Here is a 112,692-nt window from a genome sequence, read left to right as displayed (position 1 = left end):
AAATCAAGTTAACTTTTAGTCATATGTCTAGCAAAATGAAAATCCCCTAGTAGCGTTATATACTAGGGAATTTTCATTTACTGTACGGATTCTTTTTCTTCAGTAACCGCATGTATTTTATTGTTCACCCATACGAACCCTATTCCGATACAAATTGAAATGCCCCAGCCGACAGCAGTCATAATCGCTCTCATTTCACCGTAGCCATCTACACCGAAAACGGAGATGAAATAAATTTTTAAAAAGCTTTTTAATATAAATTGAAGCCCAAAAAATAGCGTTAAATATTGTAGTGCTGGATATATACGACCATCACGATACAGTTCACGACTTTTATCACGGTCATGCCCTTGTAGTGCTGCAATATCTGCTGCGAAATATAACATAAGTGGTTTTTTTATAAAAATTGTACATATGACGATAATACCGAGTACGATGTGATAATACGCATCGTTCCACAACATTCGTTCAGCTGATCCAGATAATAAATCTACCGTCGTATTAGAAATGAGTGTAATTAAAATAAAGAATCCTGTCACGTTAAACTGCTTTTCTTTTTTAAAGGTATACAGTGTATAAATAATCCCCGGAACAGAGGAAATTAACATCGCGTAATAAGGATCAATATAAGGTTTTGCAAATTTCCAAATGAGGAATGGGATTACGAGATAAAAGACAAGATCTAATATAGCTTTTTTATTTTGATTCATACAAATCCTCCTTAAGTCATACATATATTTTATAATATAATTTCTGAAAATTGTATAAGGTTTGATTGGAAAAGAAAAAATATATCAATTTTTGAGGGATTAGTAGATTGAAAAAATTGCCCCTAGCGTAGTAAGTTTTTTTAGTATATAATAAAGGAAACGCTTTCATTTTTGGTTTGTTCACAAAATGGACGGAAAATCACATATGTACTATCGATATGTTGCTTTATAATGAAACTAATTAAATATACGTGCATACAATATTGTGAAATAAATAACATAAATAAAATATATAAATGTAAACGTTATCAAAGAGAGAGGTGGAAATAATGAGTAAATTTTTCTTCAATCATAACCCAGCAACAGTAGAGGATGGAAGGCTTGTTAAGTATGCTGAAATTATTTATGGAGAAGGTGGCCGTTCTGTATTAGAAAATTTAATGGTGAAGGCATCTATCAGATTGCGCGATCGTTATCCGAATAAATCTGACGAACAGATCTCGAACCTCGTAAATAAAGGCATCCATGATATGTTTCAAAAATATGTGAGTGAGTAAAGAGTAGCCAATGGCTGCTCTTATTTTTTTGTATAAGGATTGTAACTCTAGCTGAAAATAAACATGTGTTTTGAAAAACGTAAAAAGGAGTGGGAAAGATGAGCAATGGAATTGGACGTTCGAAAGAAAACCTTCCAACTGATGCAAATCATGTGAGCGCAAAGGATCGTGCACAGCAGAAACGTATGGCACAGAAAAAACAGCAAGAGCGTAGTGACGATAGCGAGTAGGATAGAAAATAACTAAAAAGAAAGCTCCTTCTAAAAACGGAAGGAGCTTTTTTAAGATAGAAAATGATTAGCGGTAACATAAAAGAGGCCACCGTTAATAATTTGCACTGTAATACGTGGTTCATATTGTTCTTGCAAGGCTTGTTTTTCAATTTCATAGCTTTCAGGAAGTTCATCACTATCTTCATAAAAACGATTTAAAAGATCTAAATCATGATTCCAACGTACCCTCGCTTCTTTCGCCCACGCATGATCATCTTCTGCAATTATATTTTTTAAAGCGTCCTCTATACGTTGTAAGCCGCTTTGAGGCTTAATGATAGGAGAGAGCGTAAAACAAAAGTCAGGTATTTTCGGTGTAAGTTTAATGCTAGTTAATGTTTCATGAAAATTTGCCATCATTGTTCCAGAGATGAGATGAATACCAATGGAATGAAGGATGTCTTTTTTTCGATCACATTGATAAGACACTTTTATATTTACACCGAGCCAAGGATGGAGCGGTGTATGCGTTGCACCGTTATGCTTTACTTCCTCATATAAACGTATGTAAGAGCCTAATTCTTTCGTTGTCTGGAAAATTTGATGTAGTCGTGGTGAACCGTAGTGAATAAGTTCGCCATCGTTTTCTTCATTTTCTGGATTTGTAATAAGAGTAAGGCGCATCGGATTCGGTACGCCTCCTGTTTTTTCAAGATAGTGCCAATAGAAAGGGCGGTTCATTAATAATTTATCCATCTCAATTGTTAACTGCACATCTAATAGGTGAGGGGAACGTCCTAAAATTTCGCAGTTATTCGCCTCAAAGAAATTGTTTAAGTAATTATGGATTTCATGTTGCTGCATAGCCTTGCACCTCAGCTTCATTTCGCTTCGCAAAGTCGATAATAGATGTTAAGTTTTCCATCTTAATTCGAATTTCTCCTTCGCTTTTTGATTGAGCAAAAATTTCTTGAATATGCGCATCGATGTTTTTCATATTAATTCTTGTTAAAATTTCATCGAGTTCACCGATAACACGCTCAAATAAATTTATTTTTTCATATAACAGTTTCAAAATGTGTTCTTCAACAGTATGCTTTGTAGCTAAATTATAAATATGAACATCATTTTTTTGACCGAGACGGTGAATACGTCCGATTCTTTGTTCAAGGCGCATTGGGTTCCATGGCAAATCGTAATTGATCATATGGCTACAAAACTGTAAGTTAATTCCTTCACCGCCAGCTTCCGTTGCGATTAATACTTGAGCACGGTTTTGGAAAAGTTCCTTCATCCAATCTTTCTTCCCACGTTTAAACCCACCGCGGAATGGTACGGAAGAGATACCATGTTGTTGTAAAAACCATTGTAAGTACATTTGCGAAGCTCTGTATTCCGTGAAGATGATGACCTTATCGTCAATTTCTTTTATAAGCTCTAGAGCTTTATTCGCTTTTGAGTTAAAAGGAATATGATTAATTTTGTCCATTAGCACATCAATATGCGGGTCTTTTATGTAATGTTCATTTTCCTTCTGTCGTTTTTCTACATGTTTTTTTAATGAATAGTAAACAGCCTCACGACTACTACACGCTTCCCGTTTTAAAGTTAACGATGAGAAAGCAGATGTGAAGGCATCTTGTCCTCGCCAATTTTCAATATCATTATACAAAGCTTGCTCTTCTTTATTAAACTCCACAAAAATTGTACGTACATGCCTCTTCGGCCAATCAATTCCGGTATTATGACGTCTATTTCGGACCATTACTTTGTTAATGAGAGCTTTTAAGTCTTCATCTGATTCGGCTGAACGATTTTTTGAAGCGTAGTATTCTTCAAAGTTGGATTGATTGCCTAAATGTCCGGGCTTTAATAAAGAAACAAGGTTGAAAATTTCATCAATCTTGTTTTGAACAGGAGTAGCTGTTAGTAATAAACAAAACTTCTTTTTTAATCGCTGTGCAAATTCATAGTTTTTTGTTTTATTATTTTTTAGTTTATGTGCTTCATCGATAATAATAAGATCATATTCTAAGTTCAAAACGATATCGCGATGTGGTGAACGTTTTGCAGTATCAATTGATGATACGATTACGTCAGCTTGCTCCCACGAGTAGCTTTTCTTTTGAGCTACAGCTGGAATGAAAAACTTTGTATTTAGTTCGTATGCCCATTGTGACACGAGAGAGGCTGGGACGAGTATGAGTACCTTTTTCACAAGCCCACGCACCATATATTCTTTTAAAATAAGTCCAGCTTCAATTGTTTTTCCAAGCCCTACTTCGTCGGCTAGTATCGCTTTACCGTTCATTTGTTCAATAACATTTTGAGCGACTTCTAATTGATGAGGAAGCGGTGTGAAATGGGATAAGTGCTTCGGTGCTTGTAGTCCATCGAAAGTAGGAACAAGTAACGATTTTTCTGTTTCATAAGCTAAATGGTATAAATCCCAGTTTGTCCAAGGACCATCTTCTTCAATTCTATTTAAAAAATTGTTTTGCCACGTCCGATCTACGGAAATATCAACATTCATTACGACTCTCCCACCTTTTATAAGTTAAAGTAATTATTTTTTACATGTATAATGATTCGCCTTGAAAGAAGGCTTTGTTATCGTTATTAAAGGCTATATGATAGACAATCATAAGCATTAAATCCCAAAAGTTGTATTTAATAAGATTAAGAATGAAAAATTCTAAATTATTTTTTATGCTAGAATATTGATGAAATATAGCGAATGATGTTAGGATAATGGTGTGAAATGTGTGGAATCTTTCGTATTTTATCCAAGAAAGTACTTTTTTATTTACGCTTTCATAAAAAAATATAGTGAGATTCCGTATATCCTATCTTTTCAGAATGAAAATGTTTAGATATGGGAAGCAACTTTTATTGATTTGTCAGAGCATAAGGGGGAAAGAGCATGATTACATTACAACGTACACCGTTATTTGATGTATACGCGAAGTATGGTGGGAAAACAATCGACTTTGGTGGCTGGGAATTACCAGTTCAATTTTCAAGCATTAAAGAAGAACACGAAGCTGTACGTACAGCGGCAGGTTTGTTCGATGTGTCTCATATGGGAGAAGTTGAGGTAAAAGGTGTAGATAGTTTAGCATTTTTACAACGTGTTGTTACAAATGACGTATCTACCTTAAAGGTAGGAGGCGCACAATATACAGCTATGTGCTACGAAAATGGTGGTACAGTAGATGATTTATTAATTTACAAACGTGGTGAAGAAGACTATTTATTAGTAATCAATGCATCAAATATCGAGAAAGATTACGAATGGTTAGCAAGTCATGTAATTGGCGATGCGAAAGTAGTCAATGTTTCTAGTGAAGTTGCGCAGCTTGCAATTCAAGGACCAAAAGCAGAAGGCATTTTACAAAAAGTTGTGTCAGAAGATTTGAAAGAAATTAAGTTCTTTAAATTTAAAAACGATATTCTTGTAGATGGAATTCCTGCACTTGTATCTCGTACAGGTTACACAGGTGAAGACGGATTCGAAATTTACTGTAAGAGTGAAGATGCTGCAAAACTTTGGGAGAAACTTCTTGAAGTTGGAGCAGAAGAGGGTTTAAAGGCATGTGGTTTAGGTGCTCGTGATACACTTCGCTTTGAAGCAACACTTCCGTTATACGGACAAGAATTATCAAAAGATATTACACCGATTGAAGCAGGAATTGGCTTTGCGGTAAAGCCAAACAAAGAAGCAGACTTCTTTGGAAAAGAAACGTTAAAAGAGCAAAAAGAAAACGGTGCATCTCGTAAATTAGTCGGCATCGAAGTAATCGAACGCGGTATTCCTCGTACACATTACCCTGTATTTGTAGGAGAAGAAAAAATCGGGGAAGTAACGAGTGGTACACAATCTCCAACGTTAAAGAAAAGCATTGGTTTAGCACTAATTGATGTAAAATACGCAGCAGTTGATACAGAAGTAGAAATTGAAATTCGTAATAAACGCGTCAAAGCAGTAGTTGTTCCAACACCATTTTATAAACGTTCAAAGTAACGGGGAGAGGGGTAGATTTCATGTTGCATCGTTATCTTCCAATGACAGAAGAAGACAAAAAAGAAATGTTACAAACGATCGGCGTTCAAACGATCGACGAATTATTCGCTGATATTCCAGAGAGTGTTCGTTTTAAAGGGGATTTAAAAATTAAAGAAGCAAAATCAGAGCCAGAGCTTTTAAAAGAGTTATCTCAAATGGCTGGTAAAAATGCTAATTTAAAAGAATATGCTTCTTTCTTAGGGGCAGGTGTATACGATCATTATGCTCCAGTAATTGTTGATCATGTTATTTCTCGTTCAGAGTTTTATACAGCTTACACGCCATACCAACCAGAAATTTCACAAGGGGAATTACAAGCAATCTTTGAATTCCAAACAATGATTTGTGAATTAACAGGAATGGATGTAGCAAACTCTTCTATGTATGACGGAGGTACAGCTTTAGCTGAAGCGGCAATGTTAGCGGCTGGCCATACTCGTAAAAAGAAAATTCTTGTATCTAGTGCAGTGCACCCAGAATCAAGAGCAGTACTTGAAACTTATGCAAAAGGTCAACATCTAGAAGTTGTTGAAATTAATCATAAAGATGGTGTAACAGATTTAGACGTATTACAAAGCGAAGTAGACGATACAGTTGCTTGTGTAATCGTTCAATATCCAAACTTCTTCGGACAAGTTGAAAAGTTAGCTGATATTGAAAAAATCGTTCATCAACAAAAATCATTATTTATCGTTTCTTCAAATCCGTTATCATTAGGCGCATTAACACCACCAGGGAAATTCGGTGCTGACATTGTAATCGGTGATGCACAACCATTCGGTATTCCAACACAGTTTGGTGGACCACACTGTGGTTACTTTGCAACAACGAAAGCATTTATGCGTAAAATTCCAGGACGTCTTGTCGGACAAACGGTAGATTCAGATGGTAAACGTGGATTTGTATTAACGCTACAAGCACGTGAACAGCATATTCGTCGTGACAAAGCGACATCTAACATTTGTTCAAACCAAGCGTTAAATGCATTAGCAGCTTCTGTTGCAATGACGGCACTTGGAAAACAAGGTGTGAAAGAAATGGCACGTCAAAATATTTCTAAAGCACAATATGCAAAACGTCAATTCGAAGCGAAAGGCTTCACAGCTACATTTGCTGGACCATTCTTCAATGAATTCGTTGTAGATTGCAAACGTCCAGTGAAAGAAGTAAACGACGCATTACTACAAAAGAATATTATCGGTGGTTATGATCTAGGCCGTGATTATAAAGAATTAGAAAATCATATGCTGTTAGCAGTAACTGAGCTTCGTACAAAAGAGGAAATTGACACACTTGTAAACGAAATGGGGGCTATCCAATGAAGAACCAAGACCAAGCACTTATTTTTGAAGTGACTAAAGAAGGACGCGTAGGATATAGCTTACCCAAATTAGACGTAGAAGAAGTGAAACTAGAAGATGTATTTGAGAGCGATTATATTCGAGTAGAAGATGCAGAGCTACCAGAAGTATCTGAACTTGACATTATGCGCCACTATACAGCACTTTCAAACCGTAACCACGGCGTGGATTCTGGATTCTATCCACTTGGATCTTGTACGATGAAATATAATCCGAAAATTAATGAGAATGTAGCTCGTTTTGCAGGATTTGCAAATATTCATCCACTTCAAGATGAAAAGACAGTACAAGGTGCAATGGAATTAATGTACGACTTACAAGAGCATTTAATTGAAATTACAGGTATGGATACTGTTACATTACAACCAGCAGCAGGTGCACACGGAGAATGGACAGGTTTAATGTTAATTCGTGCCTACCATGAAGCAAATGGTGACTTTAACCGTACGAAAGTAATTGTTCCTGACTCTGCTCACGGAACGAATCCAGCATCTGCAACTGTAGCTGGTTTTGAAACAATTACAGTAAAATCGAATGAACATGGTCTTGTTGACTTAGAAGATTTAAAACGTGTTGTAAACGAAGAAACAGCAGCACTTATGTTAACAAATCCAAATACATTAGGTCTATTCGAAGAAAATATTTTAGAAATGGCTGAAATCGTCCATAATGCAGGCGGTAAATTATACTATGATGGTGCAAATTTAAATGCGGTATTAAGCCAAGCGCGCCCAGGAGATATGGGATTTGACGTTGTGCATTTAAACCTTCATAAAACATTTACAGGTCCGCATGGCGGCGGTGGTCCAGGTTCTGGTCCAGTAGGTGTGAAAGCTGATTTAATTCCGTACTTACCAAAACCAATTTTAGAGAAAACGGAAAATGGCTACCACTTCAATTACGATCGTCCAGAAGCAATTGGGCGTGTGAAACCATTCTATGGTAACTTCGGTATTAACGTTCGTGCATACACATACATTCGTTCTATGGGTCCAGATGGACTACGTGCAGTAACTGAGTATGCTGTATTAAATGCGAATTATATGATGAGAAGATTAGCGCCGTTCTATGATCTTCCGTTCGATAGACATTGTAAGCATGAATTTGTATTATCAGGTCGTCGTCAAAAGAAACTTGGTGTACGTACATTAGATATTGCAAAACGTCTGCTTGATTTCGGTTACCACCCACCAACAATTTACTTCCCATTAAATGTGGAAGAATGTATTATGATTGAACCGACAGAAACAGAATCAAAAGAAACGTTAGATGGTTTCATTGATAAGATGATTCAAATTGCTAAAGAAGTAGAAGAAAATCCAGAAGTTGTACAAGAAGCACCACACACTACAGTTATTAAACGTTTAGACGAAACGATGGCTGCTCGTAAACCTGTTTTACGTTATGAAAAGCTTGCTCCTGTACAAGTTTGATTAGAATAAAAAAAGAACTCGCTATATGCGGGTTCTTTTTTTGTTTGGAGAATTTGTCCTGCTATTTGTGGACAGTAAAACTCCCAACTCAAAACTTAGCTGGTGCAAAGAAGCCAGGTGGGAGATAAACTGTCCGTAAATACCCGATTGGTGAAGGCTAATAATCAGTGGGGATGAACAAAAATCCCCACTGATTAAAGTTTCACTTTATGCAGAAATAGTGAAGAAAATGTTAAAACTTTATATTTTTTGTTTCATAATTGTGTAAAGATGTAGTTTTATAGGTAGTTTTGTTGAAAAAGTCGGTTTGATAAAAGTATTTATTTTTGTTAGAATTTTATTGAAATTAAGAAGATGTGATGAGGCAAAAATTACTCATTTTTATGTATATGTGAAAAAACGAGCAAGGCGGGGGTGAAAGTGTGGGATATCGATGTTATAGAATGGTATACCATTTAGAAAATGGAGAAACAATTAAAGATGTAAAAGAATTTTGCTATCGAGACCAAGGAAAAGTGTTAGAAAGAGTAGCACATCGTGTGATGGATAATAGAGAAGTGACGGCGATTGATAAACAAGGAACAATCATTTCAATAGCATGTGAGGACATTGTAAAGGTAGAACTTGATTACATAACAGAAAGTTAACCTTGAGTCATATCGAATTATTCGATAAAATATACTGTTGAATGGTGCAGAGAGTAGAGAGGAGTTTATCATGGGTAGTACAAGACACTTTTATATGTTTATTTTAGCGTTTGTTCTTGTTGTGGCGTTAACAATTTATTTAATTGTTGATAGCAGCTGGTACAATACAGTTCATCCGGCATTCCTTCTGTTTATGTATGTAGGAATTGCGGTTGTTAGTTTCGGAATGAGAGACGAAATGTTAGATCGCTTTGAAAAGTGATACATATACGAAAGACCAACAGGAAAATGTTGGTCTTTTTTTCTTGCCAAAAATAGGATGGTGTGTATATACTGTATATATAAGATATATACAGTATATACACACTGGAGGAAAACATGAATATTATTATTTCGAATTCTTCCCAAGACCCTATTTATGTACAAATAAGGAAACAATTAAGCCAGCTTATTTTAAATGGTGGTTTAAAGGGGGGAGACCAACTGCCGTCTATTCGTAGCTTAGCGAAGGAATTACAAATTAGTGTAATTACAACGAAGCGTGCGTACGAGGAACTTGAAAAAGAAGGATATATAGAAACTGTTGCTGGGAAGGGGACTTATGTTTCACGTAAAAACAATGAACTATTAAAAGAACAGCGCTTACGTTTATTGGAAAGTAAGGCTGAAGAAATTGTGAGAGAAAGTAAAGTGTTGCAGCTTTCACTTGAAGATTTACAGCAGATGATTGCGTGTTTATATGAGGGGGAATAAGGAATGTTAGAGCTAAAAAACGTTTGTAAAAATTATCAAGATTTCTCAGTGGAAAATATAAGTTTTACGCTGCCACGTGGATATATTATGGGATTTGTCGGACCGAATGGTGCTGGGAAAAGTACGACGATCAAAATGATTATGAATTTAATTAGAAAAGAGAGCGGCGATATACAAATTTTTGGCAAGGACAATAAGAAAGCAGAAAAGGAAATAAAACAAAATATTGGCTTTGTATATGATGAAAATCATTACTACGAAGATTTAACGTGTGAACAAATGAAGCGTATTATTGCACCGCTATATAAAAAGTGGGACGAATGTCAGTATCAATCGTATATGGAGAGATTACAAGTTCCAAAGTATAAAAAAATTAAAGAGTTATCTAAAGGGATGAAAATGAAATTTGCGATTGCCATCGCGCTTTCGCATCATGCAGAGTTTATTATTATGGATGAACCAACAGCAGGATTGGACCCAGTTGTTCGAAGTGAATTGCTTGATATATTGCAAGAAATTGTAATGGAAGATGAAGTATCTGTATTATTCTCAACGCACATTACAACAGACTTAGAGCGCATCGCAGATTATATTACTTTTATCAACGATGGGGAAATTATATTTACTGGTGAGAAAGATGAATTAATGGAGAGCTACGTAATCGTAAAGGGAAGTAATGATTTATTGGATCGAGAAGGAAAAGAGCTATTTGTTGGATTACGAAAAAATAAATTTGGTTTTGAAGGTTTAGCGAAGGATAAACAAGTAATTATCGATTGGTTTGGAAATGAGGTTGGACTAGAAAAGCCTACATTAGATGATATTATCGTTTACACTGCGAAAGGGAGAGGTGCCTATGCGTCAGCTCATCTATAAAGATTTGTTCTTTTTTCGGGTAACTTGGTTAGTGAATCTTATTATGCCCCTTATGTTCTTTTTACTTGAGCCCGGGAGTGAATTGTTATTTCCGATGAGTTGTCTATTTATAACCCTTTCCTCCGTTATGACGCTAATCTATATGGATGAAAGGAATAAAAGTGACATTGTAATAAATAGTTTACCGTTAAGTCGAAAGGATATCATAATTGCTAGATATATTTCCTGTGCAATATTTATTGTAGGTGGGATAGTCTCAACTATGGTAGTTGTTTTTCTTATAAGAGGTGTCGCTGTTATTGATGATATCGGTGCATACCATCCTAATTTGTATATTGAAATTCCGTGGTATGGAGTAGTAAATGGAGCTGTTTACGCTTTGGTTTTTGTTGCAGCGTTTTTTCCTAGTTATTACGGAACCAAATCAAAGGTAGCAAGAAGTATCTTGTCAGGAGCATCGATGGCAGTAGCTGGAATTGCATGGATATTTATAGGGGATGGACTGAACGCAACAGTACCTTCATTCATTGAGTGGATTATGAATCCATCAAATCTTAGCTTATTTATAGTTGGAGGAATTATATTAGCTAGTGTATATATCGCTTCTATGTTTCTAACAATTAAATTTTATGGATCGCGTGATTTATAGAGAGGGGAATTTGTATGCAACAGTTAATTTTGAAGGAGTTTTTCTTACAAAAGAAGATGATTCCGTTCTATTTTTTAATACCTGTTTTATCGATTTTTAGGAATTCTGTAGAACCGATGGGGATTGCAATAGGATTATTTATGACATGCAGTATGATTATATATATTTCTTTTTATTATGAAGAAAAAAGTAAAGCAGAAAAAGTATTAGTGAGTTTGCCTATAACGAGAAAAGAGATAGTTATAGCTAAATATATTTCAACTACATTATTTATTATAGTCGGTTTGAGTACAACTTTTATAGTCGTAATATTAGGAAATATTTTGTTAGACAGAGATATAGTTATTCCTGGATATGCAATGTTTTCATCAATAGTAGCAACTTTGATTTATTGTGTGATAATGATACCTACTAATTACATCGGAGGAAATAAAGCTACTACTGTCTTGAATGTTATTATGATTTTTCCTTTAATAGGTATGATTGGTCTTATGTGTAATGTTTTTGGTGATAAAACAATTATGTTAAAAGTACTTCACTCTGAGGAGGCTACACTAGCAATGGGTATTCTTGGCATCGGAGTGTTAGTAAGTATAGTCATATCAATGTTTCTCTCAATGAAAATGTTTCAGGAAGCAGAGTTATAGAAGAAGCATTTTCATATTAGGAGGTGTAATACATGATCAAGCAATTAATTTTAAAAGATTTCATCATTCAATGGAAATTTTTAATTTGGTACATACTGTATCCCATTTTCTTTTATATAGCCTTAACAGATACGAAAAATCTGTTCATAATTATGTCAGTAATTATTACAATTGGGGCAACAGTAAAAACATTTGAAGCAGATAGTAAAAATGAGAGTGAAGTTATAGTAAATAGTTTACCAATATTGAGAAAACAAATTGTGTATGCGAAATATATAGTAGCAATTATTATTCTTTTTATAAGTGTAATGGTCGGTTGTTTCACGATGGGGATGAAGAATGGGGTTAACCTATTTGAATTTATTGAAACGACAATAATTGCTAGTATTAGCTTTATTTTAATATATTTAAGCTTTGTTTTACCGATATCATTTTGGCTAGCATATAAAAAAGCTATTTTTATTACGCTTTTCATACTAATAGCACCGACAGCCATTTGTACTATGTTCTTTGAAATCAACCTGGAACAAATCCAACTATATAACGGCTTATTATTCGTTAGTTCAATATGCATGTTCATAGTATCTGCCTTCGTTTCAATGAAATTGTATGAGAAGAGAGAATTTTAAAAGGTGCCTCATAAAAGGCACCTTTTTCAATATCGACAATATGAGAGTAAGAGTTTATAAACAGAGAGGCTATTCGGTACAACATCTTTTGGAGTATGTAATATAAAGCTGAAAACGATAATGAGAATGAGAAAGAGGAAAAATAAAAATAGGATCTGTTTATGTATAGAATTTTGCATAGGATCCACTCCTTTTTTAGGTAGTATGTCCAAAAGGAAGGAGTGTATGAAAAATTTTAGGAGGGAGAATGATGAACAAAAGAAAATGGTTATATAGAATAGGAATACTTTTAGTTTCAATTGGTTGCATATTAGCAAACTTTTATTCGGATATACCAATGCTATTTCCTAGTTTGCATAAAGGAATTGGTATGAGTGTTGTCGTAGTTGGTCTGCTTTGTCTTATCACATCAAACTTCTATAGAAAGTCTGAATCAATATAAAAAAGGACAGTTACTCTTTTTCAGAGTAACTGTCCTTTTTAAATAACTTATTATATAGCTTGGCGATACTCCATATAATTACGATTGCAATGGAGGCAATAATTGACCAAACGATAGATAAAATTTCAAGTGTCATGTTCGGAAGGAATGTAAGAATGGATAATATTTTATGAAACAACCATTCTATTATATGAAAACTTACTTGCAGTAGAATGGCGATCACGAGTGTGATCCATGCTAACATTTGTTTTCCTTTTTCTTTCCACATGACATTCACCTCGCGTTAGCTTAATAGTTTTAAGCCAACAGCGCCGCATAGAATGCAGCTTAAGAAGGCAAGACGACGCCAATCCGCTGATTCTCGGAAAATAAGAATGCCTAGAAGTGCACTTCCGGCAGTTCCGATTCCAGTCCAAATCGCGTAAGCAGTTCCCATCGGTAATGTGTCCATCGCAAGGGATAAGAAGAAGAAGCTTACGCCGAAGTTAGCGATTAAAATAACTTTTGGTGCCCAGCCTTTCTTTTCAGTGGCTACTTTCATAAAGAGTACACCAATAATTTCACAAATACCAGCTAGAATTAAAAATACCCAAGCCATTTTATGCGGCCTCCTTTGCTTCTTTTTCTTCTGTTACTCGTTTTAAACCAATTACTCCGAAGAAGATTAAACCGATTAATAAAACTTTTACGATAGAGAAAGGTTCTCCGAAGATGAAAATTTCTGTAAGAACGATTCCGCCAGCTCCGATTCCTGTGAAGACTGCGTATACAGTGCCGACAGGTAAATCTTTATAAGCTCTAAATAATAAGACGAAACTAATTGTAATTAATAGAGCAACACCAGCCCACTCAAGTGGTGCCTCCGCTTTTTTTAGTCCAATCACCCAAAAGATTTCAATAATACCAGCGATGATTACATAAATCCATGCCATATGTCATTTCTCCTTCCTACCAGTCGTTAGGTAAAGGGCTTAAAAACGACGCATTGCAAAGGAGCAATCCGTCAGTTTGAAAGTCCGCGCCAAAATACTTTCCAAGAAGCGTCTAAACGTGTCTCAAAACGATTCAAACCTGCGTATAGTAGTTCAACCATAAGACCGTCGAGTAAGCATAGAAAAGCCTCTAAGGCGTCTTTTACTTCAATGTTATGCAGTTCATCTTGTTCGCTTGCTCTTTTAAATACCGGGAATAAAAGTTTTCCGACGTTTTCAATGTGTACATTTGCTTTATTAATAATTTGTTCGCGAAATGCATCAGGCGGAAAATAAGAAGTTCGTAACCAAAACATTGATTCTTCACTTTCACCAAATCGTTTTGCGTAGCCTTTTAATAATTTTAATAGCAATTCTTCAGTGGACGAATTGGAAAAGCTTTCGATATCGCCTGTGAAGCTCTGCAAATCTTTTTGAAGAGCAGATTCTAAGCATATGAAATATAGCTCTTCTTTTCCTTTAAAGTGTGCGTAAATCGATGGTTTTTTAATCCCAACTTCTTGGGCAATATTTGCCAATGAAGTTCCTTCATAGCCGTAGCGTGCGAAATGAGAAAGTGCTACAGCTTTAATGCGATTTGCTGTCATTTTCATCCCCTACCTACCGTTCGTTAGGTTTATTATATGAGATAAAAAACACAAAGTCAATAGGTGAAAAGCTGAAAAAGAGTGCTATAGTTAACGCTCCTTTTCAGACTGTTTTTCGCTCAATTAAATGGAATGGAAGTTCTTCTGAGTTCCCAGTTATTTGTTCGTCCTGCATCTGTTTATGGAATAAGGTAAAAGCACGTGATCCCATCGTAAGACCAGGGTGTTCAATAGTCGAAATTTCTAACGCCTTTGAAATTTCATGGTTATCGAATCCTAAAATAGCGAGATCTTCAGGGACGCGAACACCACGTTTCTTTGCCTCTGTTAATAAACCGGCAGCTACTTGGTCATTCGCTGTGAAAATAGCAGTTGGACGATTTTTCATATGTAAAATACGGTGGAGTATTTGTGCTCCGTCCTGCATTGTATAGCATTGATGAAAAATCCATTCAGGATGTAACGTTTGACCTTCGTTATGAAGTGTATCAGCAAACGCTTTTTCACGTTCCATAGAATTTACACTCGTTTTTCTTGCTAAACAAATTCCGATTTTTTCATGGCCTTTACTTAGTAAATATGCAGTACCGAGCCGGAATCCTTCATAATGATCTACGTAGACAGATGAAATGAGGGGGTGGTTCATTTTTTCACATGAAATAATAGGGGCGAATTTTGCGAAAGGTTCGATTTGTTCCCATGAACTCGTTCGAGAACAAATAATCATCCCGTCAAATTGTTTCATTTTCATCATTTCAAGAACACGAATTTCTTCAATTCTATCGTAATTTGTTTGGCATAAATTAATGTGATATCCAGCTGCTAACGCTTCGTTTCCGATTCCTTCAATAATGGTACTGAAGTAAGGGACATTAATGAAAGGGAGCATAACCCCGATTGTATATGTTTTCCCCTTTATTAAATGAATAGCATTTATATTTTTTGCGTAGTTTAATTCTTCAACCGCCTCTAGAACTCGTTTCCGTTTGTCTTCTTTTACGTAAGGGTGATTATTTAAGACACGGGAAACGGTTGATATAGATACACCAGCAATTTTAGCGATTTGTTTTATATTGGCCATATGCATCACCTCTTTACTTATTATAAAGGGAAAATAAGTAGAATGAAAAAATCTTGACCTGAAAAGCTTTTCACAATCTATGTTATAAATAGGACTTCTATTATTCGCGTAACCATTTCGTTTGGGCGTAAGAATAGCGAAGTCTTTCTGTTTGTTTGAAAGCAGTTTTGTCAAAATGTGTGAGAATAACGAGGAAAGTTTTCAAAGGTGGAGTGTGGCATTCAAGCGAATATGAACAACATATAAACGCTTTGTTCGTTAAGAGGGCGGTATGAAAGGGCGGAAACAAATTGAAAAAAGGAATCATTTGTTTCGTGTTTTCTAGTGTATTACTTAGCTCATGTTCATTTCAGCAAACGATGCAAGAAGAAAAAACATTTGTGGGAACAACAGGTGGGGCTACAGATCGCGTTACGGATCCGATTCCGTTAAAAGAACTTCCAAAATATTTTCCGGCGAAATTTAAAGTTCCTACCTTTTTACCGTATGACATTACGAGTGATGTGTTGGGGGAAGTAAGAACGATTGAAAAGAAGAATGCTGTCTTAACGATTAAATATAAACAACAGGAGCAAGGTAGACATGAGTATATTGAGCTAACTGTTGCAAATTTCCCTTACAGTTTTCCGGATTTTGTAGAAGAAAAGCGATTTCAAGAACAAATGAAATTGAATAATGGAGCGTCTGCTTATTTTAAAAATAAAGATGACTTCGAGAGAGGAGAGGAATTTGCTACGCTTCTATGGAAAGAAAAGGGGATTGAATATCAGTTATTATATCGTAATGTAGAAGAGAACGATGCAGATGTAATAAAAAAGAATCTATATTACATTGCAAACAATATGAAATAAAAAACTAACTGCAGCATGCAGCTAGTTTTTGTATGTTATTTCTTTTTAATTTTACCTGTCCAAGATTTAAATCCACCTTGTAATTGGTAGAAATCTTTGTAACCTTGTTTTTTTAAGTATTGAGCTGCACGGCCTGTACGGAATCCGCTTTGGCAGTATAAGTAAACAGGTTGATCTTGGCGAAGTTCTTTATGACGAAGGCGAATTTGTGATAACGGAATGTTACGTGCACCTAAAATGTGCCCTGCGTTATATTCGTCTGCTTCGCGAATATCGATAAGCTGTGCTTTACGGTAGCCAGCGCGAAATTCTTCTTCTGTAAGAGTTTTAATTAATTTTTTCTGATAGAAATACATCCATACAGTGTAACCGATGAACGCTACGATTACGGCTAATAAAATAATCCAAGTTGTTGACACGGTTCTATCGCTCCCTTTTTTCTTATCCTACTTTCAATATTATAATGCCCATATGTATTTATGCAACAGATTCATTTGTATATAAGGAGAAATTTCGTATTCTTTCACAAATTTTGTCGAATTTGGTAGACTAGAGAATGTGAAAAATAATTGGTTATATGAGGTGTAGGATGGGAAAAGAAAAATGGTGTTATATTAACTCTGGTCAATGTTCACCAGCGTTTAATATGGCGTTAGACGAATGTTTATTAAATTGGCAAAGTGAAAAGAAGATGCAACCAACAATTCGTTTTTATGAATGGGAAGTACCAACATTAACAGTCGGGTATTTCCAGCGTGTTGAAAAAGATATAAATATGGATGTAGTTAACGAAAAGAAATATGGGTTCGTTCGTCGTCAAACAGGCGGCAGGGGTGTACTACATGACAAAGAATTAACGTACAGTGTTATTGTGTCTGAAGATCATCCAAATATGCCAAAAACAGTTACGGAAGCATACCGCGTTATTTCGCAAGGCTTATTGGACGGTTTTAAGGCATTAGGATTAGAAGCGTATTATGCAGTTCCGAAAACAGAGGCGGATCGTGAGAATTTAAAAAATCCGCGTTCAGGAGTATGTTTTGATGCGCCATCTTGGTATGAAATTGTAGTTGAAGGAAGAAAAATCGCAGGTAGTGCTCAAACACGTCAAAAAGGTGTTATTTTACAGCACGGATCGATTCCGTTAGAAATAGATTTAGACGAACTATACGACCTATTTTTATTCCCAAATGAACGTGTGAAAGAACGTATGAAAAGTATGTTTTCTTCTAAAGCGGTAGCAATTAATAAATTGACAGACCGTACATTTACGATCGAACAGTTAATTAAAGCGTTCGAGGTTGGGTTTGAAAAAGGATTGGATATAGAGCTTGTGCCATATGAATTAACAGAAGAACAGTTACATGAAGTTCAAACGTTAGCAAAAGAAAAGTATGAAAGTAAGGAATGGAATTATAAAAAATAAGAGATGGCAATTGCCATCTCTTATTTTTTTATAGTAAATTAAGTACTTTTTCTACTTTGATTCCTTTATCTTGTAAAGAACGAAGGCGATTTACAACGTCCATAATTTCTTTGTCGAATGTAACGCTTATACCTTGGCTTTGTAGTTCTTCTTTTAAGCCTTCAATAGAATCATCTATGTCGATGCCAAGCTCGTAATCTTGACAAACTTCAATTGTCTTTTTCACGAGTTTCACATAATTTTCTTGTAGTTTTGAATTTGTTTCAGTCAAAGCAGGTTGTTTCGGTTTTGCTGGAGCAACCGGTACTGTCTCTTGCTTTGTAACTGAAGTAGGGACTACTTTTTTCACAGGTGCTGGAGTAGTTAGTTCTACAGCTGCTTCTACGCTTACTGGCTTCGGCGTCGGTACCGGAGTAGGCTTAGGGGTCATAGCAGGTGTTTCTACACGCGTAATAGGTTTAGGAGCAGGTGTAACTGCTTTTGGAGCTCCTACAACTACTTCTTTTTTCGGTGTGGCTTCTACCGGTGTTTCTTCTTGACCAGCAGCCTCTTTATTTTCTTTACTCCACATAACGCGTTCTATTTCTAGAGAAACATTGTTTTTGTTCATCGCTGATAATGTAACTTTACCAACTTCAGCGTTTCCAGTGAAATCAACAATTTTATAAATAACACTCTTGTTCCAATCCACGTTTCCGCTCAAAAATAATTCTTCGTTACATTTCGGCGTTAAGCCCTCGATTTTAATTTCTGCGTTTACACCGTTTTCACTGTATACCATAATTAGCGAAGCATTTACATCTTCGTCTGCTAACATTAGTTCACGTACCATTTTGCCGGTGCGTACTTGCGTTTTCTTCTTAACTGACATCTAATTTCTCCTCTCAAAAATTCAGTAATAATAAAAAAATCGTATAACGAAAAATAATTGCTCACGAAGATTTATGATACCGATAATAAAAGCATCACGTCAACAATTAACTTTAATTATTTTGCATTTTTCTTATTTTCTTTATGAAATTTTTCAATTTGTAAAATTAGACAGAAGAAAAACAGCCTTTTGAAAGGCTGTTAAAAATTTGATTTTTTGTATAGTAATTTATATAAAATGAAAAATAAGATAGCAATTAAGGCGTTTTGCCAAAAGGTTAGGTGGTAAATGAGATAAGGTTGTTTTTTAAAATAGACATTTAAAAATACAGCTGAACAAAATGGAGTAGCAAATGCAAATCCAAATAGAATCCTTCTTTTCCAATTCATCTTTTGATCAAAGGAATAGCGCTTTAATAAATATAAAATGAAAAGTATGCCTAGTATAATAAGTGAAACGAACAAAGTGGTTCCTGGGATGCTAAAAGCTGGGCTTAATTGTTCGATATTTTTCCTGAAGATTAAAATAAAAGTCGAAACAAGTGCATCCATTCCAAACTGTATAGCAAGAAGTAAGCTAATAACAAAACCGATTAAAGAAATTTTTTCTAACTTTGTTTGAGCTGGTAAAGCCGATATGAGTTCATCACAATAAGATTGTAAGTCATTGCCGAAAATATCATAAGCATTTTTATTTTCTCTTTGTGCTTCGATGAGATGATCTAATATTTCTAATAATAGCTCTTCTACTTGTTGTTCAGGTACGTTAGATAACCGAAGATATACTAGCATATCGCCATAAGAAGCTTCGTTTTCAAATGTTAGAAGTTCGCGTTTTTTGTTGTTCAATTCAATCATGTCTTGCGCATTCATCCCTATCACTCCCCCTGTAATAAGTTGTTCACCGTTGTCGAAACCATTCCCCAGTTTTGTTTAAATTCTTCAAGCTGTTCTATTCCTTTATCGGTTACATGATAATATTTTCGCTTTGGACCGAGTGAGGAAGCTTTTAATGTTCCTTCAATTAGCCTCTCTTTTTGCATACGTAACAATAACGGATATATGCTTCCTTCGCTGACAAATGTAAAGCCGTATTTATTTAATTTTGTACTCAGCTCATATCCATACACTTCTTCTTGCGAAATGATGTATAGGATGCAACCTTCGAGTACACCTTTTAACATTTGGCTGTGCATGATTTCCCCACCTTTTATTCAGGTAACTTGCCTTGCAAGGTAGCTGTTATCCGAATTATAACATTCAATAACTTGCAACGCAAGTTACTGAAGTGGAAAACTTTAATGCGTTTTAATTTTTCCGTGTTCTCCATACTAACGAGAGGAGGGAAGTATATGAAACCGTTTATGCCAAAACTTGTTTACTTTGAACCGAAGGCACTCGAATATCCACTTGGAAAAGAGCTGTATGAGAAGTTTACGAAGATGGGATTAGAAATTCGTGAAACGACATCCCATAATCAAATTAGAAATTTGCCAGGTGAAAATGATTTGCAAAAGTATCGCAATGCAAAGGCAACGCTTGTCGTTGGGGTGAGGAAGACATTAAAGTTTGATACGTCAAAGCCGTCAGCTGAATATGCAATTCCGCTTGCAACAGGGTGTATGGGACATTGCCATTATTGTTATTTGCAAACGACGCTTGGTAGTAAACCTTACGTTCGTGTGTATGTGAATCTAGATGAAATATTTGAGAAGGCACAGCAATATATGGATGAAAGGGCACCAGAAATAACAAGGTTTGAAGCGGCGTGTACATCAGATATCGTTGGAATTGATCATTTAACGCATGCTTTAAAGCGGACGATCGAATTTATGGGAGAAAGTGAGCATGGGCGTTTACGTTTCGTTACGAAATATTCGCACGTTGATCATTTATTAGATGCAAAGCATAATGGGAAAACGCGTTTTCGATTTAGCATTAATTCACGTTATGTGATTAAAAATTTTGAACCGGGGACATCGCCGTTCGAAGAGAGAATTGAGGCTGCTCGTAAAGTGGCAGGGGCTAATTATCCACTTGGCTTTATAGTTGCGCCACTTTATATGCATGAAGGATGGGAAGAGGGGTATCGTGAATTGTTTGAGAGATTATACAATGCCTTGAAAGATATGGTGATACCAAATTTAACGTTTGAATTAATTCAGCATCGCTTTACGAAGCCGGCAAAAAAGGTCATTCAAGCGCGTTATCCGAATACGAAACTTGAAATGGACGAAGAGAAGCGGAAATATAAATGGGGAAGATACGGTATTGGGAAATACGTCTATAAAAAAGATGATGCAGAAGTATTGGAGGAAACGATTCGAGGATATATTCGCCACTTTTTTCCTGACGCAGAAATTCAATATTTCACATGAAAGGAACTTGTATTTGAATGCGGGTTCTTTTCTCTTTTGTAGATTTAGGCTCGTTTCTACCTTGTCACGTTATTCTTTCTGGTGTATCATTTTATTGATTGCTTCGTTCGGAATAAGCAAAATGAAATTGGATGGAGGAAACCGATGCCTACCCCTAGTATGGAAGATTATATTGAACAAATTTATTTGTTGATTGATGAAAAGGGTTATGCCCGCGTATCTGATATTGCTGAAGCGCTTAGTGTACATCCATCCTCTGTAACAAAAATGGTGCAAAAATTAGACAAAGATGAATATCTAATTTATGAAAAATATAGAGGGCTTGTATTAACATCAAAAGGTAAAAAAATCGGAGAACGTCTCGTATATCGTCATGACTTGCTAGAGCAGTTTATGCGTATTATTGGTTTGGATGAAAGCAAGATTTACAATGATGTTGAAGGGATTGAACATCATTTAAGTTGGGAAGCAATTGACCGTATCGGTGATTTAGTACAATACTTTGAACAAGATGAGGTTCGAGTAGAAACACTTCGTGGTGTTCAAAAAGCAAATGAAGAGAAAAGTAATTAAGGGGAACGGATGGCGTTTCCTTTTTTATTTCAATCGAAAAGGACGGGAGAATTATGAAAGCAATTATTTTTGATTTTGATGGATTAATTGTGGACACAGAAACAATATGGTTTCACTCTTTCAGAGATGCTGTTCGTGAGTATGGCGGAGAGTTACCTTTAGAGGAATTTGCGAAATGTATTGGAACGACAGATGATGTACTTTATACATATTTAAAGGAACAATTAAAAGAAAAGTTTAACGAGCGTGCACTAAAAGAAAAGGTGACGACTTTACATAAAGAGAAAATGAAAATACCAGAAGCGCGTGATGGGGTAAAAGAATATTTAGAAGAAGCGAAAGAAATGGGATTGAAAATCGCATTAGCTTCTAGTTCATCTAGAGAATGGGTTGTTCGTTTTTTAGAAGAGCTACAGATTCGAGATTATTTTGAAGTAATTAAAACGAGAGAAGATGTTGAGAAGGTAAAACCAGATCCAGCACTTTATCGAATTGCAATAGAGGAATTAGGAATTGAACCATCAGAAGCTGTTGTATTTGAAGACTCATTAAATGGATTGAAAGCAGCGGTTGTGGCAGGATTAAAATGCGTCGTTGTTCCAAATGATGTGACAAGAAATTTACCATTTGAAAATCATCACCTTCGAATTGAAAGTATGATAGATAAAACTTTGAAAGAAGTGCTTGAAAGTATAAAGAAAGACCGTATTTCCTAAAAGGAAGCACGGTCTTTCTTTTTGTTCTTTTTACCTTCAATGACAGTTAAATGAGATTGTTTTCTTTTTCGTTTCAACGATGGAGAATTACCCTTTTTGCCCTTGTCATCAGAAGTATTTCGTTTCAAGAATGAATTGCTTAGGGGTGCTACATTTTGTTTCCCATGTTTGCGGTTCGATTGTTTTGCAGCGCGCTTATATGAGCTTTGCGAATTTGCAGAACCACTGGAATTAGTAAACATCTTGTATAGCAAGTAAAAGATACCGACAACAAGTAACATATACCCGATATTTCTTAATACACCCATTGGATTTGTAATTACAGATGAAACAAGGCCGAATATTGCTAATCCGATTATAAGCACAAATATAGCGAAAGTAAACGAACGACCGTTCATAAGGAACACCTCCTAAAAACATATATTAAAATTAGTATATTAACGATGAGGAGAGGAGTTGAACACCATTTTTAAATAATTATTGTTTGTTTTCTAAACGTAATAATTCTTCAAACGATGCAATAGCTACTTCCACTTGATCATCTGTTGGTTCTTTCGTTGTTAATAGTTGCAGCCATAATCCGGGATATCCAAGTATATGTAATACAGGAATATCTCGCAATCGATTCGTAAATTGTAGTACTTCAAACGAAATGCCGAGAACGACTGGAATTAATAAAATTCGGTTTATTACTCGTGCCCAAAGTGGATCTGTAGGAACGAGGAAATAAACAAACATTCCAATAATGACTGTAAATATAATAAAGCTACTACCACATCTATAATGGAGGCGGGTTTGCTTTTGGACGTTTTCTACAGTCATAGGAAGATTATTCTCATAAGCATTGATTACTTTATGCTCTGCACCGTGATACTGAAATACCCGTTTAATAAGTGGGGTTAAAGAAATAAAGTATATATAGCTCAATAGTAGCATGAGCTTAATGACACTTTCGACAATGATTTGCCCTGTATGAGATGGGAAAATCGGTCTCGTTAATTCAGCTAATAGTGCAGGAACTGCTGTGAAAATGACTTTACCGAATATGAAAGATAAAACGCCAACTGCTGCAACTCCTAATACCATCGTTAATTTTGATTGTTCTTCTTTTTTATTTGCAATTTGTTCATCATCTTCTGGGTGGACATCAAATCGTTCTGAAGCGAAGTTTAAATGCTTTGCTCCATTCGCACTTGCGTCCACAATGGCGGCAATACCTCGTAAAAATGGAATTTTTTTTAGGATAGATAATGCTTTATTACGAACGCGTGGTAATCGATAAAATTCAATCGATTTATCTTTACGACGAACCGCTGTAACAGTATATTCTCTACCGCCAAACATAACTCCTTCTATGACTGCTTGCCCGCCATATATTTGTTTTGACTCTTCTGCCATGTTAACACCAACCTGTATTTGTTTCTCTCTTATGTAGAAAAAGAGGCAATTGTCATACTGGGTTCTGTCGTTTTGAAATAAGACAATCACCGAGTTTCCTTTATTTTATCGACAAATACAAGTATATGACAAGAGAAAATGTTACGAGAGTCGGACATTTCATATTCTTTTTATAGACAAATTTCGCAGTATTTAAACATGCTTCAAAATAGTTTCGGGCATACTATTGAGCGGAGGTGTTGATGTGAGTCAAGAACAATTAGGAACAAGGAATTATGTGCAAATCGGTTTGTTTGGTGGAATTTTTTGGGGAGGAATATGGTATTTCCTTCATATATTTTCATTCACGGAAGCGGGACCTAATTATTTACTGTTACCATTTGCGTTTGGGAGTTGGAAAGAAGGGATATGGGGCAATCTGTCAGGAATTGTTTGCATGGGACTTCTTTCAATCTTGATTTCCTTTTTGTATAAAGCGTTTTTGGCGAAATTTGAAGGAATCATTCCAGGGATTATTTATGGGCTATTTTGGTGGGCGTTACTGTTTTTCGGAATGGGTTTAATGGCACCTGTTATTAAAAGTGCGTTCAATTTGCCGAAAGAGACGATTGTGACGACAATATGTATTTTTATATTGTATGGTGTGTTTATTGCATACTCTGTTTCTTACGCAGTAAATAGTAATAAAGCGGAGCAAGAAGGAGAAGAGAAGACGAACTATTCAAATAAGTAACTCCTATGTTAAAATGTTGTATAGATATTTAATATTAAGGAGTTTTAAGAATATGAAAAAGTTACTCCTCGTAAACGGTCCTAATTTAAATCGCCTCGGTGTTCGTGAGGTAAATGTATATGGAAAGGGCACGTTAGCGACACTTGAAGCAGATATGAAGCAAGAAGCAAAAACAATGGGAGTGGAGTTAGAATGTTTCCAATCGAATCATGAAGGTGCGATTATCGATCGTCTTCATGAGGCTGAAGATATATATGAAGGGATCATTTTAAATCCTGGAGCATTTACGCATTATAGCTATGCAATTCGAGATGCAATTGCGAGCATTTCGATTCCTGTTATTGAAGTACATATCTCTAACATTCACCAGCGTGAATCGTTCCGTCACGAATCTGTGACGGCGGCTGTTTGTGCAGGACAAATTGTTGGATTTGGTTTTTATGGCTATAAGTTAGCGTTATTTGCATTAATGGAGAAATTAAGGGAGGCATAAAGTCATGGAGAAAATCGAAAGATTAAGAAGCGCATTTGCTGAGGCTGGTATCGACGGTATTTTATTAACAAATGAACATAGTCGTAGATACATGGCTAACTTCACTGGAACAGCTGGTGTTGTACTTATTTCAAAAGAGCGTGCTCAATTTATTACGGATTTTCGTTATGTAGAGCAAGCTAGTAAACAAGCTGTTGGATATGAAATCGTGCAGCATGCAGGATTAATTATTGATGAAGTTGCAAAGCAAGTGAAAGAACTTGGAATTCAAAAGCTTGGCTTTGAGCAGGATACTCTTACATATAGCTCTTACGTAACGCATAATGAGGCGATCGAAGCTGAATTTATCCCGACTTCTGGGCTTGTAGAAAAGTTACGCTTGATAAAGACTGATTCAGAGATTAAGATATTAAAGGAAGCTGCACAGATTGCAGATGCTGCCTTTGAGCATATTCTATCATTCATTCGCCCGGGAGTATCTGAAATTGAAGTGTCAAATGAACTTGAATTTTTCATGAGAAAACAAGGAGCAACATCTTCTTCGTTTGATATTATCGTTGCTTCAGGTCTTCGTTCGGCATTACCGCACGGCGTGGCATCTGAAAAAGTGATAGAAACAGGAGATTTCGTTACATTAGACTTCGGCGCTTATTACAAAGGGTATTGTTCTGATATTACTCGTACAATTGCAGTCGGTGAACCATCTGATAAATTAAAAGAAATTTATAATGTCGTTTTAGAAGCACAATTACGTGGTGTAAACGGTATTAAAGCTGGTTTAACAGGCCGCGAGGCAGATGCATTAACGCGTGATTACATAACGGAAAAAGGATATGGTGAATACTTTGGACACTCTACTGGTCATGGAATCGGCCTTGAAATCCATGAAGCGCCAGGTTTAGCGTTCCGTTCTGATACAGTACTTGAACCAGGTATGGCTGTAACAGTAGAACCAGGTATTTATATTCCAGGTATTGGCGGCGTACGTATTGAAGATGATATCATTGTAACGAGTGAAGGTAATGAAGTAATTACGAAATCACCAAAAGAACTTATTATTTTGTAATACACAGGAGGATTTTTTTACATGATTTCAGTAAACGATTTTCGTACAGGTTTAACAATTTCAGTGGACAATGCCCTTTGGCAAGTACTTGATTTCCAACACGTAAAGCCAGGTAAAGGTGCTGCATTCGTTCGTTCTAAACTACGTAACCTTCGCACAGGTTCTGTTCAAGAGAAAACATTCCGTGCAGGTGAAAAAGTAGAAAAAGCACACATCGAAAACCGTCGTATGCAATACTTATACGCGAGCGGTGAGGCTCATGTATTTATGGATAATGGAACTTATGAGCAAATCGAACTTGGTGAAAACCAAATCGAGCGCGAATTAAAATTCCTAAAAGAAAACATGGAAGTATCTATTATGACATACCAAGGTGAAGTACTTGGTGTTGAACTTCCGAACACAGTTGAATTAAAAGTTACAGAAACGGAGCCTGGTATTAAAGGTGACACAGCTTCTAACGTAACAAAACCAGCTACATTAGAAACTGGTCTTGTTGTACAAGTACCAATCTTCATTAACGAAGGCGAAATGCTTATCATCAACACTGGTGAAGGTAAATACGTTTCTCGTGCATAGTAAAAAAGCACTCGTGATTATCACGAGTGCTTTTTTTATAGAAAATAGGGCATATAGTAAATCGCGGTGACAACAAAACTAACTAAAACAAGTGAAAGAGTACCCGCTATATATGGTGTGAAAATGAATTGAAATGGTTTTATTTCACCAGTCTCCACACCAGTTAATGTTTTACTTATTGCGTGATCTGTAATGTTATTTCTATGGTTACTCATAATAATTAACCACATAATTGCAAATATTGCTAGACTGCCAAGGAAAAAGGTCTCTATAAATGACCAACCGACCAATAATGAAAAAAGATAAATAAGAGCTAATTCTACTACAATTGTTAAACTAATTTTCAAAACTTTCATATTTTTCCCCCTCATTTTGTACGTCCAGCCAATTTAAAAATTTCTTACGCGATACGATATGCAGTACGCAAGGTGACTTTACTTCTTTCTCCAGTGCAGCATGTTCGCCTGGAAACCTGTTTTTCACATGCAATGAAATGTAAGGTAGTTTTTCTTGTGCTTTTAACGAGCGAATGTTAATCGTTTTAGCACCAGTGAATACGTATGTAAGTTGTAAGTCTAAAAAAGCGATTTTAAAGATTTCTTTTTTAGCTGCCTCATTATACCCTTTACCCCAATATGGATAGCCAAGCCAACTACCAATGTGAGATTGTTTCTTCTCATAATTAATATGTTTAAGTGTGGTGAGGCCAAGTATTTCATTTTCTGCATTTACAATCATTCTCGATAAAGACTTCTTTTGGCGCTCTTCTTCTATTGCAAAAAGAAGAAATGCTTTCGTGTCTTCGACTTTTTCTACCTGTATTCCTAATGCATTTTTTACGTGTGGTTCACTTGATAGCTCAAAAATCACATTTGCATAGCGTAAATCAAGTGGTAATAAAGTAACGTGCTGTATCGCCTATACCCCTTTTAAATTAAACATACCATAATATACCATTAAATAACACAAATATTCAGATTTAAATAAAGGTGTTAGAGAAAAATTATGTTTTTACTTCTGAAATAGACAACCTCTGCATATGGTTGTACAAATATATTCTTTTTTAGAATGTAGAATTCGTAACCGTTACGGGAGAAGGTGGGAGAATGAAACAGTGGCTAGCGGCAATGGAAACATCCGTGCTCGTAATGGGGTTACTTCGGTTGTTTTCGGGTAGCGCGGAAATATTCGCCGCTTTGCTTATGCTTTACGTGAATGATGCGAAGAAAGCATTGTTTATAAATGGTATGTTGGCGTTTGTTGGACCGACCGTATTAATTTTAACAATGACAATAGGCATAGCGAGTGTAGCGAGCGAAATTTCTTTCTTGAAACTCTTTTTTCTGGCACTTGGAATTGGCTGCATTTTTATCGCATTGTTGAAATAGTAAGTCGAGTATAGTGGGGAGAAGCCTATGAAAGAAGTATTAGAGGTTTTACCAAAAACGATGAAACAGTTAGTTGAAAGTTGTAAGCAATACAATACTTTAGAGGAAATTCGTGTTCGAATTGGAAGACCGCTAGAGTGTATTGCGCATGGAGAGGTGTTTTTTTATGACTATATCGCTACAGCAGAAGATGCCAGTTACTTATTGAATAAGTTAAGTCAATTCTCAATTTATACGATGGAAGAGGAATTGAAACGTGGGTATGTGACACTTCGAGGAGGACATAGAATTGGCCTAGCAGGAAAAGTCATTACAGAGAAAAGTACAGTGAAAATGATTCGTGATGTCTCTTCATTTAATATTCGTATTGCTCGTCAAAAAATAGGAATAGCTGAGCCGCTTTTGCCGTATTTGTATGAATCAAGATGGTTAAACACAATGGTAATTGGCCCGCCGCAAACGGGGAAAACGACACTTTTAAGAGATGTAGCACGTTGCATGAGTCAAGGGGTTGGTACGTCGGAAATTCCTTCTTGCAAAGTGGGGATTGTTGATGAGCGGTCAGAAATTGCTGGATGTGTGAAAGGAATCCCTCAGTATGAATTTGGTACACGAGTAGATGTGTTAGACGCATGTCCAAAGGCTGAAGGAATGATGATGATGATACGTTCTATGAGTCCAGATGTTTTGATCGTAGATGAGATTGGACGTAAAGAAGATAGTGAAGCAATTATGGAGGCGGTGCATGCAGGGGTCCAGCTTTTTATAAGTGCACACGGGTTTTCTTATGATGATGTTGTGAAACGTCCATCGCTACAGGCAGTGCTGGAGCTTGGCATATTTGATAGGTTTGTGGAGTTATCAAAAGCAAGAGGCCCAGGAACAGTTATGCAAGTGAAAGATAGATATGGAAAACCAGTACTACCGAATCGAAAGGCTGGGGGCGTATGGTGAAAATAATTGGTGCAGTGTTAATCGTTGCGGTCAGCACTTTTTTCGGGTTTTCATACGCAAAAAGATATAGTGAGAGGCCGCGGCAACTTAGACTATTAAAATCGGCACTCCAATCATTAGAGGCAGAAATTATGTATGGGCACACACCTTTATCTGAAGCCGCCGAACGATTAGTTAAACAAATGCCCAAGCCATTAAATTGGATATTTCAAAGTTTCGCCAAAAAACTAGAAAACGGGGAACAAACAGTAAGGGAAGCTTGGATAGAAAGTTTGAAAGAGAATTGGAAGTTAACCGCATTTCAACAAACCGAGTATGAAATCTTGCAGCAATTTGGTGAAACACTTGGACAACATGATCGTGAATCACAACAAAAACATATTCGATTATGTATTACACATTTAGAGAGAGAGGAAGAAGAAGCGAAAGCGTTACAACTGCAATATGAAAAAATGATTAAGAGCTTAGGGGTACTAGCGGGGCTACTTATCGTAATTTTACTGCTATAGGAGGGAGAAAGGCGATGTCCATTGATGTTGGATTAATATTTCAAATCGCCGGAATCGGCATTGTTTTAGCTTTCATTCATACCGTATTAAAAGAATTAAAACGAGAGGATATTGCAAATTGGGTTATCCTTGTCGGTTTTGTCGTCATTCTATTCCATGTTGCATTTTTAATTAATACGTTGTTCGACAAGATTAAAAGTGTCTTTCTCTTCCAGTAAAGGAGGCGGTTCGAATCGAAATTATACAAATTGTCGGATTAGGCCTCGTTGCTACGTTTTTAGCAGCTGTTTTGAATCAGCATAAATCTAGCATTACATCGTTATTTATTGTTTTTGTAGGTAGCGTAATGTTTCTTATTTTAATCGATCAAATTCACTCTATTTTACAAATGATTGAGAGAGTAGCGAGTGAAGCGAAAGTTAGCAACGTCTATGTAGAAACGTTACTGAAAATTATTGGGATTGCTTATATCGCTGAGTTTGGAGCGCAAATTACAAAAGATGCTGGGCAAGGTGCAATCGCTTCGAAAATTGAACTAGCTGGTAAAATCTTAATTCTCGTTATGGCAATTCCTATTTTGACAGTCGTAATTGAAACTATTCTCGGATTTTTACCGACGGGATAAGGGGGAGTGAATGTTGAGGAAGTTTGGAGCTAAGCTGCTATTTGCTTGCTTCCTTTTCTTTTCTTTACCGGTTGTTGTACAAGCTTCTCCTGTAGAAACAAACGTCGTTGATCAACAATTGGATAAGCTCGGAATTGAAGATGTGAAGCAATTTTGGGACGGGCTTGTTACAAAATATGGAGGTTATTTACCAGAGAGTCAAAAAGGAAGCTTTATGGAGTTTGTAAAGGGAGAAAAAGAATTCTCTATAAAAGAATGGATGCTAGGTTTATTAAAATATTTGTTTCACGAGCTTGCTGCAAATGGAAAGCTACTTGGAACACTCATTATGCTCACAATTTTTAGTGCATTGTTGCAATCACTGCAATCTGCCTTTTCAAAGAGTAGTGTAAGTAAAATTGCCGATGCAGTTGTATATATGGTGCTTATTATTTTTGCTTTAAATAGTTTTTATGTGGTTATGACATATGCAAGAGAAACGATACAAACAATGGTAGATTTCATATTAGCGCTATTACCAATCTTGCTTGCACTCATCGCAACTGGAGGCGGTGTTGTATCTGTATCGTTTTTTCATCCGATTATCATTTTCTTAATGAATACGAGTGGGCTTCTTATGAATTACATCGTTCTACCACTTTTATTACTTGCAACGATATTAAGTATTGTAAGTACGATGAGTGATCAATATAAAGTTACGAAATTGTCCAAGCTTCTGCAAAACGTTAGCGTTGGGATTATCGGGATCTTTTTAACGATTTTTTTAGGAGTATTATCTGTACAAGGAACAGCGACAGCGGTTGCTGATGGGATAGCTGTGAAAACTGCTAAATTTGTAACAGGGAACTTTATTCCTGTAGTTGGAAGGATGTTTACAGAGGCAGCGGATACTGTTATTAGTGCGTCGGGGTTATTAAAAAATACAGTTGGAATCATAGGGCTCGTTATTTTATGTTTAATTGTCGCTTTTCCAGCGATTCAAATTTTCTGTATCGCGTTTATTTATAAATTCGCAGCAGCAGTATTGCAACCAGTTGGCGGAGGAGCAATTATTCAATGTTTAGATATCATTGGACGAAGCATCATTTACGTGTTTGCTTGCTTAGCTATCGTATCATTTATGTTCTTTTTAAGTATCACAATTATTATTGCTGCGGGGAATATTACACTTATGATGCGGTAGGAGGTGAAGAGTATGCAATTTGTTACAGAGTGGATCAGAAATATTATCGTTTTTTTGCTCTTAGCGACAATGCTTCATCTTATTCTTCCAAATTCAAATTTGCAAAAATACGTTAAATTCGTTGTAAGTCTTTTGTTAGTTGTATTAATTTTAACGCCTCTTTTTAAACTATTGCAGACAGATGTAAATGAAGTAATTGCAAATTTTAATGAAGAAAAGTACGTAGCAGAAGGATCTGTAAAAAATTCAATAGATTCGAAGAAAAAAGAAATACAAGCTCTAACACGTGCATATAGTTTAGAAGAGATGGCTACCAAAATGAAAAAAGAAGTAGGAAAAGAGTTTGAGAAAAAGTATGGTATGACTGTCTCTGAAATACAAATAGTCGCAACAGAAAATACAGAAGAAGTAAAGTCAGCGAAAGATATTCAATCTGTTGTTGTGACGTTGAAAGAAAAAGAAAGCAGTAAAAATGATGCAATCGAAACGGTAAAGCCAATTGAAATTAACACGAAAGAGCCTCCAAAAAAAGTGGAAGAAACGAATGTGGAAATGAAAGATTTCTTTTCAAGCAGGTGGCAACTAGAGGGTAAACAAATCCAAGTTCAAATGGAAGGGAGGACAGGTAGAGTAAATGGACAATAAAGATAAAAATTCGAAGTTCTCATTTTTTCGAAACTTATTGAATGGGGATCAAAAAGAAAGCAACGAGAAGGGGAAAAAGGTAACACCTAAGTTTTTACTTGTCCTACTCATACTTGGAATTTTGCTTATGTTTTCTAGTAGTCTCTTTTCAAGTAAAAAAGAAGAAGTACCTGTATTTAAAGAACAAAAAACTCAAAACCAAGAAAAAGACGTACCAACTTTTGGACAAAAAAGTAATGATAGTATGTCAAATGTAGAAAAATATGAAAAAGCGTATGAACAAGAATTAAAAGCTGCTTTAGAAGAAATAGCAGGAGTAAAAGACGTAACGATTAAGGTGAATTTAGATTCATCTGAAGAAAAAATTTTAGAAAAAAATACAGTGAAACGCTCACAAACAACAGGTGAAACAGATAAAACAGGCGGTAAGAGGGAAGTAGAGGACGAGTCTCTTGATGAAAAGACTGTCATTATACGTGAAGGTGATAAAGAAACTCCCGTTGTTTTACGGACAGAGAAACCGAAAGTACGAGGTGTTCTCGTCGTAGCAAAAGGAGTGGATAATATACAAGTTAAAGCAATGGTAAAAGAAGCTGTGATAAGGCTGCTAGATGTACCAGCCCATCGTGTTTCAGTTTCACCGAAAAATTGATAGGGAGGAAATAAAGTGTTAAAAAAACAAACGGTTTGGCTATTAACAATGTTAAGTTTAGTTGTTGTACTATCTGTGTATTACGTAACAACTCCTGACAAAATGAATACAGCATCGCCGGCAACAGGTGAAAAGATTGGACAAGAAAAGCAAGGTACTGACAAAGCAGTAACAAACGAAACGCCAAATAAAGAAACAACAAAAGAAACTCCAAGCAAGGAAACACCAAATAAAGAGACAACAAATAAAGAGACAGATAAAAAAGAAAATGCTAAAAAAGAAACAAGTAAAAAAGAGGGGAATGTATCAGTTCAATCGAGTGATGAAAATTTCACAGCTTTACGTATGCAAATGGAAGATAAGCGTAGTGCTGAAAGAGAAAAATTACAAAATGTAATAAAGTCTTCTAACGCTACTGCTGAAGAAAGAAGTAAGGCGAAAGATGGTATGGATGCAATCGCTACAATGGAAACAAAAGAAGGTTTACTTGAAACAGTTATTAAAGCTCAAGGAGGATATAAAGATGCCCTTGTAAGAGCTGATGGAACTGACATTAGAGTAACAGTGAAGGCAGCGAAACATTCACAAAAAGAAGCGAACAAAATTATACAGCTTGTAAGAAGTGAAGGCGGTTCTAAAGATGTAGGTGTGAAATTTGATCCATCAGCAAAATAAGTAGAATTTTAATCCGTGGGGGATTTCCCCCACGGATTATTAATTTTTACTAATCGCATTGTTTGTAAATAAGAACATAGAGTACTTCAAAATAATTAGATAAAAATAATAATAGAAAAAAGCTGTCACTTTCGATAGCTTTTTTCTATTTCGTCTTTGTATGTGTTTTTACTATGTTCAACTCGGAATGGAGAAATACGTTGTGAATAAAAAATTAGCGGTTCATGGTGATGATGATTACTTTTTCCAGATTTGACGTGGATGAAGAGAACGAATGCCCAAACCATTACGGCAGGTAAGAAGAGCATGAGCCATATCATATGTCCACACCTCGATACAATATATTTTCTACACTTTGAACATACTATTCTTATATGAAGGAATGATGAACGGCGTGTAAACAAAAAAATAATATTTGGTAAAAATATGTTATGAACCATAGATGTGGTGAAGAGTGGAGCTGCAATTATATGTTTACTGTGTAGCATTTTGAAAAGGTAAGGAATGTTTTTTAGGAAGTGGTCTTGCCAATTTCGTGTGAAACTTGGTATTATTACTAGGTAATAAATTTTTTATTGGAATAATATTTTTACAGGAGTTTCGATTTATTATAAAGAAATATAAATTGGAATGTTTAAAAAATTTATCGTAAGATGGAAATAGTAAATATTTCTATTAGTAAATCAAATAAATTTTCTAATAGAATACATCGTATTTTTACAGTCAATCTAGTGTTAGTGATGAGAATCTGTAAAAACGGGACAAACAAGAGTATGGGAGTGGATTTTACATGTTTAAAATTCAAGAAGTTCGTGAATTAATTAAATTAATTGATAGCTCTAATATTGATGAATTTGAATACAAAAAAGACGGTACAACAATCAAAATGAAAAAGCGTGGTAATGAAGTTGTTGCGATGCAAGCACCTGTAGCGAAACAAGCTATGCAACCAGTAGCATCTGTTGAAGTTGAAACAGCAGTAGCGGCAGCGCAAGTAGAAGCACCAAAACAAGAAGAGAAGAAAGCTGCTCAAGATGAAAACCTACATAAGATTACCTCACCAATGGTAGGTACATTCTATTCTTCATCTTCACCTGATACACCTCCATATGTAAGTGTTGGAGACAGGGTATCGAAAGATTCTATCGTATGTATTGTCGAGGCTATGAAGTTATTTAACGAAATTGACGCTGATGTAGAGGGCGAAATTGTTGAGATTCTTGTTAATAACGGACAGCTTGTTGAGTATGGACAACCGCTATTTCTTGTGAAAGCGTAATAAGGGAGTCTTTGTGATGATAAAAAAAGTATTAATAGCCAATCGTGGGGAAATTGCTGTACGAATTATTCGTGCTTGTAAAGAAATGGATATTGAAACAGTTGCGATTTATTCAGAAGCAGATAAAGAGTCACTTCACGTACAAATTGCAGATGAGGCGTATTGTGTAGGACCAACAGTTTCAAAAGAAAGTTATTTAAATTTGACGAACATTATTAGCGTTGCGAAGTTAACGGGCTGCGATGCTATCCATCCGGGATACGGATTTTTAGCAGAGAATGCAGATTTCGCAGAGTTATGCCGTGAATGTAACTTAATTTTTATCGGTCCAAGTCCAGAAGCTATTTCAAAGATGGGCACAAAAGACGTTGCTCGTGATACAATGGAAAAAGCAGGGGTTCCGATTGTACCAGGTTCACAAGGGATTATAAAAAATACCGAGGAAGCGATCGAGCTTGCAAATCAGATTGGATATCCAGTTATTATTAAAGCGACTGCAGGTGGCGGCGGAAAAGGTATTCGTGTTGCACGTCATGAAGAAGAGCTTGTAAAAGGAATTCAAATTACACAGCAAGAAGCTAGTACCGCTTTTGGGAACCCTGGTGTATACTTAGAAAAGTACGTTGAAGATTTCCGCCATGTTGAGATTCAAATAATGGCAGATACACACGGAAATGCCATTCATTTAGGAGAGCGTGATTGTACAATTCAGCGCCGTTTGCAGAAACTATTAGAAGAAAGTCCATCACCTGCACTTGATGAAAATGTTCGCAAGCAGATGGGTGAAGCGGCAGTTAAAGCGGCGGTAGCGGTTGATTATACAGGTGCTGGTACGGTTGAGTTTATTTATGAATATAAAACGAAAAGCTTTTATTTCATGGAGATGAATACGAGAATTCAAGTTGAGCATCCGGTTACTGAAATGGTGACAGGAATGGACTTAATTAAAGAGCAAATTCTTGTTGCTTCTGGAGAAAAGTTATCGTTACAGCAAGAAGAAGTACAATTTAATGGTTGGGCAATTGAATGCCGAATTAATGCGGAAAACCCTGCCAAAAAATTTATGCCATCTCCAGGTAAAGTAGAAATGTACTTACCACCAGGCGGATTTGGTATTCGCGTCGATTCAGCTGTATATCCGGGATATTCAATCCCACCTTTCTATGATTCGATGGTTGCTAAATTAATTGTTCACGGAAAAACACGTGAAGAGGCAATTGCAAAAATGAAGCGTGCACTCAGTGAGTTTGTCATTGAAGGCGTACATACAACAATCCCGTTCCATTTGCAATTGTTAGATCATCCTGATTTTGTAAAAGGTGAGTTTAATACGAAGTTTTTGGAAGAGCATGAACTTGTGACGCAGTGATACATTAAAGGAGGTTTTTTTCATGGCTGAACATATGTTAGATATGGGTCAAGATACAACTCTTGGTAAAGTAGAAATTGCACCAGAAGTAATTGAAGTAATTGCAGGTATTGCAGCTGCTGAGGTAGAAGGTGTGGCGGCAATGCGTGGTAATTTTGCTACAGATGTTGTTGAGAAGTTAGGTAAGAAAAATCATGGTAAAGGTGTAAAGGTTGAATTAGCAAACGAAGATATTATCGTCGACCTTTATGTTGTAATGTATTTTGGTGTAGCAATTCCAGTTGTTGCACAAAAGATTCAAGACAATATTCGCCAAGCACTCTTTACAATGACAGGACTTGAGCCAAAAGAAGTGAATGTTCACATCGTTGGCGTAACATTCGAAACACAAAAAACAGAAATTGAACCAGTGTAAGAATGAAAAAGGTGCCTAGTAACATAGGCATCTTTTTTATCGTTTCATTTCTTCACAAATTACAACCCTCTAATTGTTATACTATTTCAAAAAATAAGAAATAAAAAAGAAAATGTTTCGTTTTTCCAAAAAACGTACATTGTGATAAGATATGGAACTTGAAGTTAATCTTTTTATTATTTTTCAGCCTTGTAACCCGTGTGTGAAACGATAAATTGTGTTATTATCATTGTATTATAAGGTTGGAAAATCAATGAAAACTGTAAGAGTAAGTGAATTGACGGCTTATAAATTATAATAATATAACAAAGCATAAGGAAAGACTTGAAGCATAAAGGAGAGTTACAATGAAACGTAGGACGGCTAGAGAAAGAGCTATGCAAGCATTATACCAAATGGATATTACAGGTGAATTAGAACCGAAGGTAGCGGTGGAAAATACGCTAGATGAAGGTGAAGAAACAAATGAGTTTTTAGAATCACTTGTTGTAGGATTTGTAGACAATAAAGAAGAGATTGACGCAGCAATTCGTCAAAACTTAAAAAAGTGGAAGCTTGAGCGTATTAGTATTGTTGATCGCAGTATTTTACGTGTAGCTGTGTATGAAATGAAGTACATGGAAGAAATTCCACACAACGTAACAATTAACGAGGCAATTGAAATTGCTAAAACATTTGGGGATGAGGAATCTCGTCGTTTTATTAACGGCGTTTTATCTAATATAAAAGATACACTGTAATTTCTTTAAGGGGGAATCTTAAAATGGTAGCAGTAATCATCAAAGGAAATGAAGTTGCGGAGAAAAAACGAGCACAATTAACAGAAGAAGTTGTGAAGTTGAAAGAACAAGGGATTGTACCAGGATTAGCAGTGATTTTAGTGGGAGAAGATCCAGCATCTCGTTCTTACGTAAAAGGAAAAGAAAAAGGCTGTGAACAAGTAGGAATTTATTCTGAGCTAATTGAACTTCCTGAAACGATTACTGAGGAACGTTTGCTTGCTGAAATCGATCGCTTAAATGGCGATGACCGTATTAATGGCATATTAGTGCAATTACCTTTACCAAAACATATTGAAGAAAAAGCTATCATTGAAAGAATTTCACCAGAAAAGGATGTAGATGGATTTCACCCAATCAGCGTGGGACGTATGATGACGGGACAAGATACATTCCTTCCGTGTACACCGCATGGTATTGTAGAATTAGTAAAAGAAACGAATCTTGATATTTCGGGAAAACATGTTGTAATAATTGGAAGAAGTAATATTGTCGGCAAACCAGTGGGGCAATTGTTCTTAAATGAAAATGCAACTGTCACATATTGTCATTCTAAGACGCAAAATATTAAAGAATTATCGAAGTTAGCTGATATTTTAATCGTAGCTGTTGGACGACCTAAAATGGTAACAGCTGATTATATGAAAGAAGGCGCGGTTGTAATTGACGTTGGTGTGAATCGATTAGAAACAGGCAAGCTTTGTGGTGATGTTGACTTTGACAACGTGTTAGACGTTGCGGGTTACATTACGCCTGTGCCAAAGGGTGTTGGTCCAATGACGATTACAATGCTTCTTCATAATACTGTTGAATCTGCCAAACGCGCAGGTGTCGTTTGTAAATAATTTGAGTCGGCTATGAGGAGAGAGAAATGGAGAAACAATATTTAACCGTTACAGCATTAACACGCTATATAAAAACAAAAATAGAATATGACCCGCATTTACAGTCTGTTTGGTTAAAGGGTGAAATTTCCAACTTTAAAAATCATAGTCGTGGTCACATGTATTTTACATTGAAAGACGAAAATGCCAGAATCGCAGCGGTTATGTTTGCGGGTCATAATCGTAATATTAAATTCAGACCTGAAAATGGGATGAAGGTACTTGTAAAAGGGAAAATCTCTGTTTACGAGGCGAGTGGTTCTTATCAAATTTATATTCAAGACATGCAACCTGACGGAGTCGGAAATTTGCATTTGGCTTACGAACAATTAAAAGTTCGTTTAGAGGAAGAAGGATTGTTTTCTCAAGTTTATAAAAAAATAATCCCTCCTTATGCTAAAACAATAGGGGTAATTACGTCGCCAACAGGAGCTGCGATTCGTGATATCATAACAACGATTAAACGTCGTTATCCAATTGGGAATGTTATTGTATTTCCAGTACTTGTACAGGGGGAGTCAGCAGCTCCCTCGATTGTACAAGCGATTCGTACAGCGAATGAAATGGGAGATATAGATGTATTAATTGTTGGGCGCGGGGGAGGTTCTATTGAGGAATTATGGGCTTTCAATGAGGAAGTGGTTGCAAGAGCAATCTTTAAGAGCGAAATTCCTATTATTTCAGCAGTAGGGCATGAAACAGATTTTACAATCGCAGATTTTGTTGCCGATTTACGTGCACCAACACCGACTGCAGCAGCTGAACTAGCAGCACCGAACGTTATAGAGTTACAAGAAAAGGTATTACAAAGAACTCTAAGATTGCAAAGAGCAATGAGAGAGTTAGTACATAAAAAAGAAGAAAAATTACAAGTATTGCAAAAATCTTATGCATTCCGTTATCCAAGACAAGTATATGAACAAAAGGAAGAGCAATTAGATAGAGCGTTAGAACAGCTTGTTTTAGCGAAAGAGCGCTACATTGATAAAAAGGTGAATCAGTTAAAACAGCTTTCATTTTATTTAGAGAAGCACCACCCATCTCAAAAAATTATACAAACAAAGGTAGCGATTGAAACGTTGCAAAAGCAATTACAACGTGAAATGCAAACTTTACTTCAAACGAAAGAATTTGCCTTTGTAAGAGCTGCTCAAAAACTTGAAGCATTAAGTCCGCTTAAAGTAATGATGAGAGGGTACGGGCTTGTATATGATGAAGAGAAGCAAGTGTTAAAAAGTGTGAAAGATATCAGCCTTGGAGATGCTGTTTCAGTTCAATTACAAGATGGAATACTAGATTGTAGCGTATCAGGCATAGAGGAGCGTGAATTGAATAATGGAAAATAAAGTGAGTTTTGAAGAGGCAATTTCGCAACTTGAGCATCTCGTATCTAAGCTAGAGCAAGGTGATGTACCTTTAGAAGAAGCGATTTCTTATTTTAAAGAGGGTATGGAATTATCTAAGCTTTGCGATGAGAAGTTGAAGAACGTACAAGAACAAATGGCAGTTATTCTTGGAGAAGATGGAGAGCTTGAACCGTTTACTGCTTTAGGAGATGAAGCATAGTGACAATCGCTTTTGATACTTTTTTGAAAGAAAGTAAAACTTTCGTAGAAGAGAAGCTTGTAAGCTATGCAAATGAATTACAATGTCCAAATGTACTTCGTGAAGCGATGGCATATTCTTTGGAAGCGGGTGGAAAACGTCTCCGCCCGTTACTTTTATTTGCAACATTACAAGCGTTTGGGAAAGAAAGAAATCTTGGAGTAGGTGCAGCTTGTGCTCTTGAAATGATACATACATACTCGTTAGTTCATGATGATTTACCTTGTATGGATGATGATGATTTAAGAAGAGGAAAGCCCACGAATCATAAAGTATTTGGTGAAGCAATGGCAGTTTTAGCAGGAGATGGTTTGTTGACGTATGCTTTTCAAATTGTTATGGCATATGAGCAAAAAGAAATCTCTGCTGAAAAAAAAGTAAGACTTGTACTTGAGCTTGCAAAAGCAGCTGGGCCGGAAGGAATGGTTGGCGGACAAGTGGCGGATATGGAAGCTGAAGGGAAACAACTTACGATTGATGAGTTAGAGTATATTCATAAGCATAAGACCGGGAAACTACTTGAATTCGCTGTACTTGCAGGAGCGATACTTTCTAATGCTACAAAAGAGCAGGAAGAAAAGTTACTTGAGTTTGCAAAAAATATTGGCCTAGCTTTCCAAATTCGAGATGATATTTTAGATGTAGAAGGAACCGAAGAAGAGATTGGAAAACCGATTGGTAGTGATGTTTCCAACGAAAAGAGCACATATACGACGTTATTTACTGTAGATAGAGCAAAGAATATTTTAGAAGAAACAATTACAAAAGCAAAAGATGCGATTAGCTCCTTGCAATTACAAGATGAATATTTACTATCTATTTGCGATTTGATTGCAAAACGTAATAACTAATATAACAGCGTTTTCATTTGTTGAGTCATTCATCATTTTATGATATAAATGTAGGAAAAGGTTTTTCTTTTCTTGTTATTGGCAAAAATATATGTAGATTACATTGCCGTTATCACTTCGTGTTAGCGGCTATTTTTTTCAACGCATAAAGAAATATGGTTTATAATAGGATTAGGGCACAATAGACTGGTTGATAGCAGGGTAAGATAAAGGATAGAAAAGAAAATTTCTTGTGTTGTGTAAATGTTTTTTGTAATATTTGACATGTTGACAGATTATGAAATGAAAGTGAGTGATCCATGTGGATCTAACGCAAATTCAAAACCCTAGTTTTTTGAAAGATATGTCTATCAGTGAACTAGAGGGATTGAGTGAGGATATTCGTAAATTTTTAATTGAAGAGCTCTCTCAAACAGGTGGACATATTGCACCTAACTTAGGTGTAGTAGAACTCACAATTGCTCTGCATAAATTATTTGATAGTCCGAAAGATAAATTTTTATGGGATGTAGGACATCAATCCTATGTACATAAAATTTTAACAGGACGTGCGAAGGAATTCGGTACATTAAGGCAATATCAAGGTCTATGTGGTTTTCCAAAACGTTGTGAGAGTGAGCACGATGTATGGGAAACAGGTCATAGCTCGACATCACTATCTGCTGCAATGGGAATGGCTTTAGCACGTGATTTAAAGAAAACGAAAGAATATGTTATACCAATCATTGGAGATGGTGCTTTAACAGGTGGAATGGCCTTAGAGGCATTGAACCATATTGGGCATGAAAAAACAGACATGATTGTTATTTTGAATGACAATGAAATGTCAATTGCACCAAACGTTGGTGCGCTTCATAATGTACTTGGTCGTTTACGTACCGCAGGAAAATACCATTGGGTAAAAGATGAACTAGAGTATATATTGAAAAAAATCCCAGCAGTCGGTGGGAAAGTGGCTGCAACAGCAGAGAAAATAAAAGATAGTCTTAAATATTTACTAGTATCAGGCGTATTTTTCGAAGAGTTAGGCTTTACATATTTAGGTCCAGTCGATGGGCACGATTATGAAAAGTTATTCGAAACGTTGCAATATGCAAAGAAAACAAAAGGTCCAGTACTTGTTCATGTGATTACGAAAAAAGGAAAAGGTTATAAACCAGCTGAGAGTGACGTAATTGGAACTTGGCATGGAACAGGCCCGTATAAAATTGAGTCAGGTGACTTCGTCAAACCGAAGGAAGTTGCACCAGCATGGAGTGCTGTTGTTAGTGAAACAGTACTTAAGTTGGCGAGAGAAGATGAGCGTATTGTTGCAATTACGCCTGCAATGCCTGTTGGATCGAAACTTGAGAAATTCCAAAAGGAATTCCCGAATCGTATGATCGATGTAGGTATTGCAGAACAGCATGCTACAACAATGGCAGCAGGTATGGCAACGCAAGGGATGAAACCATTCTTAGCAATTTATTCAACGTTTTTACAAAGAGCATATGACCAAGTTGTTCATGATATATGTCGTCAAAATTTAAATGTTTTCATCGGAATAGATCGCTCTGGATTAGTAGGAGCAGACGGTGAAACACATCAAGGTGTATTTGATATCTCGTTTTTACGTCATTTACCGAATATGGTAATAATGATGCCAAAAGATGAAAATGAAGGGCAACATTTAGTGTATACGGCGATGCAATACGAAGATGGACCAATCGCTTTACGTTATGCACGTGGTAATGGCCTTGGTGTTCATATGGACGAAGAATTAAAGGCAATTCCAATCGGCACATGGGAAACGTTAAAAGAAGGTACGCAGGCAGCTATTTTAACATTTGGTACGACAATTCCAATGGCAATGGAAGCAGCAGAGCGTCTTGAAAAGGCTGGAGTTTCAGTGAAAGTAGTGAACGCTCGCTTTATTAAACCAATGGATGAAGCGTATTTACATGATCTCTTAGGAAAAAATATACCGATTTTAACGATTGAAGAAGCTTGTTTAATCGGTGGTTTTGGAACTGGAGTAGTTGAATTTGCATCTGAGAACGGATACCATAGTGCATTAATTGAAAGAATGGGTATTCCAGATCGTTTCATAGAGCACGGTAGTGTAACAAAATTATTAGAAGAAATTGGTTTAACGACAGATGCTGTTGTAGACCGTATTCATACAATGATTCCATCAAAACAAAAAAGGGCGTAACAAATGAGTGCAAAAAAAGAAAGAGTAGATGTACTATTAGTAGAGCGAGGGCTTATAGAAACACGTGAGAAAGCGAAACGTGCTATTATGGCTGGAATCGTATATGCGAATGAGATGAGACTCGATAAGCCAGGAGAGAAGATCCCACAAGATACAGAGATTACGGTAAAGGGACAAGTTATGCCGTATGTAAGCCGTGGTGGTTATAAACTTGAAAAGGCACTGGAGACATTTCATCTAGATTTACAAGATAAAGTTATGATAGATATTGGTTCATCAACTGGTGGCTTTACAGATTGTGCGCTTCAAAATGGAGCGAAACTATCTTATGCATTAGATGTAGGATATAATCAATTGGCGTGGAAATTGCGTCAAGATGAGCGTGTTGTCGTAATGGAACGTACAAATTTCCGTTACGTGACACCAGCAGACTTAGAGCGTGGTTTACCACAATTTGCTAGTATAGATGTTTCATTTATATCATTAAAACTAATACTGCCAGTTTTAAAAACAATGCTTATGCTTAACGGTGATGTAGCAGCGTTAATTAAACCGCAGTTTGAAGCTGGAAGAGAGCAAGTTGGGAAAAAAGGCATTGTTCGTGATAGAAAAGTGCATGAAGCTGTCGTAGAAATGATTGTCGATTTTGCTTTAAAAGAAGGCTATGATGTAGAAGGTTTAACATTCTCACCGATTACGGGTGGAGACGGTAATATTGAATTCTTAATTCATTTAAAATGGCATGGTGAACGTGATGAGAGTGGCAAAAATCATTCTCCAATTTCTATTGAGCAAGTTGTTACAGAAGCGCATGACGTTTTAAAACAAAAAGGAAAAGGGGAATAACATATGTTGTTCCTCTTTTTGCTGTAATTGTATAATGATTGTAAAAACAATTGTGTACAAGTAACGAATTATAAGTTAACATAAATAAGTGAAGTATACCAATGTTTAAACTATGGTAAGAGATAGTGTGAGGTGCAAATGTATGAATAAAGGTCAGCGCCATATTAAAATCAGGGAAATTATTGCGAACAAAGAAATCGAAACACAAGATGAATTAGTTGATATTTTACGTAATGAGGGATTTAATGTAACGCAAGCAACAGTATCGCGCGATATTAAAGAACTGCACTTAGTGAAGGTGCCATTACATGATGGTCGCTATAAATATAGCTTGCCAGCAGATCAACGGTTTAACCCGTTACAAAAATTAAAACGAAATCTAGTGGATTCATTTGTAAAATTAGACACGGCAGGACATATGCTTGTGCTAAAAACATTGCCTGGTAACGCTCATTCACTTGGAGCACTTATTGATCATTTAGAGTGGGATGAGATCATCGGAACCATCTGTGGTGATGATACTTGCTTAATTATTTGCCGTACACCTGAGGATACAGGTGTTGTCTCTGATCGTTTCTTAAATATGTTGTAACAAAAAAATCTTGTTTGCTTTCCTCTGTAAAGTGGAAAGTGAACAGGATTTTTTTAGTGGTTAAAAATGTGAATTTTTAATTGTAATATAATATTTTGTTTGAATAAAATTAGAAAATAGGTGGATTGACCCGTAAAACGAATGTTTGGTACAATGGAGCGGGTTAGAAGAGTACATACAAACATATAGTATGACTATTTGAATAAAGAACTGAGAAAAGCCCTTAGTAGGGGATTAGTTTATAACGAGGTGAATGGGGCATTGTTATCGGAATTATCGATTAGAAACTTTGCTATTATTGAGGCATTAAATATTTCTTTTCAAAAAGGTTTAACAGTTTTAAGTGGTGAAACAGGAGCTGGAAAATCGATTATTATTGATGCGATTAGTTTACTTGTAGGTGGCCGTGGTTCAGCGGAATTTGTTCGATACGGAACAGAAAAAGCTGAGATAGAAGGGTTATTTTATGTGGAAGACGACAAGCATCCATGTATTGAAAAGGCAGAAGAGTTAGATATAGAAATAGAAGACGGCATGATTATTTTGAAGCGTGATATTGCTGCAAACGGAAAGAGTGTATGTCGTGTAAATGGGAAACTTGTCACCCTTAGTATATTAAAAGAGATTGGCAAAACGCTTGTTGATATTCATGGACAGCACGAAACGCAAGACTTAATGAATGAAGAGCGACATCTGTTTATGCTCGATCATTTTGATGGGGAGCGTATTGTTAAACAGTTGGATATATATCAAAATGTATACGCTGACTATGAGAAATTAAAAAAACAATTGAAATCGTTAAGTGAAAATGAACAACAAATGGCACATCGCTTAGATTTAATTCAATTTCAGCATGAAGAAATCCGTAAGGCTGATTTAAAGATGGATGAAGAAAATGAATTAACTGAGGAACGATTGCAAATTTCTAATTTTGAAAAGATTTATAAAGCGTTAGGTGATGCATATCGTTCGTTAAGTGCTGACGGACAAGGATTAGATAATGTAAGAAGTGCAATGGGACAAATGGAGAGTATTACACATTTAGATGAAGTATATCAAGAAAATCATGATTCAATTGCAAATAGCTATTACTTATTAGAAGAAGTTGCGTATCAACTTAGAGAAAATCTCGATATGATGGAATATGATCCGAATCGTCTAGATGAAATTGAAACACGTTTAAATGAAATTCGTATGCTAAAGAGAAAATATGGAAATAATGTAGAAGAGATTTTAGCGTATGCTGATAAAATTGAGCAAGAAATTTTTACGATTGAAAATAAAGACGTTCATATTGAAGCGACGAAGAAGCAGTTAAAGGAATTAGAAAGTGTTATTCTGAAAGAAGCAACGTTGTTAAGTAATATGCGTCATGAACTTGCAGAGCATCTTACAAATGCTATTCATCAAGAATTAAAAGAACTATATATGGAAAAAACGAAATTTGAAGTGAGAATCATGAAGAGAGAAGGAAATGCAGAAGAACCTCTTGTGGAAGGCGCACCGGTGCGCCTTACGGCGGACGGCTATGATCACGTTGAGTTTTATATTTCAACGAATCCCGGTGAACCGTTAAAACCACTTTCAAAGGTCGCTTCTGGTGGAGAGTTATCTCGTATTATTTTAGCTTTAAAAAGTATTTTTTCTAAACATCAAGGTATTGCATCTGTTATTTTTGATGAAGTGGATACTGGTGTGAGTGGTCGAGTTGCACAGGCTATTGCGGAAAAAATTTATCGTGTATCAGTAAACTCACAAGTGCTTTGTATTACGCACTTACCTCAAGTAGCTTCAATGGCGGATTCGCATTTATTTATTCGAAAACAGGTAGCGAATGATCGGACAATTACATCAGTTACCGTTTTAACTATGGAGGATAAAGTAACAGAAATAGCTCGAATGATTTCTGGTGTGGAAATTACAGATTTAACGACAGAACATGCGAAAGAGTTACTTACGCAAGCGCATCATTTTAAACAGACAGCAGAGGCTATCCAGTAATGGATAGCTTTTTTTCTCAAATGAAGATTTCTTAATTCTTCCGGTTATAAATAAAGCACTGCAAGGAGAGATTAAAAAGTGAAGCCAAGAGGCTGAATGTGGGGTAGGAGCGAGGAGAGTGAACAAATTGAAATTAGAAAGATTTCGAAAAATAATAGGTCTTTGTCTCCTTGTTTCTTTAGTTTTTATTGGATGTTTTAAGCCGCTTCGGACGTTTATTTCATCCCCGAAGCAACTTGTTGTTTTTGAAGGACAACAATCAGAAATAGCTTCATTACCAGTTTTTAAAGCTTCATCTACAAATAGCCATGTATTTACAGTGAGTTCGAATGAACAAAAACAAGGACTTATGGTAAATTCTCATCAAAATGGTGAAGCGGACATGGTGTTCCAAATCGCTGGTTTTCCAGTAAAAAAAGTAAATGTGAAAGTATTAAAAGATTTTAAAGTTATTCCAGGTGGACAATCAATTGGTGTGAAATTAAACACAAAAGGTGTACTTGTTGTAGGCCATCATTTAATTCAAACTGAAAAAGGTAAAATATCTCCTGGTGAAACAGCTGGTGTGCAAATTGGAGATATGATTACTGAAATTAATGGTAAAACAATTGAAAGAATGAGTGATGTCGCACCATTTATTCATAGTAGTGGTGAAACAGGTGAACCACTTAACCTTGTTTTGTTAAGAGATGGAAAATACATTCGCACGAAATTAACACCACAAAAAGACAGTGGGGAATCGTCTTATCGTATTGGCTTATATATTCGTGATTCGGCAGCTGGAATCGGAACAATGACATTTGTTCATCCAGATTCTATGAAATACGGAGCACTGGGTCATGTCATTTCTGATAATGATACGAAAAAGCCGATTCAAGTTGAAGATGGACAAATTATGCGTTCGACAGTTACATCGATTGAAAGAGGTAGTCATGGGAATCCAGGAGAGAAGTTAGCAAGGTTCTCACCAGATCGTGAAGTGATTGGCAATATTACAATAAATAGTCCGTATGGTATTTTTGGGAAATTAAATACAAATATGACAAACGGCGTAATGGATAAAGCACTGCCTATCGCATTATCTCATCAAGTAAAAGAAGGACCGGCAAAAATATTAACAGTTATTGATCAAGATAAAGTAGAATCATTTGATATTGAAGTTGTTAGTACGGTACCGCAAAAATTTCCAGCTACAAAAGGTATGGTAATAAAAGTAACAGATAAGCGTTTATTAGCAAAAACAGGTGGTATCGTACAAGGGATGAGTGGAAGTCCAATTGTACAAAACGGGAAAGTAATCGGAGCCGTTACACATGTATTTGTCAATGATCCAACATCAGGGTACGGTGTTCATATTGAATGGATGTTACATGAGGCTGGAATTAATATTTATGATCAAGAAAAAAAAGCGAGCTAATTTATTCATTAGCTCGCTTTTCTATTGAAAAATTCGTTGAAATTTTGTAAAAGCTCCGCAAGAGATGTTTTTTGTTGTAAAATATAAGCAAAGGGTTGAACGTTTCGTTGTATTTCTATGATGGAATGTGTTGCGAAAGGGAATAAATGAACGATAAACATATTTTTTTGTGATTTTATCGGAAAGTAACAAACTTTAAAAGGGAATTTTCACACAATTGTCGAACAATTCATGTAGCCTAGAAGGATACACATGTCGGAGAATCGATTCGGTAAGGGAGGAAAAGCTGTGGAGAAAATTAAAGTATGTCTTGTGGATGATAATAAAGAATTAGTATCAATGCTAGAGAGTTATGTAGCTGCTCAAGATGATATGGAAGTAATCGGTACTGCTTATAATGGTCAAGAGTGTTTAAACTTATTAACAGATAAGCAGCCTGATGTACTCGTTTTAGACATTATTATGCCACATTTAGATGGTTTAGCTGTACTAGAGAAAATGCGACATATTGAAAGGTTAAGACAGCCTAGCGTAATTATGTTAACAGCATTTGGACAAGAAGATGTGACGAAAAAAGCAGTTGACCTAGGTGCTTCATATTTCATATTAAAACCATTTGATATGGAGAATTTAACTAGTCATATTCGTCAAGTGAGTGGCAAGGCAAATGCTACTATTAAACGTCCATTACCATCTTTCCGATCAGCAACAACAATAGATGGAAAACCGAAAAACTTAGATGCAAGTATTACGAGTATTATTCATGAAATTGGTGTACCTGCTCATATTAAAGGGTACATGTACTTACGAGAAGCGATTTCTATGGTGTACAATGATATCGAATTACTAGGGTCTATTACGAAAGTATTATATCCAGATATTGCAAAGAAATATAATACAACAGCGAGCCGTGTCGAGCGTGCAATCCGTCACGCGATTGAAGTAGCGTGGAGCCGTGGAAATATTGATTCTATTTCGTCCTTATTTGGTTATACAGTATCCATGTCAAAAGCAAAACCTACGAACTCTGAGTTTATCGCAATGGTTGCGGATAAGTTGAGACTTGAACATAAGGCTAGCTGAGAGTAGAAGTAGTAAAGGGTTTATTTTTTAGCACAGCTGACGGGTTTTTGAAATCTATAATCAATATTAATTTTAAACAAATAAACTTTTCATCCGAAGACCAATGAATGTTATGATTCGTTGGTCTTTTTATTTTGTCACGAAAAAATGGAGTAGTAAGTTTGAATGTGTCAAAGTTTTTGAAATTAACGAAAGGGGGTTATTTGATTTTATGGAAAACAAAACCTCTTTTTAGTAATATTACATATAAGAAGAGGTTTTTTATGAAAGGATTACAAGGCACAGATAAGGGGAAGGGAAATAAAATATTAACATGGCTAGGAATAGTAGCAACTATCAGAGTTCTTGCTGTTGCAGTTCCTTTTCAAATGTTAGGACTTGCAGATAATCTAGCAGATAAACATGCGAGTGCTGAAATAGATAAAAAAGAAGAATCAGCGGTAGTAGATGGTGTTCATCCTGCACTGATTATTAATCTTCACCGATCGAGCTTTTCGACCTAATGTCTTCGCAAAATTGTGAGTTGATTTAGTGAATGGATAGCGGAAGTTGTTTAAATATATGTAAAAAACCTTAAGAGAAAGCAGATTATACAGGTAATATAATACGTTGGTTTGACAGTGCAATTTTGATAACGTATCATTAATTGGGAAATGCTAGAGATATAGGAGAATAAAAGAATGTCTGTAAAAAAAATAGTGAATCAATTTTATCCAATCATTGTTATGACGGTGTTTTTATCTGTATTTTCAATGATAGTAAGTAAATTTTTTATCCCGAAAATAATTTGGATGAGTGGAGAATTTCCTTATCCGACTGAAGAGTATACTGCGCGAAAAGTAGGCGTTGTTATAGTAGCGACACTTCTTTTATTTGGGCTTTTCTTTATGTATTATAAATGGGTTATTAATAAAATGAAAAGAACGTATACAAATGTCGTGATTGCCTTAGGTATAATGGGTATTTTGACAGTAGAAATAATTATTACTTCTATAGCGTTTAACCCTGTTGTAGGAGATTATGCCATCCTTAAAGAAGGAATTGTCTCTGTGTTTAATGGAGATAATTATTTTTTAGAGATGGGACAGCTTTTATTTTATCCATATAATACACATATTGTATTATTAGGAGGGTACTTTGCCAAATTAATCGGAAGTGTAGATGTAGCAATAAAAATATTACCAATAGCATGTATAACAGGGAGTATTATTTTAAATGTATTGATTGTAAGGAAAATTACAAACTTTAAAGTTGCTCACATATCGATTGTATTGTCTGTACTAAATATTTTTATATATTGGCAGGCGCCAGTTTTTTATACACACACATTAGTAATATTTTTCATTTCAGCAACGATGTATACGTATTTGTGTTTGAAAACGGCAGAAACAAAAAGAATGCAGGTTATTTTATGGGTTTTATTAGGAGTTTTTGCAGCTTGTACTTATATTATAAGACCGACAGCATTGGCCGTAGCGTTGGCGATTTTAATTGAAAATATTTTAAAGTTTCGTAAGAAATATTCTCTGAAGGTGTTAAGTAGTGTTGTATTTTGTTTAATTCTCATTATAAGTTTTAAAGGTATAACGACCAAACTGAATCTCAGTACCGATAATGAAATTGAAAAAATTCCATACACCCATTGGATAAAAATGGGCGTTAACAAAGATACGTATGGTGTCTGGAATCAGGCGGATTCAGATTATATTAATGATGAAAAGATGAAGAATACGAAGGACTTGAATGAACACAATAAAGAAGTTATAGTACAGCGATTTAATGAACTTGGCGTAATGGGTTATATAAAACATTTAAATGAAAAAATAACTAGAGAATGGGTATCGAGTCAATTTTCAATGTATCGTATTGGGGAATGGTTCCAGCAGAAAGATGAAACGGTCACAAATTTTGTATCGAACTATAAAGAAGCGAAGTATAAAATGGTTACCATATATTCGTATATTTTTAAGTTATTTATCTATCTAGCTGTTTTAGCAGCAGTTATTCTTTATAAGCAGAAAGATGAAGCTGAATCAGAGGTTATACGGATCTCAATGGTTAGTATACTAGGAATACTTACTTTCTTGTTACTATGGGAAACGGCACCTCATTATACTTATGAGGCTTTTGCATTTATGAATATTCCGGCTTCTTTAGGATTGTATAAATTGTTTACGATTTTTAATAATAAAAAAATAGTTTAAATTAGTTGTTAAAACCCTATCTTGTAATAAGATGGGGTTTTATGTATAGGATTAGGTAATTTATTGTTGAAAGAAAATAGAATTATAGCGAGTAGATTGTTGTTCTGGTATTCTAAATGTAAAATTGACAGTTTTAGGGTGATGATGTAGAATTTGGTTAGTTTTTATATTTTGAATGCTCTGGTGATTATAGAGATATGTATATTATGAATATGTTGACTTTTAATATCTCCAGGTTTTCATCAAAAAACACGCTAAAAGAAGTCATGGTTTTCAGTTAGAAAGAGGGGAAAGGACTGTGTTAATTTTATGCTTGTCTGACAAAAAACGATGACATAATAATTATACATCTATAAAGGAGACAGAAAATGCAGACAAAGTGGTTAAAATGGGAAGTTATAGCAGTTGTTGTTGCGGCAATAGTAATGATTGGTTTATTACTTATTAAGCCTATTGTTGGTCTCGCTGACAATGGTGACTTTGAACGTATTATGATTCAAATTGGATTGGCTTATCCAGATCCAAATGAAGCGAGGGTAGATAAATACTTTTCATTTATCCATCATTTATATGCTTATGTGAATCCAGCTGCAGGTGATTATGTTTCTTCGCAGTTGTTTCTCATGGTTCCAGCTTTATGGATTGGGAAATTATTACCAGGACCTTGGTTTGATATACGAGTTCTAGCGGTCGAATATATTATGATTTTTCTTCTAGCGCTATATCTAATTGTCAAACTGAATAAAACGAATAATAAAATCGTGAATGGTTTTCTTGTAACGGTAACAATTGTTGTTTTTGCAGATATTGGATACATACTATATTTTAATTCTATGTATGGTGAAGCTGTAACGTATGTGTTTCTATTTTTGACAATTGCATTAGGGATACAACTTGCGCGTCAGAAACATCCGTCTGTTTGGTTAGTTATTTTGTTTTATATATCAGCAATAATGCTAGCTTGTTCTAAAACGCAGTATACACCAGCAGGATTTATAGCGGCACTACTTACTATTAGACTATGGTTTATACGCAAGGATACAGTATGGAGAAGTATAATTGTATCAATGACGGCATTACTCTTAATTTTATCTTTCATTTGTTATAAAAGCTCACCTGCATGGATTGATAAAATTAATATATATCAAACTATATTTTATGGAGTTCTTAAAGATTCCCCAAACCCAGAACAAGATTTACGTGATCTTGGAGTAGATCCAGAACTTGCTGTAAATGCAGGAACTCATTTTTGGTCTAATGCAGCGATACCACAGGAAGATCCGAGATTGCATAAAGAATTATATAATAAAATAAAATTCCCTGATATCGCCAAGTTCTATTTAACGCATCCACAAAGATTTTGGAGTAAACTAGAGGCAACAGCTGAATATGCTTGGACCATCCGTCCGTCCGTTGATGGAGTTGCTTTTCTTGGTAATTATGAGAAAAAAGATAATCCAGTTCCTGTTGCTCAAGTGGAGACATTTTCTTTATGGAGTCATGTGAAAGAGCAATATCATCCAAATGGATTCATATGGATTGTTCTTTTATACATTTTATATGGACTAGGAATTTTGCTAGAATATAGAAGAGCTAAGACGCATAGTGAGCGGCTTATTCCTGACGTATTTACAGCTGTAGCTATAATTGGTATGGTTTCTTATGTGGTTCCATTTGTTGGAAGCGGTGAAGGGGATTTCGCTAAACATTTATTTTTATTTACAGTTTGCTTAGATGTAATGTTAGTAAGTGGGATTTGGTGGTTAGCAAAAGGTAGATTGACAATGAAAAAATAGAATGTTAATAGGTTTTTCTTTTACAGAAAAATAGATTGCAATAAAAACTTAATTAATAGTGGATAATAGTCAGTGGAGATAGATAAAAAACGCTGACTAAAATGCCACTGTATTTTATGCTTATTTACAGTACTAATCTGCATCGTTATGTAAGAAAAACTATTTGAAATACGAAACGAACTAGATTATTATTATTTAAGAGTCTATAATGGTGTATATTGGAAGGATTTTAGGAGGATGGACATGGAATTTTTGACTGGAAAAGTGGTTACCGTTTTGTTGACGTTGTTTTTTATACTTACTGTATACGTTAACATTAATACGGTATACTATGTGATTTTATCCTTTTTCGGATTTGGCAAAGCGAAACGTGACTATGAATTAATCGAAGATAAGACAAGATTTTTAATATTAGTTGCAGCACATAATGAAGAGAAAGTAATTGGATCAACTATTGATAATTTGAGAAAAATTCAATATCGAGATGATTTGTATGATATTTATGTTGTAAATGATAATAGTACGGATAGAACAGGTGCTATTTGTGAAGAAAAGGGAATGAAGTATGTTAATACAAGTGAACAAGTATTCCCACGTGAAGGAGTAGGGAAACCAGCAGGTTTGCAATATGCGTTACGTCATTTAGGATTCGATAAACTGACTGAAAAATATGACTGTTTAATGATTTTAGATGCTGATAATCATGTTGATTCAAATGTTTTACAAGAGTTAAATTCACAGTACATTGCTAAAGATAAACCAGAGGCGATTCAAATTTATTTAGATTCAAAAAATTCAGCGACTAATTTATCGCTTGGTTATGCCATGAGTTATTACGTAACAAATCGTTTCTTCCAGTTAGCAAAATATCGTGCAGGTTTACCGAATGCCATTGGCGGAACGGGATTCATTGTTAAAATGGAATACTTAATGAAACATGGTGGTTTTCGTTTTAATTCCTTAACGGAAGATTTAGAATTAGAAATGGAAATTGTTAAAGATAATGGAAGAGTATTGTGGAATCATTTCGTCCGTGTATACGATGAAAAACCAGATAACTTTAAAATTAGTATTAAGCAACGTACACGTTGGTCTCAAGGACATTGGTATGTGGCGTTTACGAATTTTAAACCTATGGTAAAGAAACTTTTCACTGAAAAAGGAAAACTGAGAATTATTGATCAGTTGTTTTATCTGTTTGGTATGGCGCGTGCAGTTCAAATGCTAATTACTTTACTTGGTGTTTTTGGTGCTCTTGCCTATGTTCTTGCTACACAATCGTATCAAGATATACCGCTTGTAGGGAAACGTCTAATTGGTGTGATTTTTGGACTGAGTATTTTTTCTTTAGTACTTTTTGCTTACCAATTGATTATTTGTATGTATTATGCGATTAAGGTAGATACCAATCGAGAATATAAATTAATTCGGATGAGTTTCTCTGTGTTTTATTATGCGTATACATTTATTTATGCTCAAGTTGTTGGTTTGTTTAAATGGAGACAACAACATACATGGGTGAAAACAGAGCATAATAAGACAACGATAAATCATAAAGCGGATAAATGATAAAGGTTTAATATATTTCCAATAGAGAAATGAAAGAGCGATGCCATGAGGCAACGCTCTTTCATTTTTTGTTCAAAGAATGCTTGTAAGAAAGCGATTAGTTGTGGGATCAGTAGGAGAATAAGACAAGATAACTTATCTGGTGGAAGTTTCACTGTATGGGAGATGTACTTGTGATAGTATATGTAGTAAGGATAAATTAAAAAGTCCTGCAAAACAGGACCATATTATTCTTCGTCTTTATTTTGTTTTTCTAATTCAACTAGCTTTTGAATTAAAATGTGTTGTGGCATATGCATGAGCTGTTCGAGCGGGACACCTAATGCTTTTGATAAGCGGACTGCAGTGTCTGGAGAAATTTGTAATGGTCTCATAGAAGTACCTCCTTTTTCGTATAGTATAGCATAAGATTGGGGGAGTGAGGATGACTCTTATATTTGCACATCGTGGTGCAGCGGGAACGTATCCGGAAAATACAATGGTTTCATTTGAAGCGGCGGAGGCTTTTAGAGCGGACGGAATTGAGCTTGATGTTCAACTAACGAAAGATGGAAAGGTTGTCGTCATTCATGATGAAACGGTGGATCGGACAACAAATGGAAAAGGTGCGGTTCGAAATTATTTATATGAGGATTTATGTAAGTTGGATGCGAGTTATAAATTCGGTGATAAAGTTGGTTTTTGTAAAATACCTCTTCTAGAAGAAGTATTAGAATGGCTCGCCAAAACGAAATTGCTACTCAATATTGAATTTAAAAATAATAAAATCCCATACAGAGGTTTAGAAGAAGAGGTTATAACACTTGTACGTAAGTTTAGTCTAGAAGATCGTGTTGTATTTTCTTCGTTTAATCACTACAGTATGAAAAAATGTCATATGATGGCTCCGGATATTCAAACAGCTATTTTATATCGTGAAGGTTTGCATAGTCCGTGGGCATATGCAAAAAAAATGGGCGCAACAGCAGTACATCCTAATTATCGTTACCTTCAAGATGCCATAGCTATACTAACAATGGAAAGTGGTGTAGAGGTTCGCCCCTATACAATAAATGAAGAAACTCTTATGCGTAAATATTTTGATATGAATATTTCGGCGATTATTACCGATTATCCTGAAACAGCAAGAACTTTATTGCCGATAAAAAAATGAGACCTAATATAAAGGTCTCATTTTTTATTTATCAAGCTCTTTGTTGTAGGACTCATCATCAGTTAGAAATGGACAAAACCCTAGTGATTAAAGTTTTACTTTATCTTCTAAAGCGAGCTTGAACTTTATTGCGTTTACGGTCTCGGTGTAAGACGAAGCCACCAAAGATGTAAAACCCGAGTGCGAAGCAGAGAGCGCCAATAAAAAACTGTAACCATAGTATAGAAATTGGGGGGAATAAAATCCCAAATACAGTATCTCTCATTAACTTAATGCCGAATACAGCTAATGAAATAGGGATGAGTGCTAATAATAGAGCAAGGTAACGCTGCATACATAACGCTCCTTTTCAGATTATTTAGTATATTCCAATGATGTTATATGAGAAGGGGGTTTGTCAAGAGGGGGCTGAGCGAGTAAGATAAAGGTGTGAAAAATTTTGCAGAGATACTTCGAGAGGAAGTGTAATGTATGAAACAAAAGGTTTTAATTGTTGGTGCAGGTGAAGGTGGAAGTACACTGCTGAATCTGTTACAAAGTTCGAATATATTTCAAATTATAGGGGTTATTGATATAAATCCGATTGCGCAAGGATTACAAATTGCTAAGGAAAAGGGGATTGCGATTGGAGAGTGTGTAACTCCGTTTCTTTCTATGCATATCGATGTCATATTTGATATGACAGGTGACGATGGTTTACATAAAGTTTTACTAGAGAAAAAGCATAAAGATACTCTTCTCATTCCAGGTGATATTGCGAAAATTGTTACGAAATTAGCGCATGAGAAGGAAGGTTTAATTGGACAGTTAGAGGAACAGACGCAACAAGGAGAATTAATTTTAAATTCTACACATGACGGTATGATTGTAATTGATAAAGAGGGACAAGTCCGTCTTTTTAATAAAAGTGCAGAGCGTATTATCGGATATAAAAAAGAAGACGCGATAGGGAAATATATTTTAGAAGTTATTCCAACTAGTAAGTTGCTTCGCATTATACGTACGAAACAAATAGAAGTAAATTATGAACTGACGTTAGAAAATGAAAAGAAAATTATTACAACACGTATTCCAATATTAAAAGAAGGAGGAGAGGTTCAAGGGGCATTTGCGATTTTTAAAGATATTACAGAAGTTGTAGATTTAGCGGAAGAAGTTACAGATTTAAAAGAAATTCAAACGTTACTAGAGGCAATTATCAACTCATCTGAAGAAGCAATTTCGGTTGTCGATGAGAAAGGAAGAGGATTAGTTATAAACCCTGCTTATACGAAGTTAACGGGTTTAACAGAAGAAGATATTCTTGGACAACCGGCTACAACTGATATTGTAGAAGGTGAAAGTATGCATATGAAAGTACTTCGAACGCGTAGGGCGGTACGCGGGATACATATGAAGATTGGGCAAAAGAAGCGCGATGTAATTGTAAACGTAGCACCCGTTATTGTTGATGGGATATTAAAAGGAAGCGTCGGTGTAATTCGTGACGTATCAGAAATTCAAAAGTTAACAAATGAGTTGAATAGAGCGAGACAGATTATTCGTACATTAGAAGCAAAATATTCATTTGATGATATTGTCGGAAATTCAGATGAAACAACTGCAGCTATCGAGCAGGCGAAACTTGGGGCGAATACACCGGCAACAGTATTGTTACGCGGAGAATCTGGGACGGGTAAAGAATTATTTGCACATGCGATCCATAATGGAAGTAATCGAAAATATAATAAGTTCGTCCGTGTAAACTGTGCGGCGATTTCGGAGACGTTGTTAGAAAGTGAATTATTCGGTTATGAGGAGGGTGCGTTTTCTGGAGCGAAAAGAGGGGGAAAACGCGGATTCTTTGAGGAAGCGAATAACGGTAGTATCTTTTTAGATGAAATAGGTGAGTTGTCTGCAAATACGCAAGCGAAACTCCTTCGCGTGTTGCAAGAAAAAGAAATTGTAAAAGTTGGTGGAACGAAAGCGATACCTATTAATGTTCGGGTAATTGCAGCGACACATGTGAATTTAGAAAAGGCTATTCTAGAAGGAGAGTTTAGAGAGGATTTATATTATCGATTAAATAAAATTCCAATTCAAATTCCGTCTCTTCGTCAGCGAAAAGGAGATATACCGGCAATTGCTGAACGATTGATACAAAAAATAAACCAAGATTATGGTCGGAATGTAGAGGGGCTCACTGATTTGGCTATTTCCTATCTACAATCATATGAATGGCCAGGGAATGTAAGGGAACTTGAAAATATTTTAGGACGAGCGATTATCTTTATGAATTATAACGAGATATATATTGATGTACAGCATTTACCCCCTTTGCATAAAGAAGAGCAGGCGGAGTTAGCTCAAAATAACTTATTACCTGAATTAGAAGAAAAGCCACTTGAACATTTAGTGACAGAGTTTGAAGGGAATATTATTCGTGGATATCTAGAGAAATTTGATGGGAATAAAACGAAAACTGCAAAAGCATTAGGAATTTCAGTTCGAAATCTATATTACAAGCTAGAAAAGTATGAGTGTGCAAAAAATAGCATGCAATAAATTGCGTACCGTGCAATTTATTGCATGGTATATAAAAAGTGACAAAATAAGACAGAATGTTTCGTTATTTTTCAAAGTATTGATTTTACTGCATTTTGAATGCGTTTTCATTATTGGTAAGACCACTTTAAAAAGTTGGCACGGTATTTGCTTTATAAATAAACGAGGGACGACGGAAAGGGTTGATTACAAAATATGAAGTTAGAACACTTAATTGATCAAGCAGCAGGACAGCCTAAAAAAACTGTAGCTGTAGCAGTAGCTGAAGATCATGAAGTAATTGAAGCTGTAGCGAAAGCGATTAAATTACAGCTAGCTCAATTTCGTCTATATGGAAATCAAGAAAAAATAATGGGGATGCTACAAGAACATGGTTTACAAACTTCAGACCACATTGAAGTGATTGCAGCAGCGTCAAGTGCTGAGGCTGCAGAGCTTTCTGTTAAATCTGTGAGAAACGGTGAAGCAGATGTGCTTATGAAGGGCAACATCCCAACAGCGAATATTTTAAAGGCTGTGTTAAATAAAGAGTGGGGGTTACGTAAAGGTAGCGTGCTTTCACATGTAGCAGCATTTGAAGTTCCAAATTACGATCGTCTTATTTTCGTTACAGATGCAGCGATGAACATCGCACCTGATGTAACACAAAAAACTGCTATTATACAAAATACTGTAGAAGTTGCCCGGGCAATAGGAATCGAGTTGCCAAAAGTGGCACCAATCGCAGCAGTAGAGGTTGTGAATCCAGCGATGCAGGCGACAATTGATGCAGCGATGTTAACACAAATGAATCGCCGCGGACAAATTAAAAATTGTATCGTTGATGGACCACTTGCTTTAGATAATGCAGTATCACAAATCGCAGCAGAGCATAAAGGCATAGTAAGTGATGTAGCAGGTAAGGCAGACATTTTACTCGTCCCAACGATTGAAGCTGGAAATGTGCTCTATAAATCACTTGTTTACTTTGCAGATGCAAAAGTAGGAGCGATGATTGCTGGCGCAAAAGCACCGATAGTTTTAACATCTCGTGCTGATTCAGCAGAAACAAAAGTATATTCATTAGCGTTGGCAGTTACGACTGCTTCAAAATAAACCAAAAAGGGTAAAACATTAGGGGGAAACGACAATGACATTAGAAATCTTCGAATACTTAGAAAAATATGATTATGAGCAAGTAGTATTTTGTCAAGATAAAGAATCAGGTTTAAAAGCAATTATTGCAATTCATGATACAACACTTGGACCGGCTCTTGGTGGAACAAGAATGTGGACATATGATTCTGAAGAAGCGGCGATTGAAGATGCATTGCGTCTTGCAAAAGGGATGACATACAAAAACGCAGCAGCTGGTTTAAATCTAGGTGGAGCGAAAACAGTAATTATCGGTGACCCACGTAAAGATAAGAGTGAAGCGATGTTCCGTGCGTTAGGACGCTATATTCAAGGATTAAACGGACGTTACATTACAGCTGAAGATGTTGGTACTACAGTAGATGATATGGATATTATCCATGAAGAAACTGACTTTGTAACAGGTATTTCACCTTCATTCGGTTCTTCTGGAAACCCATCTCCAGTAACTGCATATGGTGTATACCGTGGTATGAAAGCAGCTGCGAAAGAAGCGTTCGGTACAGATAATCTAGAAGGAAAAGTAATTTCTGTTCAAGGTGTTGGTAACGTAGCATATCATCTATGCAAACATTTACACGCTGAAGGAGCAAAATTAATTGTTACAGATATTAATAAAGAAGCTGTACAACGTGCAGTAGAAGAATTCGGTGCAACAGCAGTTGAGCCAAATGAAATTTACGGTGTTGAATGTGATATTTACGCACCATGTGCATTAGGCGCAACAGTTAATGATGAAACTATTCCACAACTTAAAGCAAAAGTAATCGCGGGTTCTGCAAATAACCAATTAAAAGAAGATCGTCACGGCGACATCATTCATGAAATGGGTATTGTATACGCACCAGACTATGTAATTAATGCAGGTGGCGTAATTAACGTAGCAGACGAATTATATGGATATAATAGAGAACGTGCGCTAAAACGTGTTGAGTCAATTTATGACACAATTGCAAAAGTAATCGAAATTTCAAAACGCGATGGCATAGCAACTTATGTAGCAGCAGATCGTTTAGCTGAAGAGCGCATTGCAAGCTTGAAAAACTCTCGTAGCACATACTTACGCAACGGTCACGACATTATTAGCCGTCGCTAATCATTCATATATAACTTTTACAAAAGGTGTGGTTACCTCTTATGAGGTTTCCACGTCCTTTTGAATTTATTAGTGGAGGTAGCAACATTGTCCTTAAATCGAATTCTTGTTATTAACCCGGGTAGTACATCCACAAAAATTGGTGTTTTTGATAATGAAAGACCTGTTTTAGAAGAAACAATTCGTCATGATGAAGAAAAGATTGGGAAATATAAACGAATTATCGACCAATATGAGTTTCGAAAAGAAACAATATTAGAAGTTTTACATTCTCACGGTATTAACATTTCAAAATTGAACGCTGTTTGTGGGCGTGGTGGATTACTTCGTCCAATAGAAGGCGGAACATACACAGTAAACGATGCAATGTTAGAAGATTTGAAAAATGGATTTAGCGGTCATCACGCTTCGAATCTTGGAGGCATTTTAGCATATGAAATCGCTTCTGGATTAAATATTCCAGCATTCATTGTGGATCCTGTCGTTGTAGATGAAATGGAACCGATTGCTCGTATAAGCGGTATTGCTGGTATGGAACGTAAAAGTATTTTCCATGCATTAAACCAAAAAGCAGTTGCTCGTAAAGTGGCTGTAGAATTAAACCACAAATACGAGGATTTAAATTTATTAGTTACACATATGGGCGGCGGTATTACAGTTGGTGCTCATAAAAAAGGAAAAGTTATCGATGTTAATAATGGCTTAAACGGAGAAGGACCATTTAGTCCAGAGCGTGCTGGTACAGTACCAGTAGGACAATTAGTTGAGATGTGTTTCTCTGGTGAGTATTACCGAGACGAAATGGTTAAAAAACTTGTCGGACAAGGTGGACTTGTAAGTCTTATCGGTACAAATGATGCAATTAAAGTAGAACAAATGGTTGAAAAAGGCGATCCTGAAGCAACTCTTATTTATAAAGCAATGGCATATCAAGTTGCGAAAGAGATTGGCGGAGCTAGTGCTGTACTTCACGGAAAAATCGATGCAATCGTATTAACTGGTGGACTTGCATACAGTAAAATACTTGTTGATGAAATAAAAGAACGAGTGGATTGGATTGCAGATGTTATCGTACATCCAGGGGAAGATGAGTTAGAAGCGTTAGCAGAAGGAGCACTTCGTGTATTACGTGAAGAAGAAGCGCCGAAAGAGTATGTGGTAAGAGAAAAACAAACAGTAGCTAGGGGTTGAGATAATGGCAAGAGAATATGATTTAGTCATCGTTGGCGGCGGTACAGGTGGATATGTTGCTGCAATTCGCGCATCACAACTAGGATTAAAAACAGCACTTGTTGAAAAAGAAAATCTTGGTGGTACTTGTTTGCATAAAGGATGTATTCCTAGTAAAGCTCTTTTACGTAGTGCGGAAGTATACGCAACTGCTAAAAAAAGCGAAGAGTTCGGAGTTATTGCAAGTAATGTAGAACTAAACTTTGCAAAAGTACAAGAGCGTAAAGAGAAGATTGTAACGCAGCTTCATAAAGGTGTTCAACATTTAATGAAACAAGGTAAAATTGATGTGTTTGAAGGTATTGGCCGTATTCTTGGCCCGTCTATTTTTTCTCCGATGCCAGGGACAATTTCAGTTGAACTTGCAAGTGGAGAAGAGAATGAAATGTTAATTCCAAAAAATGTACTTGTTGCAACGGGTTCTCGTCCAAATTCATTACCAGGTTTAGAGTTAGACGGAGAGTATGTAATGTCTTCAGATCATGCCCTAAAAATGGAAACGCTTCCTAGTTCGATCATTATCGTTGGTGGCGGTGTAATTGGTATTGAGTGGGCATCTATGCTTGCTGACTTCGGTGTAGAAGTTACAGTGTTAGAGTATGCGAAAACGATTTTACCACTAGAAGATCAGGACGTTTCAAAAGAAATGCAACGTCTGTTCAAGAAAAAAGGTATTAAAGTGGTGACTGGTGCAAAAGTATTACCAGAAACATTGGTAAAAGATAATGGAGTAACAATTCAAGCTGAACATAACGGTGAGAATAAAGAATTTAAAGCAGAAAAAATGCTTGTATCTGTAGGAAGACAAGCCAATACGCAAAATATTGGTTTAGAGAATACGGATATCGTTGTGGAAAAAGGATACATTCAAACAAATGAGTTTTATCAAACGAAAGAATCTCATATTTACGCAATTGGAGATGTAATCGGTGGCTTACAACTTGCTCACGTTGCTTCTCACGAAGGAATTGTTGCAGTAGAACATATTGTAGGGAAAGAAGTTACGCCAATTGATTACTCTATGGTATCAAAATGCGTATATAGCAGTCCAGAAGTTGCTTCTGTCGGTTTAACAGAACAAGAAGCGAAAGAAAAAGGCTATAAGTTAAAAGTAGGTAAGTTCTCATTCCGCGCAATTGGAAAAGCGCTTGTATACGGAGAATCTGATGGTTTTGTAAAGCTTGTAGTTGATGAGGAAACAAATGACATTCTTGGTGTTCATATGATTGGACCACACGTAACAGATATGATTTCTGAAGCTGGTCTTGCAAGAGTACTTGATGCAACACCTTGGGAAGTAGCACATACAATTCATCCGCATCCATCATTATCTGAGGCGATTGGTGAAGCAGCACTTGCTGTAGATGGAAGAGCGTTACACGCATAAAAATGTGGATTTAGGAGGTTATGAAAAATGGCAGAAGTAAAAGAAAAGCGCCATGAAGAGCTTGGCTTAAGTGATGAGCAAGTATTAGAAATGTTCCGTACGATGTTACTTGCACGTAAAATTGACGAACGTATGTGGTTATTAAACCGTGCAGGTAAAATTCCATTCGTAATTTCTTGTCAAGGACAAGAGGCTGCACAAGTTGGAGCAGCGTTCGCTCTTGATAGAGAGAAAGATTATGCATTACCATACTACCGTGATATGGGTGTTGTACTAGCGTTTGGTATGACAGCTAAAGAGCTTATGTTGTCAGCTTTCGCGAAAGCTGGAGATCCAAACTCTGGTGGTCGTCAAATGCCTGGTCACTTCGGTCAAAAGAAAAATCGTATTGTGACAGGTTCATCTCCAGTAACAACACAAGTACCACATGCAGTTGGTATTGCGTTAGCTGGAAAAATGGAGAAGAAAGATTTAGTAACGTTCGTTACATTTGGAGAAGGTTCTTCAAACCAAGGTGACTTCCATGAAGGGGCAAACTTTGCTGGTGTACACAAACTACCTGTTATTTTCATGTGTGAAAATAACAAATATGCAATCTCTATTCCGGTTGAAAAACAATTAGCATGTAAAAACGTATCAGATCGTGCAATTGGTTACGGTATGCCTGGATATACAATAGACGGAAACGATCCGCTTGCAGTATATAAAGCTGTAAAAGAAGCAGCAGACCGCGGCCGACGTGGTGAAGGTCCAACTTTAATTGAAACAGTATCATATCGTTTAACAGCACATTCTAGTGACGATGATGATCGTGTTTATCGTGATAAAGAAGAAGTAGAAGAAGCAAAGAAAAAAGATTCAATTATAACATTTGCAGCTTATTTAAAAGAAGCTGGCGTGTTAACTGAGGAATTTGAAAAACAAATGTTAGACGAAATTATGCATATCGTAAATGAAGCAACAGAATATGCAGAAAATGCTCCGTATGCAGCACCTGAAGATGCATTGAAGCACGTATACGCAGAATAGGGGGGAACGTTTCATGGCTGTAATGTCTTATATTGATGCTATTACATTAGCAATGCGCGAAGAAATGGAACGCGATGAGAAAGTATTCGTTTTAGGAGAAGATGTTGGTAAAAAAGGTGGCGTGTTTAAAGCGACACACGGTTTATATGATCAATTTGGTGAAGATCGTGCACTTGATGCACCGCTTGCAGAATCTGCAATTGCTGGGGTAGCAATTGGTGCGGCGATGTATGGTATGCGCCCAATCGCTGAAATGCAGTTTGCTGATTTCATCATGCCAGCAGTAAACCAAATTGTTTCTGAGGCAGCAAAAATTCGTTATCGTTCTAACAACGATTGGACTTGTCCAGTTACAATTCGTGCGCCATTTGGCGGGGGTGTTCACGGTGCATTGTATCATTCACAATCTGTAGAAGCGATGTTTGCAAACCAACCAGGTTTAAAAATTGTTATCCCTTCTACACCATATGATGCAAAAGGCTTATTAAAAGCTGCAATTCGTGATGAAGATCCGGTACTATTCTTTGAGCATAAGCGTGCCTATCGCTTAATTAAAGGTGAAGTGCCAGAAGATGACTACGTATTACCAATTGGAAAAGCAGATGTAAAACGTGAAGGTGATGATATTACTGTTATCACTTACGGATTATGTGTTCACTTTGCTCTTCAAGCAGCTGAGAAGTTAGCGCAAGATGGCATTTCTGCACACATTCTTGATTTACGTACTGTGTATCCATTAGATAAAGAAGCAATCATTGAAGCTGCTTCTAAAACAGGTAAAGTTCTTCTTGTAACAGAAGATAATAAAGAAGGAAGCATTATGAGTGAAGTGGCGGCAATTATCGCTGAAAATTGTCTGTTTGATTTAGATGCACCAGTTGCACGTCTTGCAGGCCCAGATGTTCCAGCAATGCCATATGCACCAACAATGGAAAAATTCTTTATGGTAAATCCAGATAAAGTTGAAAAAGCAATGCGTGAACTTGCGGAATTTTAATCGGGGGGACTATACATGGCTGTAGAAAATATTACAATGCCTCAGCTCGGGGAGAGCGTTACAGAGGGCACAATTAGTAAATGGCTCGTTAATGTTGGCGATCACGTAAATAAGTATGATCCGCTTGCAGAAGTAATGACTGACAAAGTAAATGCAGAAGTACCATCTTCTTTCACTGGTATTGTGAAAGAGTTAATCGCTGGTGAAGGCGATACGTTAGCTGTAGGTGAAGTAGTTTGTGTCATTCAAGTAGAAGGCGCGGATGAAGTAGCAGCAACAGCTGTAGAAGAAAAAACAAAAGAAGAACCGAAGGCAGAAGTAACTACGCCTGAAAAAGCGCCGAAAGTAAAACAACCAACTGATGGAAAACCACGTTTTTCACCAGCGGTATTAAAACTTGCGGGCGAGCATAACGTTGATTTAGATTTAGTAGAAGGTACGGGAGCAAATGGTCGTATCACTCGTAAAGATATTTTAAAACTAGTGGAATCTGGAAACATTCCGCAAGTAGGTGCGAAAAAAGAGGAAGCTGTAGCAGTAGTAGAAGCGCGCCCAGAAGCACAAAAAGCAGCGCCAGTATCGCAAAAAGTAGAAGCTGCGAAACCAGTTTCTGTACCGACAATGCCTGGCGATATCGAAATTCCAGTAACAGGTGTGCGTAAAGCAATTGCAGCGAATATGTTACGTAGTAAACATGAGGCACCACACGCTTGGATGATGATTGAAGTAGATGTGACAAACCTTGTGTCATACCGTAATTCAATTAAAGGTGACTTTAAGAAGCGCGAAGGCTTTAACTTAACGTTCTTTGCTTTCTTCGTAAAAGCAGTAGCACAAGCGTTAAAAGAGTATCCTCAAATCAATTCTATGTGGGCTGGCGATAAAATCGTTCAGAAGAAAGATATTAACCTTTCTATCGCTGTTGCAACAGAGGAAGAACTATTTGTACCAGTAATTAAGCAAGCGGACGAGAAAACAATTAAAGGTATCGCTCGTGAAATTACAGAGCTTGCAGGAAAAGTACGCACGAAATCGTTAAAAGCGGACGAAATGCAAGGCGGAACATTTACAATTAATAACACAGGATCATTCGGTTCTGTTCAATCTATGGGTATTATTAATTACCCACAAGCAGCTATTTTACAAGTTGAATCAATTGTAAAACGCCCAGTAATCATGGATAACGGTATGTTCGGTGCTCGTGACATGGTTAACTTATGTCTATCACTTGATCACCGTGTACTTGATGGTTTAATTTGTGGTAAGTTCTTAGGACGTGTAAAAGAAATTTTAGAAAACATGTCAGAAAATAATACATCTGTATATTAATAAAAAGCTCGCTTATGCGAGCTTTTTATCATCTTATTTCTTCATTTGCATTCTACTGTATGTACAACACTTTTCCCAGTAATCTTACAATGAACGATTATGTATTAGGAATTTACGAAAATACATTGCTGATATATGGTATATAGATATAAAATAAGAAAAGAATAATTTTTTTGGCAAATCTTACTGATGAAACTGTAGTATAATATATTGTATTGTATGAAAAAGAGAGTTATTCTATATAAGTGTTTTATAGATAATGTGTAATCAGTCGTCAAAACATGAAGAATGTTGACTCCTGGTTTTTTATTTTGCTGTAACAATGTTTCAGGAGGATGTCATGAAAAGAAGTACCGAGTTTCTAAAAAGTTTAGATGTAAAATTAATTTTAATTTTGTGTGCACTATGTGTTACGAGTATAGCTGCTATATATAGCAGTCAGCAAACTGGCCAATATGGAGAGGCAAACTTTGCGATGAAACAGGGTTTGAACTACATAATTGGGGTTGTATTGTTATTGCTTGTTGCAAGCATTGACCTAGATCAATTACAAAAATTGTCTTGGCCACTTTATATCGTTGGATTTGCTTCACTTATTCTTTTGAAAATACTACCAGTTTCCACTTTCACACCTGAAAAATTAGGTGCAAAAAGATGGTTTGTATTTCCGCTAGTTGGACAAATTCAGCCGTCTGAGTTTTTCAAAATTTCATTGCTTCTCGTAGTAGCAAGTATAGCAGTGAAACATAATGCACAGTATATGGCAAGGACATTCCAAACGGACTTAAAATTAGTAGGTAAAATTGTGCTAGTATCCCTCCCGCCTATGGCTGTTGTATATAGCCAACCGGATACAGGGATGGTGTTCTTATATGCTGCTGCCATTGCATGTATTTTATTTATGTCAGGTATTCAGAAGAAATTGATAGCGTTATGTACAGTTATTCCAGTCACCATATTAACTACGTTAATATTTATTTACGTAAGGTATGAGGATTTCTTCTTTAATAAGTTAGTTACTTTACTAAAACCTCACCAACAATCACGTATTTTAGGTTGGTTAGATCCATTTGAACATACAGATCAAGGTTATCAAACGCAGCAATCGATTTTAGCTGTAGGTAGTGGCGGTATGGAAGGGAAAGGATTTGGCGAAGGGAACGTCTATATCCCTGAGAAGCATACTGACTTTATTTTCGCTACAATTGCCGAAGAAGGTGGATTTATCGTAGCAGCGTTAGTTGTGTTCTTGTTCCTATTACTACTATATAGAACAATTATTATTGGTTATTCTGCTGATAATTTATTCGGTACATTATTATGTGCTGGATCAATTGGGATATTAACGGTTCAAATATTCCAAAACATCGGTATGATCGTTGGATTAATGCCTGTAAAAGGGATTGCATTGCCTTTCTTATCGTATGGGGGAAGTTCCTTGTTCTCGAATATGATTATGATGGGTCTCATATTATCGGTACGGAAAACGTATAAAAAATATATGTTTTCAGTTAAGTAAAAAAGCTAGTTCGTGTAAAAACGAACTAGCTTTTTTACATATATGCTCTTAAACGTTGCAAACTAAAACAGACTAGCAGTTTGAGATGGGGTGCGAATGATGCATATGCATATTTTTGAAGGGGCACGGCACCTTTCAAATATGGAATGGGTTGTACGGGCTATAATAGCATACGTATTTTTAATATTAGTTACGAAAGCGATGGGGCAAAGATCTATCGCACAACTTCGTTTTTTAGATGTTGTATTAGTGCTATTGCTTGGTGGGAATATTTCTAACGCATTGTCTGATGAAAAAGTAGGGTTACTCGGTTCGATGATTACAACGTTCATACTCGTTGTACTTCATATTATAAGCTCAGTTTTAATGCTGAAATGGGATAGATGGAGACGTTTTTTAGAGCCAGCACCTATCATTCTTATACACAATGGTTCCATTGATTTTAGCAATTTGAAAAAAGCGAGAATTACCGTGGAATATTTATTTTCGGAACTTCGTATGCGAAATGTGAGCGATATTCAAACAATCAAATTAGCATTATGGGAAGCGAACGGTGTCGTTTCTATATTTAGATATCCAGAATATGAAGCAGTTTCGCGACTTGATCTTAAAGTGGCGGGAAAAAAATCTCCAGTTTCTTTTGTATTAGTAAAGGATGGGAGGATTCAGAAAGATGTTCTTGCTTTATTAGGAAAAACAGAAGCGTGGGCGAGAGAATTTCTAGAGGAGAGTACAGAAGTCGAATCTATTATGTTAGCTACAGTAGATGAAGCACATAAAATAAATATTTTGTTAAAAAAATGAAAAATATACGCATTTTGTCGTTTCATACATATGATACAATAGTGTGGACAACAAAAAAGGAGGCGATACGATGGGATATGTAGAAGAATTACGAAAAATAGTTGGTCATCGCCCTTTAATTTTAGTTGGTGCTGTTGTACTCGTTATAAATGAACATGGAGATGTATTATTGCAACAACGAACAGAACCGTATGGAAAATGGGGGCTGCCTGGCGGGCTCATGGAGCTTGGTGAATCACCAGAAGAAACAGCTTACCGTGAAGTATATGAAGAGACAGGTATAGAAGTAAAGAACTTACGATTAATCAATGTGTTTTCTGGAGCGAACTATTTTACAAAATTAGCAAACGGTGATGAATTTCAATCTGTAACGACAGCCTATTATACGGATGAATACGAAGGACATTTTGTTATGAATAAAGAAGAGGCGGTTCAGCTTAAATTCTTTCCAGTAACGGAGCTACCTGACTATATTGTTGGATCGCATAAAAAAATGATTGTTGAATATATGAAAATTATGGAAATGAATATATAATAATGAAAGAAATATAAAAACACAGCTCTGGTCGGTAGTCCAGACGCATGATTTCATGTCAGTAACCTTCCCCTCCGGGATGTCCAATATTGCTAATTTTATTAAAGGAGGGGCTGTCAATGGATTTGACAGTATATCACGACGGTCAATTTTATGTTGGAATTATTACGCATAAAGAAAAAGGGAAATTGTATGGAGCGAGGTATATTTTTGGAATGGAACCTTCAGACGAGGAAGTACTTATATTTGTGAATGGTCCAATGTTAGCATATTTCCAGCACGTTGCAAAATGTGGTGTGGACATTAAAGAAAAACAGCGTCCAAAAAATATAAAACGTATCATACGAGAAGTGGCAAAAGAAGTAAATGTAAAACGTTTTACAAAGGCACAAGAAGCAATTAGTTTATCTTATGAACTGCATAAACAAGAACAGAAAGTGCAATCTAAAGAGAAACGGGAAGCTGAAAAGCAGAGAAAACGTTTTATAAAAGTACAAAAAGCAAAGCAAAAACATCGTGGTCATTGAGAAAAGGTGTTAGAGCAAGAGCTCTAACACCTTTTCTATGCTGAAATACAAGTAAACTTACTTGTATTTCATAAACATTAACTGGTAAGATACAAATAGGTAGATTTAGAGGAGGGAAAAGATTGATTAATTTTAACTTTTTTATGAATGATGTTGTTCGTCAAGCGCGTGAAGAGATCGTTTCTGCTGGATATACAGAATTAACGACACCAGAAGCAGTTGAAGAAGCGTTTAAAAGAAATGGTACAACACTTGTAATGGTAAACTCTGTATGTGGTTGTGCAGGTGGTATTGCTCGCCCTGCTGCTGCGCATTCCGTACATTATGATAAACGTCCTAACCATCTTGTAACGGTGTTTGCAGGTCAAGATAAAGAAGCAACAGCAAGAGCTCGTGAATATTTTGAAGGGTATCCACCTTCTTCTCCATCATTTGCTTTATTAAAAGATGGAAAAATTGTAACGATGGTAGAACGTCATGAAATTGAAGGTCATGAACCGATGCAAGTTATTGCGAAATTACAATCGTATTTTGAAGAAAATTGTGAAGAACTATAAATAAGTGAAAAGGCGGTACGCCCACGATTAAGTGGGTGTACCGCCTTTTTTTTATTAATTATACAAAACGATGGAATATACATCATCTTGTTTTGTTATGCAGTTTTTTATGCATTAAGAATGCGTTATTTAATGTTATTTAATTTATTTTTATTTTATATATTGCATAAAAATAAAACTGCTGATACAATACAAACATCGAATAAATATTCTATTAAACTTTTAAATATACATTATTAGGGGGAAGAAAGATGAAGAAGTTATTATCGATATCGTTTGCACTTATTTTAATTGTAAGTATGTTTAGTGCGTGTAGTAATGGGGACGTAAAAGAAGAAAAAGGAAATAAGAAAGTACTTGTAATGGGAACTTCAGCAGACTATAAACCTTATGAATATGTAGAAGCTTCAAAGAGTGATGAAATTATTGGCTTTGACATTGATATTGCAAAGTATATCGGAAAAGAACTTGGGTATGAAGTGAAAGTGAAAGATATGGATTTTGGTGGTTTATTAGCGTCTCTTAGCTCAGGAAAAGTTGATTTTGTAATGGCAGGTATGACGCCAACGGCAGAGCGTAAAAATAATGTAGATTTTACAGATATATATTTTGTTGCGAAAAACATGATTGTTTCTAAAAAGGATTCTAACATTAAATCAGTAGAGGATTTAAAAGGGAAAAAAGTAGGGGTACAAACAGGATCTATTCAAGAAGAGAAGGCGGCGGAATTTAAAAAACAAGTTGATTTCAAAGCTGAGGGACGTGACCGTATACCAGAAATTGTACAAGAAATTAAAGCGGGTCGTTTTGATGCGGCGATTTTAGAAGATACAGTAGCAAAAAATTATTTAGAGAAAATGAAAGATTTACAAGGAATTGAAATTAAAGAAGCACCAGAAGAAGTAGGAGCGGCAATTGCCCTTCCGAAAAACAGTGATAAAACAGCTGAATTTAATAAAGTGATTAAAAAAATGCAAGAAAACGGAGAAATGGATAAATTAGTGAAGAAGTGGTTTGGCAGCGGAAAATAAGCTGCCTTTCACTTTTCTGTGAAGGGAATGAAAAGAATGAACTTGGATTTTTCAGCGATTACGCCTTCGATACCGTATATATTAAAAGGGCTAGAAGTTACTTTGAAAATTGTAGCAGTATCAGCTTTAGCAGGATTTATTTTAGGAACGTTATTAGCACTTTGTAAGATTGCTAGAATACGAGCATTAAATATAGCGGCAGATCTTTATACATCAATTTTCCGTGGTACACCACTTGTATTGCAATTAATGATTATTTATTTTGGTGTCCCGCAAATAATTGGTTATGAGATACCAGCCTTTTTAGCGGCTGTACTAGCATTTAGTTTGAATTCAGGTGCATATATGTCAGAAGTCATCCGTGCCGGCATTCAAGCGGTTGATAAAGGACAAACAGAAGCAGCGATGGCTTTAGGAATTCCATATGGAAAAATGATGCGAAATATTATTTTTCCCCAAGCTTTAAAAAATATATTACCGGCACTTGTAAACGAGTTTGCGACGCTTACGAAAGAGTCGGCTGTAGTAACAGTAATAGGTGCGACGGATTTAATGCGCCGCGCTTACATTGTAGGCGGTGAAACGTTTAAATATCTTGAGCCGCTACTATTTGTTGGTCTGATCTACTATACGCTAGTCATTATTCTTACATTAGTCGGGAAGGCAATTGAAGGGAGAATGAAAAAAAGTGATTAAAATTGAAAACCTTCATAAATCATTCGGGAAAAACGAAGTATTAAAAGGCATTACAACAACGATTGAAAAAGGGGAAGTAGTTGCAATTATCGGACCGTCCGGATCAGGGAAATCAACATTTTTACGCTGTATGAATGTGTTAGAAGCACCAACAAATGGTCACATTTGGATTGGAACGGAAGAAGTAACGAATCCGAAAACGAATATAATGCACGTTCGTGAAAATGTAGGAATGGTATTTCAGCATTTTCACCTATTCCCTCATATGACTGTATTAGAAAATATTACGTATGCTCCTATCAATGTAAAAGGAGTAACGAAACAAGAGTCTGAAAAGAAAGCCGAGAAACTTTTAGAAAAAGTAGGCTTGTTAAATAAAAAAGATACGTATCCGAATCGCCTTTCAGGGGGACAAAAGCAACGTGTAGCGATAGCGAGAGCGTTAGCGATGGAACCGGAAGTAATGTTATTTGATGAACCGACATCTGCTCTAGATCCAGAGATGGTGAAGGAAGTGCTAGAAGTTATGAAATCATTAGTGACGACAGGAATGACGATGGCTATCGTTACACATGAAATGGGATTTGCAAAAGAGGTGGCAGATCGCGTTCTTTTCTTAGACGGAGGAAACCTTGTAGAAGACAGTCCGCCAGCACAATTTTTTGCAGCACCAAAAAGTGAACGTGCGCAACAATTTTTACAAAAAATATTGTAATATGAAAAGGTTATGTGAATAATAAGTAGAAAAGGATGACATTGTGTCATCCTTTTTTTATACTAACTGTAAATACGTTTATACATATAGGAGTAATGATATGTTTAAAATTGGATACCGTACAGTAAAAACAGCAATAGGGACAGGAGCGGCAGTTTTTATTGCTCAGTTATTAGGGTTAGAATTTTATAGTTCAGCAGGTATTTTAGTTATATTATGTGTACAAAATACGAAGCGTAAATCACTTCAAGTATCGGTACATCGATTTTTAGCTTGTGTATTATCAATGGTATTCGCATTTTGCATTTTTGAAACAATTGGCTATACCCCACTTGCAATTAGCGTATTATTACTTACATTTATTCCGACTGCAGTTATGTTGAAAATTCAAGAAGGCATCGTCACGAGTTCAGTTATTGTTATGCATCTATATTCATTGAAACACATTACATGGCTTATAGTTGGAAATGAAATTGCTATATTAACGATAGGAATTAGTGTGGCGTTATTAGTGAACATGTATATGCCAAGTAGTGAAAATAAGCTAAGAGAGTATCGGAATAAAATAGAAAGTAATTTTAAAACGATATTGTTTGAAATGGTTGTGTATTTACGAAATCGAGAAAGTAGTTGGAGCGGGGCAGAACTCATTGAAACCGAGAATATGCTAAATGAAGCAAGAGATTTATCTTTTAAGAAGCTTGAGAATGCATTTATGCGCGAAGATGATTATTACTATCGTTACTTTAATATGCGCATGCAACAATTCGAAATTTTAGAGCGAATGATACCATTGGCAGCCTCTTTATCGTGGACATATGAACAAGCTGATATGATTGCCGATGTTGTTGAAAATATTGGGAATGCAATTAGCCCTGAAAGTACAGGTGTTATTTCCTTAAGGCAGCTTCAAGAAATGAGAGAATTGTTTAGAGAAATGCCGTTACCAGTCACACGTGAAGAATTTGAAATACGTGCAAAACTTGTTCAACTTGTATATGAAATGGAGCAATATTTACTCATTAAAAGTCGCTTTAAGGGAAAGGATAATATAAAAGAACTTATATAGAAGGTAGGAATTATTTATGCCGTATCTTCTCTCTTTCATATTATGTCTTTCTTTATCGCCGATTTGGCCTCTTGGTGATAATCCACGTGCCGGAGATCCTTTCATTATTGTAAATAAAGCGACGAATAAACTAGCTTACATTGACGATGGGAAAATTCAAAAGATTTTTCCCATAGCGACAGGAAAAACGAATGAATTAACCCCAGAAGGAACTTTTGATATTGTAATGAAAGCGAAGGATCCGTACTATATTGCAAAAGATATTCCAGGTGGTTCACCAAAAAATCCACTTGGATCAAGGTGGATTGGGTTTAATGCAAGAGGAACTGATGGGAGTAAATATGGAATACATGGAACAAACCAACCAAGTTCAATTGGAAAGTATATTTCACAAGGATGTATAAGAATGAAGAAAAACGATGTGGAATATTTATTTGATCGCATTCCAATTGGAACAAAAGTGTGGATTGTGAAGTCGAAAAAAACATTTCAGCAATTGGCAAAAGAAAAAGGTGCCATTGCATATGAAAAAGCCAACGCAAAGGTTGGCTTTTTCTTTTATCATAAGTTGTCTTGACATGTGTACATAACCATGCGTTAATGAAAATATAGAAAGATAAAGTGAAACTTTAATCAGTGCGAGGTTATTCCCCGTTAATGCGGGATAAAAATAGGTAAAGGGGTTGCTCATATGTACTTGAATCCAAAAATTTCGTATATGCAGTTTTTTATTGGCTTTCTATTTGTGATTACATTCATATTGGCAACTTTTAATATATGCTCTTATGTTGTAGCGATTGTATTGATGGCATTACTTAATCTTACTTTTGTTATTGGGGCGTTTCAGCAGAAACAGTACACGAGTTTTGTGATAGCGTTAGTAATGGCATTTTCCTTTAGTATTGTAGCGGTTGTGTTTTATATAAAATAAACCATCTCGATGTCGAGATGGTTTATTTTATTATGTGTAAAACGTAAAAAAAGGACGAACACATCGCCCTTTTTACCAAAACATACTTGCGCCAGCAAGTAATGTTGTTACAAGCATAGAAATTAGCATGATATAAACCATAACTTTTTGAGCTTTTTTATGCATCGTTAAACCTCCTTGCAAATCAGTACACCTTCATTGTAACGAGAAATGAAACTGTGGACAAGGGGAGAGAAAGGACAAATTTCGGGAAGGGGTTGCAAAATATAACAGGAAATTTAAGTATGCATAGAGAATATATTAAAAGATAGATTGTGAGTTTTTGTTTTGCAAGCTGAAGAATGGAGATACGATGATGAAAATATATGAGACAGGTCGCTTACATTTAAGGGAAATCGATGAGTCGTATGCTGAAAAAATTCTTCAATATTACGACAGAAATCGTGAATTTTTAAAAGCTTGGGAAGAGTATAGACCGGAGGATTTTTTTACGTTAGATTATCAAAAGAAAAAGCTACAAAAGGATAGAAAAGAGTTTACAGAAGGTAAGATCATTAGGCTATGGATTTTTAAAAAAGGTGATGACACGAAAATAATTGGCTGTATTTCATTTAATTTAATCGTTCGTGGTATTTATCAATCTTGTGTACTCAGTTATAAATTAGATAAGGAAGAGTTAAATAAAGGTTATACGACAGAAGCGCTTAGAAAAGCAATTGCAGTTGCTTTTGAGGAATTTCATTTACATCGTATAGAAGCACCAATTATGCCGCGTAATTTAGCATCTATACAAGTAGTGACGAAAATAGGCTTCCAGTATGAGGGTGTATCTAGGAAGATGTTAATGGTAAATGGAGTGTGGGAAGATCATATGCGCTGGGTATTGTTAAATGAGTAATCGAAAGCAGATGGTTATCTAGACATATAAACCGTCTGTTTTTTGTCTTGTATTTCGAAACTTTTGCGAAATTCTGTTATAATTAGTAGTGTTACATACATAATGGTAGTGCAGGAGGCGCAGTCTTATGATTAATCAAGAACGTTTAGTAAATGAATTTATGGAATTAGTACAAGTAGATTCTGAAACGAAATTTGAAGCAGAAATCTGCAAAGTATTAACAAAGAAATTTACAGATTTAGGTGTAGAAGTATTTGAAGATGACACAATGTCTGTAACTGGTCATGGTGCAGGTAACTTAATTTGTACTTTACCAGCAACAAAAGATGGCGTGGATACAATTTACTTTACTTCTCATATGGATACAGTAGTTCCTGGTAATGGAATTAAGCCTTCTATTAAAGATGGATATATCGTATCAGATGGTACTACAATTTTAGGTGCGGATGATAAAGCAGGATTAGCGTCAATGTTCGAAGCAATTCGTGTGTTAAAAGAGAAAAATATTCCTCATGGTAAAATTGAATTTATTATTACAGTTGGAGAAGAATCTGGACTTGTTGGTGCAAAAGCATTAGACCGTGAGCGCATTACAGCGAAATATGGTTACGCATTAGATAGCGATGGAAAAGTTGGTGAAATCGTTGTTGCAGCTCCAACACAAGCGAAAGTGAACGCAATTATTCGCGGGAAAACAGCTCATGCTGGTGTAGCACCAGAAAAAGGTGTATCTGCAATTACGATCGCAGCGAAAGCAATTGCGAAGATGCCACTTGGTCGTATTGATTCTGAAACGACTGCAAATATTGGACGTTTTGAAGGTGGTACACAAACAAATATCGTTTGTGATCATGTACAAATCTTTGCAGAGGCTCGTTCTTTAATCAACGAGAAAATGGAAGCACAAGTTGCGAAAATGAAAGAAGCATTTGAAACAACTGCAAAAGATATGGGTGGTCAAGCAGACGTTGAAATAAACGTTATGTACCCAGGATTTAAATTTGCTGATGGCGACCACGTTGTAGAAGTTGCAAAACGTGCAGCTGAAAAAATTGGTCGCACACCTTCTCTTCACCAAAGTGGTGGCGGAAGTGATGCAAACGTAATTGCAGGACACGGTATTCCAACAGTTAACTTAGCGGTTGGTTATGAAGAAATTCATACAACAAACGAGAAGATTCCTGTTGAAGAATTAGCGAAAACAGCAGAATTAGTTGTTGCAATTATTGAAGAAGTAGCGAAGTAATAAAATAAAAAAGACGTGTGAACCAATTATGGTTTACACGTCTTTTTTATTTTGATTCAACTGCTTTCACTAGGCGGATAAACCAATATAAGAAAATCCATGGCAGTATATAAGTTGTTACGATACTTAGTAAACGAGGGAGGAGTCCAGCTGTATTAATATTAAAAATGGGGAGTAGTAAGTAATTAATTAAGAGGATTAATATAGTAATGAGAAAGATATAGTTAAGTTTACTATTAGATTTCATAATAAGTCACTCTTTTTACAATGATATCCATATTTCGTATTAAGTATAGCAAAAATAAGGATGAAAAGAATAAGTAATTATTATATTGTACATGAATTTGGTATAATGAAGGAACAAATGTTCTTTGGAGGGGGTAGTACTATGCGAGAAATGTATCCGAAAAATGGCCGTGTTATTTTACATGTGGATATGAATTGTTTTTTCGCATCTGTTGAAATTGCTCATGATTCATCATTACAAGGAAAGCCATTAGCGGTTGCTGGAAATGAAAAAGAGAGAAAAGGAATTATTATAACGTGTAGTTATGAGGCGAGAGAATATGGAATACGTACGACGATGCCTCTTTGGGAAGCGAAAAGGTTATGCCCACAATTAGTTGTAAGGCGTCCTAATTTCACATTATATCGTGAAGCTTCATTTCAAATGTTTCAAATCCTTTCCCGTTTTACAGAAAAGATACAACCAGTCTCTATAGATGAAGGATATTTAGATATTACAGATTGCTATGCACTCGGTTCGCCTCTTGAAATAGCAAAGATGATTCAACAAGCGTTGTTAACAGAGCTACAGCTTCCGTGTAGTATTGGGATTGCTCCAAATCTTTTTCTAGCAAAGACCGCTTCAGATATGAAAAAGCCTCTTGGTATTACTGTACTTCGAAAACGTGATATTCCAGAATTGATTTGGCCACTTCCAGTTGGAGCCATGCATGGAATTGGTGAGAAAACAGCTGAAAAATTAAATGATATTCATATACAGACAATTGAACAATTGGCAAAGGGAGACGAGCATATCATTCGCGCTAAAATTGGAAAGCACGGTGTTGATTTACAAAGGCGTGCAAAAGGTATGGATGATAGAGAAGTTGATCCGAGTCAAATGGGACAGCATAAAAGTTTCGGTAATTCGACGACCTTTTCAAAGGATATGGATGAAGAGAAAGAGTTACTTGATATGTTAGAACGTTTATCAAAATCAGTGAGTAAAAGATTACAAAAGCGAACTCTTGTCAGCTATAATATTCAAATTATGATTAAATACCATGATAGGCGAACGGTAACACGGAGTAAGCAATTGAAAAATGCCATTTGGGAAGAACACGATATTTTTCAAGCAGCATCCCGTTTATGGAAGCAACATTGGGATGGTGATTCCGTTCGTTTACTAGGTGTTACAGCTACTGAAATAGAGTGGAAGACAGAATCGGTGAAACAATTAGATTTGTTTTCATTTGAAGAGGATGCGAAAAAAGAACCGTTACTTGCTGTCATTGATCAAATTAATGATAAGTATGGAACACCGCTTTTACAACGAGGTAGTCAACTACTACGTAAGCAAGAGAAGTCGTTTCAACAAAAGTTAGAAAATAAGTTTATGTAGAAGGTGTCATGAAGTAGTAAATAGCATGACACCTTTCATATTTAACTCGCTTCTAAATTTAAAGAAGTCTTCCACCCAGCAGCAGTAACGCCAGATTCTAATAACATTCTACTTATTATTTTTTCAATTAAGATAGCCGCATTTGTCTTGCAATGTAATGTAGCCTGTATACAGACTTTTTGCTTAGAATCTACATCTTCACTATATAACTCTTTTAAACCGAGACCTTCTGTACTTACCATGTGCATGAGTAAAAAACGAATATGTGCTTCATTTTCTTCGGAACAAGTAAGAGAAAGGAAGTAGTTTGTTTGTTCAGGTGATTCTTCTTTTGATTTTTTATTCATAAAGAGAGCGATCGGGCGAAGTAGTATATTTGCTAGTAAAACGCCGGTTGCACCTAATATAGCTGCAAGGAGAAAACCAGCGCCTGTAAGAGTACCGACAGCAGCAGCACACCATAAAGTAGCAGCAGTATTTAATCCTCTAATACTAAAACCGTCACGGATAATCACACCGCCTCCTAAAAAGCCAATCCCACTAACAACTTGAGCAGCAATACGTGAGGGGCTAGCATCATGATCAAGCATGACGGATAATAAAACAAATATACAGGCACCAAGTGATACGAGAGCATTTGTCCGTAAACCGGCCATCCGGTGTCTCCATTGCCTTTCCATTCCGATGCAAGCACCTATAATAATTGCGATAAATAATCTTAATACAATGTCATACCATACCATCATGGTCACCTCCATACATATAAGTACGTGTTATGTTTTTAAGAATGAGTGAGGAGTACCCACTCATTCTCGTTTTTATCCCGCTATTTGCGGGCAGTAAGACCCCTACCTCAAAATTAAGCGAAAACAAAACAGTTAGGTGGGGGTCGGGCTGCCCGTAAAAGCCCGATTGGTGTGGGCTAATAATCAGTGGGGGATGAAAAACCCCCCCACTGATTAAAGTTTCACTTTATAACCAGCTATGAAACTTTTTAATATAAACTTTTTTCAGGAATTGTGTTAAGAAAGCATAGCCTAATAGTATTCCTACTAGCCAAGGGAAATAGCTAAGTGGTAATGCTTGTAAACCAATGGCCGCACCAAGCGGTGAGAATGGAATATAAATTCCGATTGCCATAATACAAGCGGTTAATAAAAGTACCGGTGCTGATGCAGTACTTTGAATGAATGGAATCTTCTGTGTTCTTATCATGTGAACGATTAAAGTTTGTGTGAGCAGTCCAACGACAAACCAACCAGATTGGAATAATGATTGTTCGCTAGGTGTATTTGCACCGAAGACATTCCACATGACTACGTATGTGATAATATCAAATATGGAACTAATTGGACCGATACAAATAATGAAGTTCCGTAAGTTTGCAGTATCCCATTTTCTCGGTTTTTCTAAAAATTCTTTATCCATTTTGTCCCATGGAATAGACAGCTGTGAAATATCGTAAAGCAAGTTTTGAATTAAAAGGTGAATGGCAAGCATCGGTAAAAAGGGAATGAAAGCACTTGCCACTAACACACTAAATACATTTCCAAAGTTAGAGCTAGCCGTCATTTTAATATATTTTAAAATATTTCCAAACGTAGTGCGTCCTTCTAAAATACCCGATTCTAATATAGTTAAACTTTTTTCAAGTAGAATAATATCGGAAGACTCTTTTGCGATATCAGTTGCAGTATCAACAGATATTCCAACGTCAGCATCACGTAGTGCTACGGCATCGTTAATACCATCCCCCATATAACCTACTGTATGACCGTTCCCCTGTAAGGCACGAATAATGCGAGATTTTTGTATTGGATTTAGTTTTGCGAACACTGCTGTTTCTTCGGCTAGTTTTGCTAATGCTTTATCTGGTAAAGAATCGATCTCGTAGCCAAGGATAGGCTCACCAATATCCAATCCAACTTCTTTACAAACTTTTTTTGTAACAATTTCATTATCACCAGTTAAAATTTTTACTTGTACACCATGTTTCTGTAATGCTTGAATAGCAACAGCTGCAGATGGTTTCGGTGGATCTAAAAAGCCAATATATCCAGCGAGAATCATATTAGTTTCATCTTTTACCGTGTACTCTTTATCATTTATTTTTCTATCTTTTTTATAAGCTACAGCAATTACACGCATACCTTCGCCATTCAATGTCTCACTTAGTTGTTTGACATTTGAGCGCATTTCCTCGGTAAGTTGAACAATCTTTCCGTTTGATTCAGTGTAGTTACAAATGGATAAAATTTCTTCTACGGCACCTTTACAAACCATTGTATGTTCACCTGAGATGTCTTTGACGATGACGGACATGCGACGGCGGGCAAAATCAAATGGAATTTCATCTAGTTTTTGAAACGTTGAAGGGTCGAACTTTTGTTTTTCTTCTGTATGCTCAATAACAGCTTTATCTATTAAATTTTTCAATCCGGTTTGATAGAAGCTATTTAAATATGCAAACTGTAATACACGATCGCATGTATTACCAGTAGGATCTAAATGTCTAACAAGAACAACTTTATCCTCTGTCAATGTCCCAGTTTTATCTGTACAAAGAATGTTCATCGCGCCTAAGTTTTGAATAGAATTTAGCTGTTTTACAATAACTTTTTGCTTAGACATGTTCACAGCACCTTTAGCTAAATTAGCAGTTACAATCATTGGTAACATTTCAGGTGTAAGACCAACTGCAATAGCGATAGCGAAGAAGAAAGCTTCTTGCCAATCACCTTTTGTGAATCCATTAATGAGAAGGACAATGGGCGCCATAATAAGCATGAATGTAATTAAGAGCCAGCTTACTTTGTTTACACCTTTATCAAAGCTTGTTTCTGCGCGCTTTCCGATTACTTTATTCGCTAAAGAGCCGAAATACGTATCGGTACTTGTTGAAACGACAACAGCATTTGCGCTACCACTTACAATATTCGTACCCATAAAGCAAAGGTTTTCCATATCGAGTGGATTGAAATTTTTTTTCATATTTTTCGGTAAGATATGCTTGCTTTCTGTATGGTAGCAGTTTTCGTATTTTTCTACAGGAAGTGCTTCCCCAGTTAATGAAGACTGATTAACAAATAAATCTTTAGCCGATAAAATACGCACATCAGCTGGAACGATGTCACCGGCTGAAAGTGAAATAATATCGCCAGGTACAAGTTCTTCAATTGGAATTTCTATTGTATAATTTCGATTTAAATTCGTTACGTTTTTTGTTTCGTGTACAAATCCATCTATTCTAAAGACGCTCGCGGTTGTTCTAACCATAGCCTTTAATTTATCCGCGGCTTTTTGAGAGCGGAATTCTTGTAAAAAGCGAATCGTTGAACTTAGAAGTACCATTACAGATACGACAATTGTTCCTTGCATGTCATCTGTGAAAAAAGAGAGCGCTCCAAGAGCTAATAAAACAAAAATAAATGGATTTTTAAATGCCAGCAGAAATTGGATGTACCAAGGCAACGTTTTATTATGAGCAATTTCGTTCGGACCATATAAAGAAAGTCTACGGGACGCTTCTTGTTTAGAGAGTCCATTTTCTGTAGTTTCTAGAAGTTTTAATGCAGAGTTTATATCTTGTGTTGCAACTTCCACTAATACTTTGTTATTTGTTTGCATGCTATCTTGATCGTAAGCATGCTTTGTTTCTTGTCTTTGTAAATTTAACATCGGTAGTTCCTCCTTTGTCATGAAGGAGGAAACAATCTGTTACTCGACTATTTAAAATTAGGAGGAACAGCTTCTTTCCTACCTACATGATGAAATATTAACGTAAAACATATGGGTATCTGGGCCGAATCATCACTTGCCACTGTTCCTCACCTCCGCACAATTTAATAGTTTCTGAATATGCTATGTTTGTTTCATAGTCAGGTGCATAAAGACATAAAAAGACCTTTACTCACAACGAGTAAAGGTCTGAATTCACAGTTAAAAAACGTCCACACGAAAGCCTGTTAGTAAACATAGCTAAAAACAGTTTTTGTGTATGACAAAATACATGCACCTCTCCCTCGTTGAGTTTTAGCACTGTATAGCATAGGTACTGAAACCAGCTACGTTAAAAAAGGCCTTCATTCCGACCTTTCCTGTTGACCCATTGGCGTCTCTCGACATTTTTGGGCAGCAGCGTTTCTCTATACAGGAGCCTCACCTAACAGAGACCATATTCAATTACATGTTGAATGTTAGCACTGTAAAATCGTAGTGTCAATATCTTTTTAATCTGTTTTTTTGAAAAATCAAATAGATTTATGAAGGGTATATAGTATGAAATAAGTTGTATTTTTTGAGAATAAGTTGGAAAAATAAAAAATAATGAACATAAATAAAAAGCACTCATTACAGTGCTTTTTATAATAGATTATGAGATTGTAGGATTTTCAAAAATAACAATTTCTGAGTTACTTGTTGTTGAAACGCGTTGTGCGTAATATGTTAAAGCTGAAGAAATATATGTTGGTAATGTCTCATTTGTATGTGATGTTGTATATTCATGGATTAATTCTTTTAAAGTCGTCCATTCTAATTGTGCTGGGTGATCAGACACGAAAGAACTTACCCAGCGATCAAATGAAGATGAAAAATCAGTTTGTAAACGAAATACTTCTTTCATAATAAAACGCTCCCTTAAAATGTAGTACAATCATTTTACCACAAAACACGAACGATAGCTAATTTTTTTAAGTATAATGTTCGTGTTATATAGTTGTCTAGATGATTGGTTATGTAAATTCAATTTGCCATTTGAAATAACATTCCGTAAGATGAAAGATAGATTATATAAAGAGCTGGAGGAAAGAAAGTGGAATTTGTATTTTTAGGAACTGGTGCAGGTGTTCCTTCAAAAGGAAGGAATGTTTCAGCAATTGCTTTGCAGTTGTTAGAAGAACGAGGACAGACTTGGTTATTTGATTGTGGCGAGGCGACGCAACATCAAATATTACATACGTCTGTACGTCCACGCCGCATTGAAAAAATATTTATTACGCATTTACATGGCGATCATATTTTTGGATTGCCGGGTTTATTGGGTAGCCGTTCGTTTCAAGGTGGAACAACAAAATTAACAGTGTACGGACCGAAAGGAATTAAACAATTTATTGAAGTGGCATTATCAGTAAGTACGACACATGTGAAATATCCACTTGAAATCGTTGAGATAACAGAAGAAGGTACTGTGTTTGAAGATAATGAGTTTTATGTAGAAACGAAAAAATTGTCACATGGCATTGAATGTTTTGGATATCGTATTGTAGAGAAAGATATACAAGGTGTTCTTTTAGTCGATAAATTGCTCGAAATGGGAGTGAAACCAGGGCCAATCTTTAAGCGTTTAAAAGATGGAGAAGTAGTTGAATTAGAGAATGGTACGATACTAAATGGAAAAGATTTTATCGGTCCGCCTCAAAAGGGAAGAATTATTACCATTTTAGGTGATACACGATATTGCGAAGCGAGTAGAGAGCTAGCACAAAATGCTGATGTACTTGTTCATGAAGCAACTTTTGCGGCAGACGATGAACAACAAGCGCATGATTATTTTCATTCCACATCTAAGCAAGCTGCGAGCATTGCACTTCATGCAAATGCGAAACGATTAATATTAACTCACATTAGTTCTCGTTATCAAGGAGATACATATAAGGAATTATTGAAAGAGGCACGAGAGTTATTCCCTAATACAGAAATAGCGACAGATTTAAAATCATTTCCAGTAGAAAAATAATGATTTTTTGAAAAATGGTAACATTAGGTTACCATTTTTTTATGTCTAAAAAATTTTAAAAATAAAACTGTTATTATTTTATACTTAAACTTGGATGATACAGAAACTTAGAATGGTTTGAATATATAGGATAAAAATACGTAATAATGATTATTTAGTAAAACTGTTATATAAGTCAGATGACATACAAGTAATACAAATAGCAGAAAGGGACTTTTATTCAGAACTTTTAAAATTCAACAAAAGTAAGCGTTTTATAAAAAACAAGCTATAATGAGGGCAGATTACAATTTATTATAAGTCACATGCATATTAGTCATTGTCGTAACAAGTGAAGTTGACTAAAACATGAGAGAGTAATATGGAGATTATAATAGGAAAGATATCATTATTTGTACTAAGTCTTTTTTACTTTTTAGCTAAACGGTATGATTAGCTAGTGTAGCTGTTGCAAGTGCTTTAGTAGAAGCTTTTTTAATAATAAGTTGGTGGGGATTTAATTGGTATACCACTCTTTAAAAGAGTTCAGAACATCAGCAGGTAGTCTAGGTTGAGTAGCGGGTGCAAATTTTAGTTGTATTAGCAATGGTTATATCACCTGTTTATGCTATGCTTGCAATGGCTTCTGTGTTAAACTTTGGATTGCTACCAGGATTTATTGCTGGTTATCTTATATCGTTTTAAATGAAAGTAATGCTATATTTCTTATGTATTATGGTATCTGGTATTATTTCAGGATATTGGTTCATTTTATTCAAAAACTATCCAATTCGTACAGCGGAACAAATTCGTGGTAGAACTGGAACAGCAACAAATGTGGCAGCTTAATAAAATAGTAGAATAAATTTTTTTCATAGAGGTTTAGGGGGAGTTATGATGAAGTACCGCTCAGTGTTTGATATTATTGGTCCGGTTATGATTGGTCCATCAAGTTCACATACAGCAGGCGCGGCAAGAATGGGGCAAGTTGCTCGTCAGCTGTTTCGTCATGAGCCAGAGAGAGTTAGCATTTCATTATATGGTTCATTTGCAAAAACATACCGTGGTCACGGTACGGATGTAGCGCTAATCGGTGGAATACTTGGATTTGAAACAGATGATTTACGTATTCCAAGTGCGTTAGATATTGCAAAAGAACGCGGGATTGAAGTGGAATTCATTGAAGAAGATGCAAATGCTCCGCATCCAAATACAGCGAAAATTCGTCTGTATAAAGGTGAAGAGGAAATTGAAGTTGTTGCTTGCTCAATTGGTGGCGGTAAAATTGAAGTTGTAGAATTAAACGGATTCGATCTTCAATTAACAGGCACGAGTCCAGCACTACTTATTGTAAATAACGATCGCTTTGGTGCTATCGCAGCTGTAGCTTCCATTCTTGCGAAACACGAGATTAACATTAGTACAATGAGCGTTTCTCGTAAAGAAAAAGGAAGAAGAGCGCTTATGGTCATTGAAACAGATGAATTGTTAGCAGATGAAGTGATTGAAGAAATAAAAGGGCAACAAAATATTTGTCAAGTAACTATTATGGATTAATTGCAGGGGGGACACACCATGTTTCGGAACGCAGCGGAACTAGTGGCGCAAGCTAAAGAACAAAATGTAAAAATCGCAGAAATTATGATTCAATGTGAAATGGAAACAAGACATATTTCACGTGAAGAAGTAATTGCTGGTATGGAAAAGAACTTAGTCGTGATGGAACAAGCAGTAGAACGTGGTATTCGCGGCGTGAAATCACCAACTGGTTTAACTGGCGGTGATGCTGTAAAAGTTCAAGCGTATATGAAGAGCGGAAAAGGCTTATCTGGAGATACGATTTTGGACGCAGTGAGTAAAGCTGTTGCAACAAATGAAGTAAACGCGGCGATGGGGATTATTTGTGCAACACCAACAGCAGGTTCTGCTGGAACAGTGCCAGGTGTACTGTTTGCACTGAAAGAAAAATTACAACCTACACGTGAAGAAATGATTGAATTTTTATTTACAGCAGGAGCTTTCGGTATGGTAGTTGCGAATAATGCTTGTATTTCTGGTGCGGCAGGAGGATGCCAAGCAGAAGTTGGTTCAGCAAGTGGAATGGCAGCGGCAGCAGCAGTTGAGATGGCTGGTGGAACACCAGATCAAGCAGCTACAGCGATGGCAATTTCATTAAAGAATATGCTTGGTTTAGTGTGCGATCCTGTTGCAGGACTTGTAGAAGTACCTTGTGTAAAGCGTAATGCAGCGGGTGCTTCAAATGCGATGATTTCAGCGGATTTATCATTAGCTGGTGTAACGAGTACAATTCCATGTGATGAAGTGATTGAGGCAATGTTTAGAATCGGACAAACGATGCCAGTAGCACTTCGTGAAACAGCTGAAGGCGGGCTTGCAGCAACACCGACAGGTCGTCGTCTACAAGAAGAGATTTTTGGAAAGAGTAATAACTAAAAGTATATGATGATAAAAAATGGAGCTCAAGTAAGATTGAGCTCCATTTTTATTTTTCTTTTGTGAGTTGTTCCAATGTTTTTCCAAGATCATGTGATCGTTTCGTTGCCTGTGTAATACAAGAAACGAGTGCTTGTTGAAATTTATTTTCCTGTAATACTTCAATGCCTGCTTCGGTAGTTCCGCCAGGAGATGTAATTTCCTTTCGCAAAATAGAAGGGTGTTTTTCGCTTGCTTTTAGCATTTCAGCAGCACCAATCATCGTCTGAAGAATAAGCGATTTTGCAACATCTTCTTTTAAACCAATTTTTTTTGCGGCGTCTTCCATCGCCTCTACTACGTAATAAATATAAGCTGGTCCACTTCCAGACAATGCAGTCACAGCATGCATATCTTCTTCCTCTACAACAGAGACGAGACCGACCGTTTCAAATAAAGATTTTGCAGTTTGAATATGTTCCGCTGTTGTATGTTTTGAAGGCGAAATAGCGGTAGCTGATTTTAAAATAGCGGCAGATGTATTTGGCATTGCACGAATGATCGGAACGTTTTTTTGAAGTAGGTTTCTAATCGAGTGAGTAGAAACACCTGCTAATAACGAAATAATAAGCAAATCCTTATTTATATATTCTTTAAGAGGGGTAAGCGCTTCTGCAACATCCTTTGGTTTCATTGCTAGAAAAAGAATATTTGTATTAGCAAGTAGTTTTTTTTTGTTATGCGTACCTTTGACACCATATTTTGTATGTAGCTCTTGTAACCTTGTCTCGTTAGAACGATTACTTACGGTAATTTGTTCTCCTTTAACTACATTTGCGTGTAACAATCCACCAATAATCGCTTCGGCAATAGAGCCTGCACCGAGAAAGGATATGTTTTGAATAGACATGATGTTCCTCCTTTAAACTTGGTTAGAAATACTTATAAATGTACATACATTCGGTTTTTTATAGAAAACACCTCTTTTTATCTGAAAATAATGACAAATTTATGTAGAAGTTGTAAACTGAAGAGGTATTCATTTTTGAACCGGAAAGAGTCAGGGGGGCTAAGCATGACGGCGATTCACCGAATGGAGATTCCTGTGCCATTTGCAGTTGAGACTGTGAATGTGTTTTTAGTTGAGGGGGAGACATTAACATTAATTGATACAGGGACGAATACAGAAGAGGCAAAAAATGCGTTAGAAAGTCAATTAGGTACATTAGGTTATACGATAGAAGATATTGAAACGGTAGTGATTACGCATCATCATGCGGATCATTGTGGACTTTTAAATATATTTTCTGAGAAAACGAATATTATTGGACACCCTTGGAATGAGCCGTGGATCACGCAAAATCCAGAGTTTTTAAAGCGGTATCATGAGTTTTTTAGAGAGACAGCCTTGCAGTTCGGTGTTCCAGCAGCATTTTTGAATGACGAGGCATTATTGACGACAAGGACACTTAAATATTCTTGTAATAGATCGTTAACATATACTGTGAGAGAGGGGGATCGTATTGATTCTTTACCTGGGTTTACAGTAATTGAAACCCCAGGTCATGCTTCTACTCATATTTCTTTATATAGAGAATCCGATGGGATATTAATTGGTGGGGATGCTCTCATTAGTCATATTTCTTCAAATCCAATATTAGAACCACCATATGAAGGGCAAACGGAAAGAGCACGTCCATTGCTACAATACAATCAAACGTTAAAACGTTTAAGTGAAATGAATATTTCACGTATTTTATCAGGGCATGGGGAAGATGTTCTAAATGTGAAACAACTTATTGAAACGAGGTTACAAAAGCAAGAAACACGTGCATTTAAAGTACTTGAGTTATTAAAGGAAAAACCGATGACAGCATTTGAAGTATGTGTGAAGCTATTTCCAGTATTATATAAAGAACAATTGCCGCTTACTATCTCCGAAACTGTTGGACAATTAGACTTTTTAGCATATAATCAACAAGTGATGATTGATGAATCTTCGCAACAATTGATTTATTATGCAAAGTAGGTGACAGCAATGACAGGACGCTTACAAGAAAAAGTAATCGTCATTACAGGCGCTTCTAGTGGAATTGGAGAGCAAGTTGCAATGCAAGTTGCAGAGCAGGGAGCGACTCCAGTATTAATGGCTCGAACAGAGGAGAAACTACAAGCGTTAGCAGACAAAATAAAAAAAACTTATGATACGCCTTGCTATTATTATGTATTAGACGTAAGTGAAGAGACGAAAATACAATCTGTTTTTTCAAAGGTATTACAAGAAGTGGGACGTATTGATATATTGGTAAACAATGCGGGTTTTGGTATTTTTAAAACGTTTGAAGAGGCATCAATGGATGAAGTAAAGGATATGTTCCAAGTAAATGTATTTGGACTAGTAGCTTGTACGAAAGTGGTATTACCTTATATGGTAAAAAGAAGCGAAGGACATATTATTAATATTGCTTCACTTGCCGGAAAAATTGCAACTCCGAAATCAAGTGCGTATGCAGCAACGAAACATGCTGTATTAGGATTTACGAATAGTTTACGCATGGAATTAGCGAATACAGATATTTATGTTACAGCGATTAATCCAGGTCCGATAGATACAAACTTTTTTGAAATAGCGGATCAATCTGGTACATATGTAAAGAATATGGGACGTTACATGTTAAAACCAACATACGTAGCAGAACAAATCGTAAAGTCGATGCACACGAAAAAACGTGAAGTAAACTTACCGAAGTGGATGGGAATTGGCCCAAAACTTTATGCTTTATTCCCAGGTTTGTTTGAACGTGTAGCAGGTAAATCATTAAGTAAAAAATAGGAGATTTCCACATGGAAATCTCCTATTTTTTATTGTTTTCCAGTCACATAATCATAAACAATATCCTCAATCTCCTCGTATAAATCAATTTCAATATTTGAATGAGTCACCGTTTGAATATGTTTCACTAGCATTTCCTGATCTTCTTTTGATATTGGACTGCATTGATATTGTTGAAAACTTTTTATAATCATTTTCTCAATTAACTTTTCGTTCATATTTTTCCCCGCCTGTATGTACGTATGTATTGTTTTATTGTACTTGAAGTGAAATAAAAAAACTACCATGCACTATTTTGTATAAAAATTCGGTTGAGTATATTATTTTTCTAGTAAAATTAAGTTTTTTAGTTTTAAAAAATTTATAAATATTTAATTGACTCTATAAATATACAATATTATAATCATACTTAATTTAAAGAATCAATATGAGGAGGAACTTATGAAAGTCGCAATTATTGGAGCAACTGGATATGGAGGTATTGAATTAATTCGGTTATTAGAGCAGCATCCGTATTTTTCGATAGCATCTCTCCATTCTTTTTCGCAAGTTGGTGAGTGTATAGCGAATGTATATCCACATTTTCGAAATATCCTTGTCCATACGTTACAAGAAATTGATGTGGAGGAAATAGAGAAGGAAGCAGAAATTGTATTTTTAGCAACCCCAGCAGGTGTATCGGCAGAATTAACTCCAAAGTTATTACAGGTAGGTTTAAAAGTAATTGACCTATCTGGAGACTTTCGTATGATAGATCCCTCATCATATGAACTGTGGTATAAAAGGCCAGCTGCACAAGAAGAAATTCTTAGGAAAGCAGTATATGGGCTAAGTGAATGGAAAAGGTCTGAGGTTCAAAATGCAGATTTAATTGCAAACCCAGGATGTTTTGCTACAGCTGTATTATTAGCGATAGCGCCGTTAATGCGTAGCGGCATAATTGAAGAAGATTCCATTATTATTGATGCGAAATCAGGAGTATCTGGAGCGGGCAAAACGCCAACAACAATGGCTCACTTTCCTGAGTTATATGATAACTTACACATTTATAAAGTTAATCAGCATCAGCATATTCCTGAGATTGAGCAAATGCTTGCAGAGTGGAATAGTGAAATGAAGCCAATCACGTTTAGTACACATTTAATACCGATATCACGGGGGATTATGATTACACTTTATGCGAAAGTGAAAAAGGAAATGAAAATAGAGCAGCTTCAAAAATTGTATGAAGAAACGTATGAATACTCAGCTTTCGTTCGAGTTCGCTCTCATGGAGAATTTCCAAGTCCGAAAGAAGTAAGGGGCTCAAATTATTGTGATATTGGGGTAGCTTACGATGAAAGAACAGAAAGAGTTACGGTCGTTTCTGTTATAGACAATATGATGAAAGGTGCGGCTGGGCAAGCGATTCAAAACGCAAATGTATTAGCGGGATTGGAAGAGACAACAGGTTTACAGCATATGCCGCTTTATCCATAAGGGGGACATGATGATTAAAGTAGCGTCTATTACAAAATTAGAAAGTGGTTCAATTGTAACGCCGAAAGGCTTCTCGGCAATCGGTACTAGAAATGGTTTGAAAAAGGAGAAAAAGGATTTAGGTGCAATCGTTTGTGACGTACCAGCATCGTGCGCCGCTGTTTATACAACAAATCAAATACAAGCAGCACCCCTGCAAGTAACGAAAGATAGTATAGCAACTGAAGGGAAATTACAAGCAATTATCGTTAATAGCGGAAATGCAAATGCTTGTACAGGAATGAAAGGTTTGCAAGACGCTTACGAGATGCGCGCATTAGGGGCAGAACATTTTGGGATGAAAGAAAATTACGTTGCGGTCGGTTCAACTGGTGTAATTGGAGTACCTTTACCGATGGATAGCATCCGCAAGGGAGTTACATCTCTTATACCGACAAAAGAAGTAAGTGAAGCTCATTCTTTTTGTGAAGCAATTTTAACGACGGATCTTATAACGAAAGAAACTTGTTATGAGATGATTATTGATGGAAAAGAAGTGACTATCGCTGGTGTTGCTAAAGGTTCAGGAATGATTCATCCGAATATGGCAACGATGCTTAGTTTTATTACAACAGATGCCAATATAGAGCATGAAGTATTGCAAACAGCATTATCACAAATTACGAATCATACATTTAACCAAATTACGGTAGATGGAGATACTTCTACAAATGATATGGTCATCGTTATGGCAAGTGGATTGTCGGAAACGAAACCAATCAATATGGAACACACAGATTGGGAAACTTTCGTATTTACTTTACAGAAGGTATGTGAAGATTTAGCAAAAAAAATTGCACAAGATGGTGAAGGTGCTACGAAGTTAATAGAAGTAAATGTGTTAGGGGCTAAAGCGAGTGAAGAGGCAAAGAAAATTGCAAAGCAAATAGTTGGTTCAAGTCTTGTGAAAACCGCAATACACGGTGAAGACCCAAATTGGGGGCGAATTATTAGCAGTATTGGACAAAGTGAAGTAACGATTAATCCAAATACAATTGATATTACTCTTCAATCTATCGTTGTGCTAAAAAATAGTGAACCTCAAATATTTTCTGAAGAGGAAATGAAAAAGAAATTAAAAGAACATGAAATTATTATTGATGTGTATTTACATGTAGGAAAAGAGACCGGATCAGCTTGGGGATGCGACTTAAGTTATGATTATGTAAAAATAAACGCTTGTTATCGTACATAAGGAGAGAGAAGATGAGTGATTATATCGTAATTAAATGCGGCGGTAGTATGTTGAATCAATTAAATCATGTGTTTTTTGATTGTATAAAGAAATTGCAACAGAAGTATAAGGTAGTGATTGTCCATGGTGGTGGACCAGAAATTGATGCCAAATTAAAAGAGTGTCATATCAAAGTGGAAAAAAGAGATGGATTACGAGTAACACCAAAAGAAGTGAGGGATGTTGTTCAAATGGTGCTATGTGGTAGTACAAATAAAAAGTTTGTAATGAATTTACAAAAGCATAATTTACTGGCCGTAGGGCTTTCAGGGTGTGATGGTAATTTACTTCAAGTTCAACCTGTCAGCGAAGAAATAGGATATGTAGGAGAGGTAAGTTATGTAGAAACAACCTTATTAAAAAAATTAATAGATATGAATTATATTCCTGTTATTGCCCCAATCGGAATAAATGGTAATGAGGTGTATAACATAAATGCGGATACTGCTGCAGCTGGGATTGCGGATGCGCTATCCGCAAAAGAACTTATTTTCATTACAGATGTAGATGGGATATTACATGAAGGAAAATTAGTAAAAAAAACAGATGAACCTGAAATTGTTACTTTTATAGAAAAAGGTGTTATTACAGGCGGGATGATTCCGAAAGTACGGGCGGCACTTACATCATTAAAAATGGGAGTACAAAAGGTAAGTATTGTGAATGGTACAAAGGATTTTACTAAGGTCACAGGTGAGTGTATCGGAACGACGGTAACGAAAGGCGTGAGTATCGTATGACGAGTCATCTTTTTCAAACGTATGGAAGAAGAAACGTTGAGTTTGTAAAGGGGAATGGAACGAAAGTTATTGATAAACATGGTAAGCAATATGTAGATTTCACTTCCGGTATTGGAGTATGTAATTTAGGACATTGTCATCCTACTGTTGTAAAGGCGGTTGAAAAGCAACTTAGAGACATATGGCATATATCGAATTTATTTACAAACTCCTTACAAGAAGAGGTTGCATCGTTAGTAACAGAAAATACAGCATTAGATTATGTGTTTTTTTGTAATAGCGGGGCAGAGGCGAATGAAGCAGCTTTAAAGCTAGCTCGTAAGCATACTGGAAAATCTCTAGTCGTAACATGTGAGCAGTCTTTTCACGGTAGAACATTTGGAACGATGAGTGCAACAGGTCAAGATAAGGTGAAAGAAGGGTTTGGTCCACTACTTCCGTCTTTTTTACATATCCCTTTTAACGATATACAAGCATTAGAGGAAGTAATGAATGAAGAAGTTGCAGCAGTAATGATAGAAGTTGTTCAAGGAGAGGGCGGAATCATACTAGCTGATTCGTTTTTTTTGAAAGAAATCGAAATATTATGTAATAAGTACGGTTCTCTATTTATTATAGACGAAGTACAAACGGGTATAGGAAGAACCGGAACACTATTCGCTTACGAACAGATGGGAATAAAACCTGATATCGTTACTATCGCTAAGGCTCTTGGAAATGGTATTCCCGTTGGAGCAGTAATTGGTAGGAAAGAACTTGGCTCTTCTTTTAATGCGGGATCACACGGTTCAACTTTTGGAGGGAATTATATTGCGATGACTGCTGCGAAAGAAGTGTTACAGGTAAGCAAGGAACCATCCTTTTTAAAAGACGTACAGGAAAAGGGCGAATACGTATTAAAGAGATTGCAAGAAGAGTTATGTCATGTCGAATGTATTCAAAATATTCGTGGCAAGGGGCTTATGATTGGAATCGAATGTAAGCATGAAGTTTCAAATTTTATAGAACAACTTGAAAAAGACGGGCTACTCGTATTACAAGCAGGGCCTAATGTCATAAGACTATTACCGCCACTCATTGTAACGAATGAAGAGTTAGAACAGGCAGTATATATGATAAAAAAAGTAGTTTGTACAAAAAACGTATCAATCATATAAGGGGGAAATTTCATGTCAACTGTACAAGTACCGAAATTAAATACGAAAGATCTTTTAACACTAGAAGAATTAACGAAAGAAGAGATTATTTCTTTAATTGAGTTCGCTATATATTTAAAAAAGAATAAGCAAGAGCCTTTATTACAAGGTAAAATATTAGGGCTTATCTTTGATAAACATTCAACTCGTACTCGTGTATCTTTTGAAGCAGGAATGGTACAGCTCGGAGGACATGGAATGTTTTTAAGTGGGAAGGAGATGCAAATCGGAAGAGGAGAGACCGTTTCTGATACTGCGAAAGTACTGTCTCATTATATTGATGGGATTATGATACGTACATTCTCACACGCGGATGTAGAAGAGCTGGCAAAAGAATCGAGCATTCCTGTTATTAATGGATTAACGGATGATCATCATCCTTGTCAAGCATTAGCCGATTTAATGACGATATATGAAGAAGTGAATACATTTAAAGGAATTAAATTGGCTTATGTAGGTGATGGGAATAATGTGTGTCATTCGTTACTGTTAGCGAGTGCAAAAGTCGGAATGAATATGACTGTGGCAACACCCGTAGGGTATGAACCGAATGAGGAAATTGTTAAAAAAGCGTTAGCGATTGCTAAAGAAACAGGCGCTGAAATTGAAATTTTGCATAATCCTGAATTAGCGGTACAGGAAGCAGATTTTATTTATACTGATGTTTGGATGAGTATGGGGCAAGATGGAGAAGAAGAGAAATATACTTTATTTCAACCTTATCAAATCAATAAAGAACTTGTTATGCATGCAAAGCAAACATATCGTTTCTTACACTGTTTACCTGCTCATCGTGAAGAAGAAGTAACAGGAGAAATTATTGATGGACCACAGTCTATCGTTTTTGAGCAAGCTGGTAATCGATTACATGCTCAAAAAGCATTATTAGTAAGTTTATTTAATAATGTAGAAGAACCTTCCTAAAAGGAAGGTTTTTTATATTAAAATGTCGGATGTATATTTGGTTAATCATTTTTATATCATTTATAATAGAAAGAGAAAACTAAATTTGTTATTCAGTGCGTGTAAGGACATACTACATATAAAATATAGTTAAAGAGATGATGAGAGTGAAAACAACTAAGCAAACATATTCGTTTTTTCAGCGGATGTGGAGAATATTAAAGTTTCAATATTATAAGTTGCTTCGATCGCCAGAAGGAGCAAAGAAAGTGTCGTTAGGTTTTGCTATTGGTTTTGGTTTAGAAATGTTAGTAATTTATACAGCATCGCTCGTATATGTAATATTTTATCCAATCGTTCGATTAGCAAAAGGATCATTTCCTGCTGCAGTTATTGGCAATATTATTGGGAAAATATCGTTTCTCCCAGTGTTTTTATTTCCGCTTGCGTATGCGCTAGGGAAAATGATTTATCCATTTCATGTACAAAAAATACATCATGAACCATTCACGATATCGGACTTGTTTTCAAGTCACATTTTCACGATGTTAAAGAGCTTATTACAGAGTGAAGTATATGTATTAATTGGAATGACAATTTTAGGAGTTGTATTCGGTGTAGTTTCATATTTCGTTGTGCATTATTTATATGAAAAGAATCGTAAGTTACGTTTGAAGAACAGAAAGAAAAAAGTGAGAGAACCACTTGTACAAATATAAAGAATGGCACATTCATTTTCTCCTTTGAATATGTTTAAGAAAAAGGGGGAGAGAATGGATGTATTATTACTATGTACCTCAAGTATACCCATATATAAATTATTATCCAGTAAATGATCTGAGACAGCAAGTTGGAGTGTATCAACAGCAACAATTTCAGCAATTGCCACAAATACCACCACAACAATCGACGCAAGATCAAAAACCATATTTAACGACATGGCCATATTCAAATGTATACTACGGTAACTATTATGAATCATAAAGCTGCTTCTATTTAGAAGCAGCTTTATGCGTTTGTTTTCAAAATTAAATTTTGAATGGTTTGAAGAGATTGAATGAGCTTTTCGCGCTCTTCCTCAGATAATGTTTGGAAATTTTCTTTTAGTTTGTCTAAAATGAATTGCTGATACTGATTTACTAATAATTTCCCTTCAGCTGTTAGAGAAATTAAAATGACCCGTCGATCTTTTTCGCTATAATGACGCTCTATTAGTTCCTCTTGAATAAGTTTGTTTAATAGAGGTGTCATGTTAGGCCTTGAAATCGCTAGCCGCTTGCCGATTTCGGAAACTGCTAATGTGCCATTTTCATGCAAAAGTAGTAATACTTGTGTATGTGATGGCGGCATATGTCTTTGAGAAGAAAATTCTCCAGGAAGCATAAATTTGCGATAAAAAAGAGGCACTAGCGAAAGAAGATGATCAACAATACGTTCCCACTCGCGTGATTCCATATAAAGGCCCCCTTCCACTTTCATTGTAACAAAAAAGACATGGTATAAAAATAGAATTGTTTCACAGCAGCTTTAATATTTGTAGGATAACACTTGCTTTGTAAATGTATTAGCAATAATCGCATAGCCGTTATCATTTGGGTGCACTTGGTCAAATAGTAAATCTTTTTTATCATTCGATATTAATTTACGAATTGGTAAAACGATAGACGGTTGATTTGCTTTTGAAATGGAATAAACGGATTCATTCCATCCGTCTAAAAACATGTCTGCATAACTTGCGATGGAGTCATCGAGTTGTAACGGGTTATAGAGTTCTGAGAGAATGAGTAAAGCGTTCGGATTTTGATCTCGAACTGTCTTTACAATAGTTTTTATATCCGCTTCAAAATGAGCTTTTTCTTTATTTAACATTTTAATACCATCTATAACACCGACATCACGATTTAAGCGAAATAAATTATTTCCTCCAATATTAATCGTAATTATATTTGCAGCTCTAATTTTTTGCTTTACATCTTCTGATTGAACTTTTTTAGCGAGACGATCTGTAGTAAGGCCGTTTATCCCAAGATTTTCTACTGTAATTGGTTTATGAATTTGTGCTTCTATTTGTCTGGAAGCTAATTCAGCAAATCCACCTTGTGTCGATCCATATCCTTTAGCGAGTGAATCACCTAATACGAGGTGATAAAAGGAGTCGTTTGTTTGCTTATCAATCCAACTTGGAGCAGATGTTTTCTCTGTTTTGTCTTCAGGTTCGTTTTGTTTTGTCTCATCGTTCTTGTCAAAATTAGAATAAGAAATGATTAGAAGGAGGAGACAAACAACTATTAAGATGACTTTTTTCATAAATTCATCCTCCTTGTAATTGGTAATTGTATCATATTCAGCAGTATTAGCAATGTAAGGGCATATTATATGTTTATGAAAAGTTTACAATAACTTTACAGAAAATTTGTTGAAGTTTGTCAAAAAATATTGACGATACGAAAGAGTTTTATATATGATAATGTCAGATAAGGTGAAATGCTACTTAGTGGGAGCTTTATCTCCCGTTAATTGTTAGTCTTCATTAATCGAGCGTTTAAGGGGACTACTCGTTAGCGCAGGATGAAATGAAAATCGTGTCTCTAATAGAAGAAAAAAGGTATGTGATTATGGACCGATAGGGATTCATTTCATTATTTCTGGTAATTGTATAAGGGGGATTTTTTGTGAAAAAGTCAAAAAAAATGCTAGCTGGAGCAACTCTTGCTATAGGTGTAATAGCGCCGCAAGTATTGCCAACAACAGCTCATGCGGATGAGAATACTGGGGAGAGTACAGTTAACTTACGAATTCTAGAAACATCAGATATTCATGTTAACTTAATGAATTACGATTATTATCAAACGAAAACAGATAATAAAGTAGGTCTCGTGCAAACGGCAACACTTGTTAATAAAGCACGTGAAGAAGCGAAGAACTCTGTCCTATTTGATGATGGAGATGCATTACAAGGGACACCGCTTGGAGATTATGTAGCGAATAAAATAAACGATCCGAAAAATCCTGTGGATCCTAGTTATACACATCCATTATATCGTGTAATGAATTTAATGAAGTATGACGTCATCTCTCTTGGGAATCATGAATTTAACTATGGTTTAGATTATTTAAACAAAGTGATTAGTAAAACAAAGTTCCCGGTTATTAACTCGAACGTCTATAAAGATGATAAAGATAATAATGAAGAGAACGACCAAAATTACTTTAAACCATATCATATTTTTGAAAAAGAAGTAGAAGATGAATCAGGTCAAAAACAGAAGGTGAAAATTGGGGTAATGGGATTTGTTCCACCTCAAGTTATGAACTGGGATAAAGCAAATTTAGAAGGAAAAGTTAAAGCGAAAGATATAGTTGAAACAGCGAAGAAAATGGTTCCGAAAATGAAAGCGGAAGGTGCAGATGTTATCGTTGCACTAGCGCATTCTGGTGTTGATAAGAGTGGATACAACGTTGGCATGGAAAACGCATCGTATTATTTAACAGAAGTTACTGGTGTAGATGCAGTATTAATGGGACATTCACATACTGAAGTGAAGGATGTATTTAATGGTGTTCCAGTTGTAATGCCTGGTGTGTTTGGAAGTAACTTAGGTATTATTGATATGCAATTGAAAAAGGTAAACGGAAAATGGGAAGTACAAAAAGAGCAATCGAAGCCACAACTTCGTCCGATTGCTGATAGTAAAGGAAACCCATTAGTACAATCTGATCAAAATTTAGTTAATGAAATTAAAGATGATCATCAAGCGACAATTGATTATGTGAATACAGCTGTAGGAAAAACGACAGCGCCAATTAATAGTTATTTCTCATTAGTACAAGATGATCCTTCTGTGCAACTTGTGACAAATGCCCAAAAATGGTATGTCGAAAAGTTGTTTGCTGAAAATGGACAATATAGTAAATATAAAGGAATACCAGTTTTATCTGCAGGCGCACCATTTAAAGCAGGTGGCCGAAACGGTGCTACATATTATACGGATATTCCAGCTGGAACGTTAGCAATTAAAAACGTTGCAGATTTATATGTATATCCAAATACTTTATATGCTGTAAAAGTAAATGGAGCGCAAGTGAAAGAATGGCTTGAAATGTCTGCAGGTCAGTTTAATAAAATTGATCCAAAGGAAACGAAAGAACAGCCGTTAGTAAATATAGGCTATCCTACATATAACTTTGATATTTTAGATGGTTTAAAATACGAAATTGATGTGACGCAACCAGCGAAATACGATAAAGATGGAAAAGTTGTAAATGCAAATACGAATCGTATTATAAATATGACGTATGAAGGTAAGCCAGTAGCTGACAATCAAGAATTTATCGTCGCTACAAATAACTATCGTGGAAGTAGCCAAACGTTCCCAGGTGTAAGTAAAGGGGAAGTTGTATACCAATCACAAGATGAAACACGTCAAATCATTGTGAAGTATATGCAAGAAACACCAGTTATTAATCCGGCAGCCGATCAAAACTGGACATTTAAGCCGATTGTTGCAGATAAATTAAATACAACATTTGATTCTTCACCAAATGCACAAAAGTATATAAAGAAAGATGGGAAAATATCATATGTTGGGCCATCTGAAAATGAATTTGCTAAATATGCAATTGATATAACGAAGAAGAACGATGGTGGAGAAAAACCAACAACGCCACCAACAGGTGAAGGTAATAATGGAGGAAATCCAACGACACCACCAACAGGTGAAGGCAATAATGGAGGGAATCCAACGACACCACCAACAGGTGAAGGTAATAATGGAGGGAATCCAACGACACCACCAACAAATGAAGGTAATAGTGGAAACAATGCAGGATCTGGACAAACTACAACAGATGATCAAAATACAAAAGAAACAACGACAACTGTAAGTGAAAATAAAGAAGCTGACAAAGATGAACGTGATTTACCGAAAACAGGTGCAAGTGTTGCTTCTACAATTGGAGCGGGTCTTGCATTTATTGGAGCGGGATTACTTATGTTATTTAGAAGAAAGAAAGCAAATAGATAGTAAAGTGTTGTATAAAAAAAGGATTACCGCAATCGGTAATCCTTTTTTTACTTGTATATTATGAAACTGGTACTGCTTTTTCTTTTTTCCATGAAAGACCGAATCCAGTAAAGCCGACGATAATGGTTACAACTGGACAAGCTAAACAGAAGATTGCGTATGGCAGGTAATCGAATGTTGGAACGCTAAGGACGTTTGTTAAGAATACGCCACTTACACCCCATGGTACGAGTGGATTAATTACTGTACCAGCATCTTCTAGTACTCGTGATAAATTACGACGTTCTAAACCGACTTCATCGTATTTGTTAGCGAATGCTTGTCCTGTTAAAACGATTGACAAGTATTGTTCGCCGAGTAAGAAGTTTACACCAATTGCAGTTGAAGCAGTAGAAATAATTAAGCGTGTACTATTTTTAACAAAGCTAGAGATGATATTCATCAGCTGCGCGATAATACCCATCCCTTGTAGTAATCCTCCCATGCAAAGAGCTAGGAAAATAAGGGCAACGGACATCATCATACTTTGTAAACCGCCGCGAGATAATAAGCTATCAATATCTTTTATGCCAGTTTTAGAAACGTAACCGTCCTGCATAATTTTCATTAAATCAGTTAGAGATGTACTAGGTTTGAAAATAAAGAGAATAATGATTCCTACTACGATTCCAGCAAGTAATGTTGGAACTGCTGGAACCTTTTTGAATGCGAATAGGAACAGTAATAAAATTGGAATAAGTGTAACGATAGAAATTGTTGCATTTTTTTCTAACGTGCTAATAAAGGATGTGAAATCAACATTGCCTCCAGATCCACTGCCTAAAATGAAATATGCAATAAAAGCAATAATGAAAGCTGGAACTGTCGTCCAAAGCATGTTACGAATATGTTCAAATAAATCTACACCGGTTACAGCAGGAGCTAAGTTTGTTGTATCAGATAAAGGAGACATTTTATCCCCAAAGAATGCACCAGAAATAATTGCACCAGCGATAAGCGCTGGATCGTATCCAAGAGCACTACCCATGCCCATAAAGGCAAGTCCTACAGTTGCAGCAGTTGTAAATGCACTACCGATACTCGTTCCAACAATCGCACAAACAACAAAAACAGTTGGAACGAAAATTTTCGGAGATACAAGTTGGAAGCCGTATACCATTAAAGTTGGAATTGTTCCAGCTGCGATCCATACACTAATTAATACGCCTACAAGTAAGAAAATAAAAATAGATGGAATCCCCGCTGAAATACTACTGATCATCCCTTTTTCCATAGTAGACCAAGAGATTTTTTTCATAAACCCAAACGCTAATAAAATAACGATACCGAATAAAATCGGGATATGCGGTGAAACTTCTAATTGAATAACACTAAAACCAATACAGAAAAAGATAAAAATTGTTAAAAGAACAGATTCAATTTTTGAAACCATTGTTTTCCCCTCCTAATTAATCGAGAATAGCCTTTTTTATATAAAATTCGCCAATATTGTATATTTCCTTTTAAATTTTAGAATTTTTTGACAAATTACCGGTAATTTGTTAATACTTCTATATGATACGGAAATGATTGGATAAAAAAACGTCCCTGCATATAATTATGCAGGGACGAAGAAATCGCGGTACCACCCTAGCTTGTAAAATGAATGTATCACAAAATAAAGGGTCGTATGATATGCGTTAATAAAATAAAAAACGCCCCTGCAATATATGCAGGGACGAAAAATTCGCGGTACCACCCTAAATTGTGAAACAGTGTCGTTTCACCACTCTTTAGACATAACGGTCTATAACCGTCTTTCACTACTCCTTACGTTTCGTAAAAGAAGCTCCAGGGGGTAATTCATAATTCGCTCTGTACTGGTTCGCACCGACCACCAGCTCTCTGAAATCAGAAATCGAAATACTACTAAATCCTATCAACGCCGATTCATATGATGTTAGTTAAATTTTTATCATATATTCATCATACATGTCAATAAAAATGTGTAATATTTTTTTAGGGAAATAAAGGAGATAGGTTTTAACATTGAAAAATGTGCGTTATAATGAATTCGAAAGGGGAGAAAAGAGTGAAGAAAAAACTAATTCTTTTTACCACCTTACTAGTCATTGGCGGAAGTGCTGGAATTTACACAGCTTTTGCAGCTGAATCAGAGCAGGTGAAGCAAAAGCAAATCCAGCAATCAGAAGTGAAGAAAGTGAAAGAAACGGAAGAGAAGAAGTCGATGGAAAAAGCAGCTGCGAAACTAGGAGTTTCTACTGATGAGAAAACAAAAGAGGAAATTACGAAAGAAGTAAACACAGCTAGATTTGAGAAGCGTCATGATTTATTAATTGAGCATGCAAAACAACTGGGAATTGATACAGAAGGAAAAAAAGATGAAGAGATTATTTTAGAAATCGGAAAGATACAGCATGGAAAGTAGAACAACTTATCGTATGATAAGTTGTTCTTTTTTAAGAACTGTTTAATTTAAAAATAATTGACAGTCTTTTGGATTTAATGTTAACTATATCTATAAACTAGTTAACATTAGGGGTGACAATTGTGACTGTGAATAGTAATACGACTGAAAAATCATCTTATACATATGAAGAATTATCAGAGAAAAATAAAGCTTACGTATGGCACCCATTTACACAAATGAAAGATTATTTAGAAGAAGATCCTGTCATTATTGAACGTGGAGAGGGAAGAAAGCTATACGATGTAAATGGAAATGAATATTGGGATGGGGTTTCATCTATTTGGCTAAATGTTCACGGACATCAAGTGCCAGAATTAGATGAAGCAATTCGTGAGCAATTAAATAAAATTGCTCATTCTACTATGTTAGGACTTGCTAACGTTCCATCAATTTTATTAGCAGAAAGAATTATTGAGGTTGTACCAGAAGGATTGAAGAAGGTGTTCTATTCAGACTCTGGTTCTACAGCTGTTGAAATTGCAATTAAGATGGCTTTCCAATATTGGCAACATAAAGGGAAACCGAGAAAACAAAGATTTGTTACATTAAAAGAAGCATATCACGGTGATACGATTGGTGCTGTTTCAGTAGGAGCAATAGACTTGTTTCACCAAGTGTATAGTTCACTCTTATTTGAAGCAATTAAAATGCCGTATCCATATACATATCGTTCTCCTTATGGAGATAATAAGGAACAAATTGTAAAAAAACATTTAGAAGAAATGGAAGAAATGCTGAAAGAAAAACATGAAGAAATTGCAGCTATTATTGTAGAACCTTTAATGCAAGGAGCTGGCGGTATGATTACAATGCCGAAAGGATACTTAAAAGGGCTAAGGGATTTATGTACAACATATAATGTTTTATTTATTACGGATGAAGTAGCAACGGGATTTGGGCGCACTGGAAAAATGTTTGCATGTGAACATGAAAATGTGACGCCAGACATTTTAACCGCTGGGAAAGGTTTAACAGGTGGTTATTTACCGGTTGCAGTTACGGTAACGACAGACGAAATATATAATGCCTTCTTAGGAGAATATGAGGAACAAAAATCATTTTTCCATGGTCATAGTTACACAGGTAATCCGTTAGGGTGTGCAGTAGCAATTGCGAATCTAGAATTATATGAAAAAACAAATTTAATAGAAGATGTTGCACGTAAAACAGAATATGTAGCCAAGCAATTAGAAGCGCTCTTTGCATATAAACATGTAGGTGATATTCGTCAGTGCGGGTTAATGATTGGTATTGAACTAGTGAAGAATAAGGAAACGAAAGAATCGTTTGAATGGACAGAAAGAGTCGGTGTGCAAGTATGTAAACGCTCAAGAGATCTTGGCATGATTTTACGACCGCTCGGTAACACGATTGTATTTATGCCTCCTCTTGCTTCTACAATTGATGAGATAGATGATATGTTACGCATTTTATATAAAGCAATCTCAGATGTTACGGAGGGAGAAGAATGAGCTGTTTTTTCATAACAGCAACAGATACTGAAGTTGGAAAAACTGTGGTTGCAGGTGCGTTAGCAGGTGTATATAGAGAGTTGGGATATAACGTAGGGGTATATAAACCGTTGCAAAGTGGACATGTTGCATCAAACCCTGAGGGAGATGCAGCAAGATTAAAAGCATTATCGGGTGTACCGACAAAAGAAGATGAAATTTGTCCTTATTCCATTGAAGAACCGCTTGCTCCGAGACTTGCGATGAAAAGAGCTGGAAGAGTCGTAAAGTTAAAAGACATTATGAGGCACTATGAAGAACTATTAAAAGAGTTTAATAGCGTATTTGTTGAAGGGGCAGGCGGGCTTGCAGTCCCATATACTGAAGATAGTTTAGTAATTGATTTCGCAAAACAATTACAGTTGCCTCTTATTATAGTAGCTCGCCCTACGCTAGGGACAGTCAATCATACTGTCTTAACAATTTCTTATGCACAGGCACACGGTTTAACAGTAGCAGGTGTAATTTTGTCTAGTTGTAAAGAATGTGACAAAGAAAGAGTGCAAGAAAATAAAGAAATGATTGAGGAGTTAAGTGGAGTACCAGTTTTAGGTTTATTACCATTTCTTGAAGGTGAATTTACTAGGGAAAAATTATTGGAATCAGCAAAAGAACATATTATGATTTCAAAATTAGAGGAGTTCATTCAAAATGAATCAAACGTGGCGCACACATCTTCAATCTAAATTACAACAATTACATGAGCAAGGACAGTATCGTAATTTGCATGTAACAGAGCAAGCAGAAGAGACGTGGCTTATTCGAGATAAAAAAAGGTTGTTAAATTTAGCGTCAAATAATTATTTAGGATTAGCTGGAGATGAAAGATTAAAAGAAGCTGCTATTGCGTGTACAAAAAAGTATGGAACTGGTGCGACTGCTTCTCGCCTCGTTGTAGGAAATTATCCATTGTATGAAGAGGTTGAGAGAAGTGTATGCAACTGGAAAGGTACTGAAAGAGCACTAATTGTAAATAGTGGATATACAGCAAATGTAGGTGCTATATCTGCTTTAGCCTGTCGTCACGATATTGTTTTTAGTGATAAATTAAATCACGCAAGTATTGTTGATGGAATTATATTAAGCGGCGCAGAACATAAAAGGTATCGTCATAATGATTTGGATCATTTAGAGAAGTTATTGAAAATAGCGTCATCTGAAAAGAGGAAGTTAATCGTAACTGATACTGTTTTTAGTATGGATGGTGATACTGCATACTTGAGAGAATTAGTGCAGCTTAAGGAGAAATATGGGGCAATCATTATAGTTGATGAAGCACATGCGAGTGGAATATATGGAATCGATGGAGCTGGGTTATCTCATATAGAAAAAGACATTTCTCAAAAAATTGATATACATATGGGGACGTTTAGTAAAGCTTTAGGGTGCTATGGTGCGTATTTGACAGGCGATGCAATTTATATAGAGTATTTACGAAATATGATGAGAAGCTTTATTTTTACTACAGCCTTACCACCAGGAATATTAGGGGCGATACGAAAAGCAATTGAAATTGTGAAAGAAGATAACGAAAGAAGAGAGAGTCTTATAGCGAATGGTGCATATTTCAGAACCCATTTACGAGAAGCTGGTTTTGATATTGGGAATAGCTCAACTCATATTGTACCGATTGTAGTCGGTTCAAATGAAAATGCTTTACGGTTTAGTAAAAGATTACAAGAGGTAGGCATCGCAGCAATTGCAATTCGTCCACCGACGGTTCCAATTAATAGTTCCCGGGTCCGTTTTGCTGTTACGTCACAACATACAATAGCTGATTTAAAATGGGCCATTGACCAAATTATTTACATTGCCAAAGAAGAGGAGCTTTTCGTATGAAAGAGCTAAAGATTATTTTTATCCCTGGATGGGGAATGGAAGAAAATGTTTGGGATTTAGTACTTCCGTATTTCAAAGAGTATCCTGTTCAATGCATAGATTGGCGTAACGTGAAAGAGATAGGCGAGTTTGCGGAACGAATAATAGATGTAGCGCATGATGAAAATGTAATTTTAGTTGGATGGTCATTAGGAGCTTTAGCGGCAATTCAAGCCTATAAAAAGATTAAGGCGAAAGGTATCGTATTAATTGGTGGTACTGCTAAATTTACAAATACGAGTGACTATACAAGTGGATGGAATTCTTTGCATGTAGAACGGCTGAAAAAGAATTTGGTGGGGAAGAAAGAAGATACGCTCAAGCGGTTCTATGAAAATATGTTTACGAAAGATGAGTTGAAAGAGAATAAATGTTTTGAAGATATTGTAAAACATTTTAAAGGGGATTCTATTCAGTCTTTACAATTAGGTTTGGATTATTTAATAGAAACAGATATGAGAGGAGAGCTGAAAGAAATTCAAGCACCTATACTATTTATTCATGGAGAGCAGGATGTAATATGTCCATTGTCTGCTGCTCATAGTATGGCGGACAATACAAATGTAACACTCAAGGTAGTAAGTGAGGCAGGACACGCATTATGTATAACGAATTTTGAATATTGTGCAAATGAGGTAATTCAATTTGTAGAGGGGATACGACATGATCAACAAAACGTTACTACAAAAACGGTTTAACGTGGCAGCTGTATCTTACGATCAATATGCAAATGTACAAAAAAAGATGGCACATTCATTACTTTCTACACTGAATCGACGATATAGTGCAAATTCATCGATACGTATTTTAGAACTTGGATGCGGGACAGGTTATGTCACAGAGAAATTATCAAACTTATTTCCAAAAGCGCATATTACAGCTATTGATTTTGCTGAAAGTATGATTGCGGTTGCGAAAACTAGACAAAATGTAAAAAATGTAACGTTTCACTGTGAAGATATCGAACGATTACGATTAGAAGAATCATATGATGTCATTATTTCAAATGCTACATTTCAATGGCTAAATGATTTAAAACAAGTGATTAGAAATCTATTTCATCATTTGTCTGCAGATGGGATACTACTCTTTTCAACGTTTGGACAAGAAACTTTTCAAGAGCTTCACAATTCGTTTCGGAGGGCGAAAGAAGAAAAAAATATACGAAATGAAATAGTGATAGGTCAACGTTTTTATTCGAAAGATCAGTTACGCCATATATGCAAGATAGAAACAGGGGATGTACATGTTTCTGAAACATGTTACATAGAGAGTTTTGCAGAAGTTAGAGAGTTTCTGCATTCTATTCGAAAAGTAGGAGCGACCAATAGTAATGAAGAATCATATTGCCAAAGTCCCTCACTCTTTCGTGCGATGCTTCGTATATACGAAAGAGACTTCACGGGAAATGAAGGGATAATGGCAACATATCATGCTTTATTTACGTATATAACAAAAGAGGGGAAGAGATGAAATGAAACAAGTACAAACAAAAAGGGATTGGAAAAAACTTGCATACGACGTAGTAGAAGAGAAAATGATTACGAAAGAAGATGCAATAGCAATATTAGAAGCTGATGATACAGAAGTTTTAGAAATTATGAATGCAGCCTACATCATTCGTCATCATCATTTTGGTAAGAAAATAAAATTGAATATGATTATTAATACGAAATCTGGCTTATGTCCTGAAGATTGTGGGTATTGTTCACAGTCTATTATTTCAGAAGCACCAATTGATAAATATGCATGGTTAACGCAGGAGAAGATTGTAGAAGGAGCACATGAAGCAATTCGCCGTAAAGCGGGTACATATTGTATTGTAGCATCTGGCCGTCGACCGACAGATAAAGAAGTAAATCACGTAATTGGGGCTGTGAAGGAAATTCGTGAAACGACAGATTTGAAGATTTGTTGCTGTTTAGGTTTCTTAAACGAAGATCAAGCAGGACGCTTAGCAGAAGCTGGTGTTCATCGTTATAACCACAACTTAAATACACATGAAAACAATTATGAAAGCATTTGCTCAACTCATACGTATGACGATCGTGTTGATACGGTTCAAAAAGCGAAACAAGCTGGTATTTCACCATGCTCTGGGGCGATTTTTGGAATGGGAGAAACAATTGAAGAACGTGCTGAAATAGCATTTGAATTACAACGTATAGATGCAGATTCTATTCCGTGTAATTTCCTCGTTGCTGTAAAGGGCACACCGCTTGAAGGACAAAAAGAGTTAACACCTGTAGAATGTTTAAAAGTATTGGCGATGATGCGTTTCGTAAACCCAACAAAAGAAATTCGTATTTCAGGAGGTCGCGAAATTAATTTACGTTCTGTACAGCCACTCGGCTTATTTGCAGCAAACTCTATTTTTGTCGGGGATTACTTAACGACAGCTGGACAAGAGCCAACTGCAGACTGGGGTATGATTGAAGATTTAGGATTTGAGATTGAGGAATGTGCACTATAAGATAGAGGAAAAAGCAAACTTGTAAAAGAGTTTGCTTTTTTTGTAAATAAAATGTAATAAAAGGCTATTATCACTTGATACGAATGGGTTTTGAGTGAGAAAAAGAATTTTTGCGGACGAATTTTCCAAGCCCTAGTTGTACATAGTAAATATGTATTTTATATTGGGTTGGAGGATTTTACATGCACAAATACATATTAGCGATTATGACCTGTCTAATTTTAATAAAAGCAATAAGTACTGATCCAGTTAAGGCCGCTGAAAATCCTGAACAAAAAGAGATGCAACAAAGAATTGAACAACATTTTCGAACGAAAGCTGAACATTTTGGATTGAAAACGGAAGGGAAAGATTTAAAGGAAGTACGAAAAGAAATTACTATTATAGAAGAAGCGAAAAAAAGAGAGAATGTATGGAGAACAGCGCAAGCACTTCATATAAAGACAGAAGGAAAAACGATGAATGAATTAATAAAAGATGTACGAAAAAAAGCGAAAAAATAAAAAGAGGCCGCAGCCTCTTTTTTTATGCCCATTGTTTTGATAAGTGAGCCATTTCAATGGCAGCAACGGCTGATTCATATCCTTTATTACCAGCTTTCGTACCTGCACGTTCAATCGCTTGTTCAATTGTTTCTGTCGTTAATACACCGAAAATAACAGGGATGTCAGTTTGTAGTGATAAAGACGCAACACCTTTTGCTACTTCATTACAAACGTAATCGTAATGTGTAGTAGCTCCACGGATTACAGTACCTAAAGTAATAACAGCATCATACTTTCCGCTACTGGCCATCTTTTTAGCGATTAAAGGAATTTCAAATGCACCAGGAACCCAAGCGACATCAATATCATTTTCTTCTACGCCGTGACGTTTTAATCCGTCTAAAGCGCCGCCAAGTAATTTACTTGTAATAAATTCATTAAAACGTCCAACAACAACCCCAACTTTTAATCCTGTACCAACTAAATGACCTTCGAATACCATAATAAATCTCTCCTTTGATTATAAGTTTAATAAATGTCCTAATTTGTTTACTTTCGTTTGTAAATATGTTTTATTCTCTTCTTTTGTTGGCATTTGCAACGGTACACGCTCGACTACTTCTAAATCGTAACCTTGTAAGCCAGCAATTTTTCTTGGATTATTCGTTAATAATCGTAAACTTTGTAAGCCTAAATCTTTTAATATTTGAGCGCCGATACCATAATCACGAAGGTCAGCAGGGAAGCCGAGTTTTTCATTTGCTTCTACAGTATCGAATCCTTCTTCCTGCAATTTATAAGCGCGAAGCTTATTAAGAAGCCCGATGCCTCGTCCTTCTTGTCTCATATAAAGAAGAACACCTTTTCCTTCACGCTCAATTTGAGCAAGTGCTGCATGGAGTTGTGGTCCGCAATCACAGCGACATGAACCGAATACATCTCCTGTTAAACATTCAGAATGAACACGTACAAGCACCGGTTCACCTGTTGAAATATCACCTTTTATGAGCGCAATATGTTCTTTCGTATCTAATGAGTTAGAATAGCCAATTGCTTGGAAACTACCGAAATCTGTAGGTAAGGTAATTTCCACTTCTCTTGTCACAAGTGTTTCATGATGGCGGCGATAAACAATTAAATCTTCTATCGTAATCATTTTTATATCAAATTGTTTTGCGCACTGTAGTAAATCAGGTACACGTGCCATCGTACCGTCCTCATTAATAATCTCGCAAATGACTCCAGCAGGTTCTGCTCCGCAAAGTTTTGCTAAATCGACAGCAGCTTCTGTATGACCTGAACGGCGAAGGACACCGCCTTCTTTCGCGATTAATGGAAAGATATGTCCAGGTCGATTGAAATCAGCACCTTTAGATGCAGGATTTAACAATTCTTGTATCGTAGTTGCACGTTCGTGAGCGCTAATCCCTGTTGTTGTAGAAACATGATCAATGCTCACTGTAAACGCAGTATGATGTGAATCTGTATTATGAGATACCATTGGTTCTAATTGTAGGCGCTCTGCGTACCCCTCCGTAATCGGTACGCAAACGAGGCCGCGACCATGTGTAATCATAAAATTAATTGTTTCTGGCGTAATATACTCTGCTAAAGCGATAAAATCGCCTTCATTTTCTCGGTTTTCATCGTCGCATACGATAACGACTTTTCCTTGTTTTAAATCTTCTAGAGCTTCTTCAATACGATGAAACATTATGTTTCCCCCTTATAGAAATCCGTTTTCTTGTAAAAAGCTTTCGGACATTGACCCCGTTCGTTTTACAGGTTTAGAAATAAAGCGTTCGATATATTTACCAATCATGTCACACTCAATGTTTACGATATCTCCGGCATTCTTTTCTCCGATGACAGATTCGCTTACTGTGTGTGGGATGAGTGAAATTGTTATGGAAGATTCGTCTATATCAAATATCGTTAAACTCGTTCCATCAACAGCAACGGATCCTTTATGCAAACAATAGCGTAGCAATTCATCGGAAATTGCTATTTTGTAATAGACGGCATTGTAATGTTGTTTTTTAGTTAAAATTGTCCCGATGCCATCGATATGTCCTGAAACGAAATGTCCACCAAAGCGCCCGTTTGCAGCCATGGCTCGCTCTAAATTTACTTTAGAGTGTGATTTAAGCAGGCGAAGTGATGTTGATTTCATCGTTTCAGGCATTGCATCAACTGTAAATGAAGTAGTTGTAAAGCTCGTTACAGTTAAGCAAATCCCGTTAACCGCGATACTATCACCTAAATGGACATCAGATAAAATTTCATTTGCATGGATCGTTAATTTCATCGCTTCTCCGCTTTGTTGCATGTTTGTGATCGTTCCTAATTCTTCTACAATTCCTGTAAACATTTCGTCACCTCATTTCGGGCAGTCGCAACAATTTTGATATCATCGCCAATTTGTTTCATCTCTTGAATTTTCAAGGAAAGCGAATCTTGTAATTTTGAAAAACCGTGTCCTCCAAAAAGAGTAGGAGCACCTTTCCCGCCAATTAATTTCGGGCTTATATAGGTTACAATTTCATTGAAATTGTTTGTTTGTAAGAAACTTGCATGAACAGTTTGTCCACCTTCGATGAAGAGAGACAGGATTTGTTTTTCACCGAGTAGATCTAAAACATCTTGAATTTCAATTTGCTTCGTTTTCATTTGGAATATCGCTATATTTTTAGATTCATAAGAAGCTATTTTCTCTTTATTTACATCCTTACCTACAATAATCCATGTCGGTGCTAAAGTATCTGTTATGACATGAGAAGATGGTGGCGTTCGTAAATGGGTATCTAAAATAACGCGAATAGAATGTTTCCCGCCATTTGGAATTCTTGTTGTTAAATGTGGATTGTCGGCTATAACTGTATTCACTCCAACAAGAATTGCATCATGTGTATGGCGATATTGGTGAACGTCAGCGCGTGCTTCTGCACCAGTAATCCACTTACTTTCACCAGTTACAGTGGCTGTTTTGCCATCTAAGCTCATCGCGGTCTTTATCGTGACAAATGGGCGTTTCGTTTTCATGTAGTGAAAAAAGTAGCGATTTAATAAAACTGCTTCCGTTTCAAGAACACCCGTAGTTACTTCGATTCCTGCCTCTTCTAATTTCTTTTTTCCATTACCAGAAACGAGCGGGTTGCAATCAAGGGTAGCAATGACAATGCGCTTAACTCCCTTTTCGATGAGTAATTCACAGCAAGGTGGTGTTTTTCCAAAGTGGCTACACGGCTCAAGTGTTACATAGACGGTAGCGTTTTTTGCTTTCTCACCAGCCATATGAAGGGCATGAACTTCCGCGTGTTCTTCACCAGCACGTAAATGAGCGCCCATTCCGACGATGTTTCCATCTTTTACAACAACAGCACCAACCATAGGATTCGGACTCGTTTGTCCTGATGTCCCCTTAGCTAATTGCAAGGCAATCCTCATATATTCTTGATCAGTCATTCTCTTCACCTCTCCTAAAAAAATCAAAAAACCCCAAGGATTTAATATCCTTGGGGTTTGGGAGACGTGATTTCTAGAATTATAGTTTGAATACGAAAGTACAGGAAAGAAACCTAGCGATGATTGACATTTTTGCATAAGGAAAAAACCTAGCAAAATATCGAATTTTTTAAACGCTAGTTGTCTCTTTTTTATTTCAGTATAAAAAATGAGTATAGAAAACTAAACATATATATAAATTCAAAATGAATGTATAAAAATATGCATACTGAAATAAAAGTGTATTCACTATATAAAAAACTAGAAACATATCCTTCTCCCATCCAGACTATACTGTCGGCCCTAGAGTTTCACTAGATCCACCGTTTTCGAGTTGAAAACGGGTCACGGACTTAGAAGTTTTCACTTCATCACCGCCGGTTGGGAATTTCACCCGACCCCGAAGGATGCTGTTTGGTCAAATTATAGCACAAAAAAGAAAAAAGGCTAGCAAAAAATATTTGAATGTGAAGAATTGTG

130 protein-coding genes, 2 riboswitches and 1 other annotated feature (1 of these 133 only partly in view) are annotated in these 112,692 nt (G+C 36.1%); of the genes, 96 read left to right on the top strand and 34 right to left on the bottom strand.

The window, feature by feature from the left end:
* Positions 1–12 carry the end of a YqzE family protein gene (locus ACS2MN_RS14775; protein ID WP_000106086.1) on the top strand. 189 nt of this gene lie to the left of the window's left edge, so 12 of the gene's 201 nt are visible here — the last part of the coding sequence; the start codon falls outside the window, past its left edge; its stop codon occupies positions 10–12.
* A 65-nt stretch (positions 13–77) separates the two neighbouring features.
* Here ACS2MN_RS14775 and ACS2MN_RS14770 read toward each other — a convergent pair whose 3' ends face one another.
* Both ACS2MN_RS14770 and ACS2MN_RS14765 read right to left on the bottom strand, forming a co-directional pair.
* The gene (locus tag ACS2MN_RS14770) at positions 78–710 is read right to left on the bottom strand and encodes a VC0807 family protein (RefSeq protein WP_001073099.1); all 633 of its coding nucleotides are present in this window, start codon (positions 708–710) and stop codon (positions 78–80) included.
* Positions 711–850: 140 nt separating this feature from the next.
* Positions 851–967, bottom strand: coding sequence for a GTP pyrophosphokinase (locus ACS2MN_RS14765; protein WP_073990725.1), 117 nt, complete (start codon positions 965–967; stop codon positions 851–853).
* A 72-nt stretch (positions 968–1,039) separates the two neighbouring features.
* On the opposite strand from ACS2MN_RS14765, the gene ACS2MN_RS14760 reads away from it, so the two are divergent.
* Complete coding sequence (locus ACS2MN_RS14760; protein WP_000032702.1) at positions 1,040–1,267, top strand: hypothetical protein; 228 nt, start codon at positions 1,040–1,042, stop codon at positions 1,265–1,267.
* Positions 1,268–1,365: 98 nt separating this feature from the next.
* A complete protein-coding gene (locus ACS2MN_RS14755; protein ID WP_000064664.1) occupies positions 1,366–1,497 on the top strand; it encodes a hypothetical protein in 132 nt (43 codons plus the stop codon).
* Positions 1,498–1,548: 51 nt separating this feature from the next.
* Here the strand turns inward: ACS2MN_RS14755 and ACS2MN_RS14750 are convergent, their stop codons facing one another.
* Positions 1,549–2,343, bottom strand: coding sequence for a YqhG family protein (locus ACS2MN_RS14750; RefSeq protein ID WP_001183955.1), 795 nt, complete (start codon positions 2,341–2,343; stop codon positions 1,549–1,551).
* On the bottom strand, positions 2,330–4,012 hold the full coding sequence (locus ACS2MN_RS14745; protein WP_087949274.1) for a DEAD/DEAH box helicase: 1,683 nt from the start codon (positions 4,010–4,012) through the stop codon (positions 2,330–2,332). The genes ACS2MN_RS14750 and ACS2MN_RS14745 overlap by 14 nt, the downstream gene beginning before the upstream one ends.
* A 390-nt stretch (positions 4,013–4,402) precedes the next feature.
* On the opposite strand from ACS2MN_RS14745, the gene gcvT reads away from it, so the two are divergent.
* From gcvT to ACS2MN_RS14690, 11 genes are all read left to right on the top strand, one after another.
* Positions 4,403–5,503, top strand: a complete 1,101-nt coding sequence (gene gcvT / locus ACS2MN_RS14740; protein ID WP_000631761.1) for a glycine cleavage system aminomethyltransferase GcvT — start codon at positions 4,403–4,405, stop codon at positions 5,501–5,503.
* Between the two features lie 20 nt (positions 5,504–5,523).
* Positions 5,524–6,867 carry an aminomethyl-transferring glycine dehydrogenase subunit 1 gene (gcvPA, locus tag ACS2MN_RS14735; RefSeq protein WP_346994716.1) on the top strand — a complete coding sequence of 448 codons (1,344 nt, stop codon included), beginning with the start codon at positions 5,524–5,526 and terminating at the stop codon, positions 6,865–6,867.
* Positions 6,864–8,339 (top strand): aminomethyl-transferring glycine dehydrogenase subunit 2, encoded by a 1,476-nt coding sequence (gene gcvPB, locus ACS2MN_RS14730; RefSeq protein WP_000795710.1) that lies wholly within the window; start codon positions 6,864–6,866, stop codon positions 8,337–8,339. Before gcvPA ends, gcvPB begins: the two co-directional genes overlap by 4 nt.
* Before the next feature lie 443 nt (positions 8,340–8,782).
* On the top strand, positions 8,783–8,986 hold the full coding sequence (locus tag ACS2MN_RS14725) for a DUF3929 family protein (protein WP_000262495.1): 204 nt from the start codon (positions 8,783–8,785) through the stop codon (positions 8,984–8,986).
* A gap of 70 nt (positions 8,987–9,056) precedes the next feature.
* The gene (locus ACS2MN_RS14720) at positions 9,057–9,248 is read left to right on the top strand and encodes a hypothetical protein (RefSeq protein WP_000535934.1); all 192 of its coding nucleotides are present in this window, start codon (positions 9,057–9,059) and stop codon (positions 9,246–9,248) included.
* A 116-nt stretch (positions 9,249–9,364) separates the two neighbouring features.
* Positions 9,365–9,739 carry a GntR family transcriptional regulator gene (locus ACS2MN_RS14715; RefSeq protein ID WP_001021357.1) on the top strand — a complete coding sequence of 125 codons (375 nt, stop codon included), beginning with the start codon at positions 9,365–9,367 and terminating at the stop codon, positions 9,737–9,739.
* Positions 9,740–9,742: 3 nt separating this feature from the next.
* Positions 9,743–10,615, top strand: a complete 873-nt coding sequence (locus ACS2MN_RS14710; RefSeq protein WP_098805657.1) for an ABC transporter ATP-binding protein — start codon at positions 9,743–9,745, stop codon at positions 10,613–10,615.
* A complete protein-coding gene (locus ACS2MN_RS14705) occupies positions 10,596–11,264 on the top strand; it encodes an ABC-2 transporter permease (protein ID WP_098805656.1) in 669 nt (222 codons plus the stop codon). The genes ACS2MN_RS14710 and ACS2MN_RS14705 overlap by 20 nt, the downstream gene beginning before the upstream one ends.
* Positions 11,265–11,278: 14 nt before the next feature.
* Positions 11,279–11,911 carry an ABC-2 transporter permease gene (locus tag ACS2MN_RS14700; protein WP_098805655.1) on the top strand — a complete coding sequence of 211 codons (633 nt, stop codon included), beginning with the start codon at positions 11,279–11,281 and terminating at the stop codon, positions 11,909–11,911.
* Between the two features lie 32 nt (positions 11,912–11,943).
* Positions 11,944–12,540 carry an ABC-2 transporter permease gene (locus ACS2MN_RS14695; protein WP_142344978.1) on the top strand — a complete coding sequence of 199 codons (597 nt, stop codon included), beginning with the start codon at positions 11,944–11,946 and terminating at the stop codon, positions 12,538–12,540.
* A 250-nt stretch (positions 12,541–12,790) separates the two neighbouring features.
* The gene (locus ACS2MN_RS14690; RefSeq protein WP_001042435.1) at positions 12,791–12,982 is read left to right on the top strand and encodes a hypothetical protein; all 192 of its coding nucleotides are present in this window, start codon (positions 12,791–12,793) and stop codon (positions 12,980–12,982) included.
* A 10-nt stretch (positions 12,983–12,992) separates the two neighbouring features.
* On the opposite strand, the gene ACS2MN_RS14685 is transcribed toward ACS2MN_RS14690, so the two are convergent.
* From ACS2MN_RS14685 to ACS2MN_RS14665, 5 genes are all read right to left on the bottom strand, one after another.
* Positions 12,993–13,250, bottom strand: a complete 258-nt coding sequence (locus ACS2MN_RS14685; protein WP_000265397.1) for a DUF3975 family protein — start codon at positions 13,248–13,250, stop codon at positions 12,993–12,995.
* Between the two features lie 15 nt (positions 13,251–13,265).
* Positions 13,266–13,580: a DMT family transporter gene (locus tag ACS2MN_RS14680; protein WP_000312621.1), complete on the bottom strand. Its 315-nt coding sequence runs from the start codon at positions 13,578–13,580 to the stop codon at positions 13,266–13,268.
* Position 13,581: 1 nt separating this feature from the next.
* Complete coding sequence (locus ACS2MN_RS14675) at positions 13,582–13,914, bottom strand: DMT family transporter (RefSeq protein WP_000312339.1); 333 nt, start codon at positions 13,912–13,914, stop codon at positions 13,582–13,584.
* Positions 13,915–13,985: 71 nt separating this feature from the next.
* A complete protein-coding gene (locus ACS2MN_RS14670; RefSeq protein WP_002005730.1) occupies positions 13,986–14,567 on the bottom strand; it encodes a TetR/AcrR family transcriptional regulator in 582 nt (193 codons plus the stop codon).
* Positions 14,568–14,664: 97 nt separating this feature from the next.
* Entirely contained in the window at positions 14,665–15,642 is a 978-nt protein-coding gene (locus ACS2MN_RS14665) for a LacI family DNA-binding transcriptional regulator (protein ID WP_098805654.1), read from the bottom strand.
* A 314-nt stretch (positions 15,643–15,956) separates the two neighbouring features.
* On the opposite strand from ACS2MN_RS14665, the gene ACS2MN_RS14660 reads away from it, so the two are divergent.
* Entirely contained in the window at positions 15,957–16,493 is a 537-nt protein-coding gene (locus ACS2MN_RS14660) for a hypothetical protein (RefSeq protein ID WP_002048959.1), read from the top strand.
* Positions 16,494–16,528: 35 nt separating this feature from the next.
* Here ACS2MN_RS14660 and ACS2MN_RS14655 read toward each other — a convergent pair whose 3' ends face one another.
* Positions 16,529–16,912 carry a rhodanese-like domain-containing protein gene (locus tag ACS2MN_RS14655; protein ID WP_000108653.1) on the bottom strand — a complete coding sequence of 128 codons (384 nt, stop codon included), beginning with the start codon at positions 16,910–16,912 and terminating at the stop codon, positions 16,529–16,531.
* Between the two features lie 170 nt (positions 16,913–17,082).
* Between ACS2MN_RS14655 and ACS2MN_RS14650 the strand changes: the two genes are divergently transcribed.
* On the top strand, positions 17,083–17,919 hold the full coding sequence (locus ACS2MN_RS14650; RefSeq protein ID WP_000514090.1) for a lipoate--protein ligase family protein: 837 nt from the start codon (positions 17,083–17,085) through the stop codon (positions 17,917–17,919).
* Between the two features lie 28 nt (positions 17,920–17,947).
* Here the strand turns inward: ACS2MN_RS14650 and ACS2MN_RS14645 are convergent, their stop codons facing one another.
* The 3 genes from ACS2MN_RS14645 to ACS2MN_RS14635 form a co-directional block, all read right to left on the bottom strand.
* On the bottom strand, positions 17,948–18,790 hold the full coding sequence (locus ACS2MN_RS14645; protein ID WP_346994717.1) for a hypothetical protein: 843 nt from the start codon (positions 18,788–18,790) through the stop codon (positions 17,948–17,950).
* Between the two features lie 200 nt (positions 18,791–18,990).
* Positions 18,991–19,662 carry a DUF1129 family protein gene (locus ACS2MN_RS14640; RefSeq protein WP_142285934.1) on the bottom strand — a complete coding sequence of 224 codons (672 nt, stop codon included), beginning with the start codon at positions 19,660–19,662 and terminating at the stop codon, positions 18,991–18,993.
* A 5-nt stretch (positions 19,663–19,667) separates the two neighbouring features.
* Positions 19,668–19,985, bottom strand: coding sequence for a PadR family transcriptional regulator (locus ACS2MN_RS14635; protein ID WP_087949762.1), 318 nt, complete (start codon positions 19,983–19,985; stop codon positions 19,668–19,670).
* A 156-nt stretch (positions 19,986–20,141) separates the two neighbouring features.
* On the opposite strand from ACS2MN_RS14635, the gene splB reads away from it, so the two are divergent.
* The 3 genes from splB to ACS2MN_RS14620 all read left to right on the top strand — a co-directional run bounded on the left by splB (position 20,142) and on the right by ACS2MN_RS14620 (position 22,456).
* Positions 20,142–21,167 (top strand): spore photoproduct lyase, encoded by a 1,026-nt coding sequence (splB, locus tag ACS2MN_RS14630; RefSeq protein WP_000802126.1) that lies wholly within the window; start codon positions 20,142–20,144, stop codon positions 21,165–21,167.
* A 144-nt stretch (positions 21,168–21,311) separates the two neighbouring features.
* Positions 21,312–21,740, top strand: coding sequence for a transcriptional regulator MntR (gene mntR, locus ACS2MN_RS14625; protein ID WP_001143071.1), 429 nt, complete (start codon positions 21,312–21,314; stop codon positions 21,738–21,740).
* Positions 21,741–21,793: 53 nt separating this feature from the next.
* Positions 21,794–22,456, top strand: coding sequence for an HAD family hydrolase (locus ACS2MN_RS14620; RefSeq protein WP_142344977.1), 663 nt, complete (start codon positions 21,794–21,796; stop codon positions 22,454–22,456).
* Here ACS2MN_RS14620 and ACS2MN_RS14615 read toward each other — a convergent pair.
* Positions 22,453–22,854 (bottom strand): SA1362 family protein, encoded by a 402-nt coding sequence (locus ACS2MN_RS14615; RefSeq protein ID WP_001014465.1) that lies wholly within the window; start codon positions 22,852–22,854, stop codon positions 22,453–22,455. The genes ACS2MN_RS14620 and ACS2MN_RS14615 overlap by 4 nt on opposite strands.
* Positions 22,855–22,933: 79 nt before the next feature.
* On the bottom strand, positions 22,934–23,854 hold the full coding sequence (locus ACS2MN_RS14610) for a DUF1385 domain-containing protein (protein WP_198130245.1): 921 nt from the start codon (positions 23,852–23,854) through the stop codon (positions 22,934–22,936).
* 244 nt (positions 23,855–24,098) lie between these two features.
* Between ACS2MN_RS14610 and ACS2MN_RS14605 the strand changes: the two genes are divergently transcribed.
* The 4 genes from ACS2MN_RS14605 to efp are packed head-to-tail and all read left to right on the top strand — an operon-like array spanning position 24,099 to position 26,725.
* Positions 24,099–24,587: a YqhR family membrane protein gene (locus ACS2MN_RS14605; RefSeq protein ID WP_000076902.1), complete on the top strand. Its 489-nt coding sequence runs from the start codon at positions 24,099–24,101 to the stop codon at positions 24,585–24,587.
* A gap of 52 nt (positions 24,588–24,639) precedes the next feature.
* The gene (aroQ, locus tag ACS2MN_RS14600; protein WP_000735144.1) at positions 24,640–25,080 is read left to right on the top strand and encodes a type II 3-dehydroquinate dehydratase; all 441 of its coding nucleotides are present in this window, start codon (positions 24,640–24,642) and stop codon (positions 25,078–25,080) included.
* 4 nt (positions 25,081–25,084) lie between these two features.
* Positions 25,085–26,146, top strand: a complete 1,062-nt coding sequence (gene pepQ / locus ACS2MN_RS14595) for a Xaa-Pro dipeptidase (RefSeq protein WP_000411034.1) — start codon at positions 25,085–25,087, stop codon at positions 26,144–26,146.
* 21 nt (positions 26,147–26,167) lie between these two features.
* Complete coding sequence (efp, locus tag ACS2MN_RS14590; RefSeq protein ID WP_000626519.1) at positions 26,168–26,725, top strand: elongation factor P; 558 nt, start codon at positions 26,168–26,170, stop codon at positions 26,723–26,725.
* A 35-nt stretch (positions 26,726–26,760) separates the two neighbouring features.
* Here efp and ACS2MN_RS14585 read toward each other — a convergent pair whose 3' ends face one another.
* Both ACS2MN_RS14585 and ACS2MN_RS14580 read right to left on the bottom strand, forming a co-directional pair.
* On the bottom strand, positions 26,761–27,081 hold the full coding sequence (locus tag ACS2MN_RS14585) for a hypothetical protein (RefSeq protein ID WP_000866179.1): 321 nt from the start codon (positions 27,079–27,081) through the stop codon (positions 26,761–26,763).
* Positions 27,062–27,640, bottom strand: a complete 579-nt coding sequence (locus tag ACS2MN_RS14580; protein ID WP_087949760.1) for a GNAT family N-acetyltransferase — start codon at positions 27,638–27,640, stop codon at positions 27,062–27,064. The genes ACS2MN_RS14585 and ACS2MN_RS14580 overlap by 20 nt, the downstream gene beginning before the upstream one ends.
* A gap of 191 nt (positions 27,641–27,831) precedes the next feature.
* Here ACS2MN_RS14580 and ACS2MN_RS14575 point away from each other — a divergent pair, with 191 nt between their 5' ends.
* From ACS2MN_RS14575 to ACS2MN_RS14535, 9 genes are read left to right on the top strand one after another with little or no spacing between them, the layout of a single operon-like run.
* Positions 27,832–28,113, top strand: a complete 282-nt coding sequence (locus tag ACS2MN_RS14575) for a YqhV family protein (protein ID WP_000816054.1) — start codon at positions 27,832–27,834, stop codon at positions 28,111–28,113.
* Positions 28,114–28,140: 27 nt separating this feature from the next.
* The gene (gene spoIIIAA, locus ACS2MN_RS14570; protein ID WP_087949758.1) at positions 28,141–29,067 is read left to right on the top strand and encodes a stage III sporulation protein AA; all 927 of its coding nucleotides are present in this window, start codon (positions 28,141–28,143) and stop codon (positions 29,065–29,067) included.
* Positions 29,061–29,576 carry a stage III sporulation protein SpoIIIAB gene (gene spoIIIAB / locus ACS2MN_RS14565; RefSeq protein WP_015000953.1) on the top strand — a complete coding sequence of 172 codons (516 nt, stop codon included), beginning with the start codon at positions 29,061–29,063 and terminating at the stop codon, positions 29,574–29,576. Before spoIIIAA ends, spoIIIAB begins: the two co-directional genes overlap by 7 nt.
* 14 nt (positions 29,577–29,590) lie before the next feature.
* The gene (gene spoIIIAC, locus ACS2MN_RS14560) at positions 29,591–29,794 is read left to right on the top strand and encodes a stage III sporulation protein AC (protein WP_000020914.1); all 204 of its coding nucleotides are present in this window, start codon (positions 29,591–29,593) and stop codon (positions 29,792–29,794) included.
* Positions 29,795–29,817: 23 nt separating this feature from the next.
* Positions 29,818–30,201: a stage III sporulation protein AD gene (gene spoIIIAD, locus ACS2MN_RS14555; RefSeq protein WP_077393170.1), complete on the top strand. Its 384-nt coding sequence runs from the start codon at positions 29,818–29,820 to the stop codon at positions 30,199–30,201.
* A 10-nt stretch (positions 30,202–30,211) separates the two neighbouring features.
* Positions 30,212–31,384 carry a stage III sporulation protein AE gene (spoIIIAE, locus tag ACS2MN_RS14550; protein ID WP_000944633.1) on the top strand — a complete coding sequence of 391 codons (1,173 nt, stop codon included), beginning with the start codon at positions 30,212–30,214 and terminating at the stop codon, positions 31,382–31,384.
* Positions 31,385–31,396: 12 nt separating this feature from the next.
* Positions 31,397–32,029, top strand: a complete 633-nt coding sequence (gene spoIIIAF, locus ACS2MN_RS14545) for a stage III sporulation protein AF (protein WP_001161041.1) — start codon at positions 31,397–31,399, stop codon at positions 32,027–32,029.
* Positions 32,019–32,681: a stage III sporulation protein AG gene (gene spoIIIAG, locus ACS2MN_RS14540; RefSeq protein ID WP_000368888.1), complete on the top strand. Its 663-nt coding sequence runs from the start codon at positions 32,019–32,021 to the stop codon at positions 32,679–32,681. Before spoIIIAF ends, spoIIIAG begins: the two co-directional genes overlap by 11 nt.
* 15 nt (positions 32,682–32,696) lie before the next feature.
* Complete coding sequence (locus ACS2MN_RS14535) at positions 32,697–33,356, top strand: SpoIIIAH-like family protein (protein ID WP_000914719.1); 660 nt, start codon at positions 32,697–32,699, stop codon at positions 33,354–33,356.
* A gap of 125 nt (positions 33,357–33,481) precedes the next feature.
* Here ACS2MN_RS14535 and ACS2MN_RS14530 read toward each other — a convergent pair whose 3' ends face one another.
* A complete protein-coding gene (locus tag ACS2MN_RS14530; protein ID WP_000638008.1) occupies positions 33,482–33,676 on the bottom strand; it encodes a hypothetical protein in 195 nt (64 codons plus the stop codon).
* 470 nt (positions 33,677–34,146) lie between these two features.
* Between ACS2MN_RS14530 and accB the strand changes: the two genes are divergently transcribed.
* The 18 genes from accB (at position 34,147) to ACS2MN_RS14440 (ending at position 54,240) form a co-directional block, all read left to right on the top strand.
* Positions 34,147–34,635, top strand: a complete 489-nt coding sequence (gene accB, locus ACS2MN_RS14525) for an acetyl-CoA carboxylase biotin carboxyl carrier protein (RefSeq protein WP_000472853.1) — start codon at positions 34,147–34,149, stop codon at positions 34,633–34,635.
* A 16-nt stretch (positions 34,636–34,651) separates the two neighbouring features.
* Complete coding sequence (gene accC / locus ACS2MN_RS14520) at positions 34,652–36,004, top strand: acetyl-CoA carboxylase biotin carboxylase subunit (RefSeq protein ID WP_000592880.1); 1,353 nt, start codon at positions 34,652–34,654, stop codon at positions 36,002–36,004.
* A gap of 22 nt (positions 36,005–36,026) precedes the next feature.
* Positions 36,027–36,419, top strand: coding sequence for an Asp23/Gls24 family envelope stress response protein (locus ACS2MN_RS14515; RefSeq protein ID WP_000807630.1), 393 nt, complete (start codon positions 36,027–36,029; stop codon positions 36,417–36,419).
* A 347-nt stretch (positions 36,420–36,766) separates the two neighbouring features.
* Entirely contained in the window at positions 36,767–37,159 is a 393-nt protein-coding gene (gene nusB, locus ACS2MN_RS14510; RefSeq protein WP_000830246.1) for a N utilization substance protein NusB, read from the top strand.
* Between the two features lie 23 nt (positions 37,160–37,182).
* Positions 37,183–38,043, top strand: a complete 861-nt coding sequence (folD, locus tag ACS2MN_RS14505; RefSeq protein ID WP_000226729.1) for a bifunctional methylenetetrahydrofolate dehydrogenase/methenyltetrahydrofolate cyclohydrolase FolD — start codon at positions 37,183–37,185, stop codon at positions 38,041–38,043.
* A gap of 26 nt (positions 38,044–38,069) precedes the next feature.
* A complete protein-coding gene (gene xseA / locus ACS2MN_RS14500) occupies positions 38,070–39,428 on the top strand; it encodes an exodeoxyribonuclease VII large subunit (RefSeq protein WP_000415263.1) in 1,359 nt (452 codons plus the stop codon).
* Positions 39,418–39,648 carry an exodeoxyribonuclease VII small subunit gene (gene xseB / locus ACS2MN_RS14495; protein WP_000428977.1) on the top strand — a complete coding sequence of 77 codons (231 nt, stop codon included), beginning with the start codon at positions 39,418–39,420 and terminating at the stop codon, positions 39,646–39,648. Before xseA ends, xseB begins: the two co-directional genes overlap by 11 nt.
* The gene (gene ispA, locus ACS2MN_RS14490; RefSeq protein WP_000150369.1) at positions 39,648–40,538 is read left to right on the top strand and encodes a (2E,6E)-farnesyl diphosphate synthase; all 891 of its coding nucleotides are present in this window, start codon (positions 39,648–39,650) and stop codon (positions 40,536–40,538) included. The genes xseB and ispA overlap by 1 nt, the downstream gene beginning before the upstream one ends.
* A 301-nt stretch (positions 40,539–40,839) precedes the next feature.
* Complete coding sequence (gene dxs, locus ACS2MN_RS14485) at positions 40,840–42,732, top strand: 1-deoxy-D-xylulose-5-phosphate synthase (protein ID WP_000366442.1); 1,893 nt, start codon at positions 40,840–40,842, stop codon at positions 42,730–42,732.
* A gap of 3 nt (positions 42,733–42,735) precedes the next feature.
* Positions 42,736–43,578, top strand: coding sequence for a TlyA family RNA methyltransferase (locus ACS2MN_RS14480; protein ID WP_346994718.1), 843 nt, complete (start codon positions 42,736–42,738; stop codon positions 43,576–43,578).
* A 142-nt stretch (positions 43,579–43,720) separates the two neighbouring features.
* A complete protein-coding gene (argR, locus tag ACS2MN_RS14475) occupies positions 43,721–44,170 on the top strand; it encodes an arginine repressor ArgR (protein WP_001032581.1) in 450 nt (149 codons plus the stop codon).
* Between the two features lie 261 nt (positions 44,171–44,431).
* Positions 44,432–46,171, top strand: coding sequence for a DNA repair protein RecN (gene recN, locus ACS2MN_RS14470; protein ID WP_043322351.1), 1,740 nt, complete (start codon positions 44,432–44,434; stop codon positions 46,169–46,171).
* 118 nt (positions 46,172–46,289) lie between these two features.
* Complete coding sequence (gene spoIVB, locus ACS2MN_RS14465; protein ID WP_015000951.1) at positions 46,290–47,588, top strand: SpoIVB peptidase; 1,299 nt, start codon at positions 46,290–46,292, stop codon at positions 47,586–47,588.
* Positions 47,589–47,876: 288 nt separating this feature from the next.
* On the top strand, positions 47,877–48,671 hold the full coding sequence (gene spo0A, locus ACS2MN_RS14460) for a sporulation transcription factor Spo0A (RefSeq protein WP_000411416.1): 795 nt from the start codon (positions 47,877–47,879) through the stop codon (positions 48,669–48,671).
* Positions 48,672–48,838: 167 nt separating this feature from the next.
* On the top strand, positions 48,839–49,174 hold the full coding sequence (locus ACS2MN_RS14455) for a hypothetical protein (protein ID WP_430384460.1): 336 nt from the start codon (positions 48,839–48,841) through the stop codon (positions 49,172–49,174).
* A 177-nt stretch (positions 49,175–49,351) separates the two neighbouring features.
* Positions 49,352–50,875 (top strand): glycosyltransferase family 39 protein, encoded by a 1,524-nt coding sequence (locus ACS2MN_RS14450; protein WP_098805647.1) that lies wholly within the window; start codon positions 49,352–49,354, stop codon positions 50,873–50,875.
* A gap of 368 nt (positions 50,876–51,243) precedes the next feature.
* Complete coding sequence (gene wsfD, locus ACS2MN_RS14445) at positions 51,244–52,671, top strand: glycan biosynthesis hexose transferase WsfD (RefSeq protein WP_346994719.1); 1,428 nt, start codon at positions 51,244–51,246, stop codon at positions 52,669–52,671.
* A 243-nt stretch (positions 52,672–52,914) separates the two neighbouring features.
* Complete coding sequence (locus ACS2MN_RS14440; RefSeq protein WP_087949754.1) at positions 52,915–54,240, top strand: glycosyltransferase family 2 protein; 1,326 nt, start codon at positions 52,915–52,917, stop codon at positions 54,238–54,240.
* A gap of 227 nt (positions 54,241–54,467) precedes the next feature.
* On the opposite strand, the gene ACS2MN_RS14435 is transcribed toward ACS2MN_RS14440, so the two are convergent.
* Positions 54,468–54,614, bottom strand: a complete 147-nt coding sequence (locus tag ACS2MN_RS14435; RefSeq protein ID WP_001247671.1) for a YycC family protein — start codon at positions 54,612–54,614, stop codon at positions 54,468–54,470.
* 50 nt (positions 54,615–54,664) lie between these two features.
* On the opposite strand from ACS2MN_RS14435, the gene ACS2MN_RS14430 reads away from it, so the two are divergent.
* On the top strand, positions 54,665–55,393 hold the full coding sequence (locus tag ACS2MN_RS14430) for a glycerophosphodiester phosphodiesterase (RefSeq protein WP_000172598.1): 729 nt from the start codon (positions 54,665–54,667) through the stop codon (positions 55,391–55,393).
* 100 nt (positions 55,394–55,493) lie between these two features.
* Here ACS2MN_RS14430 and ACS2MN_RS14425 read toward each other — a convergent pair whose 3' ends face one another.
* The gene (locus ACS2MN_RS14425; protein WP_001190186.1) at positions 55,494–55,727 is read right to left on the bottom strand and encodes a DUF2627 domain-containing protein; all 234 of its coding nucleotides are present in this window, start codon (positions 55,725–55,727) and stop codon (positions 55,494–55,496) included.
* Between the two features lie 137 nt (positions 55,728–55,864).
* Here ACS2MN_RS14425 and ACS2MN_RS14420 point away from each other — a divergent pair, with 137 nt between their 5' ends.
* The 19 genes from ACS2MN_RS14420 (at position 55,865) to ACS2MN_RS14330 (ending at position 74,523) form a co-directional block, all read left to right on the top strand.
* Positions 55,865–57,937, top strand: coding sequence for a sigma-54 interaction domain-containing protein (locus tag ACS2MN_RS14420; protein WP_098805646.1), 2,073 nt, complete (start codon positions 55,865–55,867; stop codon positions 57,935–57,937).
* Between the two features lie 195 nt (positions 57,938–58,132).
* Positions 58,133–59,032: a phosphate butyryltransferase gene (yqiS, locus tag ACS2MN_RS14415; RefSeq protein WP_000763063.1), complete on the top strand. Its 900-nt coding sequence runs from the start codon at positions 58,133–58,135 to the stop codon at positions 59,030–59,032.
* Positions 59,033–59,066: 34 nt separating this feature from the next.
* On the top strand, positions 59,067–60,167 hold the full coding sequence (locus ACS2MN_RS14410; RefSeq protein WP_000171363.1) for a leucine dehydrogenase: 1,101 nt from the start codon (positions 59,067–59,069) through the stop codon (positions 60,165–60,167).
* An 87-nt stretch (positions 60,168–60,254) separates the two neighbouring features.
* Complete coding sequence (gene buk / locus ACS2MN_RS14405; protein ID WP_000056190.1) at positions 60,255–61,358, top strand: butyrate kinase; 1,104 nt, start codon at positions 60,255–60,257, stop codon at positions 61,356–61,358.
* Between the two features lie 4 nt (positions 61,359–61,362).
* A complete protein-coding gene (lpdA, locus tag ACS2MN_RS14400) occupies positions 61,363–62,784 on the top strand; it encodes a dihydrolipoyl dehydrogenase (RefSeq protein WP_346994720.1) in 1,422 nt (473 codons plus the stop codon).
* 27 nt (positions 62,785–62,811) lie between these two features.
* A complete protein-coding gene (gene bfmBAA, locus ACS2MN_RS14395) occupies positions 62,812–63,813 on the top strand; it encodes a 3-methyl-2-oxobutanoate dehydrogenase subunit alpha (protein WP_000852549.1) in 1,002 nt (333 codons plus the stop codon).
* Between the two features lie 13 nt (positions 63,814–63,826).
* A complete protein-coding gene (gene bfmBAB / locus ACS2MN_RS14390) occupies positions 63,827–64,810 on the top strand; it encodes a 3-methyl-2-oxobutanoate dehydrogenase subunit beta (protein WP_000290072.1) in 984 nt (327 codons plus the stop codon).
* Between the two features lie 15 nt (positions 64,811–64,825).
* Positions 64,826–66,139 carry a dihydrolipoamide acetyltransferase family protein gene (locus ACS2MN_RS14385; RefSeq protein WP_346994721.1) on the top strand — a complete coding sequence of 438 codons (1,314 nt, stop codon included), beginning with the start codon at positions 64,826–64,828 and terminating at the stop codon, positions 66,137–66,139.
* 340 nt (positions 66,140–66,479) lie between these two features.
* On the top strand, positions 66,480–67,658 hold the full coding sequence (locus ACS2MN_RS14380; protein ID WP_000831187.1) for an FtsW/RodA/SpoVE family cell cycle protein: 1,179 nt from the start codon (positions 66,480–66,482) through the stop codon (positions 67,656–67,658).
* Between the two features lie 99 nt (positions 67,659–67,757).
* A complete protein-coding gene (locus ACS2MN_RS14375) occupies positions 67,758–68,462 on the top strand; it encodes a DUF421 domain-containing protein (protein ID WP_000550952.1) in 705 nt (234 codons plus the stop codon).
* A 70-nt stretch (positions 68,463–68,532) separates the two neighbouring features.
* Positions 68,533–68,997, top strand: a complete 465-nt coding sequence (locus ACS2MN_RS14370; RefSeq protein WP_000542539.1) for an NUDIX hydrolase — start codon at positions 68,533–68,535, stop codon at positions 68,995–68,997.
* A gap of 119 nt (positions 68,998–69,116) precedes the next feature.
* Positions 69,117–69,524, top strand: a complete 408-nt coding sequence (locus tag ACS2MN_RS14365) for a YjdF family protein (protein WP_200203367.1) — start codon at positions 69,117–69,119, stop codon at positions 69,522–69,524.
* A gap of 143 nt (positions 69,525–69,667) precedes the next feature.
* Positions 69,668–70,081: a BrxA/BrxB family bacilliredoxin gene (locus ACS2MN_RS14360; protein WP_001979317.1), complete on the top strand. Its 414-nt coding sequence runs from the start codon at positions 69,668–69,670 to the stop codon at positions 70,079–70,081.
* 251 nt (positions 70,082–70,332) lie between these two features.
* Entirely contained in the window at positions 70,333–71,112 is a 780-nt protein-coding gene (locus tag ACS2MN_RS14355) for a transporter substrate-binding domain-containing protein (RefSeq protein WP_000735464.1), read from the top strand.
* Positions 71,113–71,148: 36 nt separating this feature from the next.
* Complete coding sequence (locus ACS2MN_RS14350) at positions 71,149–71,808, top strand: amino acid ABC transporter permease (protein WP_001046918.1); 660 nt, start codon at positions 71,149–71,151, stop codon at positions 71,806–71,808.
* Positions 71,801–72,523: an amino acid ABC transporter ATP-binding protein gene (locus ACS2MN_RS14345; RefSeq protein WP_000590221.1), complete on the top strand. Its 723-nt coding sequence runs from the start codon at positions 71,801–71,803 to the stop codon at positions 72,521–72,523. The genes ACS2MN_RS14350 and ACS2MN_RS14345 overlap by 8 nt, the downstream gene beginning before the upstream one ends.
* 100 nt (positions 72,524–72,623) lie before the next feature.
* On the top strand, positions 72,624–73,592 hold the full coding sequence (locus tag ACS2MN_RS14340) for an aromatic acid exporter family protein (RefSeq protein WP_000472694.1): 969 nt from the start codon (positions 72,624–72,626) through the stop codon (positions 73,590–73,592).
* Positions 73,593–73,608: 16 nt separating this feature from the next.
* Positions 73,609–74,169 (top strand): L,D-transpeptidase, encoded by a 561-nt coding sequence (locus tag ACS2MN_RS14335; RefSeq protein ID WP_001146536.1) that lies wholly within the window; start codon positions 73,609–73,611, stop codon positions 74,167–74,169.
* Positions 74,170–74,283: 114 nt separating this feature from the next.
* Positions 74,284–74,523 carry a DUF3894 domain-containing protein gene (locus ACS2MN_RS14330; RefSeq protein ID WP_000281159.1) on the top strand — a complete coding sequence of 80 codons (240 nt, stop codon included), beginning with the start codon at positions 74,284–74,286 and terminating at the stop codon, positions 74,521–74,523.
* A 72-nt stretch (positions 74,524–74,595) separates the two neighbouring features.
* On the opposite strand, the gene prli42 is transcribed toward ACS2MN_RS14330, so the two are convergent.
* Complete coding sequence (prli42, locus tag ACS2MN_RS14325; protein WP_000549039.1) at positions 74,596–74,688, bottom strand: stressosome-associated protein Prli42; 93 nt, start codon at positions 74,686–74,688, stop codon at positions 74,596–74,598.
* Positions 74,689–74,875: 187 nt separating this feature from the next.
* Here prli42 and ACS2MN_RS14320 point away from each other — a divergent pair, with 187 nt between their 5' ends.
* Together ACS2MN_RS14320 and ACS2MN_RS14315 are read left to right on the top strand one after the other, a co-directional pair.
* Positions 74,876–75,421, top strand: a complete 546-nt coding sequence (locus tag ACS2MN_RS14320; protein WP_002044843.1) for a GNAT family N-acetyltransferase — start codon at positions 74,876–74,878, stop codon at positions 75,419–75,421.
* Between the two features lie 127 nt (positions 75,422–75,548).
* On the top strand, positions 75,549–76,667 hold the full coding sequence (locus ACS2MN_RS14315; RefSeq protein WP_000609819.1) for a tripeptidase T: 1,119 nt from the start codon (positions 75,549–75,551) through the stop codon (positions 76,665–76,667).
* A gap of 46 nt (positions 76,668–76,713) precedes the next feature.
* Here the strand turns inward: ACS2MN_RS14315 and ACS2MN_RS14310 are convergent, their stop codons facing one another.
* Complete coding sequence (locus ACS2MN_RS14310; RefSeq protein WP_080595619.1) at positions 76,714–76,914, bottom strand: hypothetical protein; 201 nt, start codon at positions 76,912–76,914, stop codon at positions 76,714–76,716.
* A gap of 141 nt (positions 76,915–77,055) precedes the next feature.
* On the opposite strand from ACS2MN_RS14310, the gene ACS2MN_RS14305 reads away from it, so the two are divergent.
* Positions 77,056–78,294 carry a DNA polymerase IV gene (locus ACS2MN_RS14305; protein WP_346994722.1) on the top strand — a complete coding sequence of 413 codons (1,239 nt, stop codon included), beginning with the start codon at positions 77,056–77,058 and terminating at the stop codon, positions 78,292–78,294.
* Between the two features lie 41 nt (positions 78,295–78,335).
* On the opposite strand, the gene ACS2MN_RS14300 is transcribed toward ACS2MN_RS14305, so the two are convergent.
* The 3 genes from ACS2MN_RS14300 to ACS2MN_RS14290 form a co-directional block, all read right to left on the bottom strand.
* On the bottom strand, positions 78,336–79,037 hold the full coding sequence (locus ACS2MN_RS14300) for an MgtC/SapB family protein (protein ID WP_000262353.1): 702 nt from the start codon (positions 79,035–79,037) through the stop codon (positions 78,336–78,338).
* 229 nt (positions 79,038–79,266) lie between these two features.
* The gene (mgtA, locus tag ACS2MN_RS14295; RefSeq protein WP_346994724.1) at positions 79,267–81,972 is read right to left on the bottom strand and encodes a magnesium-translocating P-type ATPase; all 2,706 of its coding nucleotides are present in this window, start codon (positions 81,970–81,972) and stop codon (positions 79,267–79,269) included.
* A gap of 331 nt (positions 81,973–82,303) precedes the next feature.
* Positions 82,304–82,471: riboswitch (M-box (ykoK) riboswitch) on the bottom strand.
* A gap of 195 nt (positions 82,472–82,666) precedes the next feature.
* On the bottom strand, positions 82,667–82,918 hold the full coding sequence (locus tag ACS2MN_RS14290) for a DUF3932 family protein (protein ID WP_000665712.1): 252 nt from the start codon (positions 82,916–82,918) through the stop codon (positions 82,667–82,669).
* Positions 82,919–83,107: 189 nt separating this feature from the next.
* Between ACS2MN_RS14290 and rnz the strand changes: the two genes are divergently transcribed.
* The 5 genes from rnz (at position 83,108) to sdaAA (ending at position 86,464) form a co-directional block, all read left to right on the top strand.
* Positions 83,108–84,031: a ribonuclease Z gene (rnz, locus tag ACS2MN_RS14285; protein WP_000397436.1), complete on the top strand. Its 924-nt coding sequence runs from the start codon at positions 83,108–83,110 to the stop codon at positions 84,029–84,031.
* 561 nt (positions 84,032–84,592) lie between these two features.
* Positions 84,593–84,715: a hypothetical protein gene (locus ACS2MN_RS14280; RefSeq protein WP_015000946.1), complete on the top strand. Its 123-nt coding sequence runs from the start codon at positions 84,593–84,595 to the stop codon at positions 84,713–84,715.
* Positions 84,716–84,724: 9 nt separating this feature from the next.
* On the top strand, positions 84,725–84,859 hold the full coding sequence (locus ACS2MN_RS14275; RefSeq protein WP_255257361.1) for a hypothetical protein: 135 nt from the start codon (positions 84,725–84,727) through the stop codon (positions 84,857–84,859).
* Between the two features lie 48 nt (positions 84,860–84,907).
* Positions 84,908–85,567 (top strand): L-serine ammonia-lyase, iron-sulfur-dependent subunit beta, encoded by a 660-nt coding sequence (gene sdaAB, locus ACS2MN_RS14270; protein ID WP_000877455.1) that lies wholly within the window; start codon positions 84,908–84,910, stop codon positions 85,565–85,567.
* An 18-nt stretch (positions 85,568–85,585) separates the two neighbouring features.
* Entirely contained in the window at positions 85,586–86,464 is an 879-nt protein-coding gene (sdaAA, locus tag ACS2MN_RS14265; RefSeq protein WP_000489451.1) for an L-serine ammonia-lyase, iron-sulfur-dependent, subunit alpha, read from the top strand.
* Positions 86,465–86,513: 49 nt separating this feature from the next.
* Here sdaAA and proI read toward each other — a convergent pair whose 3' ends face one another.
* Complete coding sequence (proI, locus tag ACS2MN_RS14260; RefSeq protein ID WP_000027278.1) at positions 86,514–87,353, bottom strand: pyrroline-5-carboxylate reductase ProI; 840 nt, start codon at positions 87,351–87,353, stop codon at positions 86,514–86,516.
* A gap of 165 nt (positions 87,354–87,518) precedes the next feature.
* Between proI and ACS2MN_RS14255 the strand changes: the two genes are divergently transcribed.
* Both ACS2MN_RS14255 and ACS2MN_RS14250 read left to right on the top strand, forming a co-directional pair.
* Positions 87,519–88,472 carry an MBL fold metallo-hydrolase gene (locus ACS2MN_RS14255; protein ID WP_088055238.1) on the top strand — a complete coding sequence of 318 codons (954 nt, stop codon included), beginning with the start codon at positions 87,519–87,521 and terminating at the stop codon, positions 88,470–88,472.
* 9 nt (positions 88,473–88,481) lie between these two features.
* The gene (locus tag ACS2MN_RS14250; protein WP_087949746.1) at positions 88,482–89,276 is read left to right on the top strand and encodes an SDR family NAD(P)-dependent oxidoreductase; all 795 of its coding nucleotides are present in this window, start codon (positions 88,482–88,484) and stop codon (positions 89,274–89,276) included.
* A gap of 29 nt (positions 89,277–89,305) precedes the next feature.
* On the opposite strand, the gene ACS2MN_RS14245 is transcribed toward ACS2MN_RS14250, so the two are convergent.
* A complete protein-coding gene (locus ACS2MN_RS14245) occupies positions 89,306–89,494 on the bottom strand; it encodes a YqzH family protein (protein WP_001003222.1) in 189 nt (62 codons plus the stop codon).
* Between the two features lie 223 nt (positions 89,495–89,717).
* Between ACS2MN_RS14245 and argC the strand changes: the two genes are divergently transcribed.
* The 7 genes from argC to ACS2MN_RS14210 all read left to right on the top strand — a co-directional run bounded on the left by argC (position 89,718) and on the right by ACS2MN_RS14210 (position 95,851).
* Complete coding sequence (gene argC, locus ACS2MN_RS14240) at positions 89,718–90,755, top strand: N-acetyl-gamma-glutamyl-phosphate reductase (RefSeq protein WP_000861210.1); 1,038 nt, start codon at positions 89,718–89,720, stop codon at positions 90,753–90,755.
* 10 nt (positions 90,756–90,765) lie between these two features.
* On the top strand, positions 90,766–91,989 hold the full coding sequence (gene argJ, locus ACS2MN_RS14235; RefSeq protein ID WP_346994725.1) for a bifunctional glutamate N-acetyltransferase/amino-acid acetyltransferase ArgJ: 1,224 nt from the start codon (positions 90,766–90,768) through the stop codon (positions 91,987–91,989).
* A gap of 11 nt (positions 91,990–92,000) precedes the next feature.
* On the top strand, positions 92,001–92,768 hold the full coding sequence (gene argB / locus ACS2MN_RS14230) for an acetylglutamate kinase (protein ID WP_001286772.1): 768 nt from the start codon (positions 92,001–92,003) through the stop codon (positions 92,766–92,768).
* Complete coding sequence (locus tag ACS2MN_RS14225) at positions 92,765–93,925, top strand: acetylornithine transaminase (RefSeq protein WP_000200531.1); 1,161 nt, start codon at positions 92,765–92,767, stop codon at positions 93,923–93,925. The genes argB and ACS2MN_RS14225 overlap by 4 nt, the downstream gene beginning before the upstream one ends.
* A 12-nt stretch (positions 93,926–93,937) precedes the next feature.
* A complete protein-coding gene (argF, locus tag ACS2MN_RS14220) occupies positions 93,938–94,888 on the top strand; it encodes an ornithine carbamoyltransferase (protein ID WP_000108847.1) in 951 nt (316 codons plus the stop codon).
* 137 nt (positions 94,889–95,025) lie between these two features.
* On the top strand, positions 95,026–95,586 hold the full coding sequence (locus tag ACS2MN_RS14215) for a DUF2062 domain-containing protein (protein WP_002059978.1): 561 nt from the start codon (positions 95,026–95,028) through the stop codon (positions 95,584–95,586).
* Positions 95,587–95,644: 58 nt separating this feature from the next.
* On the top strand, positions 95,645–95,851 hold the full coding sequence (locus ACS2MN_RS14210; protein ID WP_000291937.1) for a hypothetical protein: 207 nt from the start codon (positions 95,645–95,647) through the stop codon (positions 95,849–95,851).
* Positions 95,852–95,875: 24 nt separating this feature from the next.
* Here ACS2MN_RS14210 and ACS2MN_RS14205 read toward each other — a convergent pair whose 3' ends face one another.
* Positions 95,876–96,322: a MarR family winged helix-turn-helix transcriptional regulator gene (locus tag ACS2MN_RS14205; RefSeq protein ID WP_000445820.1), complete on the bottom strand. Its 447-nt coding sequence runs from the start codon at positions 96,320–96,322 to the stop codon at positions 95,876–95,878.
* Positions 96,323–96,394: 72 nt separating this feature from the next.
* The gene (locus tag ACS2MN_RS14200) at positions 96,395–97,174 is read right to left on the bottom strand and encodes a GDSL-type esterase/lipase family protein (RefSeq protein ID WP_087969719.1); all 780 of its coding nucleotides are present in this window, start codon (positions 97,172–97,174) and stop codon (positions 96,395–96,397) included.
* Positions 97,175–97,539: 365 nt separating this feature from the next.
* Between ACS2MN_RS14200 and cpdB the strand changes: the two genes are divergently transcribed.
* Complete coding sequence (gene cpdB / locus ACS2MN_RS14195; protein ID WP_224992970.1) at positions 97,540–99,891, top strand: bifunctional 2',3'-cyclic-nucleotide 2'-phosphodiesterase/3'-nucleotidase; 2,352 nt, start codon at positions 97,540–97,542, stop codon at positions 99,889–99,891.
* A 58-nt stretch (positions 99,892–99,949) separates the two neighbouring features.
* Here the strand turns inward: cpdB and nhaC are convergent, their stop codons facing one another.
* Positions 99,950–101,323: a Na+/H+ antiporter NhaC gene (gene nhaC, locus ACS2MN_RS14190; RefSeq protein WP_000253727.1), complete on the bottom strand. Its 1,374-nt coding sequence runs from the start codon at positions 101,321–101,323 to the stop codon at positions 99,950–99,952.
* Positions 101,324–101,601: 278 nt separating this feature from the next.
* Positions 101,602–101,822: a binding site (T-box leader), on the bottom strand.
* 140 nt (positions 101,823–101,962) lie between these two features.
* Here nhaC and ACS2MN_RS14185 point away from each other — a divergent pair.
* The 8 genes from ACS2MN_RS14185 (at position 101,963) to ACS2MN_RS14150 (ending at position 108,726) form a co-directional block, all read left to right on the top strand.
* Positions 101,963–102,319 (top strand): hypothetical protein, encoded by a 357-nt coding sequence (locus ACS2MN_RS14185; protein WP_000727842.1) that lies wholly within the window; start codon positions 101,963–101,965, stop codon positions 102,317–102,319.
* Positions 102,320–102,441: 122 nt separating this feature from the next.
* Positions 102,442–103,833 (top strand): adenosylmethionine--8-amino-7-oxononanoate transaminase, encoded by a 1,392-nt coding sequence (gene bioA, locus ACS2MN_RS14180; protein ID WP_224992971.1) that lies wholly within the window; start codon positions 102,442–102,444, stop codon positions 103,831–103,833.
* Positions 103,830–104,558, top strand: coding sequence for a dethiobiotin synthase (gene bioD / locus ACS2MN_RS14175; RefSeq protein ID WP_438894711.1), 729 nt, complete (start codon positions 103,830–103,832; stop codon positions 104,556–104,558). Before bioA ends, bioD begins: the two co-directional genes overlap by 4 nt.
* Positions 104,524–105,711, top strand: coding sequence for an 8-amino-7-oxononanoate synthase (gene bioF / locus ACS2MN_RS14170; RefSeq protein WP_098709628.1), 1,188 nt, complete (start codon positions 104,524–104,526; stop codon positions 105,709–105,711). Before bioD ends, bioF begins: the two co-directional genes overlap by 35 nt.
* Complete coding sequence (locus ACS2MN_RS14165; protein WP_087949737.1) at positions 105,708–106,448, top strand: alpha/beta fold hydrolase; 741 nt, start codon at positions 105,708–105,710, stop codon at positions 106,446–106,448. The genes bioF and ACS2MN_RS14165 overlap by 4 nt, the downstream gene beginning before the upstream one ends.
* Positions 106,414–107,223 carry a malonyl-ACP O-methyltransferase BioC gene (bioC, locus tag ACS2MN_RS14160; protein ID WP_087949736.1) on the top strand — a complete coding sequence of 270 codons (810 nt, stop codon included), beginning with the start codon at positions 106,414–106,416 and terminating at the stop codon, positions 107,221–107,223. Before ACS2MN_RS14165 ends, bioC begins: the two co-directional genes overlap by 35 nt.
* Before the next feature lies 1 nt (position 107,224).
* Complete coding sequence (bioB, locus tag ACS2MN_RS14155) at positions 107,225–108,223, top strand: biotin synthase (protein WP_000815851.1); 999 nt, start codon at positions 107,225–107,227, stop codon at positions 108,221–108,223.
* Between the two features lie 182 nt (positions 108,224–108,405).
* Positions 108,406–108,726, top strand: a complete 321-nt coding sequence (locus ACS2MN_RS14150) for a hypothetical protein (protein WP_098709630.1) — start codon at positions 108,406–108,408, stop codon at positions 108,724–108,726.
* A 22-nt stretch (positions 108,727–108,748) separates the two neighbouring features.
* Here the strand turns inward: ACS2MN_RS14150 and ribH are convergent, their stop codons facing one another.
* From ribH to ribD, 4 genes are read right to left on the bottom strand one after another with little or no spacing between them, the layout of a single operon-like run.
* Positions 108,749–109,210 carry a 6,7-dimethyl-8-ribityllumazine synthase gene (gene ribH / locus ACS2MN_RS14145; protein ID WP_000230897.1) on the bottom strand — a complete coding sequence of 154 codons (462 nt, stop codon included), beginning with the start codon at positions 109,208–109,210 and terminating at the stop codon, positions 108,749–108,751.
* Between the two features lie 18 nt (positions 109,211–109,228).
* Positions 109,229–110,422 (bottom strand): bifunctional 3,4-dihydroxy-2-butanone 4-phosphate synthase/GTP cyclohydrolase II, encoded by a 1,194-nt coding sequence (gene ribBA, locus ACS2MN_RS14140; RefSeq protein WP_087949735.1) that lies wholly within the window; start codon positions 110,420–110,422, stop codon positions 109,229–109,231.
* A gap of 12 nt (positions 110,423–110,434) precedes the next feature.
* The gene (gene ribE, locus ACS2MN_RS14135; RefSeq protein ID WP_000493925.1) at positions 110,435–111,079 is read right to left on the bottom strand and encodes a riboflavin synthase subunit alpha; all 645 of its coding nucleotides are present in this window, start codon (positions 111,077–111,079) and stop codon (positions 110,435–110,437) included.
* Positions 111,061–112,173: a bifunctional diaminohydroxyphosphoribosylaminopyrimidine deaminase/5-amino-6-(5-phosphoribosylamino)uracil reductase RibD gene (gene ribD / locus ACS2MN_RS14130; protein WP_087949732.1), complete on the bottom strand. Its 1,113-nt coding sequence runs from the start codon at positions 112,171–112,173 to the stop codon at positions 111,061–111,063. Before ribD ends, ribE begins: the two co-directional genes overlap by 19 nt.
* 307 nt (positions 112,174–112,480) lie before the next feature.
* Positions 112,481–112,624, bottom strand: a riboswitch (FMN riboswitch).
* Positions 112,625–112,692 lie beyond the last annotated feature (68 nt).

It is taken from the genome of Bacillus cereus group sp. BceL062, from assembly GCF_051780025.1.
In the GTDB taxonomy this organism is placed as follows: Bacteria; Bacillota; Bacilli; order Bacillales; family Bacillaceae_G; genus Bacillus_A; species Bacillus_A toyonensis.
The sequence above is the reverse complement of the archived record's forward strand: the minus strand, read 5'-3'. Positions and strand labels throughout refer to the sequence as shown.

Excerpts from the sequence above, each read along its gene's own strand:
- aroQ (WP_000735144.1), top strand. The coding sequence starts at position 24,640 with ATGAAAAAGTTACTCCTCGTAAACGGTCCTAATTTAAATCGCCTCGGT.
- ACS2MN_RS14330 (WP_000281159.1), top strand. The coding sequence starts at position 74,284 with ATGTACTTGAATCCAAAAATTTCGTATATGCAGTTTTTTATTGGCTTT.
- ribBA (WP_087949735.1), bottom strand. The coding sequence starts at position 110,422 with ATGTTTCATCGTATTGAAGAAGCTCTAGAAGATTTAAAACAAGGAAAA.
- gcvPB (WP_000795710.1), top strand. The coding sequence starts at position 6,864 with ATGAAGAACCAAGACCAAGCACTTATTTTTGAAGTGACTAAAGAAGGA.
- folD (WP_000226729.1), top strand. The coding sequence starts at position 37,183 with ATGGTAGCAGTAATCATCAAAGGAAATGAAGTTGCGGAGAAAAAACGA.
- ACS2MN_RS14675 (WP_000312339.1), bottom strand. The coding sequence starts at position 13,914 with ATGGCATGGATTTATGTAATCATCGCTGGTATTATTGAAATCTTTTGG.
- ACS2MN_RS14585 (WP_000866179.1), bottom strand. The coding sequence starts at position 27,081 with ATGAAAGTTTTGAAAATTAGTTTAACAATTGTAGTAGAATTAGCTCTT.
- ACS2MN_RS14640 (WP_142285934.1), bottom strand. The coding sequence starts at position 19,662 with ATGAATGCGCAAGACATGATTGAATTGAACAACAAAAAACGCGAACTT.
- spoIIIAE (WP_000944633.1), top strand. The coding sequence starts at position 30,212 with ATGTTGAGGAAGTTTGGAGCTAAGCTGCTATTTGCTTGCTTCCTTTTC.
- ACS2MN_RS14695 (WP_142344978.1), top strand. The coding sequence starts at position 11,944 with ATGATCAAGCAATTAATTTTAAAAGATTTCATCATTCAATGGAAATTT.
- ACS2MN_RS14380 (WP_000831187.1), top strand. The coding sequence starts at position 66,480 with ATGAAAAGAAGTACCGAGTTTCTAAAAAGTTTAGATGTAAAATTAATT.
- ACS2MN_RS14760 (WP_000032702.1), top strand. The coding sequence starts at position 1,040 with ATGAGTAAATTTTTCTTCAATCATAACCCAGCAACAGTAGAGGATGGA.
- ACS2MN_RS14480 (WP_346994718.1), top strand. The coding sequence starts at position 42,736 with ATGAGTGCAAAAAAAGAAAGAGTAGATGTACTATTAGTAGAGCGAGGG.
- spoIIIAF (WP_001161041.1), top strand. The coding sequence starts at position 31,397 with ATGCAATTTGTTACAGAGTGGATCAGAAATATTATCGTTTTTTTGCTC.
- ACS2MN_RS14620 (WP_142344977.1), top strand. The coding sequence starts at position 21,794 with ATGAAAGCAATTATTTTTGATTTTGATGGATTAATTGTGGACACAGAA.
- accC (WP_000592880.1), top strand. The coding sequence starts at position 34,652 with ATGATAAAAAAAGTATTAATAGCCAATCGTGGGGAAATTGCTGTACGA.
- ACS2MN_RS14650 (WP_000514090.1), top strand. The coding sequence starts at position 17,083 with ATGGGAAAAGAAAAATGGTGTTATATTAACTCTGGTCAATGTTCACCA.
- ACS2MN_RS14200 (WP_087969719.1), bottom strand. The coding sequence starts at position 97,174 with ATGAAAAAAGTCATCTTAATAGTTGTTTGTCTCCTCCTTCTAATCATT.
- ACS2MN_RS14210 (WP_000291937.1), top strand. The coding sequence starts at position 95,645 with ATGTATTATTACTATGTACCTCAAGTATACCCATATATAAATTATTAT.
- ACS2MN_RS14300 (WP_000262353.1), bottom strand. The coding sequence starts at position 79,037 with ATGGTATGGTATGACATTGTATTAAGATTATTTATCGCAATTATTATA.
- ribD (WP_087949732.1), bottom strand. The coding sequence starts at position 112,173 with ATGACTGATCAAGAATATATGAGGATTGCCTTGCAATTAGCTAAGGGG.
- sdaAB (WP_000877455.1), top strand. The coding sequence starts at position 84,908 with ATGAAGTACCGCTCAGTGTTTGATATTATTGGTCCGGTTATGATTGGT.
- efp (WP_000626519.1), top strand. The coding sequence starts at position 26,168 with ATGATTTCAGTAAACGATTTTCGTACAGGTTTAACAATTTCAGTGGAC.
- lpdA (WP_346994720.1), top strand. The coding sequence starts at position 61,363 with ATGGCAAGAGAATATGATTTAGTCATCGTTGGCGGCGGTACAGGTGGA.
- ACS2MN_RS14165 (WP_087949737.1), top strand. The coding sequence starts at position 105,708 with ATGAAAGAGCTAAAGATTATTTTTATCCCTGGATGGGGAATGGAAGAA.
- ACS2MN_RS14530 (WP_000638008.1), bottom strand. The coding sequence starts at position 33,676 with ATGATATGGCTCATGCTCTTCTTACCTGCCGTAATGGTTTGGGCATTC.
- ACS2MN_RS14205 (WP_000445820.1), bottom strand. The coding sequence starts at position 96,322 with ATGGAATCACGCGAGTGGGAACGTATTGTTGATCATCTTCTTTCGCTA.
- pepQ (WP_000411034.1), top strand. The coding sequence starts at position 25,085 with ATGGAGAAAATCGAAAGATTAAGAAGCGCATTTGCTGAGGCTGGTATC.
- ACS2MN_RS14385 (WP_346994721.1), top strand. The coding sequence starts at position 64,826 with ATGGCTGTAGAAAATATTACAATGCCTCAGCTCGGGGAGAGCGTTACA.
- accB (WP_000472853.1), top strand. The coding sequence starts at position 34,147 with ATGTTTAAAATTCAAGAAGTTCGTGAATTAATTAAATTAATTGATAGC.
- ACS2MN_RS14635 (WP_087949762.1), bottom strand. The coding sequence starts at position 19,985 with ATGCACAGCCAAATGTTAAAAGGTGTACTCGAAGGTTGCATCCTATAC.
- yqiS (WP_000763063.1), top strand. The coding sequence starts at position 58,133 with ATGAAGTTAGAACACTTAATTGATCAAGCAGCAGGACAGCCTAAAAAA.
- ACS2MN_RS14680 (WP_000312621.1), bottom strand. The coding sequence starts at position 13,580 with ATGGCTTGGGTATTTTTAATTCTAGCTGGTATTTGTGAAATTATTGGT.
- xseA (WP_000415263.1), top strand. The coding sequence starts at position 38,070 with ATGGAGAAACAATATTTAACCGTTACAGCATTAACACGCTATATAAAA.
- ACS2MN_RS14340 (WP_000472694.1), top strand. The coding sequence starts at position 72,624 with ATGTTTAAAATTGGATACCGTACAGTAAAAACAGCAATAGGGACAGGA.
- ACS2MN_RS14725 (WP_000262495.1), top strand. The coding sequence starts at position 8,783 with ATGGTATACCATTTAGAAAATGGAGAAACAATTAAAGATGTAAAAGAA.
- gcvT (WP_000631761.1), top strand. The coding sequence starts at position 4,403 with ATGATTACATTACAACGTACACCGTTATTTGATGTATACGCGAAGTAT.
- ACS2MN_RS14440 (WP_087949754.1), top strand. The coding sequence starts at position 52,915 with ATGGAATTTTTGACTGGAAAAGTGGTTACCGTTTTGTTGACGTTGTTT.
- gcvPA (WP_346994716.1), top strand. The coding sequence starts at position 5,524 with ATGTTGCATCGTTATCTTCCAATGACAGAAGAAGACAAAAAAGAAATG.
- spoIIIAA (WP_087949758.1), top strand. The coding sequence starts at position 28,141 with ATGAAAGAAGTATTAGAGGTTTTACCAAAAACGATGAAACAGTTAGTT.
- mntR (WP_001143071.1), top strand. The coding sequence starts at position 21,312 with ATGCCTACCCCTAGTATGGAAGATTATATTGAACAAATTTATTTGTTG.
- ACS2MN_RS14290 (WP_000665712.1), bottom strand. The coding sequence starts at position 82,918 with ATGAAAGAAGTATTTCGTTTACAAACTGATTTTTCATCTTCATTTGAT.
- ACS2MN_RS14215 (WP_002059978.1), top strand. The coding sequence starts at position 95,026 with ATGATGAGAGTGAAAACAACTAAGCAAACATATTCGTTTTTTCAGCGG.
- ACS2MN_RS14705 (WP_098805656.1), top strand. The coding sequence starts at position 10,596 with ATGCGTCAGCTCATCTATAAAGATTTGTTCTTTTTTCGGGTAACTTGG.
- ACS2MN_RS14685 (WP_000265397.1), bottom strand. The coding sequence starts at position 13,250 with ATGTGGAAAGAAAAAGGAAAACAAATGTTAGCATGGATCACACTCGTG.
- ACS2MN_RS14355 (WP_000735464.1), top strand. The coding sequence starts at position 70,333 with ATGAAGAAGTTATTATCGATATCGTTTGCACTTATTTTAATTGTAAGT.
- argR (WP_001032581.1), top strand. The coding sequence starts at position 43,721 with ATGAATAAAGGTCAGCGCCATATTAAAATCAGGGAAATTATTGCGAAC.
- bioC (WP_087949736.1), top strand. The coding sequence starts at position 106,414 with ATGATCAACAAAACGTTACTACAAAAACGGTTTAACGTGGCAGCTGTA.
- spoIIIAC (WP_000020914.1), top strand. The coding sequence starts at position 29,591 with ATGTCCATTGATGTTGGATTAATATTTCAAATCGCCGGAATCGGCATT.
- ACS2MN_RS14720 (WP_000535934.1), top strand. The coding sequence starts at position 9,057 with ATGGGTAGTACAAGACACTTTTATATGTTTATTTTAGCGTTTGTTCTT.
- ACS2MN_RS14750 (WP_001183955.1), bottom strand. The coding sequence starts at position 2,343 with ATGCAGCAACATGAAATCCATAATTACTTAAACAATTTCTTTGAGGCG.
- ACS2MN_RS14715 (WP_001021357.1), top strand. The coding sequence starts at position 9,365 with ATGAATATTATTATTTCGAATTCTTCCCAAGACCCTATTTATGTACAA.
- ACS2MN_RS14335 (WP_001146536.1), top strand. The coding sequence starts at position 73,609 with ATGCCGTATCTTCTCTCTTTCATATTATGTCTTTCTTTATCGCCGATT.
- ACS2MN_RS14765 (WP_073990725.1), bottom strand. The coding sequence starts at position 967 with ATGCACGTATATTTAATTAGTTTCATTATAAAGCAACATATCGATAGT.
- ACS2MN_RS14690 (WP_001042435.1), top strand. The coding sequence starts at position 12,791 with ATGAACAAAAGAAAATGGTTATATAGAATAGGAATACTTTTAGTTTCA.
- sdaAA (WP_000489451.1), top strand. The coding sequence starts at position 85,586 with ATGTTTCGGAACGCAGCGGAACTAGTGGCGCAAGCTAAAGAACAAAAT.
- ACS2MN_RS14250 (WP_087949746.1), top strand. The coding sequence starts at position 88,482 with ATGACAGGACGCTTACAAGAAAAAGTAATCGTCATTACAGGCGCTTCT.
- bioB (WP_000815851.1), top strand. The coding sequence starts at position 107,225 with ATGAAACAAGTACAAACAAAAAGGGATTGGAAAAAACTTGCATACGAC.
- mgtA (WP_346994724.1), bottom strand. The coding sequence starts at position 81,972 with ATGTTAAATTTACAAAGACAAGAAACAAAGCATGCTTACGATCAAGAT.
- ACS2MN_RS14450 (WP_098805647.1), top strand. The coding sequence starts at position 49,352 with ATGTCTGTAAAAAAAATAGTGAATCAATTTTATCCAATCATTGTTATG.
- ACS2MN_RS14360 (WP_001979317.1), top strand. The coding sequence starts at position 69,668 with ATGAATGATGTTGTTCGTCAAGCGCGTGAAGAGATCGTTTCTGCTGGA.
- ACS2MN_RS14225 (WP_000200531.1), top strand. The coding sequence starts at position 92,765 with ATGACGAGTCATCTTTTTCAAACGTATGGAAGAAGAAACGTTGAGTTT.
- ACS2MN_RS14275 (WP_255257361.1), top strand. The coding sequence starts at position 84,725 with ATGCTATATTTCTTATGTATTATGGTATCTGGTATTATTTCAGGATAT.
- ACS2MN_RS14710 (WP_098805657.1), top strand. The coding sequence starts at position 9,743 with ATGTTAGAGCTAAAAAACGTTTGTAAAAATTATCAAGATTTCTCAGTG.
- ACS2MN_RS14365 (WP_200203367.1), top strand. The coding sequence starts at position 69,117 with ATGGATTTGACAGTATATCACGACGGTCAATTTTATGTTGGAATTATT.
- ACS2MN_RS14410 (WP_000171363.1), top strand. The coding sequence starts at position 59,067 with ATGACATTAGAAATCTTCGAATACTTAGAAAAATATGATTATGAGCAA.
- ACS2MN_RS14770 (WP_001073099.1), bottom strand. The coding sequence starts at position 710 with ATGAATCAAAATAAAAAAGCTATATTAGATCTTGTCTTTTATCTCGTA.
- ribH (WP_000230897.1), bottom strand. The coding sequence starts at position 109,210 with ATGGTATTCGAAGGTCATTTAGTTGGTACAGGATTAAAAGTTGGGGTT.
- ACS2MN_RS14435 (WP_001247671.1), bottom strand. The coding sequence starts at position 54,614 with ATGAGACCATTACAAATTTCTCCAGACACTGCAGTCCGCTTATCAAAA.
- ACS2MN_RS14420 (WP_098805646.1), top strand. The coding sequence starts at position 55,865 with ATGAAACAAAAGGTTTTAATTGTTGGTGCAGGTGAAGGTGGAAGTACA.
- argC (WP_000861210.1), top strand. The coding sequence starts at position 89,718 with ATGAAAGTCGCAATTATTGGAGCAACTGGATATGGAGGTATTGAATTA.
- ACS2MN_RS14610 (WP_198130245.1), bottom strand. The coding sequence starts at position 23,854 with ATGGCAGAAGAGTCAAAACAAATATATGGCGGGCAAGCAGTCATAGAA.
- argF (WP_000108847.1), top strand. The coding sequence starts at position 93,938 with ATGTCAACTGTACAAGTACCGAAATTAAATACGAAAGATCTTTTAACA.
- ACS2MN_RS14305 (WP_346994722.1), top strand. The coding sequence starts at position 77,056 with ATGCGAGAAATGTATCCGAAAAATGGCCGTGTTATTTTACATGTGGAT.
- ACS2MN_RS14255 (WP_088055238.1), top strand. The coding sequence starts at position 87,519 with ATGACGGCGATTCACCGAATGGAGATTCCTGTGCCATTTGCAGTTGAG.
- splB (WP_000802126.1), top strand. The coding sequence starts at position 20,142 with ATGAAACCGTTTATGCCAAAACTTGTTTACTTTGAACCGAAGGCACTC.
- ACS2MN_RS14755 (WP_000064664.1), top strand. The coding sequence starts at position 1,366 with ATGAGCAATGGAATTGGACGTTCGAAAGAAAACCTTCCAACTGATGCA.
- ACS2MN_RS14665 (WP_098805654.1), bottom strand. The coding sequence starts at position 15,642 with ATGGCCAATATAAAACAAATCGCTAAAATTGCTGGTGTATCTATATCA.
- ACS2MN_RS14375 (WP_000550952.1), top strand. The coding sequence starts at position 67,758 with ATGCATATGCATATTTTTGAAGGGGCACGGCACCTTTCAAATATGGAA.
- ACS2MN_RS14670 (WP_002005730.1), bottom strand. The coding sequence starts at position 14,567 with ATGAAAATGACAGCAAATCGCATTAAAGCTGTAGCACTTTCTCATTTC.
- ACS2MN_RS14645 (WP_346994717.1), bottom strand. The coding sequence starts at position 18,790 with ATGTCAGTTAAGAAGAAAACGCAAGTACGCACCGGCAAAATGGTACGT.
- nusB (WP_000830246.1), top strand. The coding sequence starts at position 36,767 with ATGAAACGTAGGACGGCTAGAGAAAGAGCTATGCAAGCATTATACCAA.
- bfmBAB (WP_000290072.1), top strand. The coding sequence starts at position 63,827 with ATGGCTGTAATGTCTTATATTGATGCTATTACATTAGCAATGCGCGAA.
- ACS2MN_RS14310 (WP_080595619.1), bottom strand. The coding sequence starts at position 76,914 with ATGAAATCTAATAGTAAACTTAACTATATCTTTCTCATTACTATATTA.
- ACS2MN_RS14700 (WP_098805655.1), top strand. The coding sequence starts at position 11,279 with ATGCAACAGTTAATTTTGAAGGAGTTTTTCTTACAAAAGAAGATGATT.
- ACS2MN_RS14350 (WP_001046918.1), top strand. The coding sequence starts at position 71,149 with ATGAACTTGGATTTTTCAGCGATTACGCCTTCGATACCGTATATATTA.
- ACS2MN_RS14320 (WP_002044843.1), top strand. The coding sequence starts at position 74,876 with ATGATGAAAATATATGAGACAGGTCGCTTACATTTAAGGGAAATCGAT.
- spoIIIAG (WP_000368888.1), top strand. The coding sequence starts at position 32,019 with ATGGACAATAAAGATAAAAATTCGAAGTTCTCATTTTTTCGAAACTTA.
- ACS2MN_RS14575 (WP_000816054.1), top strand. The coding sequence starts at position 27,832 with ATGAAACAGTGGCTAGCGGCAATGGAAACATCCGTGCTCGTAATGGGG.
- ACS2MN_RS14515 (WP_000807630.1), top strand. The coding sequence starts at position 36,027 with ATGGCTGAACATATGTTAGATATGGGTCAAGATACAACTCTTGGTAAA.
- ACS2MN_RS14150 (WP_098709630.1), top strand. The coding sequence starts at position 108,406 with ATGCACAAATACATATTAGCGATTATGACCTGTCTAATTTTAATAAAA.
- bioD (WP_438894711.1), top strand. The coding sequence starts at position 103,830 with ATGAGCTGTTTTTTCATAACAGCAACAGATACTGAAGTTGGAAAAACT.
- ribE (WP_000493925.1), bottom strand. The coding sequence starts at position 111,079 with ATGTTTACAGGAATTGTAGAAGAATTAGGAACGATCACAAACATGCAA.
- xseB (WP_000428977.1), top strand. The coding sequence starts at position 39,418 with ATGGAAAATAAAGTGAGTTTTGAAGAGGCAATTTCGCAACTTGAGCAT.
- bioF (WP_098709628.1), top strand. The coding sequence starts at position 104,524 with ATGAATCAAACGTGGCGCACACATCTTCAATCTAAATTACAACAATTA.
- ACS2MN_RS14245 (WP_001003222.1), bottom strand. The coding sequence starts at position 89,494 with ATGAACGAAAAGTTAATTGAGAAAATGATTATAAAAAGTTTTCAACAA.
- wsfD (WP_346994719.1), top strand. The coding sequence starts at position 51,244 with ATGCAGACAAAGTGGTTAAAATGGGAAGTTATAGCAGTTGTTGTTGCG.
- ACS2MN_RS14745 (WP_087949274.1), bottom strand. The coding sequence starts at position 4,012 with ATGAATGTTGATATTTCCGTAGATCGGACGTGGCAAAACAATTTTTTA.
- bfmBAA (WP_000852549.1), top strand. The coding sequence starts at position 62,812 with ATGGCAGAAGTAAAAGAAAAGCGCCATGAAGAGCTTGGCTTAAGTGAT.
- argJ (WP_346994725.1), top strand. The coding sequence starts at position 90,766 with ATGATTAAAGTAGCGTCTATTACAAAATTAGAAAGTGGTTCAATTGTA.
- proI (WP_000027278.1), bottom strand. The coding sequence starts at position 87,353 with ATGTCTATTCAAAACATATCCTTTCTCGGTGCAGGCTCTATTGCCGAA.
- ACS2MN_RS14425 (WP_001190186.1), bottom strand. The coding sequence starts at position 55,727 with ATGCAGCGTTACCTTGCTCTATTATTAGCACTCATCCCTATTTCATTA.
- nhaC (WP_000253727.1), bottom strand. The coding sequence starts at position 101,323 with ATGGTTTCAAAAATTGAATCTGTTCTTTTAACAATTTTTATCTTTTTC.
- ACS2MN_RS14370 (WP_000542539.1), top strand. The coding sequence starts at position 68,533 with ATGGGATATGTAGAAGAATTACGAAAAATAGTTGGTCATCGCCCTTTA.
- ACS2MN_RS14315 (WP_000609819.1), top strand. The coding sequence starts at position 75,549 with ATGATTAATCAAGAACGTTTAGTAAATGAATTTATGGAATTAGTACAA.
- spoIIIAB (WP_015000953.1), top strand. The coding sequence starts at position 29,061 with ATGGTGAAAATAATTGGTGCAGTGTTAATCGTTGCGGTCAGCACTTTT.
- ACS2MN_RS14430 (WP_000172598.1), top strand. The coding sequence starts at position 54,665 with ATGACTCTTATATTTGCACATCGTGGTGCAGCGGGAACGTATCCGGAA.
- prli42 (WP_000549039.1), bottom strand. The coding sequence starts at position 74,688 with ATGCATAAAAAAGCTCAAAAAGTTATGGTTTATATCATGCTAATTTCT.
- ACS2MN_RS14615 (WP_001014465.1), bottom strand. The coding sequence starts at position 22,854 with ATGAACGGTCGTTCGTTTACTTTCGCTATATTTGTGCTTATAATCGGA.
- argB (WP_001286772.1), top strand. The coding sequence starts at position 92,001 with ATGAGTGATTATATCGTAATTAAATGCGGCGGTAGTATGTTGAATCAA.